Annotated in this window: 104 protein-coding genes and 1 tRNA gene; 53 read left to right on the top strand and 52 right to left on the bottom strand. The window is 63.8% G+C overall.

Annotation, left to right across the window (positions count from 1 at the left end; translation table 11 throughout):
- The first annotated feature begins 436 nt into the window (after positions 1-436).
- Entirely contained in the window at positions 437-3,460 is a 3,024-nt protein-coding gene (locus ATC00_RS06720; RefSeq protein WP_064252326.1) for a calcium-binding protein, read from the top strand.
- 71 nt (positions 3,461-3,531) lie between these two features.
- On the opposite strand, the gene ATC00_RS06715 is transcribed toward ATC00_RS06720, so the two are convergent.
- The 14 genes from ATC00_RS06715 to rplU all read right to left on the bottom strand — a co-directional run bounded on the left by ATC00_RS06715 (position 3,532) and on the right by rplU (position 15,775).
- Complete coding sequence (locus ATC00_RS06715) at positions 3,532-4,059, bottom strand: RNA pyrophosphohydrolase (protein WP_037389928.1); 528 nt, start codon at positions 4,057-4,059, stop codon at positions 3,532-3,534.
- Positions 4,060-4,112: 53 nt separating this feature from the next.
- A complete protein-coding gene (locus tag ATC00_RS06710; protein ID WP_064252325.1) occupies positions 4,113-5,309 on the bottom strand; it encodes a divergent polysaccharide deacetylase family protein in 1,197 nt (398 codons plus the stop codon).
- 148 nt (positions 5,310-5,457) lie between these two features.
- Complete coding sequence (locus ATC00_RS06705; RefSeq protein ID WP_037389924.1) at positions 5,458-6,780, bottom strand: S41 family peptidase; 1,323 nt, start codon at positions 6,778-6,780, stop codon at positions 5,458-5,460.
- Entirely contained in the window at positions 6,770-8,200 is a 1,431-nt protein-coding gene (locus ATC00_RS06700; RefSeq protein WP_052035620.1) for a murein hydrolase activator EnvC family protein, read from the bottom strand. The genes ATC00_RS06705 and ATC00_RS06700 overlap by 11 nt, the downstream gene beginning before the upstream one ends.
- Before the next feature lie 95 nt (positions 8,201-8,295).
- Positions 8,296-8,778, bottom strand: a complete 483-nt coding sequence (rlmH, locus tag ATC00_RS06695; RefSeq protein ID WP_037389921.1) for a 23S rRNA (pseudouridine(1915)-N(3))-methyltransferase RlmH — start codon at positions 8,776-8,778, stop codon at positions 8,296-8,298.
- A 161-nt stretch (positions 8,779-8,939) separates the two neighbouring features.
- A complete protein-coding gene (gene rsfS, locus ATC00_RS06690; RefSeq protein WP_037390056.1) occupies positions 8,940-9,386 on the bottom strand; it encodes a ribosome silencing factor in 447 nt (148 codons plus the stop codon).
- An 89-nt stretch (positions 9,387-9,475) separates the two neighbouring features.
- The gene (locus ATC00_RS06685; RefSeq protein WP_234782258.1) at positions 9,476-10,042 is read right to left on the bottom strand and encodes a nicotinate-nucleotide adenylyltransferase; all 567 of its coding nucleotides are present in this window, start codon (positions 10,040-10,042) and stop codon (positions 9,476-9,478) included.
- A gap of 56 nt (positions 10,043-10,098) precedes the next feature.
- Positions 10,099-11,382, bottom strand: coding sequence for a glutamate-5-semialdehyde dehydrogenase (locus tag ATC00_RS06680; protein WP_037389916.1), 1,284 nt, complete (start codon positions 11,380-11,382; stop codon positions 10,099-10,101).
- The gene (gene proB, locus ATC00_RS06675; protein ID WP_037389914.1) at positions 11,375-12,553 is read right to left on the bottom strand and encodes a glutamate 5-kinase; all 1,179 of its coding nucleotides are present in this window, start codon (positions 12,551-12,553) and stop codon (positions 11,375-11,377) included. Before proB ends, ATC00_RS06680 begins: the two co-directional genes overlap by 8 nt.
- Before the next feature lies 1 nt (position 12,554).
- On the bottom strand, positions 12,555-13,565 hold the full coding sequence (gene obgE / locus ATC00_RS06670; RefSeq protein WP_037390055.1) for a GTPase ObgE: 1,011 nt from the start codon (positions 13,563-13,565) through the stop codon (positions 12,555-12,557).
- Between the two features lie 169 nt (positions 13,566-13,734).
- Positions 13,735-14,319: a GNAT family N-acetyltransferase gene (locus ATC00_RS06665; RefSeq protein ID WP_037389912.1), complete on the bottom strand. Its 585-nt coding sequence runs from the start codon at positions 14,317-14,319 to the stop codon at positions 13,735-13,737.
- Complete coding sequence (locus ATC00_RS06660) at positions 14,316-14,963, bottom strand: GNAT family N-acetyltransferase (RefSeq protein WP_037389904.1); 648 nt, start codon at positions 14,961-14,963, stop codon at positions 14,316-14,318. Before ATC00_RS06660 ends, ATC00_RS06665 begins: the two co-directional genes overlap by 4 nt.
- 132 nt (positions 14,964-15,095) lie before the next feature.
- Positions 15,096-15,365 carry a 50S ribosomal protein L27 gene (gene rpmA / locus ATC00_RS06655; protein ID WP_012709652.1) on the bottom strand — a complete coding sequence of 90 codons (270 nt, stop codon included), beginning with the start codon at positions 15,363-15,365 and terminating at the stop codon, positions 15,096-15,098.
- Between the two features lie 32 nt (positions 15,366-15,397).
- Positions 15,398-15,775 carry a 50S ribosomal protein L21 gene (gene rplU / locus ATC00_RS06650; protein WP_037389901.1) on the bottom strand — a complete coding sequence of 126 codons (378 nt, stop codon included), beginning with the start codon at positions 15,773-15,775 and terminating at the stop codon, positions 15,398-15,400.
- Positions 15,776-16,077: 302 nt separating this feature from the next.
- Here rplU and ATC00_RS06645 point away from each other — a divergent pair.
- A tRNA-Ser gene (locus tag ATC00_RS06645) sits at positions 16,078-16,167 on the top strand.
- Between the two features lie 16 nt (positions 16,168-16,183).
- On the opposite strand, the gene ATC00_RS06640 is transcribed toward ATC00_RS06645, so the two are convergent.
- Together ATC00_RS06640 and ATC00_RS06635 are read right to left on the bottom strand one after the other, a co-directional pair.
- A complete protein-coding gene (locus tag ATC00_RS06640; protein WP_064252324.1) occupies positions 16,184-16,966 on the bottom strand; it encodes a DUF429 domain-containing protein in 783 nt (260 codons plus the stop codon).
- 37 nt (positions 16,967-17,003) lie between these two features.
- Positions 17,004-17,525: a hypothetical protein gene (locus ATC00_RS06635; protein ID WP_037389868.1), complete on the bottom strand. Its 522-nt coding sequence runs from the start codon at positions 17,523-17,525 to the stop codon at positions 17,004-17,006.
- 188 nt (positions 17,526-17,713) lie between these two features.
- Between ATC00_RS06635 and ATC00_RS32890 the strand changes: the two genes are divergently transcribed.
- A complete protein-coding gene (locus ATC00_RS32890; protein WP_082912095.1) occupies positions 17,714-17,875 on the top strand; it encodes a hypothetical protein in 162 nt (53 codons plus the stop codon).
- Between the two features lie 99 nt (positions 17,876-17,974).
- Here ATC00_RS32890 and ATC00_RS06630 read toward each other — a convergent pair whose 3' ends face one another.
- Positions 17,975-19,297 (bottom strand): amidase, encoded by a 1,323-nt coding sequence (locus ATC00_RS06630; protein ID WP_037389866.1) that lies wholly within the window; start codon positions 19,295-19,297, stop codon positions 17,975-17,977.
- 59 nt (positions 19,298-19,356) lie between these two features.
- On the opposite strand from ATC00_RS06630, the gene ATC00_RS06625 reads away from it, so the two are divergent.
- The 5 genes from ATC00_RS06625 (at position 19,357) to ppa (ending at position 24,813) form a co-directional block, all read left to right on the top strand.
- Positions 19,357-19,635, top strand: a complete 279-nt coding sequence (locus ATC00_RS06625) for a KTSC domain-containing protein (protein WP_234782256.1) — start codon at positions 19,357-19,359, stop codon at positions 19,633-19,635.
- Positions 19,636-19,871: 236 nt separating this feature from the next.
- Positions 19,872-21,431 carry an alkaline phosphatase D family protein gene (locus ATC00_RS06620; protein WP_037389864.1) on the top strand — a complete coding sequence of 520 codons (1,560 nt, stop codon included), beginning with the start codon at positions 19,872-19,874 and terminating at the stop codon, positions 21,429-21,431.
- A gap of 129 nt (positions 21,432-21,560) precedes the next feature.
- Positions 21,561-23,387, top strand: a complete 1,827-nt coding sequence (typA, locus tag ATC00_RS06615; protein ID WP_037389862.1) for a translational GTPase TypA — start codon at positions 21,561-21,563, stop codon at positions 23,385-23,387.
- A 202-nt stretch (positions 23,388-23,589) separates the two neighbouring features.
- Positions 23,590-24,096 carry a GNAT family N-acetyltransferase gene (locus ATC00_RS06610; protein WP_037389861.1) on the top strand — a complete coding sequence of 169 codons (507 nt, stop codon included), beginning with the start codon at positions 23,590-23,592 and terminating at the stop codon, positions 24,094-24,096.
- Between the two features lie 183 nt (positions 24,097-24,279).
- Entirely contained in the window at positions 24,280-24,813 is a 534-nt protein-coding gene (gene ppa / locus ATC00_RS06605; protein ID WP_037389860.1) for an inorganic diphosphatase, read from the top strand.
- Here ppa and ATC00_RS06600 read toward each other — a convergent pair whose 3' ends face one another.
- Together ATC00_RS06600 and ATC00_RS06595 are read right to left on the bottom strand one after the other, a co-directional pair.
- Positions 24,814-25,137, bottom strand: coding sequence for a DUF167 domain-containing protein (locus ATC00_RS06600; RefSeq protein WP_037389857.1), 324 nt, complete (start codon positions 25,135-25,137; stop codon positions 24,814-24,816). It lies immediately after the preceding gene.
- Between the two features lie 102 nt (positions 25,138-25,239).
- The gene (locus ATC00_RS06595; protein WP_012709685.1) at positions 25,240-25,533 is read right to left on the bottom strand and encodes a YggT family protein; all 294 of its coding nucleotides are present in this window, start codon (positions 25,531-25,533) and stop codon (positions 25,240-25,242) included.
- 125 nt (positions 25,534-25,658) lie between these two features.
- On the opposite strand from ATC00_RS06595, the gene ATC00_RS06590 reads away from it, so the two are divergent.
- Positions 25,659-26,906: an MFS transporter gene (locus tag ATC00_RS06590; RefSeq protein ID WP_064252323.1), complete on the top strand. Its 1,248-nt coding sequence runs from the start codon at positions 25,659-25,661 to the stop codon at positions 26,904-26,906.
- Positions 26,907-27,052: 146 nt separating this feature from the next.
- Here the strand turns inward: ATC00_RS06590 and ATC00_RS06585 are convergent, their stop codons facing one another.
- From ATC00_RS06585 to hemC, 6 genes are all read right to left on the bottom strand, one after another.
- Entirely contained in the window at positions 27,053-27,814 is a 762-nt protein-coding gene (locus ATC00_RS06585) for a glutamine amidotransferase (RefSeq protein WP_037389851.1), read from the bottom strand.
- Positions 27,815-27,816: 2 nt separating this feature from the next.
- Positions 27,817-28,302 (bottom strand): tellurite resistance TerB family protein, encoded by a 486-nt coding sequence (locus ATC00_RS06580; RefSeq protein WP_064252322.1) that lies wholly within the window; start codon positions 28,300-28,302, stop codon positions 27,817-27,819.
- 30 nt (positions 28,303-28,332) lie between these two features.
- Positions 28,333-29,958, bottom strand: coding sequence for a heme biosynthesis protein HemY (locus tag ATC00_RS06575; protein ID WP_037389849.1), 1,626 nt, complete (start codon positions 29,956-29,958; stop codon positions 28,333-28,335).
- Positions 29,959-29,976: 18 nt separating this feature from the next.
- Positions 29,977-31,257, bottom strand: coding sequence for a COG4223 family protein (locus ATC00_RS06570; protein WP_064252321.1), 1,281 nt, complete (start codon positions 31,255-31,257; stop codon positions 29,977-29,979).
- 161 nt (positions 31,258-31,418) lie between these two features.
- Complete coding sequence (locus ATC00_RS06565; protein WP_064252320.1) at positions 31,419-32,129, bottom strand: uroporphyrinogen-III synthase; 711 nt, start codon at positions 32,127-32,129, stop codon at positions 31,419-31,421.
- Positions 32,130-32,132: 3 nt separating this feature from the next.
- On the bottom strand, positions 32,133-33,062 hold the full coding sequence (hemC, locus tag ATC00_RS06560) for a hydroxymethylbilane synthase (RefSeq protein WP_064252319.1): 930 nt from the start codon (positions 33,060-33,062) through the stop codon (positions 32,133-32,135).
- A 176-nt stretch (positions 33,063-33,238) separates the two neighbouring features.
- Here hemC and tsaD point away from each other — a divergent pair, with 176 nt between their 5' ends.
- From tsaD to ATC00_RS06535, 5 genes are read left to right on the top strand one after another with little or no spacing between them, the layout of a single operon-like run.
- The gene (gene tsaD / locus ATC00_RS06555) at positions 33,239-34,336 is read left to right on the top strand and encodes a tRNA (adenosine(37)-N6)-threonylcarbamoyltransferase complex transferase subunit TsaD (protein WP_064252318.1); all 1,098 of its coding nucleotides are present in this window, start codon (positions 33,239-33,241) and stop codon (positions 34,334-34,336) included.
- Between the two features lie 10 nt (positions 34,337-34,346).
- A complete protein-coding gene (locus ATC00_RS06550) occupies positions 34,347-35,348 on the top strand; it encodes an NAD(P)H-dependent glycerol-3-phosphate dehydrogenase (protein WP_037389841.1) in 1,002 nt (333 codons plus the stop codon).
- A 31-nt stretch (positions 35,349-35,379) separates the two neighbouring features.
- Positions 35,380-35,673 carry a YciI-like protein gene (locus tag ATC00_RS06545; protein ID WP_037389840.1) on the top strand — a complete coding sequence of 98 codons (294 nt, stop codon included), beginning with the start codon at positions 35,380-35,382 and terminating at the stop codon, positions 35,671-35,673.
- 7 nt (positions 35,674-35,680) lie between these two features.
- Positions 35,681-36,112 (top strand): EVE domain-containing protein, encoded by a 432-nt coding sequence (locus ATC00_RS06540; RefSeq protein ID WP_037389839.1) that lies wholly within the window; start codon positions 35,681-35,683, stop codon positions 36,110-36,112.
- Positions 36,113-36,146: 34 nt separating this feature from the next.
- On the top strand, positions 36,147-36,812 hold the full coding sequence (locus tag ATC00_RS06535; protein ID WP_064252317.1) for a class I SAM-dependent methyltransferase: 666 nt from the start codon (positions 36,147-36,149) through the stop codon (positions 36,810-36,812).
- Between the two features lie 15 nt (positions 36,813-36,827).
- On the opposite strand, the gene ATC00_RS06530 is transcribed toward ATC00_RS06535, so the two are convergent.
- Positions 36,828-37,475 carry a hypothetical protein gene (locus ATC00_RS06530; RefSeq protein WP_064252316.1) on the bottom strand — a complete coding sequence of 216 codons (648 nt, stop codon included), beginning with the start codon at positions 37,473-37,475 and terminating at the stop codon, positions 36,828-36,830.
- Between the two features lie 304 nt (positions 37,476-37,779).
- Here ATC00_RS06530 and sdhC point away from each other — a divergent pair, with 304 nt between their 5' ends.
- The 17 genes from sdhC to ATC00_RS06445 all read left to right on the top strand — a co-directional run bounded on the left by sdhC (position 37,780) and on the right by ATC00_RS06445 (position 55,970).
- Positions 37,780-38,172 (top strand): succinate dehydrogenase, cytochrome b556 subunit, encoded by a 393-nt coding sequence (sdhC, locus tag ATC00_RS06525; protein ID WP_064252315.1) that lies wholly within the window; start codon positions 37,780-37,782, stop codon positions 38,170-38,172.
- 13 nt (positions 38,173-38,185) lie between these two features.
- Positions 38,186-38,566 (top strand): succinate dehydrogenase, hydrophobic membrane anchor protein, encoded by a 381-nt coding sequence (gene sdhD, locus ATC00_RS06520; protein ID WP_064252314.1) that lies wholly within the window; start codon positions 38,186-38,188, stop codon positions 38,564-38,566.
- Positions 38,567-38,573: 7 nt separating this feature from the next.
- A complete protein-coding gene (gene sdhA / locus ATC00_RS06515; protein ID WP_064252313.1) occupies positions 38,574-40,415 on the top strand; it encodes a succinate dehydrogenase flavoprotein subunit in 1,842 nt (613 codons plus the stop codon).
- Between the two features lie 18 nt (positions 40,416-40,433).
- Positions 40,434-41,213 carry a succinate dehydrogenase iron-sulfur subunit gene (locus ATC00_RS06510; RefSeq protein ID WP_064252312.1) on the top strand — a complete coding sequence of 260 codons (780 nt, stop codon included), beginning with the start codon at positions 40,434-40,436 and terminating at the stop codon, positions 41,211-41,213.
- 147 nt (positions 41,214-41,360) lie between these two features.
- On the top strand, positions 41,361-41,963 hold the full coding sequence (gene msrA / locus ATC00_RS06505; protein ID WP_064252311.1) for a peptide-methionine (S)-S-oxide reductase MsrA: 603 nt from the start codon (positions 41,361-41,363) through the stop codon (positions 41,961-41,963).
- A gap of 181 nt (positions 41,964-42,144) precedes the next feature.
- Positions 42,145-42,681: a protease inhibitor Inh/omp19 family protein gene (locus ATC00_RS06500; protein WP_037389823.1), complete on the top strand. Its 537-nt coding sequence runs from the start codon at positions 42,145-42,147 to the stop codon at positions 42,679-42,681.
- Between the two features lie 119 nt (positions 42,682-42,800).
- The gene (gene zapE / locus ATC00_RS06495) at positions 42,801-43,955 is read left to right on the top strand and encodes a cell division protein ZapE (protein ID WP_064252310.1); all 1,155 of its coding nucleotides are present in this window, start codon (positions 42,801-42,803) and stop codon (positions 43,953-43,955) included.
- 179 nt (positions 43,956-44,134) lie between these two features.
- Complete coding sequence (gene mdh / locus ATC00_RS06490) at positions 44,135-45,100, top strand: malate dehydrogenase (RefSeq protein ID WP_037389819.1); 966 nt, start codon at positions 44,135-44,137, stop codon at positions 45,098-45,100.
- A gap of 109 nt (positions 45,101-45,209) precedes the next feature.
- Positions 45,210-46,403 carry an ADP-forming succinate--CoA ligase subunit beta gene (gene sucC, locus ATC00_RS06485; protein WP_037389817.1) on the top strand — a complete coding sequence of 398 codons (1,194 nt, stop codon included), beginning with the start codon at positions 45,210-45,212 and terminating at the stop codon, positions 46,401-46,403.
- A 17-nt stretch (positions 46,404-46,420) separates the two neighbouring features.
- Complete coding sequence (gene sucD / locus ATC00_RS06480) at positions 46,421-47,323, top strand: succinate--CoA ligase subunit alpha (RefSeq protein WP_037389815.1); 903 nt, start codon at positions 46,421-46,423, stop codon at positions 47,321-47,323.
- A 239-nt stretch (positions 47,324-47,562) separates the two neighbouring features.
- A complete protein-coding gene (locus tag ATC00_RS06475) occupies positions 47,563-50,559 on the top strand; it encodes a 2-oxoglutarate dehydrogenase E1 component (protein WP_064252309.1) in 2,997 nt (998 codons plus the stop codon).
- Positions 50,560-50,620: 61 nt separating this feature from the next.
- Complete coding sequence (odhB, locus tag ATC00_RS06470; RefSeq protein WP_037389810.1) at positions 50,621-51,862, top strand: 2-oxoglutarate dehydrogenase complex dihydrolipoyllysine-residue succinyltransferase; 1,242 nt, start codon at positions 50,621-50,623, stop codon at positions 51,860-51,862.
- A 165-nt stretch (positions 51,863-52,027) separates the two neighbouring features.
- A complete protein-coding gene (locus ATC00_RS06465; RefSeq protein ID WP_064252378.1) occupies positions 52,028-52,669 on the top strand; it encodes a LysE family transporter in 642 nt (213 codons plus the stop codon).
- Position 52,670: 1 nt separating this feature from the next.
- Positions 52,671-53,174, top strand: coding sequence for a hypothetical protein (locus ATC00_RS06460; RefSeq protein WP_037389808.1), 504 nt, complete (start codon positions 52,671-52,673; stop codon positions 53,172-53,174).
- Positions 53,171-53,923, top strand: coding sequence for an SDR family oxidoreductase (locus ATC00_RS06455; protein WP_037389806.1), 753 nt, complete (start codon positions 53,171-53,173; stop codon positions 53,921-53,923). The genes ATC00_RS06460 and ATC00_RS06455 overlap by 4 nt, the downstream gene beginning before the upstream one ends.
- A gap of 39 nt (positions 53,924-53,962) precedes the next feature.
- Complete coding sequence (gene lpdA / locus ATC00_RS06450) at positions 53,963-55,369, top strand: dihydrolipoyl dehydrogenase (protein ID WP_064252308.1); 1,407 nt, start codon at positions 53,963-53,965, stop codon at positions 55,367-55,369.
- A gap of 112 nt (positions 55,370-55,481) precedes the next feature.
- Complete coding sequence (locus ATC00_RS06445) at positions 55,482-55,970, top strand: DUF2867 domain-containing protein (protein WP_037389802.1); 489 nt, start codon at positions 55,482-55,484, stop codon at positions 55,968-55,970.
- Here the strand turns inward: ATC00_RS06445 and ATC00_RS06440 are convergent.
- A complete protein-coding gene (locus ATC00_RS06440) occupies positions 55,963-57,042 on the bottom strand; it encodes a TraB/GumN family protein (RefSeq protein ID WP_037389799.1) in 1,080 nt (359 codons plus the stop codon). The genes ATC00_RS06445 and ATC00_RS06440 overlap by 8 nt on opposite strands.
- Before the next feature lie 142 nt (positions 57,043-57,184).
- On the bottom strand, positions 57,185-58,117 hold the full coding sequence (locus ATC00_RS06435) for a tyrosine recombinase XerC (RefSeq protein ID WP_037389797.1): 933 nt from the start codon (positions 58,115-58,117) through the stop codon (positions 57,185-57,187).
- Between the two features lie 143 nt (positions 58,118-58,260).
- Here ATC00_RS06435 and ATC00_RS06430 point away from each other — a divergent pair, with 143 nt between their 5' ends.
- Positions 58,261-59,175, top strand: a complete 915-nt coding sequence (locus tag ATC00_RS06430; RefSeq protein ID WP_037389795.1) for a GNAT family N-acetyltransferase — start codon at positions 58,261-58,263, stop codon at positions 59,173-59,175.
- A 207-nt stretch (positions 59,176-59,382) separates the two neighbouring features.
- The gene (locus ATC00_RS06425) at positions 59,383-60,732 is read left to right on the top strand and encodes a c-type cytochrome (RefSeq protein ID WP_064252307.1); all 1,350 of its coding nucleotides are present in this window, start codon (positions 59,383-59,385) and stop codon (positions 60,730-60,732) included.
- A gap of 102 nt (positions 60,733-60,834) precedes the next feature.
- Here ATC00_RS06425 and fsa read toward each other — a convergent pair whose 3' ends face one another.
- Positions 60,835-61,488 (bottom strand): fructose-6-phosphate aldolase, encoded by a 654-nt coding sequence (gene fsa / locus ATC00_RS06420; RefSeq protein WP_037389793.1) that lies wholly within the window; start codon positions 61,486-61,488, stop codon positions 60,835-60,837.
- 176 nt (positions 61,489-61,664) lie between these two features.
- On the opposite strand from fsa, the gene ATC00_RS06415 reads away from it, so the two are divergent.
- The 7 genes from ATC00_RS06415 (at position 61,665) to ATC00_RS06385 (ending at position 69,689) form a co-directional block, all read left to right on the top strand.
- On the top strand, positions 61,665-63,869 hold the full coding sequence (locus tag ATC00_RS06415; RefSeq protein WP_037389790.1) for a primosomal protein N': 2,205 nt from the start codon (positions 61,665-61,667) through the stop codon (positions 63,867-63,869).
- Between the two features lie 111 nt (positions 63,870-63,980).
- Entirely contained in the window at positions 63,981-64,367 is a 387-nt protein-coding gene (locus tag ATC00_RS06410) for an AGROH133_08824 family phage infection protein (RefSeq protein WP_037390049.1), read from the top strand.
- Between the two features lie 252 nt (positions 64,368-64,619).
- Entirely contained in the window at positions 64,620-65,186 is a 567-nt protein-coding gene (locus ATC00_RS06405) for a F0F1 ATP synthase subunit delta (RefSeq protein ID WP_064252306.1), read from the top strand.
- Positions 65,186-66,715: a F0F1 ATP synthase subunit alpha gene (atpA, locus tag ATC00_RS06400; protein ID WP_037389785.1), complete on the top strand. Its 1,530-nt coding sequence runs from the start codon at positions 65,186-65,188 to the stop codon at positions 66,713-66,715. Before ATC00_RS06405 ends, atpA begins: the two co-directional genes overlap by 1 nt.
- Before the next feature lie 27 nt (positions 66,716-66,742).
- Positions 66,743-67,624, top strand: coding sequence for a F0F1 ATP synthase subunit gamma (locus tag ATC00_RS06395; RefSeq protein ID WP_037389782.1), 882 nt, complete (start codon positions 66,743-66,745; stop codon positions 67,622-67,624).
- 24 nt (positions 67,625-67,648) lie between these two features.
- Entirely contained in the window at positions 67,649-69,166 is a 1,518-nt protein-coding gene (gene atpD / locus ATC00_RS06390; RefSeq protein WP_072597055.1) for a F0F1 ATP synthase subunit beta, read from the top strand.
- Positions 69,167-69,284: 118 nt separating this feature from the next.
- Positions 69,285-69,689, top strand: a complete 405-nt coding sequence (locus tag ATC00_RS06385) for a F0F1 ATP synthase subunit epsilon (RefSeq protein ID WP_037389780.1) — start codon at positions 69,285-69,287, stop codon at positions 69,687-69,689.
- A gap of 295 nt (positions 69,690-69,984) precedes the next feature.
- Here the strand turns inward: ATC00_RS06385 and ATC00_RS06380 are convergent, their stop codons facing one another.
- A complete protein-coding gene (locus ATC00_RS06380; RefSeq protein WP_064252305.1) occupies positions 69,985-71,088 on the bottom strand; it encodes a saccharopine dehydrogenase family protein in 1,104 nt (367 codons plus the stop codon).
- 126 nt (positions 71,089-71,214) lie between these two features.
- On the opposite strand from ATC00_RS06380, the gene ATC00_RS06375 reads away from it, so the two are divergent.
- Positions 71,215-71,646 carry an Lrp/AsnC family transcriptional regulator gene (locus ATC00_RS06375; RefSeq protein WP_064252377.1) on the top strand — a complete coding sequence of 144 codons (432 nt, stop codon included), beginning with the start codon at positions 71,215-71,217 and terminating at the stop codon, positions 71,644-71,646.
- Positions 71,647-71,653: 7 nt separating this feature from the next.
- On the opposite strand, the gene ATC00_RS06370 is transcribed toward ATC00_RS06375, so the two are convergent.
- From ATC00_RS06370 to ATC00_RS06350, 5 genes are all read right to left on the bottom strand, one after another.
- Positions 71,654-72,553, bottom strand: a complete 900-nt coding sequence (locus ATC00_RS06370) for a DUF6030 family protein (protein ID WP_064252304.1) — start codon at positions 72,551-72,553, stop codon at positions 71,654-71,656.
- 321 nt (positions 72,554-72,874) lie between these two features.
- Complete coding sequence (locus tag ATC00_RS06365; protein ID WP_064252303.1) at positions 72,875-73,726, bottom strand: metal ABC transporter permease; 852 nt, start codon at positions 73,724-73,726, stop codon at positions 72,875-72,877.
- Positions 73,723-74,583: a metal ABC transporter permease gene (locus ATC00_RS06360; RefSeq protein WP_037389769.1), complete on the bottom strand. Its 861-nt coding sequence runs from the start codon at positions 74,581-74,583 to the stop codon at positions 73,723-73,725. The genes ATC00_RS06365 and ATC00_RS06360 overlap by 4 nt, the downstream gene beginning before the upstream one ends.
- Positions 74,580-75,509 carry a manganese/iron ABC transporter ATP-binding protein gene (locus tag ATC00_RS06355; RefSeq protein WP_037389767.1) on the bottom strand — a complete coding sequence of 310 codons (930 nt, stop codon included), beginning with the start codon at positions 75,507-75,509 and terminating at the stop codon, positions 74,580-74,582. The genes ATC00_RS06360 and ATC00_RS06355 overlap by 4 nt, the downstream gene beginning before the upstream one ends.
- Entirely contained in the window at positions 75,506-76,411 is a 906-nt protein-coding gene (locus ATC00_RS06350) for a metal ABC transporter substrate-binding protein (RefSeq protein ID WP_037389765.1), read from the bottom strand. Before ATC00_RS06350 ends, ATC00_RS06355 begins: the two co-directional genes overlap by 4 nt.
- A gap of 123 nt (positions 76,412-76,534) precedes the next feature.
- Between ATC00_RS06350 and ATC00_RS06345 the strand changes: the two genes are divergently transcribed.
- The gene (locus ATC00_RS06345) at positions 76,535-76,963 is read left to right on the top strand and encodes a Fur family transcriptional regulator (protein ID WP_064252302.1); all 429 of its coding nucleotides are present in this window, start codon (positions 76,535-76,537) and stop codon (positions 76,961-76,963) included.
- Between the two features lie 40 nt (positions 76,964-77,003).
- Here ATC00_RS06345 and ATC00_RS06340 read toward each other — a convergent pair whose 3' ends face one another.
- The 10 genes from ATC00_RS06340 to ATC00_RS06295 all read right to left on the bottom strand — a co-directional run bounded on the left by ATC00_RS06340 (position 77,004) and on the right by ATC00_RS06295 (position 87,908).
- Positions 77,004-77,609 (bottom strand): deaminase, encoded by a 606-nt coding sequence (locus ATC00_RS06340; protein ID WP_064252301.1) that lies wholly within the window; start codon positions 77,607-77,609, stop codon positions 77,004-77,006.
- 97 nt (positions 77,610-77,706) lie between these two features.
- Positions 77,707-79,179, bottom strand: a complete 1,473-nt coding sequence (locus ATC00_RS06335) for a nucleobase:cation symporter-2 family protein (protein WP_064252376.1) — start codon at positions 79,177-79,179, stop codon at positions 77,707-77,709.
- 282 nt (positions 79,180-79,461) lie between these two features.
- Positions 79,462-81,186, bottom strand: a complete 1,725-nt coding sequence (locus tag ATC00_RS06330; protein WP_037389758.1) for an ABC transporter substrate-binding protein — start codon at positions 81,184-81,186, stop codon at positions 79,462-79,464.
- Between the two features lie 80 nt (positions 81,187-81,266).
- The gene (locus tag ATC00_RS06325) at positions 81,267-81,548 is read right to left on the bottom strand and encodes a DUF2160 domain-containing protein (RefSeq protein ID WP_064252300.1); all 282 of its coding nucleotides are present in this window, start codon (positions 81,546-81,548) and stop codon (positions 81,267-81,269) included.
- Positions 81,549-81,578: 30 nt separating this feature from the next.
- Positions 81,579-82,403 carry a carbohydrate ABC transporter permease gene (locus ATC00_RS06320; RefSeq protein ID WP_052035617.1) on the bottom strand — a complete coding sequence of 275 codons (825 nt, stop codon included), beginning with the start codon at positions 82,401-82,403 and terminating at the stop codon, positions 81,579-81,581.
- A gap of 21 nt (positions 82,404-82,424) precedes the next feature.
- On the bottom strand, positions 82,425-83,291 hold the full coding sequence (locus ATC00_RS06315) for a carbohydrate ABC transporter permease (protein WP_018235191.1): 867 nt from the start codon (positions 83,289-83,291) through the stop codon (positions 82,425-82,427).
- 1 nt (position 83,292) lies between these two features.
- Complete coding sequence (locus tag ATC00_RS06310; protein WP_037389753.1) at positions 83,293-84,363, bottom strand: ABC transporter ATP-binding protein; 1,071 nt, start codon at positions 84,361-84,363, stop codon at positions 83,293-83,295.
- Between the two features lie 21 nt (positions 84,364-84,384).
- The gene (locus ATC00_RS06305; protein WP_037390044.1) at positions 84,385-85,455 is read right to left on the bottom strand and encodes an ABC transporter ATP-binding protein; all 1,071 of its coding nucleotides are present in this window, start codon (positions 85,453-85,455) and stop codon (positions 84,385-84,387) included.
- Positions 85,456-85,496: 41 nt separating this feature from the next.
- A complete protein-coding gene (glpD, locus tag ATC00_RS06300; RefSeq protein WP_082912093.1) occupies positions 85,497-87,014 on the bottom strand; it encodes a glycerol-3-phosphate dehydrogenase in 1,518 nt (505 codons plus the stop codon).
- Positions 87,015-87,143: 129 nt separating this feature from the next.
- Positions 87,144-87,908, bottom strand: coding sequence for a DeoR/GlpR family DNA-binding transcription regulator (locus ATC00_RS06295; RefSeq protein WP_037389747.1), 765 nt, complete (start codon positions 87,906-87,908; stop codon positions 87,144-87,146).
- Positions 87,909-88,087: 179 nt separating this feature from the next.
- Between ATC00_RS06295 and ATC00_RS06290 the strand changes: the two genes are divergently transcribed.
- From ATC00_RS06290 to ATC00_RS06255, 7 genes are all read left to right on the top strand, one after another.
- Positions 88,088-88,858, top strand: coding sequence for an SDR family NAD(P)-dependent oxidoreductase (locus ATC00_RS06290; RefSeq protein WP_037389745.1), 771 nt, complete (start codon positions 88,088-88,090; stop codon positions 88,856-88,858).
- 33 nt (positions 88,859-88,891) lie between these two features.
- Positions 88,892-89,788: a LysR family transcriptional regulator gene (locus tag ATC00_RS06285; protein WP_037389743.1), complete on the top strand. Its 897-nt coding sequence runs from the start codon at positions 88,892-88,894 to the stop codon at positions 89,786-89,788.
- A 173-nt stretch (positions 89,789-89,961) separates the two neighbouring features.
- Positions 89,962-90,441: a formate dehydrogenase subunit gamma gene (locus tag ATC00_RS06280; RefSeq protein ID WP_037389742.1), complete on the top strand. Its 480-nt coding sequence runs from the start codon at positions 89,962-89,964 to the stop codon at positions 90,439-90,441.
- Positions 90,438-91,994 carry a formate dehydrogenase beta subunit gene (locus tag ATC00_RS06275; RefSeq protein ID WP_064252298.1) on the top strand — a complete coding sequence of 519 codons (1,557 nt, stop codon included), beginning with the start codon at positions 90,438-90,440 and terminating at the stop codon, positions 91,992-91,994. Before ATC00_RS06280 ends, ATC00_RS06275 begins: the two co-directional genes overlap by 4 nt.
- Positions 91,995-92,220: 226 nt before the next feature.
- Entirely contained in the window at positions 92,221-95,100 is a 2,880-nt protein-coding gene (gene fdhF / locus ATC00_RS06265) for a formate dehydrogenase subunit alpha (RefSeq protein ID WP_064252296.1), read from the top strand.
- Positions 95,101-95,108: 8 nt separating this feature from the next.
- Entirely contained in the window at positions 95,109-96,026 is a 918-nt protein-coding gene (gene fdhD / locus ATC00_RS06260) for a formate dehydrogenase accessory sulfurtransferase FdhD (protein WP_037389733.1), read from the top strand.
- A 20-nt stretch (positions 96,027-96,046) separates the two neighbouring features.
- On the top strand, positions 96,047-96,277 hold the full coding sequence (locus ATC00_RS06255) for a formate dehydrogenase subunit delta (RefSeq protein ID WP_064252295.1): 231 nt from the start codon (positions 96,047-96,049) through the stop codon (positions 96,275-96,277).
- Positions 96,278-96,517: 240 nt separating this feature from the next.
- On the opposite strand, the gene ATC00_RS06250 is transcribed toward ATC00_RS06255, so the two are convergent.
- The 4 genes from ATC00_RS06250 to rocF form a co-directional block, all read right to left on the bottom strand.
- Positions 96,518-98,296 (bottom strand): methyl-accepting chemotaxis protein, encoded by a 1,779-nt coding sequence (locus ATC00_RS06250; protein ID WP_064252294.1) that lies wholly within the window; start codon positions 98,294-98,296, stop codon positions 96,518-96,520.
- A 412-nt stretch (positions 98,297-98,708) separates the two neighbouring features.
- The gene (locus tag ATC00_RS06245; protein WP_064252293.1) at positions 98,709-99,188 is read right to left on the bottom strand and encodes a chemotaxis protein CheW; all 480 of its coding nucleotides are present in this window, start codon (positions 99,186-99,188) and stop codon (positions 98,709-98,711) included.
- 191 nt (positions 99,189-99,379) lie between these two features.
- On the bottom strand, positions 99,380-100,585 hold the full coding sequence (gene rocD, locus ATC00_RS06240; RefSeq protein ID WP_064252292.1) for an ornithine--oxo-acid transaminase: 1,206 nt from the start codon (positions 100,583-100,585) through the stop codon (positions 99,380-99,382).
- Positions 100,586-100,640: 55 nt separating this feature from the next.
- Positions 100,641-101,564, bottom strand: a complete 924-nt coding sequence (gene rocF / locus ATC00_RS06235) for an arginase (RefSeq protein WP_037389726.1) — start codon at positions 101,562-101,564, stop codon at positions 100,641-100,643.
- Positions 101,565-101,703: 139 nt separating this feature from the next.
- Here rocF and ATC00_RS06230 point away from each other — a divergent pair, with 139 nt between their 5' ends.
- Both ATC00_RS06230 and ATC00_RS06225 read left to right on the top strand, forming a co-directional pair.
- Positions 101,704-102,138 (top strand): Lrp/AsnC family transcriptional regulator, encoded by a 435-nt coding sequence (locus ATC00_RS06230; protein WP_064252291.1) that lies wholly within the window; start codon positions 101,704-101,706, stop codon positions 102,136-102,138.
- 94 nt (positions 102,139-102,232) lie between these two features.
- On the top strand, positions 102,233-102,712 hold the full coding sequence (locus ATC00_RS06225; RefSeq protein ID WP_064252290.1) for a VOC family protein: 480 nt from the start codon (positions 102,233-102,235) through the stop codon (positions 102,710-102,712).
- A 207-nt stretch (positions 102,713-102,919) separates the two neighbouring features.
- Here the strand turns inward: ATC00_RS06225 and ATC00_RS06220 are convergent, their stop codons facing one another.
- The 3 genes from ATC00_RS06220 to ATC00_RS06210 all read right to left on the bottom strand — a co-directional run bounded on the left by ATC00_RS06220 (position 102,920) and on the right by ATC00_RS06210 (position 111,761).
- Entirely contained in the window at positions 102,920-108,544 is a 5,625-nt protein-coding gene (locus tag ATC00_RS06220; RefSeq protein ID WP_064252289.1) for a translocation/assembly module TamB domain-containing protein, read from the bottom strand.
- Positions 108,545-108,748: 204 nt separating this feature from the next.
- On the bottom strand, positions 108,749-110,662 hold the full coding sequence (locus ATC00_RS06215) for an autotransporter assembly complex protein TamA (RefSeq protein WP_064252288.1): 1,914 nt from the start codon (positions 110,660-110,662) through the stop codon (positions 108,749-108,751).
- 367 nt (positions 110,663-111,029) lie between these two features.
- Positions 111,030-111,761 carry a DUF899 domain-containing protein gene (locus tag ATC00_RS06210; RefSeq protein WP_052035615.1) on the bottom strand — a complete coding sequence of 244 codons (732 nt, stop codon included), beginning with the start codon at positions 111,759-111,761 and terminating at the stop codon, positions 111,030-111,032.
- A gap of 217 nt (positions 111,762-111,978) precedes the next feature.
- On the opposite strand from ATC00_RS06210, the gene ATC00_RS06205 reads away from it, so the two are divergent.
- Both ATC00_RS06205 and ATC00_RS06200 read left to right on the top strand, forming a co-directional pair.
- On the top strand, positions 111,979-112,572 hold the full coding sequence (locus tag ATC00_RS06205; RefSeq protein WP_064252287.1) for a DUF1801 domain-containing protein: 594 nt from the start codon (positions 111,979-111,981) through the stop codon (positions 112,570-112,572).
- A 64-nt stretch (positions 112,573-112,636) separates the two neighbouring features.
- Entirely contained in the window at positions 112,637-113,047 is a 411-nt protein-coding gene (locus tag ATC00_RS06200) for a DUF1801 domain-containing protein (RefSeq protein ID WP_153045177.1), read from the top strand.
- Positions 113,048-113,191 lie beyond the last annotated feature (144 nt).

Genomic DNA, 113,191 nt, shown 5'->3' with positions numbered 1-113,191 from the left:
CATCGCACCACGCCCGGATGCCAGCGGCGATGTTTCGGCCAACGCATTTGACTGTTCCGACAGGAACATGAGAGACCTCGGAACTCGCGATAGATGGCAGCGGAACGGAAGCTCCGTTCTCGAGGTCATGCGCAGGCATGATTAGGTATGGGGGTCGAAGCAGGTCACGGAAAATTCCCAGTTCTCGTTCATTTCACGCTCTTTTCCCGGCTGGCTCATGGTCCGTTTGCAGATCGGATGCGCCTCGATGCGAGAAGCGGCATTGAAATGCGGGAGGTCGCGTTGGCGCAGCGGGCGGGACATGGGCAGTGCGGCCTTTGTGCAATCGAGCGGCACGCCCGCGGCATTTCGCCGAACGATCCGACTTTGACGGGCGGGACATGAGGACCGTGGTTCGAGCCTGCAGGCCCCCTAGGCAACCAGTCAGGAGACAGGAATGGGAATGATCACGGGCACCATCGGCAACGATGTGTTGATCGGCAGCGACCTCGAAGCCGACGTCATCGCGGCCTATCAGGGGGCTGATATCATCAATGGTGGCATGGGCGGCGACAGGGCTTACGGCTATGAGGATAACGATACCGTCAGCGGTTCCTTTCAGGGGGACGAACTCCACGGCGGCGACGGCGACGATAGGCTGAACGGCGACAGCGGCAACGATGTGCTGACGGGCGACGCCGGCAAGGATACACTCAATGGCGGCAGTGGCCGTGACACCATTGTTGCAACCTCGGTCGACGAGATTGCCGGCGATATCGTCGATGGCGGCTCCGGCATAGATACAGTGAAGCTCGACTATTCGGCGTATGGCGTCGGGCTCGACATCACCATCGGGGACTGGACTTCGCCGCAGATACTGGCCGGTGGCATCAAGGTGAGGAACGTCGAGTCCTTCGAAATTGCAGGCACGGGTTTCGACGATGTGATCATCGGCGGCAATTATGCCGATGTCCTGTCGGGAGGCGTTGGCCATGACGAGCTTTCGGGCGGCCGTGGCGATGATTCGCTGACGGGCGGCACCGGTGCCGACATGCTCGCCGGCGGTTCTGGTTCCGACCGCCTGTTCGGCGAAACCGGTAGTGACGTCCTCTTCGGTGACTCCGGAAAGGACTGGCTATACGGCGGTAACGACGACGACAAACTCTATGGCGGGGATGAGGAAGATCAGCTCATCGGCGACGCCGGTAACGACCTACTCTCGGGCGGCCGCGGAAGGGACCTGATGTTCGGCGGTGACGGCGCGGACATTCTCCAGGGAGGAGCGGGCAACGATGTCCTCTTCGGCAATCTCGGCGACGACACGGTGGACGGCGGCGACGGTGACGACTGGTTGATGTACACCTTTGGCCAGGGCACGGACCAGATCACGGGTTCGGCTGGCAGCGATCGCCTGGAAATCGGGAACTTCACCGGCGACTTCACGGCCAAGGCGGCATCCGAAGTCAATACGCTCGACGGTGGAACGACGATTTCCGGCATCGAGCATTATACGATCTTCGCCGCCGGTTCCGACGCGAACAACATCACCACCGGCGACGGTAATGACATCGTCTTTTCTTCGGACGGAAACGATACGCTCGTTCTCGGCGCCGGGGATGATATCGTCAGAGCGGGTGTCGGCATGGACAAGGTCGCGGGCGGCAGCGGTAATGACGAGATAGTTCTTGGCGAAGGCGGCGCCGATCAGGCCGATGGCGGCACGGGGACGGATTGGGTATCTCTGTACCGCTACTCCTCGACGACAGCCCTAACCTTCTCGGCGAGCGACAGTACGGCCACGCTTTCCGATGGAACGAGTCTTACGAATTTCGAGCGCTATATGGTCGAATTCGGCAGCGGTAGCGACGTCGTCGCCTCCGTAGGCTCCGCTGAGATCGTCTGGTTTAACGGCAATGGCGGCAACGACACTCTGATTGGCAGCAACGGTGCGGACAGGCTCGACGGCGGCACGGGCAACGACACGCTGACATCCGGCGCCGGCGACGATGTGATCAACGATCTCGACGGCTTTAACACGATCGGTGCCGGCGAAGGCGATGACAAGGTTTCGGTCGGCGACGGATCGACCGGCGCCAGCAACAACGTCGTCGATCTTGGTGCTGGAAACGACAGTTTTTCGCGGAGCGCCTCGAATGGGGTTCTCGAGCTTGATGGCGGCGCCGGGATAGACTTCGCGACCATCGACTTCAGCATGGCCTGGTCGAATGTCGGATTTGAGCTCTCGGCCGACGTGACTGCTACCGACGCGCCAGTTTTTGTGAGGAACGTCGAGCGAGTCAAGCTCATCGGCGGTCCGGGCAGCAACACCTTCTTCGGAGGCAGCCTCGATGACGAGTTGAGCGGCGGCGGCAACAATGACGTCCTCAATGGCGGCGCCGGCGACGACACGATATCGGGCGATGCCGGCAACGACCGCTTGAGAGGCGGTGCGGGCAATGACATCATCCGCGGCGCAGGCCTCGGCGGCACCGACGGCAAGGATGTGATCTATGCCGAGGACGGCAACGACATGGTCTATATGGGGATCGGCGACAAGGCCGATGGCGGCGCCGGGACCGACGTGGTGAATCTTGATCTCACGGGGCAGACGCGGGACATCAGTTTTGCGTTTTTCGGCGCGGCGGTCATCGTCGACACGGCGACGTGGTTCAGCGGCTTCGAAGTGCTCGAATATGCGGGCAGCAACGGCCGCGACAGGGTGAGCGGCGGCGATCTCGACGACACGCTCAAAGGCAACCACGGCGACGACGCTCTGCACGGCGGCGCCGGCAGCGATACGCTCCGGGACGGCGCCGGCGACGATCAGCAGTTCGGGGATGCCGGCAACGACCTTCTCATCCGCGATGATTCATCGGGCAAGGATGTGTTCGACGGCGGTAGCGGTGTCGACACGCTTTCCTTCATTGAAGGATCGACTTCGGTCGTTCTCGATCTCCAGGACCAGGCGGCGAACAAGGGCCTGGCACTCGGTCTCACGGTGGCGAACGTCGAGAACATCAGAGGCAGCGGCGCCGACGACGAGATCCGCGGCGATGCAAACGGCAATGTTCTTTATGGCGGGAAGGCCGACGACTTCCTCGACGGTCGCGCCGGCAACGACACGCTGGTCGGCGGCAAGGGCGATGATTGGCTGACTGGCGGTGCCGGCAGCGACCGGTTCGTCTTCGATAAGGACGGATTCGACGGCGAGGGGGATGTCATCACCGATTTCGTGCGAGGCCAGGACAAGCTCGTCATCGAGCGCGACGCCTTCGGCATCGCGGCGGGTGACGCGGCGGTGACGCTCGTGAGCGGGACGGACCCGGCCACCACAAGCGGAAAGGGGACATTCCTGTTCGATACGGACGATGGCCGGCTCTGGTTCGATGCCGACGGAGCGGGGACCGGCGCCGACCTGCAACTCGTCGCCATCCTGCAGAAGGTCAATGCGCTTTCGACGGGCGATTTCGTCCTCGCCTGACGAGCTCTCCAACCAAATCCGCAATCAGGAGCCCGTCCCGTTTGGCGGGGCGGGCTCCGACGGCGGGCTACCTACCCCGCGAGATGCGCGAAGGCGGCGACGATCTCTTCATAGGCCTTGCGTTTGAACGGCACGATCAGGTTCGGCAGCTCGTGCATCGGCTTCCATTCCCAGGCGTCGAATTCGGGGTCGTGGCCGCCCGGCGGCGGGTTGATGGCGATCTCGCTTTCGTCGCCTTCGAAGCGGAAGGCATACCAGCGCTGCGTCTGGCCGCGATACTTGCCCTTGAGGCCGATGCCGATCAGGTGCTCCGGCAGGTCGTAATTGATCCAGCTGGGCGCCTCGGCAAGCAGCGAAACGCTGCGCATGCCGGTTTCCTCGTATAGCTCGCGATAGGCGGCTTCAAGCGGATCCTCGCCCTCGTCGATGCCGCCCTGCGGCATCTGCCAGAGCTGCGGCGAGCCGTCATATTCAGAATTGCCGACCGCGAGGCGATGTCCGGCCCAGACAAGCCCCCCATGATTGAGGACCATGACCCCGACACATGGCCGATAGGGCAGGTCCTCTGCCTTCAAAACCTTGCCCTTGTCTTTACCCATGTCGCCATTCCCTTGCATGTGCTGTCAGGCATTCAGCCGATTGCCTGCTTAGGTCAGTTTTGTTGCGGATCGTTGACGAGCGCCGAAATGCCGACGAATTCGATGCCGCGGCCGCCTGCCTCTTCCATCCAGTCGGCGATCGTCGCCACGCTCTCGTCGAAGGCGGAGGCGACGCCGATCGCCGTGCCGTTGCGCCGCGCGACACGTTCGAGTTCGTCGAGCTTGCGCAGGATCGCATTGCGGCTGAGTTCGCTGTCGAGAACCAGATCGGCAAAGCCATGCGGCGCGCCGAGGGCGCCGGAGAGCGTTCCGGAAAGCGATTGCGCCGAGGTGCCGTCGTCGAGGAACAACAGGCCGCGTTTGCCGAGGTCGCGCATCACCGGCTCGAGCGCATCCGCATCGGAGAGAAAGCGGCCGCCGAGATAGTTCATGATGCCTGTATAATTGGTGATCTGGCCCATGCTGCGGTGCAGCTCGGCGAGATTCTTCGTGGCGCCGCGGGAGACGAGAAGCGCATGCGGTCCGGGGTCGTTGTCCGGATAGTCGAAGGGTTCCATCGGGATCTGCAGGAGGATCTCGTGGCCGTCGCGACGCGCATCCTGCATCCAGCGCTGCAGGCTGTTGCCGGCCGCGGCGAAGGCGAGCGTCACGTCCGGCGGCAGATCGCGGATCGCCCGCTGGGTCCCCGTCTGGCTGAGGCCGAGGCCGCCGACGACGAGCCCGATGCGGGTGCCGCGGGCGCCGGACCAGGGCCGGGCATATTGATCCATGGGCCGCAAGCCGTCCGGGCCGATGATCGGCAACCGGCCCTCAGGCGTGGCTTCGATGAGGTCCTCGTTCGGGAGCGCCGCCATGCGGGGGTCCTGACCGCGCATCGCCCCGGCACTGATCAGCGCCGGGCCCTCGCCGCCGCGCGGCCTCGGCGTGAATTTCGTGACCGTCGCGCCGTCGTCGGTGAGGATCTCCTCGACATGGGCGCCGGAATGAGCGGCGCTCGGGCGAAGGGAGCCGGCTGCTGCCTTCGCGGATGCGGCATGCTCGGCGGCCGACTGGCTCGTTTCAGAGCTCGCGCCCGGGTCCGATGTGCGGAGCAAGGGATCGGGCCTCAGGGCGGCCCACGCGGAAAGCCCGGCGACGGCAAGCGTGAAGATACCGAGGAATGCATAGCCGGACAGCCGGTGCGGGTCACGCTTGCGCTGAGGCCGCTTCTTCGGGCCTTGGCCAAGGGGGGTATTGAGATCAGTTCCCAAACGGAGCCTCGACCTTTGGAAGTTGCCGGTGAGGGATGCGCCCGCTCGCGAAGAATCATCGGCAGTCGGCTACACTGCCGATGCATAATATAAAGGCGCCGGGTTGAACAGCCCGGCGCCTTTTGTCTCATTCGCTTCGCCGTCCGCCTTACTTCTTGAGCTCGGCCTGTTCGGGATTGGCCGGGAAGGACGGATCCGTCTTCTTGCCGCGCAGGAGGTCGAGCGCGTAGTTCAGCTGAATGTCGTCCTTGGCCTCCGGCGGCACATAGGCGACCGAACCGGAGCCCTCGTCGTCCTCGTTCTGGCCCTTGATGTGGCCGCGCAGATCGGACTCGCCCTGGGCCTCGACCTTGCCGAGGAGTTCCGGCGGCAGCGGCTGTTCGACCTTGATGTCCGGGGTGATGCCGGTGCCCTGGATCGACTTGCCGGACGGCGTGTAATAAAGCGCCGTCGTCAGACGCAGTGCGCCCGCATCACCGAGCGGAATGATCGTCTGAACCGAACCCTTGCCGAAGGAACGCGTGCCGAGCACGGTGGCGCGCTTCATATCCTGGAGCGCACCGGCAACAATCTCCGATGCCGAAGCCGAGCCGCCGTTGACAAGGACGATGACGGGCTTGCCATCGGTCAGGTCGCCCGGCGTCGCATTGAAGCGGCGCGTCTCATCGGGGTTGCGGCCGCGGGTCGAGACGACCTCGCCGCGCTCCATGAAAGCGTCGGAAACATTGATCGCCTGGTCGAGCAGGCCACCCGGATTGAGGCGCAGGTCGAGCACATAACCCTTGAGCTTGTCGGCCGGGACATCCGCCTTGACCTTCTCGATGCCCTTCTTCAGGTCGTCGAAGGTCTTTTCGGTAAAGGAGATCACCCGGAGATAGCCGACATCGCCCTCGACGCGGTACTTGACCGCACGCACGGCGATCACGTCGCGGACGATCGTCACTTCGATTGGCTTCTCCGCACCCTTGCGCAGGATGGTGAGCTTGATCGGCGTGCCGACGGCGCCGCGCATCTTGTCGACCGCTTCCTCGAGCTTCAGGCCGCGAACGTCCTGCCCGTCGATCTTCGAAATCAGATCGCCGGCAAGCACGCCGGCGCGAGCGGCAGGGGTGTCGTCGATCGGGCTCGTCACCTTGACGAGATCCTCTTCCATCGTCACCTCGATGCCGAGGCCGCCGAACTCGCCACGCGTCTGCGTGCGCATATCCTCGGCATCGGCCGAGTTCATGTAGCTCGAATGCGGGTCGAGCGAGGAGAGCATGCCGTTGATGGCATTCTCGATGAGCTTGTCGTCCTGCGGCGGCGTCACATATTGCGCGCGCACGCGCTCGAACACATCGCCGAAAATCGCCAGCTCGCGATATGTGGACGAATTGGCCGCCACGGCCGGGATCGTTGCCGAATAGACGACGCCCATCGCCGTCGCCCCCATCAGCGCCCCGACCAGAACAAGTGAAGCTCTACGTATCATTTCGCGCCTTTCCAACTTCTGCTGCGGTCCACCACGGTCGGGAATCAACCGGCTTTCCGTCTTTTCGGAATTCAATGTAAATTGTTGGCCTGTCGGTTTCCAGCGTCAAGGCCGCCGCACTCGCCACTCTTTTTGCACCCATCGTCGCCACCGGTTCGCCTGCCACGACGAATTGCCCCGGGCGGACGCTCACACTCTCCATCCCGGCAAGCACGATATGGTAGCCGTCGCCGGGATTAAGAATGATCATCTGCCCGTAGCTGCGGAAGCTGCCGGCATAGACAACCCACCCGTCCGCCGGCGTGGTCACCAGCGCGCCTGCATTGGTTTCCAGCATGATCCCCTGCAGCGAGTGCCCGGTGCCGTCCGCGTCGCCGAACTGCCGCAGGATCGAACCTGCGGCCGGATAGCTGAGCCTCTGTTGCAATTCCGAAAACACATATGCGGGCGCAATGCGGTTTTTGTCGGGCACCGCGCTCTTGGCGAGTTCCCGCGCCGCCTGGCGCTCGGCCTCGTTCATCCGCAGCCGTTCCTCCTCCTGCGCGCGCGCCGCGGCGGCCGCCTCGCGCACCGAGGAAATCTCGTTTTCGATCGAGGAGATCAGCCCCTCGAGATTGGTCGACTGCAGGGCCAGTTCCTCGGCCTTGCGCTGCTCGGAGGCGAGTTCCGTTGCGTTCTGCTGCCGCAGCTTTTCCTTCTCGGCGACGAGCATCGACATCCGCCGTTCTTCCTCGAGATTGGCGGTCATTGCCGCCGTCAGATCGTCGCGCTGCCTCGCTATGCCGGCGCGGACGTCGGAAAGCGCCTTGAGATCGGCGACGAGGCTGTCGGTCTGTTCGCGTATTTCAGGAACGACGGCGCCGAGCAGGATGGCGCTGCGAACGGAGCCAAGCGCATCTTCCGGCGTCACCAGGATCGCCGGCGGCGGGTTGCGGCCCATGCGCTGCAGGGCGGCAAGCACTTCGGCGAGCACGCCGCGCCGGGCCCCGAGCGAGCGCTTGACCACGTCCTCCTTGGCGCGCAGCTCATTCAGCTTCTTCTCGCCCTCGGCAATCTGCCGTTCGAGGTCCTGGCGCTTCGCCGCCGAATCGACGATCGCAGAGCGCAACGCGGCGTTGCTCTTGTCGATCTCGGCAATCGTCTGCTCGAGAGCCGCGGCGCGGTCGCGCGAAAGGCCGATCGTCTTCGACAGCGCCTCGAGTTCGCTGCGCGTGCTGTCGCGCCTCAGGGTCAGGTCGGCGGCGGGATCCGGCGGTCCCTGCTCGGCAGCGGCCGGGCCTGGAGCGGCGGCGCCGGGATCCTGCGCCACCGCCGGCGCGACGGTCGACAGGAGAACGGCGGCGATCGCCGCGCGCCGGCCGATCTGCCCGACGGCAAATTTCATCCGGGCCACGTCGGCACTGTTCCTGGCGCGCGTCATCCTGTCTCTTGGGGTAAGCAAATAAATCAGGAAACCCTAATCCGATTTGCCCGATGCCACCAACACATATTCTTGTTATCGCCGTCGAGTGAGACTCAGATTCGGTGATACGGATGGCCGGCGAGGATAGTCACGGCCCGATAGAGCTGTTCGGCAATCAGGATGCGCACGAGTTGGTGCGGCCAGGTCATCTTACCGAGGCAGAGAATGGAATCTGCCCGGGCATGCAGCGCCGGATCGAGCCCGTCGGCACCGCCGATGGCGATCATCAGATCGCGCTTGCCGTTGTCGCGAAACGTGCCCAGCAGCGCCGCGAAACTCTCTGAATCGAGCGCCTTGCCGCGTTCGTCGAGCAAGAGCAGCAGGCTGCCCTCGGCAAGCGCCTTTTCGAGCTGGGCCGCTTCCTCGCGCTTGCGCGTCTCCGCATTGGCAGCACGGCTCTCGTTGACCTCGACGACGCGCGCCAGTTCCAGGCCGAGGGCCGGCCCCGCCTTGGCAAAGCGATCGAGATAACGGGCCGCGAGGTCCTTTTCCGGCCCCGCCTTCAGGCGGCCGACTGCGAAAAGTCCGATGCGCATTGACCCGTTCCACCCCCACCGGCATCCGATCGAAGAGGTTTTTCGATCAGCAAAAACCCTTCTGCCGGCATCCTCCCAATCGGGCGATGACAGCCACATCTCAAATCGGCACCGGTCGTCGCTCCGTCCTGAGGCTAGAGGTCAGGAACGGGCGGCGCGTCTCAGTGCAGGGTGCTGTCCTCGATCTCCGGGGCGGCCCACATCTTTTCGATGTTGTAGAACTCCCGGATCTCGGGCCGGAAGATGTGAACGATCACATCGCCGGTGTCGATCAGCACCCAGTCGCCACCCTCAAGGCCTTCGACGCGGGGATTGCCAAGGCCCTCGTCCTTCAGGTCCGTCACCAGGTGGTCGGCAATGGCCATCACATGCCTGTTCGAACGCCCGGAGACGACGACCATGAAGTCTCCCAACGCCGACTTTCCGGCAATGCTGATGGTGATGATATCTTCTGCCTTCGAGTCCTCTAGGCTTTCGAGGACCAGCTTAAGCGCACGGACAGCGGCTTCGTCGCTCAGTTCCGTGCTGCGCGGGACTGCGGAGACCGCATATCCCTTGGCGTGTGCTGTTGTCAGGGTCTTTCCTTTCCAAATGAACAGAACAAGCACTTCCGGTTCGTTATCGAGGTCGAACCGTGCTTCAAATGTAGGCACCAAACCGGTGCGGTTTCAAGACGCGAGAAATAAATGACGGGAATTCACCCGGAATTGGCGGAACGGAGCGCCGTCGAGCTCAAGGAGGAGCGGGGTCCGTGGATGAAAGTCCAGGCCGGCGCCCGCCGAGATGCGAGCGTCGGCGCGTCGTCCTCGTCGATTCGCGCCCGGCTGAAGGTCCTGGCCATGCGCGACGACAGATAGGCGAGAGTCGAGCCGGGCCTGTCGATCACCGCGATCGGGAAGGTGCCGACGATCCGGCGCCAGTCCTGCCAGCGATGAAAGCTCCGGAGATTGTCGGCCCCCATTACCCAGACGAAGCGGACGCCGCGATTGCGTGCCCGGACGAAGCCCAGGGTGCGCGCCGTATAGCTCTGGCCGAGGGCCTGTTCGAAGGCGGTGACCTTTATGCGCGGATTGCCGGCGATCTTCTCGCTCATCGCGATCCGCTCGGCGAGCGGCGCGAGATTGTTGCGGTCCTTCAGCGGATTGCCGGGCGTCACCATCCACCAGAGCTGGTCGAGCCCGAGCTTGCGCAACGCCGTCTCAGCAACGAGCACATGGCCGTCATGGGGCGGGTTGAACGACCCGCCGAAGAGGCCGACGGCCATGCCGCTCTCGACATGCGGCATGCGCAGATATTCCGGCTTCACATGCGCAGCTGTCGTCAGGGCCGCACCTGTCCCGTGCCGCGCACGCGATATTTGAACGAGGTGAGCTGTTCGACGCCGACCGGCCCGCGGGCATGCATCTTGCCCGTGGCGATGCCGATCTCGCCGCCCATGCCGAACTCGCCGCCATCGGCAAATTGCGTCGAGGCGTTGTGCAACAGGATGGCCGAATCGATTTCGGTGAAGAAGCGCTCGACGACGGCCGGATCCTCGGCAATCACCGCCTCCGTATGGGCCGACGACCAGCTGTTGATGTGCTCGATGGCACCGGAAATGCCGTCAACGAGTTTTGCCGAGATGATCGCGTCGAGGTATTCGGTCGCCCAGTCCTCGTCGGACGCCGCCTTCAAGCCGGGAAGCAGGCCTTGCAACTCTTCGGAGACGCGCACCTCGCAGCCGGCGTCGAACAATCCTTGAAGCAACGGTTTCGCCAGCCGGTCGGCGGCGTTGCGGTCGATCAGCAGCGTCTCGGCGGCGCCGCAGATGCCGGTGCGGCGCATCTTGGCATTGACGACGATGTTTTTCGCCATCTCGAGATCGGCGGAGGCATCGACATAGATATGGCAGAGGCCTTCGAGATGGGCGAAGACCGGCACGCGGGCCTCGTTCTGAACGCGGGCGACGAGGCTTTTGCCGCCGCGCGGCACGATCACGTCGATTGCGCCGTTCAGTCCCGAAAGCATGGCGCCGACGGCGGCGCGGTCGGCGACCGGCACCATCTGGATCGCGTCCTCCGGCAGGCCGGCAGCCTTCAGTCCCTCGACGAGGCAGGCATGGATCGCCCGCGACGAATGGAAACTGTCTGAGCCGCCGCGCAGGATCACTGCATTGCCGGCCTTGAGGCAGAGCGCGCCGGCATCCGCCGTGACGTTCGGACGGCTTTCATAGATCACCCCGATGACGCCGAGCGGCGTGCGTACCCGCTCGATATGCAGGCCGTTCGGCCGGTCCCATTCGGCGATGAGGTCGCCGACCGGATCCTTCAGAGCCGCGATCGCGCGGATGCCGTCCGCCATGTCGCGAATGCGGCCGTCCGTCAGCGTCAGCCGGTCGATGAAGGCCTTGGCGACACCGCTCTCTTCAGCGTTTTCGAGATCGATCGCATTGGCCGCGAGGATGTCGCCGCTCCTCGCGATGATCGCCTCGGCCATGCCGACGAGCGCCGCATGCTTGCGCTCGGCGCTGGCTATGGCGAGCGGTCGGGCGGCCGCCTTGGCGCGACGGCCGATCTCCAGCATGATCGCGTTGACGTCTGAGCCGTTCTCGACCGCCTCAAGCATGGAGCTTGCCTTTCTTCTCGTTCTTCTCCTCCCCGGTCCGCGCGGCGGCCGGGGCGGTCATAACCATATCGTCGCGATGCACCATGGCGGTGCGGCCGGCATAGCCGAGGATCGCGGCGATCTCGGCCGATTTCTTGCCGGCGATCTGGCGCGCCTCATCGGCGTCGTAGCCGGCCAGCCCGCGGGCGATCTCGCGGCCGGCACCGAGGATCGCAATCGTGTCGCCGCGGCTGAACGTCCCGGTCACCTGGCGGACACCGGCCGGAAGCAGGCTCTTGCCGGAGCGCAGCGCCGCCTCCGCGCCGGCGTCGATCGCAATCGAACCGGCAGGCAGGAGCTGCCCGGCGATCCAGGTCTTGCGGGCGGTCACCGGCGAACCGGACGGCGCGAACCAGGAGGAACGGGCACCCGCCTCGATCGCCTGCAGCGGATGCTCCGGCTTGCCAGAGGCGATGATCATAGCGCAGCCGGCCGTCGTGGCGATCTTGCCGGCATCGATCTTCGTGCGCATGCCGCCGCGCGACAGCTCGGAAGCTGCACCGCCGGCCATCGCCTCGATCTCCGGGGTGATCTCGGCGATTGTATCGAGGAAGCGAGCCTCAGGATCGAGATGCGGCGGGGCGGTATAGAGCCCGTCGATATCGGACAACAGCACGAGCAGGTCGGCGCCGACCATCGTCGCCACGCGGGCGGCTAGCCGGTCGTTGTCGCCATAGCGGATTTCGGTGGTGGCGACCGTGTCGTTCTCGTTGATGATCGGCACGGAGCCGAGTTTCAGCAGCTGATTGATCGTGGCGCGCGCATTCAGATAGCGGCGCCGCTCCTCCGTATCGCCGAGCGTCAGCAGGATCTGGCCGGCAATGATCCGATCCGTCGAAAGGCTTTCCGACCAGGCGCGGGCGAGCGCGATCTGGCCGACGGCGGCGGCCGCCTGGCTTTCCTCGAGCTTCAACGCGCCGCCCGGCAGGTTCAAGACGGTGCGGCCGAGCGCGATCGCCCCCGAGGAGACGACCAGCACCTCGACGCCCTTGGCCTTCAGCGCCGCGATATCGGCGCACATGGCGTCGAGCCAGCTCTTCTTCAGCCCGGTCTTGCGGTCGACGAGGAGCGCCGAGCCGATCTTGATGACGATCCGGCGGTGCCTTTCGAGCGGTTTGCGGTTCGCGGCCATGTCAGGCTTGCTCCTCGCCGGCCTTGGCGGCGGCAATGACGTCGCGCAGGGCCCTCAGCGCCTCGATCATACCCCTGTTGGTCACGGCCGAGATGAGCAGCGGCTGTGCGCCGCAGGCCTTGGCGAGCGCCTTCGACTTCGCCTTCAATTCGTCCTCGTCGAGAACGTCGGTCTGGGACAGGGCGACGATCTGCGGCTTGTCTTCAAGCCCGCCGCCATAGGCCTCGAGCTCGTGCTTGACGGTCTTGTAGGCCTTGGCGACATCTTCTTCCTGGGCCGAGACCAAATGCAAGAGCACCCGGGTGCGCTCGACATGGCCGAGGAACCGGTCGCCGATGCCGACGCCCTCATGGGCGCCCTCGATCAGCCCGGGAATGTCGGCGATGATGAATTCCTGGCCGTCGATGGTGGCGACGCCGAGATTGGGGTGCAACGTCGTGAAGGGGTAGTTGGCGATCTTCGGCCGGGCGCGCGTGCAGGCGGCAAGGAAGGTCGACTTGCCGGCATTCGGCAGGCCGACGAGGCCGGCATCGGCGATCAGCTTCAAGCGCAGCCAGATGGTCTTCTCCTCGCCTTCGAGGCCGGGATTGGCCCAGTTCGGCGCCTGGTTGGTCGAGGATTTGAAATGGGCGTTGCCGAAGCCGCCATTGCCGCCGGCAGCGAGCCGATAACGCTGGCCTTCCGCGATCATGTCGACGATCAGCGTCTCGTTGTCCTCTTCGAAAATTTGCGTGCCGACCGGCACCTTCAGCGTGACGTCGGCGCCCTTCGCGCCGGTGCGGTTGCGGCCCATGCCGTGGACGCCGGTCTTGCCCTTGAAGTGCTGCTGGTAGCGGAAGTCGATCAGCGTGTTGAGGCCGTTCACCGCCTCCACCCAGACATCGCCGCCGCGGCCGCCGTCGCCGCCGTCCGGCCCGCCGAACTCGATGAATTTTTCGCGGTGGAAGGAGACGGCGCCGGCGCCGCCATCCCCGGACCGGATGTAGACTTTCGCTTCATCGAGGAATTTCATGGTCTCGCCATTTCTGTTCGGCTTGTTGACGTTGGAGCAGAACGCGGCAAAAACCGCAGAGTTTCGCTGATCCCGCTCGCCGCCGCCATCGATATAGGCGGTTCCGACGGAGGTCAAAGACTATCGCATGAAGAACCCGCCAAAGCTGAGGCTCCGGCGGGTCGGTTCGTCAGGCCGGCCGGCGCAGATCCTCGGCCGTTAGGCGCGTTTCGATATGCGCCACCATGGCATTGCGGGCGAGCGCATAGATTTGGCTGCAGCCGGTGACCCGGAAGCCGAGTTTCTCCTGCACCTTGAGCGAGGCCGGATTGTCGGCGAAGACCCCCGAATGCAGCACCGTCTCCGGCATGCGGCGGAAGAAGCGTTCGACGGCGCCATGCACCGCCTCGCTCGCCAGCCCCTTGCCCCAATAGAAGCGGTTCAGCCAATAGCCGACGTGCCATTCGCCGTGCCTAAGCTCGATGCCGACGCAGCCGATATGGACGTCGTCGCCGGAGGTGACGGCAAGCGTCCAGTCGGGCAGGACGCTCGCCGTCTGGCGGTTCAGCCAGTCGAGCGCATCTTGCTGGTGATAGGGCGCCGGCACCCGAGCCAGCATGCGCGCCACCTGGAAATCGGCGAGCGACTGGGCGATCGAAGCCGCATCCGACAGCCGATGCGGGCGGAGCCTCAGCCGCTTTGTCTCGATGATCGGGCAGGGACCGGGATCGGGGCGGGTGACCACCCGCGACCGTTCGCTGACGAGCGCGTTCATCGCATGCCTCCCCAGCTCCTGAGTGAAACCCAGGTCTTGCGGTCGAGCCGGTACCATTCGACGGCGACGGTGCCGCCAAGCGCCAGGCTGTCGACCATGCCGGAGCCCTGGAATTGGAAGCCGCACTTCTGGATGACCCGGCGCGAGGCCATGTTCATGACCCGGCAGCGCGCATCGATCTGGTCGATGTCGCGAGTGCGGAAGGCCATGTCGGTCAGCGCCTGCGTCGCCTCGGTTGCATAGCCCTGGTTCCAATAGGGCTCGCCCAGCCAGTAGCCGAGCTCGACCGTCTTGCCGTCGGCATGCGGCTCGATCCCGCAGCAGCCGAGGAATGCGCCATTGTCCGCTTTGGTGATCGCGTAGACGCACTTGCCAATCGTGCCGGGACCAATCGTGCCGGCTTTGGCACGTCGCACGAAATCGGCCGCATCCGCCGTCGTGTACGGGTGCGGCATGCGCGAGACCATGGTGGCGATATTGGCGTTGTTGGCAAGATGGGCAAGGGCGTCGATATCGTCTTCGTGGGGGGCGCGCAAAACGAGCCGGGGCGATAACAATATCGGGCAATCGGTCCTTGACCGCTGAGGCCTCAGCCTTTGTTCGGGAGACCGGGATTGGTCTTCCCTCAAGAGCTCGGTTTGCATGGTTCTTCCTCCAGAGACGTGAAAAAGGGGAGCTGGGTATTGCCCCATCTCCCCTTTGAAGTCTGGCTTTTGAACCTTGCGGGTGCGTCAGCCGGGTCGATGAGACGCCGGCTGTTTTAGAGCGCTACCGGCTTATTCCGCTGCTTCGGCTTTCGGCATTACAGACACGTAGACTCGGCCGTTGGCCTTCGTACGGAAGTCCACGTTGCCGGCCGTAAGCGCGAAAATCGTATGATCCTTGCCGAGGCCGACATTGGCGCCGGCATGCCACTTCGTGCCGCGCTGGCGCACGATGATGTTGCCCGCAATGACGGCTTCGCCGCCGAACTTCTTCACGCCAAGGCGCTTGGACTCAGAATCGCGACCGTTGCGCGACGAACCGCCAGCTTTTTTGTGTGCCATTGGTGTTCTCCTTTAAACCTTCGATCCCGAACTCAGTTTGCAGCTTCAGCTTCAGCGGCGGCTTCGGTCTTCTTCGAAGCCTTCTTCGCCTTGCCGCCGGCCGCAGCGATGTCCAGGATGCGGACGATCGTCTGATGCTGGCGATGGCCGCGCGAGCGCTTGGAGTTCTGGCGGCGGCGCTTCTTGAAGGCGATGACCTTCTTGGCGCGGCCCTGGTCCACGACCTCGGCGCTGACCACGGCACCTTCGACAAACGGAGCGCCGATGGTTGCGTCGGCGCCGACGCCGACCATCAGGATCTCGGTGAATTCGATCTTGTCGCCTTGAACGCCTTCCAGCTTTTCGATGGTGATGACGTCGTTGGCCGCCACGCGGTACTGCTTACCGCCGGTCTTGATGACTGCGAACATATTTTATCCTTTCATGTTCGGTCCGGCTCTTTGCCCGAGGACAAGGCCGTCTTTTTGTCAGTCGTTACGTTGAGCGGAGCGATGCAAGGAACCCCCTTGACCTCCGCCAGTGAACAGGCACAAACCGTTACCCGCCGCGGTGCGGGCAGGCCACACCACTTCATGGCGCGGATTACGGGAGTCGCCCTTCCTTGTCAAGGCGAAAGCCACGGACTTGAAGATATTCTTCTTTCTGCCCCTTGTCAGCGGCCGAAACTGCCGCTATGAACCGGCCGCGCTTCAACAGCGCCAACCGGCCCCGCGGAGAGGTGGCAGAGTGGTTGAATGCACCGCACTCGAAATGCGGCATGGGTGCAAGCCCATCGGGGGTTCGAATCCCCCCCTCTCCGCCATAAATCACGCCAAAGTTTAAACAGGTTCACCGCCGCGTCGTGCCACCGCACGCGGCCGCCACATGCTCCGACTCAAGGCATCGGCTGCCCAATCTGCCCAAAGTTCCGCCGGCGGCAGCCAGATCCAGCCCCCTGCCTCGTCGCCGACGACCTCCGACTTGCTGGCCGTGGCGCAGGCGGCGGTCAGCAGGCAGATCCAGGCAGCGCGTTTTTCGTGGTCGGTTTCGGTGGTGACCTTCTGCAGCAAACAGTCATTGTGCCAGCCGATGAAGTCGAGGAGGCGAGCGATGACGCCGCTCTCGACCGCTTGTGCATAGAGCCAATCGAACTTGTTGCGTTTCGCGGCCCTTGAGCTCGCAAATCGCTCATCGGCGAGAAGGACGCCGAGAAAGGCGTTGGGGAAGGCCTCGATCGCGGCGCCGGGGATGACGGATCGGCCAATCGGTGCGGCAGCGGCCAGGTGGCTGACTTGCGCGGCCGTTTCGGCGGCGGCTTTTCTGAGCGCCAGACCGTGGCCGAAGTGACTGAGGCCCGGCTTGCAGCGTCGCTGGAAGGCGCCGCGGGTGAAGAGGCGCTCGCACAGGCGGTCGAGCGTGTCGGGGGCGCCCGGCGGCGTCAGGGGGCCGTCGATGGCGATCACCGCGAAAGTCGTCAAGAGGGGAATGTGCCGCTGCCGCCGCTCCCAGTCGGTGTGCGTCCTTGCGGAGCCGACGGCATCGCCGAGGCTCCAGGCTATGCCCGTCGTCGGGCGGGACCGGGCATAGCCGACGTCGATGCCGAGCAGCTTGTCGAAGCGCATCCTTTCGCTCCCATTGCATCCACGTTTCCGCACGAGGCTATGTGCCCGTCGGCTCAGCCCTATTGGCGCGCAGCCAGGCCTCCAAGGCGGCGATCACCGACAATCTGAGACTGGCGCCGCGGGTCAGCGCGCCGGAAAGGGCGCGGCCCTCGGCTTCAAATCCCATCTCCTGCATCACATCCTGAGGCGTCAGCCGGCGCCGGGCCGTGATCGCCTTGATCTCGGCGATGGTGGAGGGAAGCAGGTAGCGGCCGCTGGCGATGGGTGTTTGCGCCGGCAGATCGGAAGACGCCGGGGCGGGGAAGGTCAGTCTCGGAGCGAGTGCCCCCGCGCCCTTGGCGGCAAGCCAGGTCAGGAAGGCGTCGCGCTCGGCATCCGTCGCTTTCGCCCAGGAGTTCTTGAGCTTATCGAGGCGGGTGCGTTCCGGCTCGATGCCGGCGAGCACGAAGACCTTGCGTGCCGAGCCGATCTCACCGGCGAGGAGGGCGCGATAGATGTCCGGGAACTCGGTTTTCAGCCGCTGCAGGTGGACGTCATCGCGCCTCGTCTTCTTCGACATCATGAACCTCGACCCTCGATCCTGACGGTCCTCTAACCTGCGTAAGCGGCGAGGGCGAGGAAAAACGTCGGCCAGCTGCTACGTCGGCGTCGATTGGCACGGTCGTGGCGGACCTCAAGCTCTGCACAAGCCGGCCCTTCCATCCTGGCGCCAACAGCCGGAATGATTCGGCGAAGGAAGGACGATGAATGTCTGACATTGTTGAGCACTATAGCGATCCGCAGGATGCGAGCTTGGCCCTCTACCTGATAGAGAATGACGGCGACGAACTCACCGATATTCTGGTTGCCGCGCTCGAGGATGCGTTCCGGATCCTCCGTGAGGATTGGTCTTCCCAGACGATGCATTGAGACGGTCGGCGCTACAGCGCCGCGCGTCTTATCAGACGCGCAAAGGTCGCTGTAGCACTTTGGATTGCTGCATGTCTTTGTCCTTAAATCGAGGTCGATTTAAGGAGACATGCAGTAGCCCCCCTCCAACAATCGCTCCATGGATGCGGCCACCCGCAGCAGCGTTCCGTCGAAGCCGTTTCGAGCCATCAGCATCAGCCCCGCCGGCAAGGCAGTGCCGGGCATCGGCAGCGTGATTGCCGTCAGGTCGAATTGGTTGGCGACCTCGGTGTTGCGCAACAGCAGACCCTCGACACGGCGATAGGCCTGCCTGTCATGCTCCACGGAGGCGATCGGGACGGCGGGGATCGGTGTCGTCGGCAGCAGCGCGAGGTCGAAGGGCGCGAGGCGCTCGTCCATGGCGCGGATGAGCGTGCGGCGCGTCCGCAGCAGGTTTTCGATTGCCGCGTCGGGAACGGTGAGACGGCGGCGGAGCGGGGATTTGACGCGCGCATCGACCGGAGCGTTCTCGTCGAGGAGCCAGTCCGCATGGATGCGGCTTGCCTCGAGTCCGGCGAGGGAGCCGATTGCGGTGGCCTCGGCGAAGCGGCCTAGCAAATCGTCGAGGTCGCATGCGGCGATTGTTGCGCCCGCGCGCGAAAGCCTCTGCAGGCTCGCCTCGAAGGCCGTGGCGATATCGGGCGCGAGGTCGTCGAAGAGCACACCCTTCGGGATTGCGAGCTTCAGGCCGGCGATCGGCAGTGGCGTTAGTGGTTCGGGTGGCTCGCCGGCCATGATTGCATCCGCTGCCGCGCAATCGGCGACGCTCAGCGCCAGCGGGCCGATCGAATCGAGGCTGGGCGACAGCGGAAAGACGCCATCGAGCGGCACGCGGCGGGCGGTCGGCTTGAAGCCGACGAGGCCCTGGAGCGCGGCCGGAATGCGAACCGAGCCGCCGGTATCGGAGCCGATGGCGATGCCGCTCGTGCCTTCCGCTACCGAAACACCCGCCCCCGAGGAGGAGCCGCCGGGGATGAGGCTCGCGTCAAGCGCGTTGCCGGGCGGCGGGTAATGCGGGTTGAGACCGACGGCCGTGAAGGCGAACTCGGTCATGTGCGTCTTGCCGATGATCACCGCGCCGGCGGCGCGCAGGCGCCGGACGGTCGTCGCGTCCGCCGCCGCGGGCGGCGCGTTGCGCCGGATGATCGAACCGGCAAGCGTCGGCTCGCCGGCAACGTCGAAGAGGTCCTTTATCGAGACGATGCGGCCGTCGAGCGGACCGAGCCCCGTACCTTCCTGGCCCCTGCGGTCGGCGGCTTCCGCTTCGGCGCGGGCGGATTCGCTATAGAGCTTCATGAAGACGCGCTCGTCGCCGCGGCGCTCTCCCAAGCGCGTGAGAATGGCTTCGAGCCGGTCGCGGGACGGGGTGTTCGAATGGGGCAAGGCAAAGACCTCATAGGTGCGGCGCCGATGCGCACCGATCGGATATATACGCGAGCGGCATGCGAGATGTATCCGTTGAGCGGCGAGGATTTCCAGATTCCGATCAGGAAGACGTCGATGCAGAACCGGAAATCGCCTGTCATCCTCGATTCAACGGCAATCCAACGGTGAAGTACGACCCGCCGCGCCGGACGTTGAGCATCTGGTTCGTCGGCAATCACCGACCTTATTATTATCTCGGCGTCCCGATGCATGTTTACGAAGAACTCCTGCAGGCGGATTCGGCCGGCGGCTATTTCAACCACCGCCTACGCGACCATTGCGATTTCCTGCATTGAGCGCCCCTTGATCCCGCTGCCGCAACCTTCCTCCCGCGGGCGGGGCGAAGATGCCGGCAGGCAGATGAGGGGCACCGACATCGGCGGAGGTTCCCTTCGGGAACTCCGCTCCCTTCACAGAACTGTCGCCAATCCGTTCAAATAGTTTCATGCGCCTGTAAAGCCGCTGACATGCATGGCGCCAATGGTCCGCTTGCGAGAACGATGATTCGCGAAAACGGAACCGGAGGCAGGATTTGGCCGCTGTTCGAGACACGCTTACCAGGCGTTCCTTTCTCCTATCGGCCGGTGCTGCCGGTCTCGTCGCTTCTTCCGGGCTTGCGACCCCCTTCTATGCCCGTGGCTACGGCCGGCCGGATTTCGTCCACGGCGTGCAGTCCGGCGATGTCGATACACGGTCGGGAATGATCTGGACGCGGGTCGACCGGCCGGCGCGGGTTGCGGTCGAATATTCGACCACCGAAAGCTTTTCGAACGCCGTCCGGCTCCCCGACATCGATGCGACGCCGCAGACCGATTGCGCGGTGAAATGCAGCCTCGACAATCTGCTGCCCGACCAGGACATCTTCTACCGCTTCACCGCCACCGATCTCTATGACGGCAACCGCGTTTCCGAGCCGATCGTCGGCCGCTTCCGCACCGCGCCCTTGCGCCGTCGGTCGGTGCGCTTCGTCTGGTCCGGCGATACCGCCGGCCAGGGCTGGGGGATCGACGAGGTCGGCATGAAGACCTATTCGACGATGCGGCTGCACGAGCCGGATTTCTTCATCCATTCCGGCGACACGATTTATGCCGACAACCCGATCCCCGACGAGATCAAGCTTCGCGACGGCGGCATGTGGAAGAACCGCATCGTGACGCCGGAGAAGCGCGATGTCGCCCGGACGCTCGAGGAATATCGCGGCCAATGGAAATACAATCTGCTCGACGAGCACGTGCGGGAACTCAATGCCGCCTGCCCGACCTTCTATCAATGGGACGACCACGAGGTCCTGAACAACTGGTCGGCTTCGACGGATCTTCGCGACGATCCGCGCTATCCGGAGAAGGACGTGGCCGTCTATGCATCCCGTGCGGCGCGCGCCTTCCACGAGATGACGCCGATCCGCACGCTGCCGACCCAGCCGGGGCGGATCTTCCGCAAGATCGCCTACGGTCCGCTGCTCGACGTCTTCTTCGTCGATCTGCGTTCCTATCGCGGCCCCAACCAGGGCGGCGAGGCCGGCCTCTTGGGCTGGCGCCAGACGGACTGGCTGAAACGCGAACTTGCGGCGTCCCGCGCCACCTGGAAGGTGATCGCCTGCGACATGCCGATCAGTCTCGTCGTCTGGGACGACTATTCGAGGAAGCGCGGATCGGACGCGATCGCCGATGGCGACCATGGCGCGCCCAAGGGGCGCGAGACGGAATTTGCCGATATGCTGCGCTTCATCCGTGACAATGCGATCGACAATATCGTCTGGCTGACGGCCGACGTGCACTATACGGCCGCGCATCACTACGACCCGTCGCGCGCCGCCTTCAAGGAATTCTCACCCTTCTGGGAATTCGTCTCCGGGCCGCTCCATTCCGGCACCTACGGGCCGAAGGAGCTCGACATGACCTTCGGACCGGAAGTCCGCTTCATCAAGGCGGCGGCCGGCGGCATCGACAGCAACCTGCCGCCCTCGGCCGGCCTGCAATTCTTCGGCATCGTAGATATCAGCGGCCAGACCGAGCAGCTGACCGTGCGGCTCATGGACAGGCAGGACAAGGAGCTTTGGCGGGTGACGCTCGATCCGGCCGCCGTTGCGTGACGTGCTTTTTGCAAAGCTGCTCCGCGCGCCGGCCCCCTTTCGCTCGTGCAAAAAAACCTGTATGAGCGCGGCAACTGAAAAAGCGGTGCCCGCCTTGGCGCGCGCGCCCAGAACTTTCCGAGACAAAAAATGAGCATTCGTAACATCGCGATCATCGCGCACGTTGACCATGGGAAGACCACGCTCGTCGACGAACTTCTGAAGCAGTCGGGCTCGTTCCGCGAAAACCAGCGCGTCGCCGAACGCGTCATGGATTCCAACGATCTGGAAAAGGAACGCGGTATTACCATTCTCGCCAAGGCGACCTCGGTCGAGTGGAAGGGAACGCGCATCAATATCGTCGACACGCCCGGCCACGCCGACTTCGGCGGCGAGGTCGAGCGCATCCTGTCGATGGTGGACGGCGCGATCGTGCTGGTTGATGCTTCCGAAGGGCCGATGCCGCAGACCAAGTTCGTGGTCGGCAAGGCGCTGAAGGTCGGCCTGAAGCCGATCGTTGCGATCAACAAGATCGACCGGCCGGACGGCCGCCACGAGGAAGTCATCAACGAAGTCTTCGACCTCTTCGCAGCGCTCGACGCGACCGACGAGCAGCTCGACTTCCCGATCCTCTACGGTTCGGGCCGTGACGGCTGGATGAACGTCAATCCGGAAGGTCCGAAGGACCAGGGAATGGGCCCGCTGCTCGACCTGGTTCTGAACCATGTTCCCGAACCGACGGTGGCGGAAGGGCCGTTCCGCATGATAGGCACGATCCTCGAGGCAAACCCCTTCCTCGGCCGCATCATCACCGGCCGCGTCCACTCCGGTTCGGTCAAGCCGAACCAGGCCGTGAAGGTGCTCGGACAGGATGGCAAGCTGCTCGAATCCGGCCGTATATCGAAGATCCTCGCCTTCCGCGGCATCGAGCGTCAGCCGATCGAGGAAGCCCATGCCGGGGACATCGTCGCGATCGCCGGTCTCACCAAGGGCACCGTCGCCGACACCTTCTGCGATCCTTCGGTGGCCGAGGCGCTGACGGCCCAGCCGATCGACCCGCCGACCGTCACCATGTCCTTCATCGTCAACGATTCGCCGCTGGCTGGCACCGAGGGCGACAAGGTGACCTCGCGCGTCATTCGCGACCGGCTGTTCAAGGAAGCCGAAGGCAACGTCGCGCTCAAGATCGAGGAATCGTCCGAGAAGGACTCCTTCTTCGTCTCCGGCCGAGGTGAATTGCAGCTCGCCGTGCTGATCGAAACGATGCGCCGCGAAGGCTTCGAGCTTGCCGTTTCGCGTCCGCGCGTCGTCATGCACAAGGATGACAACGGCCAGCTGCTCGAGCCGATCGAGGAAGTCGTCATCGACGTCGACGAGGAACATTCCGGCGTCGTCGTGCAGAAAATGTCGGAGCGCAAGGCCGAAATGGTCGAGCTGCGTCCGTCGGGCGGCAACCGCGTCCGGCTCGTGTTCTTCGCGCCGACCCGCGGGCTGATCGGCTATCAGTCGGAGCTTCTGACCGACACGCGCGGCACGGCGATCATGAACCGGCTGTTCCACGACTATCAGCCCTACAAGGGCGAGATCGGCGGCCGCATCAACGGCGTGCTGCTGGCCAACGAGCCGGGCGAGGCCGTGGCCTACGCGCTGTTCAACCTCGAAGACCGCGGCCCGATGGTGATCGAGCCGGGCGAGAAGGTCTATGAGGGCATGATCATCGGCATCCACACCCGCGACAACGATCTCGAAGTCAATGTGTTGAAGGGCAAGAAGCTCACCAACATGCGTGCCGCCGGCAAGGACGAGGCCGTCCGCCTGACGCCGCCGATCAAGATGACGCTTGAGCGGGCGCTTTCCTGGATACAGGACGACGAACTGGTGGAAGTGACGCCGAAGTCGATCCGGCTTCGCAAGCTGCATCTCGATCCGCATGAGCGCAAGCGCTTCGAAAAGGCCCGCACCGCCGGCGCGGCGTAATTTCGAGAAAATCGACAGCTGCATGAGAACCCCGGAGCGATCCGGGGTTTTTTGCTGTGTGTGCCTTTCGCGGCCGGCTTGCGGATAAAGTTAAAATCACGTTAACCTTCTCATGGATGCCGTTAAAGTTGCCTGTGGGTTAAGCTTGGCCGGCAGACGGGCGGGATTCCGGTTCGCCGGGTCGTGTGTTTAGAGTCAGGTCATGAAGACTGTTTCGATCGAGGTCAGGCCCGGGGAGCCGCATGAGGCGGCGGCGATTGCCGATGTGCATCGCGTATCATGGCTGCAGGCCTATGGCGGACTCATTCCGCACCGCCCGCTGGTCAGGATGGTCAACCGTCGCGACGAGATCTGGTGGCGGAAGGCGACGCGCGGGCCGGCCACACTGCTCGTCGTCGATGTCGCGGGAACGATAGCCGGCTATGCAACGCTTGGCCTGAGCCGCGCCCGGGCGCTGCCGCAGGAAGGCGAGATCTATGAGATTTATCTGCGCCCGGAATATCAGGGCCTCGGGCTTGGCCGGAAGCTCTTCGGCGAGGCGAAGAGCCTGTTGAAATCGCTCGGCTGCGAAGGGCTGGTCGTCTGGTGCCTCGAGGACAGCGAGCTTGCCTATAATTTCTTCCTGTCGGCTGGCGGGCGCGACGTTGCCGAGGGCATGGAAGACTTCGGCGAGAAATACCTGAAGAAGGTCGGTTTGGTCTGGAAATAGGCGCTTTCGGCGCGCCTTCGCAGACCCTACTTCGGTTTTGTCGTCCGGAATAAGTTTTCTGCCCATATTTGGCCGTGTCGCCTGCCTATGGCAATTCCGCCCGTCCGGACGAAAGTCATGTTGCATCGCCGCATGTTTCCCTTTATCCGACGGGCGACTTTCTAAACGGCCCTGGAGGTGCTCATGCGGATCGACGCGATTTCCATCGGAAAGAATCCACCCGAAGATATCAACGTGATTGTGGAAGTGCCGGTCGGCGGCCATCCGATCAAGTACGAGATGGACAAGGAAGCCGGCACGCTGGTCGTCGATCGCTTCCTCTACACGCCGATGACCTATCCGGGCAATTACGGCTTCGTCCCACACACGCTTTCCGATGATGGCGATCCGATCGACGTCTTGATCTGCAATACGCGGCCGCTGGTCCCGGGCTGCGTCATCAATGTGCGCCCGATCGGCGTGATGATGATGGAAGACAATTCGGGCCAGGATGAGAAGATCATCGCGGTTCCGTCGGCGCACCTGACCAAGCGCTACGACAAGGTGCACGACTATACCGACCTGCCGGAAATCACCCTGAAGCAGATCGAGCATTTCTTCGAGCACTACAAGGATCTGGAGCCCGGCAAGTGGGTGAAGATCTTCGGCTGGAAGGATGCGGGCGTCGCCAAGCAGTTGATCCGCGAAGCGGTCGAGCGCGCCAAGACGAAAAAGTAACTAGCTGGTCTCACCGGCGAGTTCGCTGAGACGTTTCTGGATAGCCTCCGGATCGGCCTCGATCCGGAGGATTTTTTTGCGTTGCGTGTCGCCGGAGATGAGCGCGATCCTGTTTCGGGCGATGCCGAAGGACTTGGCGAGAAGGGCGATCAGGGCCTGGTTCGCCCTGCCCTTTTCCGGCACGGCGCGCACTCGCACCTTGAGGTGCTCCTCGCCGTCGGCCGCCGTTTCCAGGCCGTCAATCGCGTCTCGGCCGCCGTTCGGCGTCAGCCTCACCGTCAGGCGCGCATGGTCGCCGAAGCCAGTCAGGGCGCCGCGTGCCACGTCAGAGCGGGATGCGCTCACATGCGTTCGTGCCACCGCTCTCTCTGCTTGTTTTTGACGCATTTGTGCGACGCCAGGTGATTCCACCTAACTGCAAAATGCTTAGCGGATGAGCGCCGGCGCGATCGTCGTGTTCAGGAAGAGCTGGATGAAGTAGAGGATCACCAGGACGACGAGAGGCGAAAGGTCGACGCCGCCCATGTCCGGCAGGAAGCGGCGGATCGGCCGGTAAAGCGGCTCGGTCAGCTGGTAGAGCGAGCGGCCGATCATGTTGATCGCCTGGTTGTTCACATTGATCACGTTGAAGGCATAGAGCCAGGAAAAGATCGCCGACGCGATGATCAGGAACCACGCGATGTTGATGATGAAATTCAAGGTGCCGATGACAGCAATCATGCCCGTCTCCAAATCTTTGTCGCCAGACATGTAGACATTGCGAACCAAACGAGCAAGTACGACGCTCAAACCCCGCGCTATCATGTTTAACGCGAGGCGTTATTGTCTCCGGGAGTGCTTCCGTCATGTCGGCCGTCCATACTGCGCATCGTTTTGCCGCCTTCCGGCATGTCGGCTACCGACGCTATTTCGTCTCGCGCTTCCTTGCCTATTTCGCCGTGCAGATCATGTCGGTCTCGGTCGGCTGGCAGATTTACGACCTGACGCGGGATCCTTTCGCGCTTGGGCTGATCGGCCTTTTCCAGTTCCTGCCGTCGCTTCTCCTCATCCTCGTCACCGGCAGCGTGGCGGATCGCTACAATCGCCGCGTCATCATGGGGCTCTGCATGCTCGTCGGCACGCTCTGCGCCGCGGCCTTGCTGGTGCTGACGGTCACCGGCTTGTTCGCGCCCTGGCCGGTCTATGCGATCCTCATCGTCTTCGGCATCGAGCGGGCCTTTCTGACGCCGGCCGCGCAATCGCTGGCGCCCAATCTCGTGCCGGTCGAGGATCTGCCGAATGCGATTGCCTGGAATTCGAGCTCCTGGCAGACGGCGACGATCGTCGGGCCCGTGGCGGGCGGCCTGATCTACGGCCTAGGCCCGATGGTGCCCTATACCGTCAGCCTCTGCTTCTTCGCGGCGGCGGCGCTGATGGTGTTTGCCGTGCCGAAGCCCGCCCAACGCTCGCCCGCCTCGGCGCAGAACTGGCAGACGATCACCGCGGGCTTCCGCTACATCAAGGCCGATAAGGTCGTGCTCGGGGCGATCTCGCTCGACCTCTTCGCGGTGCTGCTCGGCGGCGCGGTGGCGCTGATGCCGGTTTTCGCGCGCGATATTCTGGTGCTCGGCCCATGGGGGCTGGGCCTGTTGCGCGCTGCCCCGGGCGTCGGCGCCGTCGGCATGGCCATCTGGCTCGCCGCCCACCCGATCCGCAACCGGGTAGGTCTCTCCATGTTCGTCGGCGTGGCGCTCTTCGGCCTAGCCACGATCGTCTTCGGCCTGTCGGCGACGCCGTGGATATCGATCGCCGCGCTCGTCGTCATGGGTGCAGCGGACATGATTTCGGTCTATGTGCGCGAAAGCCTAATCGCGCTTTGGACGCCGGACGAGCTGCGCGGCCGGGTGAATGCCGTCAACGCGGTATTTGTCGGCGCCTCCAACGAGCTTGGCGAGTTTCGCGCCGGCACTATGGCGGCCGGCTTCGGCGCCGTCTTTGCCGTCGTCTTCGGCGGGCTCGGCACGCTGCTGGTGTCGCTCATCTGGGCGACCGGTTTCCCGCAATTGCGCAGGATCGACAGGCTCGACGTGCCGGAGAGGCGCTCGACTGCATAATTTCGGCCGGCGCAGCGAAAATGCCAGAAACGGCCCCTCATCCCGCTGCCGCGACCTTCTCCCCGTGTTGACGGGGAGAAGGGGCGATGCCGCGCCGGCCCAAGTCCCCTCTCCCCGTCAAAACGGGGAGAGGGTTAGTCCTCGGGTTAAACCCGAGGAGAGGGGCGTTCATCGGGCACACGAGGTCCCGCCGCTGTTTCGCCGCGCAGAAAAATCAGTTCGAGAAAATTCTCCATCCAGGTCCGCAAGGGGTGGTCGTGGATCATCCGGCCCTCGAGATGCGCCTTGCCCAATTGGGCGCCAGGCAGGACGAAGCGGTGGGCGCCATGCACGACCCAGCGGTGCATCATCGCCCGTGTCAGTTCGCCATGGAACTGGATGCCCCAGGCGTTCTCGCCATAGCGGAAGGCCTGGTTCGGATAGGTGTCGCCGGTCGCGAGCAGTTCGGCGCCCTTCGGCAGATCGAAGCCTTCGCGGTGAAAATGATAGACCATGTCAGGCCAGTCGAGGAGCGCCTTGCCGGCCTCGGTGGCCTCAAGCGGATACCAGCCGATTTCGGTCATGCCCTCGTGATGGGGGGCGACCTTGCCGCCGAGATTGCGGGCAAGCATCTGGGCCCCGAGGCAGATGCCGAGATAGGGTTTGTTTTCCAACAGCGGCACCGACAGCCAATCGATCTCGCGGCGAACGAATTCCTCCTCGTCATTGGCGCTCATCGGCCCGCCGAAGATGATCGTTCCCGAATGACCCTCGAGCGTTGGCGGCAGCTCGTCGCCAAGCGCCGGGCGGCGGATATCGAGGGAAAAGCCCTTTTTCTCGAGAATATGGCCGACGCGGCCTGCGCTCGACCGCTCCTGATGAAGGACGACGAGGATCGGTCTCTTGGCGTCGCAAGCTTCTCGCGGCATCGTCAGCTTTCCTGTTGTGCCTCGTTCTCCTCCTCGACCATGTCGATCTTGGCCGCTGCCTCCCGCCGTTTCAAGACCCGGTCACGCCCGGAGACGCCGAGGAGATCGGCGATCCGCCAGATTGCGTGATCCTCCATTTCGCTGCGTGCGCCGTCGGCATAGACGATGTCCCACAACATGCCGACGAGTTCGATGCGCTGGTCCTCGGAGAGATGGCGCTTGATCTCGGAGGTGAAGCGGTAGAAGTCGATCGCCTCGCTTTCGGCGGTTTCGCCCGCCGCGACCAGCGCGTTGAGCGCAGCATCGTCGAGCCTGTAGTGCTCCTTGATGATCTTGCGCATCGTGCGGCGTTCCGACGAACGGATGGCGCCGTCCGCCTCCATCACCTGAAAACAGAGCCCGATGACCGCCACGCGCGGATCGTCCTTGCCGATTCGCGCACCCGTACCCGTCAGTTCTTCGAGAAACGCTCGAAACCGTTCAAACATGCCTATGCCCACAGCCCGTAAAACCAGAACTCAGAACAGCCGGAAGCTGGCCTTGCTGCCTTCTTCCGCCACCCGCTCGCGCACGCCGGGATCGTCCGGCGGCCGCCCGAAGAAAGGGGCGGCCGCCTCTTTCTCGGCAGCGGTTTCCTCGCTCTTGGCGGGCGGAGCCGCGGGTTCTTTCCGCTCGGGCACCTTTATCGGGGCAGGCGTCGGGATCGGGCGTTCCGCTTCCAGCACGGGCTGGCCCTCTTCAGGCTTGGTCGCAGCCGGGGGCGCCTTCACGATCGCCGGCTGGTCGGGTGCGACCGGAGGCAGGCTGCGGATGGCATCGTCGGGGCTCAGGCGACCGCCCTCGGTGTAGCCGGCAAGCGGCGAGGGGGGTGCCTTCCATTCGAAGGCGTCGAGCCGGCCGCTGACCGGCGAGACCGGCAGCCAGGTGGGCGAGGTCACGCCATCGGCGGTCCAGGCCGGATCGCGCGGGCTCCTGAGCGCCTGCGCCATCCAGTGGCGGATGCGGCCCTCGTCGCCGGTGTCGGCCTCTTCGATGTCGGCAAGCAGCAGGAAGATGCTTTCGCTCGGCGCCAGCCGGACGGCGGCTTCGGCCTTCTCTCGGGCAAGCGCCAGTTCGCGCGCCTCGAGCGCTGCCTCGGCAACCGTTGCCAGGCTGACCGCATTGTTGCCGCGGAGCGTTTCCAGCCTTCTGGCGCGCTTCAGCCGGTCGACGGCGGAATCGCCGCCGCGTGCCCGGACGTAAAGCCGGGCCACTTCCGGATGCGGCTCCTGCTTCCAGATCTTTTCGAGGACCGAGGCGCCCTTACGCAGATTGTCCTCGCGAAACAGCGCCTTGGCGGCGACGAGCGCTGCCGGCACCAGCCGATCGTCGAACTTCAACGCGGCGAGCGCGTCGTCGCGGGCGGCTTTCGGATCGGCCTCCAGCTTGCTCGTGGCCCTGGCGGTGAGCAGCACCGCCTTCTTGCGGCTGGCTTCCTTCTTGTCGAGGACGTTGGCGGCGCGGCTCTGGTCGAGAAGGTGGATAGCCTCGTCCCACTCTCCCGCCTGACTCCGCTGGTCGAGGGTCGCCAGAGTCGCCCAGGAAAGGTGCGGCGCCTTTTCGGCAGCCCGTTCCGCATATTGGCGGGCCGCCTCGTTGGCGCCCAGCCGCTTTGCTTCGAGATAGAGCCCGCGCAAGCCAAGCTCGCGCGTTTCCTCGTCGTCCGCCATCAGCTCGAACTTCTTGCGCGCCTCGTCATATTTGCCCTCGATCAGCGCCGTCTGCGCCTCTAAGAGGTGGATGAGCGGTTCCTGGTCGACGCGGATCAGACCTCGCGCGCGACCGGCCATCTTGCGCGCCAGCACAGCGTCGCCGCCGCCCGCCGCGATCAGCCCGGTCGAGAGCGCCTGGTAGCCGCGGTCGCGCTTGCGGGCGCGGAAGTAGCGCGTCACCGTATGGGGCGACAGCCAGATCGCGCGGATCAGCCAGACGGCGATCAGAATCGCGGCGAAAAGCGAGATCAGGATGGTGGCGGCGCGCATCAGGCTCATTTCGATGCGCTGGCCCTGCCAGATCAGCGACAGCTCTCCCGGCCGATCCGCCAGCCAGGCAAAGCCGAGTGCGAGCGCAAGGACGAGCAGGATGAAGAACAGTATCCGGACCATGTCGTCTTCTTTCCTCCCTTAGCCTTGCGTGCCGTTTCGCGTCATGGTCGCCGCCACGGCCGCACTGATCGCGGTTTCGACGCGCAGTCGTCGGTCGAGCTTCTCTTTGAAATCCTGGCCGGCCGCTTTGGCTGCGTCAGGAAGGCCTTCCCATTCGAGCGAAGCGCCCTTGAGGTCGCCATTGTTGAGCTTGTCCTCGATACGGGCGATCATCGCCTCCGGCGTGTCTCCCTCGACGCTGCCGATCGGCCGGACGCGAATGCCCGACATCGCACTCGAATAGAGCCGGGCGAAGAAGCCCTCGTTCGGGTCGGGCTGATGGAGGGCGTCCAGCATCGCGGTCGCGGTTGCCGGAAATGCCTCGCGCAGATCAGTCCGGGTGGCGACGCCGGTCTTGGCGTCCCCGGCAAGCTCCTTCACCGCGGCGTCTTCAGGCGCGATGCTGCGTAGCGCGTCGAGTTCGGCGAGGAACGGCCCGCCGCGATCGATCGCGGTCTTCAGCGCGGTGACGGCGATCGCTTTCGCCATCTCGATGTCGTTCACCGGCTCGTTGAGCTTCTGTTCCGCCTGGTCGATGCGGCCGGCGAGTTCGGCCTTAGCGGTGTCCGCCGATTGCCGGGCGTCGGCGAGCTCGGTTTTCAGCGCGGCGATTTCCTTGGTGAGGTTGGCGACTTCCGCCTGGAGCGCCGTCACATCGGGTGCGTTCGCCGCCGAGGGGGCCGCCTGTTCCAGCGCGGCAAGGCGGCTTTCCAGCGGAGCAAGGTCGACCGCTCCTGCGGTCGCGGTCGGGCGCGACTGAAGCTCCGCCTTGATCGCTTCGATTTCGCCAGTCAGATTCTGCTCGACCGATCCAGTGCCGAAATCCGGCCCGGGTGCCGGTACATAGCCGGCATATTGCAAGACGCCAGCGCCGAGAAGCGCGACGAGACCGCCGAGGATGCCGGCGGCAAGCGCCCCGGCGCTCGTCCCCTGCCTTCTCTTCGGTTCGGCTGTCGCGCCGCTGCTTAGATGTGGAGGCTCCTCGTCGAAAGCGGCGGCAGCCGCGTTGGCGCGCTCCTCCTCGGTTTCCGCTTTCCGTTCGGCCGCTTCTTCTACGGCCTTCTCCGCCTCGACGTCGTCCGCCGCAGGTCCGGTCGCGTCCGGCGCCGCTGTCGCCGAGATCTCCGCCGGCTCGTCGGTCACCGGCTCCTGGCTGGCGATCGATTCCGTCTCTTCTGTGACGGTTCTCTCCGCCTCGAGATCGATCGTCAGCGGTTCCTTTTCCGGTTGCGAGCGGCGCGGCGGCTTCTCCGATACCATAGTGACCTCTTACCGTTCTGTCGGGCTCTCAAAGCCAAACCTAGTCAGGGAAGTGCAACAGGGAAAGTCCCCGAGCCTCGTTTTTGCGGCATTTGCCTTAGATGACCTGACGGACGGCGGGAAGTCAGCGGAAAATCGTCGCTGTCTTTGCTGATCCCGCCTCAGAGGATCTTCAGCAGGCTTTCCTCGTCGGGCGCGATTGCCACTTCTGCCGCGGCGCCGGCTGGCAGTGCCTCTTTGACGGTGGCGCTGAGGCAGAGGTAACGCCCGGAAAAGTCGGCGCAATCAACGCCGCTGTCGCGCATCAGCGCGACAAGGCGCCGGGCCGTTTCGCGTGAGTAGAGCAGCACCGCGTCGAACGGGCCGGAGCGGGTGAGAGTCGCCAGCGTTTCCGGCGGATGGTCAACGGGAATCATCCGGTAGCATTCGACGGTCACGTGATCGATCGCCCGCTGACGAAGCGCATGTTCGAAGCCATCGGCCCGCGGCAAGCCGGCGAAATAAAGCAGAGATCCGGTTCCGGGGCCAAGAAAGCCGGCAACCGTTTCCGCCAGCGCTTCGCCCGTTCCCGCTCCGACCCTTACGTCAGTGAAGCCGAGATCGGCGGCGGCGGCCGCTGTCGCCGCACCGACGGCAAAAAGCGGTGTTGCCAGATGCGGCTCAAGGGCGGGACCAAGCCCGGCCAGAACCCGGATCGCTTCGGCACTGGTGACGGCAATCGCGTCATGGGGCCGCTCGAAGCCGGCGCGGAGCGCGGCGACAAAATGCTGCGCCTGAATCAGCGGCAGGACGATGGGCTGGTGTCCCATCGCTTCGAGTTTCAGCGCCGTTCTTTCGGCTGCCGGCTGCGGACGGGTGACGAGCACGCGCATCGCTCAGGTCCAGCTCGAAAAGAACCCCGGCCCGGCCTTGGCGCGGATCTGCTCTCCGGCCTTGCGCCCAAGTTCCGCCGCCTCCACAGCCTTGCCGTCGATTTCGACCCGATGCGACGTGGTGCCGTCCGGCATCAGGATCATGCCGGAGAAGCGGATATGTGTGCCGTCTGACTGGGCGTAGCCGGCAATCGGCGTGCGACAGGAGCCGTCGAGCGTCGCCAGGAAGCCGCGCTCGCAGGCGACCGCCTCATGGGTGCGCGGGTCGTCGATTGCGGCAAGCAGCGTGTTCACCCGCTCGTCGCCGATGCGGCTTTCGATGCAGATCGCGCCCTGGGCCGGCGCCGGCGGAAACGCCTCGGGATCGAGCAGTTCGGTCGGCACGTCGATCATTCCCAGCCGCTTCAGCCCGGCATAGGCGAGCAGCGTACCGTCGACCTGGCCCTCGGCGAGCTTGCGTAGCCGGGTCTCGACCTGACCGCGATAGGTGATCACGTTGATGTCGGGCCTCAGACGCCGGATCAGCGCCTGGCGGCGCAGCGATGACGAGCCGACGGTGGCGCCCTCGGGCAGATCGACCAGCTTCGGGGCGGTTCGTCCGACGAAGGCGTCGCGGATATCCTCGCGCGGCAGGAAGGCGGAGAGAAACAGCCCGTCGGGCAGCTTCGTCGGCATGTCTTTCGACGAATGGACCGCGAAGTCGAGATCGCTCGAAAGAAGCTGCTGTTCGAGCTCCTCGGTGAACAGGCCCTTGCCGCCGATCTCGGCGAGCGGCCGGTCGGTGATCCGGTCGCCCTTGGTCGACAGCACCACGACCTCGAACATTTCCGGCGGCAAGCCATGGGCGGCGGCCAGTCGGTCGCGCGTCTCATGCGTCTGGGCGAGCGCCAGCGGGCTGCCGCGCGTGCCGATGCGGAAAGGTTTTGTTTGCATCCCTGGCCATCCGTTGTTACTGCATGGTTCCTTAAATCGGAAGCGATTTAAGGATAAAACCATGCAGCACTTCAAAGCGTTACAGCGTCCTTTGTGCCTCTGACAGACGCATGGCGCTGTAGGAGTTCCGTGTAGCCACCTTTACGGGTGACCGCAATCTTTGAGTATACCACGTCATGTCCCCGCCTTTGCGCATCCTCGGCATTGAAACAAGCTGCGATGAAACCGCGGCTTCCGTCGTGTTGCGGGATGAGGAAGGCGGCGGCCGAATCCTCGGCGACGTGGTGCTGAGCCAGCTCGAAGAGCACAGCGCCTATGGTGGCGTCGTGCCGGAGATCGCCGCGCGCGCCCATGTCGAGGCGCTGGATACGCTGATCGAGGAAGCGCTTCTGCGCGCCGGGGTGACGCTCAAGGACATCGATGCGATCGCCGCGACCAGCGGTCCCGGACTGATCGGCGGTCTGATCGTCGGGCTGATGACCGGCAAGGCGATCGCCCGGGCGACCGGCAAGCCGCTCTACGCAGTCAACCATCTCGAAGGCCACGCCCTGACGGCGCGGCTGACGGACGGGCTTTCCTTTCCCTATCTGATGCTGCTCGTCTCGGGCGGCCACACGCAGCTGATCCTGGTCAAGGGCGTCGGCGACTATGAGCGCTGGGGCACGACGATCGACGACGCGCTCGGCGAAGCCTTCGACAAGACGGCGAAATTGCTCGGCCTTCCCTATCCGGGCGGGCCCGCGGTGGAACGGGCGGCGGCCCGTAACGGCAACCCTGAACGCTTCGACTTTCCCCGGCCGCTCGTCGGCGATGCGCGGCTCGATTTCTCCTTTTCCGGCCTGAAGACGGCGGTGCGGCAGGCCGCGCAATCGCTGGAACCAGTCACGGAACAGGATATCGCCGACATCTGCGCCTCGTTCCAGCGCGCTATTGCGCGGACGCTGAAGGATCGCGTCGGCCGTGGGCTGAAGCGGTTCACGGGCGAATATCAATCGGTCGATCGGCCGGCGCTGGTCGTTGCCGGGGGCGTGGCCGCCAACCAGACGCTCCGGCAAACTCTGCAGTCGCTCTGCGACGGGCAGGGCTTCCGCTTCGTCGCGCCGCCGCTTCAGCTTTGCACTGACAATGCGGCGATGATCGCCTGGGCAGGCGCCGAGCGGCTAGCGGCGGGGCTCCCGGCCGATGGACTCAATGTCGCGCCGCGTTCCCGCTGGCCGCTCGATAGCGAGGCGCAGGCTTTGATCGGCTCCGGCAAACGCGGCGCCAAGGCATGACGGACAGAAGATGAGTGCTAACCAAACGATCGCGCCAAAGATCGTCGTCGTCGGTGCGGGCGCATTCGGGACGGCCCTTGCGGCTGTTGCGGCGGCAAAGGCCAATGCGGACGTGACGCTGCTTTCGCGCCGCGAGGAAGTGGCGGCGGAATGCCGCCTGACCGGCCGCAACGAAAAGGCTTTGCCCGGCATCGCGCTTCCGGCCAGGCTTGCCTTTTCCGCCGACGCCGCCGCGCTGGCGGGAGCCGATATCGTGCTTTTCGCGATGCCGTCGCAGGAACACCGGAGCGCGGCGCAGACCTATGGCGCGGCGATCGGCGCCGATGCGATGATCGTCACCTGCGCCAAGGGCATGGAGCAATCGACCGGCCGGCTGTTGACCGAGCTGCTTGCAGATGAATTGCCTGGGCACAGGATCGGCGTTCTCTCGGGACCTGGCTTTGCTGCCGACATTGCCAAAGGTCTGCCGACCGCCATGGTGGTCGCTGCGCCCGACATGGCAGTTGCGACGCAACTGGCCGAAGCGCTGTCCGGACCGACCTTCCGGCTCTACCCGTCGACTGACCGCATCGGCGTGCAACTTGGCGGCGCGCTCAAGAACGTGCTGGCGATCGCCTGCGGCATCGTCGAAGGGGCCGGCCTTGGCGATTCCGCCCGCGCGGCGCTGATCTCCCGCGGCCTTGCGGAAATGTCGCGCTTCATTGCCGCACGGAGCGGCGAGGCCGATACGGTGCGCGGCCTGTCGGGTCTCGGCGACCTCGTTCTGACGGCGACCAGCCACCAGTCCCGCAATCTGCGTTTCGGCATCGCGCTCGGCGAGAACGGCCGTGCCGACGGCAGCGGCGGCGAACTCGTCGAAGGTGCCTTTGCCGCATCGGTGGCGGCGCGCGTGGCACAGGACCTCGGCATCGAGATGCCGGTCACCGAGGCCGTCGCCGCAATCATCGACGGCAGGCTCGATGTGCGCACAGCTCTCGAACAATTAATGTCGCGGCCGATCACCCAGGAGTGATCCGCGCCCGCGCAATCTCATAGGAGGAACCATGCTCTTCGCACTGCTCTGCACGGACAAGCCCGGCGCCCTGCAATTGAGGCTCGACACGCGGCCCGGCCATCTCGCCTATCTCAACGACCTCAACGCCAAAGGCATTCTGAAGATCGCCGGCCCCTTTCTCGGCGACGACGGCAAGCCGACGGGAAGCCTGGTGATCGTCAAGGCCGAGACGCTCGACGAGGCTGAGGCGATCGCCGCGGCCGATCCCTATGCCAAGGCGGGCCTCTTCGCCAGTGTCGAGATCAAGGCCTACAACTGGGTCTTCAACAATCCGGAGGCGTGAGGGAGCGATGGCGCACTGGCTCTATAAATCCGAACCGAACAAATGGTCCTGGCAGATGCAGAAGGATGCCGGCGAGAAGGGCACCGAGTGGACCGGCGTGCGCAACTACCTGGCGCGCAACAACATGCGGGCGATGAAGATCGGCGACAAGGGCTTCTTCTATCATTCCAACGAGGGACTGGAGATCGTCGGCGTCACCGAAGTCTGCGCGCTTTCGCATCCGGACTCCACCGCTGACGGCGATGCCCGCTGGGACTGCGTCGACATCCGCGCCGTGATCGACATGCCGCGTCCGGTCTCCTTGAAGGAAATCAAGGAAAACCCGAAACTCGCCAAGATGTCGCTGGTGACCTCGATGCGCCTCTCCGTCCAGCCAGTGACCGAGGACGAGTGGATCGAGGTCTGCCGCATGGGTGGGCTCGACAACCCGCCGAAGTAACTGCTCTCGGCGCACGCCCCCCGAGTCTCCAATCTTGAAAACCGATCCGGAAAGCTTCATCCGCGCCAATACCGGCATTCTCTCGCCGCCGCATGTCCCGGAGATCCGGCTGCATCTTGCGAGCGAAGCGCATGACCTGTGGCTGAAGACCGAGGAGGAACTGGAGGCGATCGGCCTGCCGCCGCCCTTCTGGGCCTTTGCCTGGGCGGGCGGGCAGGGTCTCGCCCGCTATGTCCTCGATCATCCGGAGGTGGTGCGCGGCCGCCGCGTCGTCGATTTCGCCTCCGGCTCCGGTCTCGTGGCGATTGCCGCCATGCTGGCCGGCGCCGCCGAGGTTCTCGCCGTGGATATCGATCCCTGGGCCGAAACGGCCGTGCGGCTCAATGCGGATCTGAATGGCGTTGAAGTGAAGTTTCTCGGCGAGGACATCATCGGCCGCGAGTGTGAGGCCGACGTCTATCTCGCCGGCGACGTCTTTTACGACAAGGGCTTTGCCGATCTGCTGCAGCCCTGGTTCGAGACGCTCGGGAGCGCCGGTGCCGCGGTTCTCGTCGGCGATCCGGGGCGCGCCTATTGCCCGCGCGAGCGGCTGGCGGCGCTTGCGACCTATGAGGTGCCGGTCACAAGAGCCCTTGAGGACAGCGAAGTGAAGCGGACCACGGTCTGGCGGTTTGGGGCGGACAATATCGACAATCGCTAACGCGGGTCACTCAGGCTACGGCCGGACAACGCAGACGCCGTGCTCCCAGGCGCAGGCGCTGGCATTGGTCTGCGGCGAGACGACGATGATCTTCGGGCGCTCGGCCGGCGGGGTGACCTCGAGGTCGTCTCCGGCGATATAGGAATAGCTGCCGGCCTGGCTGAAATAGATGCCGTTGCCCACATCCTCGTAGGCCGAAAGATTGCCGGCATAGGTGCCGAGGCCGGGAATTCCGGAGGGGAAATCATAGCCGCCGTCGATGTCGCCGCTGTAGCGGCCGGCACCGTAACCCCTTCCGTCTATAACGATCCAGGGGCCGCGATTGCGGTCACGTCGCGTGAAGTGAGAGGGCCAGTGCTTGCGGCGGATGTGGCGCGTGCGGGTTTGGACGTCGCCCAGGCCTCCCGTCTCGAAGGACGAGAAGCCGTCGATGCTGGAGTTGACGGAGCGGTGGCGCCGGTGGCCGGCGAAATGGCGATGGTGCCGCGCTTTGCGCCAGGCGCGGTGCGGAGCGCGATCGTTGAGCCGGACATGCCGCACGCGCGTCTCCACCTGCGAGAGACCTCCACCGCTTTCGGCGGTTGCCGGGAGGCCGGCGGGGATTGCCAGGGCGAAGGCCAGGAGTAGAACTTTGGTCACATGGACCGCGCGCAACAGATTCATTCTGCCATGCCCTTTGGATGCGGTTAACGAATTCTTAACCGCATCCTGCTGCAAGCGCAGCCAAATGTCACGGATTCGATTGGCTTTTCCGCCCGTATCGTTAACGGCCGTGTGTCTCCGGCAGGCCGAAAAATGCCGCTTTTCGTCTAATCGATTTTATTTATTTTGCACTGCAAACATACTTGTCGTTAAGCAATATGGTGATTAAAGGTCCGAATGACTGAATTGCGCACAATCAGGTGCGATACCGGATTAGAATAGTCTAGTTTAAGGGCGAGGAATCCGGTCATTTCGTGAGGTTCCGATGACGGATGTCACAAGAAGCCGGCCGCTCTCGCCGCATCTTCAAATCTACAAGCCAATTCCCACCATGGTCATGTCGATCATGCACCGCATTACCGGCGGCGCACTCTATTTCGGCACGATCCTGGTTGCCTGGTGGCTGATCGCCGCCGCCTCGGGCGCGGCCTACTACGACTGGGTCAATTGGCTGTTCGGCACGCTGATCGGCAAGCTCGTGCTCTTCGGCTACACCTGGGTACTGATGCACCACATGCTGGGCGGCCTGCGGCATCTCGTCTGGGATCTCGGCTACGGCTACGAAAAGCATTTCGCGACGAAGATGGCCAAGGCGACGCTCGCCGGATCGGTGACGCTGACGCTCGTCATCTGGATCATCGGCGCTCTGCTTCGCTGACGGGGGACTAACCATGGATATGCGCACACCCCTCGGCAAGGTTCGCGGCCTCGGCTCGGCCAAGGAAGGCACAGACCACTTCTGGCGCCAGCGCTTGACGGCCGTTTCCAATATTCCGCTGTTGATCTTCTTCGTCTTCTTCGTCGCCCGCTATGCCGGTGCGTCGCATGCAGAGCTCCTCGCGGCACTCGCCAATCCGTTCGTCGCGGTGATCCTTGGCCTCGTCGTGGCCTCGGCGCTCATCCACATGCGGATCGGCATGCAGGTCATCATCGAGGACTATGTTCATGCGGAGGGCGTCAAGATCGCGCTTCTCATGCTCAATACATTCTTTGCGATCGCGATCGGCGGGCTCTTTCTTTTCGCCATCCTGAAGATCGCTTTTGCAGGGTAATTTCGTTATGGCATCGATCAGTTCACCCGCTGCAAACGGCAAGGCCTACCAATATGTCGACCATGCCTTCGACGTCGTCGTCGTCGGCGCCGGCGGCGCAGGCCTGCGCGCGACCCTCGGCATGGCCGAACAGGGCCTCAAGACCGCCTGCATCACCAAGGTCTTCCCGACGCGCTCCCACACGGTCGCGGCACAGGGCGGCATCGCCGCCTCGCTGCAGAACATGACGCCCGACTGTTGGCAATGGCATCTCTACGATACGGTCAAGGGCTCGGACTGGCTCGGCGACGTCGACGCCATGCAATATCTCGCCATGGAAGCGCCAAAGGCCGTCTACGAGCTCGAGCACTACGGCGTGCCCTTCTCGCGCAACGAAGAAGGCAAGATCTACCAGCGGCCCTTCGGCGGCCACATGCAGAATTACGGCGAAGGCCCACCGGTACAGCGCACCTGTGCGGCCGCCGACCGCACCGGCCATGCAATCCTGCACACGCTCTACGGCCAGTCGCTCCGTAACAACGCCGAATTCTTCATCGAGTATTTCGCCCTCGACCTGATCATGTCGGATGACGGCCGCTGCACCGGCGTCGTCGCCTGGAATCTCGACGACGGCACGATCCATCGTTTCGCGGCCAAAATGGTGGTGCTGGCGACCGGCGGCTACGGCCGCGCCTATTTCTCGGCGACCTCGGCGCATACCTGCACCGGCGACGGTGGCGGCATGATCGCCCGCGCCGGCCTGCCGCTGCAGGACATGGAATTCGTACAGTTCCACCCGACCGGCATCTACGGCGCCGGCTGCCTGATCACCGAAGGCGCACGCGGCGAGGGCGGTTATCTGGTCAATTCGGAAGGCGAGCGCTTCATGGAGCGCTACGCCCCTTCGGCCAAGGACCTTGCCTCGCGCGACGTCGTTTCGCGCTGCATGACGATGGAAATCCGCGAAGGCCGCGGCGTCGGCAAGAACAAGGACCACATCTTCCTTCATCTCGACCACCTCGATCCGGCGGTCCTGCACGAGCGCCTGCCGGGCATTTCGGAATCGGCAAAAATCTTCGCCGGCGTCGACGTTACCCGCGAGCCGATCCCGGTGCTGCCGACCGTCCACTACAACATGGGCGGCATCCCGACCAATTACTGGGGTGAGGTGCTGAACGCCGACGCTCAGAACCCCGAGCGCCTCGCGCCCGGCCTGATGGCTGTCGGCGAAGCGGGCTGCGCCTCGGTGCACGGCGCCAACCGTCTCGGCTCGAACTCGCTGATCGACCTCGTCGTCTTCGGCCGCGCCGCGGCGATCCGCGCCGGCCAGGTGATCGACCGCAACGAGGCGGTGCCGGAGGTCGACACGGCTTCCTGCGACCGGATCATGGAACGCTTCGACCGGTTGCGCCATGCCAGGGGCGGAACGCCGACGGCGGTACTGCGCGACAAGATGCAGCGCGCCATGCAGGAAGACGCGGCGGTGTTCCGCACCCAGGAATCGCTCGAGTCCGGCTGCCGGCGCCTGTCGGCGATCTGGAAGGAAATGCCGGACGTCAAGGTCACCGACCGCTCGATGATCTGGAACTCCGATCTCGTCGAGACGCTGGAGCTCGAAAACCTGATGGCCAACGCCATCACCACGGTCTACGGCGCCGAGGCACGCAAGGAAAGCCGCGGCGCGCATGCCCGCGAAGACTATAAGGACGGCCCGCTCGGCGGCCGGGACGATGACAACTGGCGCAAGCACACGCTCGCCTGGGTCAACGAGACCGGCGACGTCCGGCTCGAATATCGGCCGGTTCACACCGAGCTGATCGCCGGTGGCATCGATCCGAAAAAGATCGCGCCGAAGGCGCGCGTCTACTGATCTCGAGGACTAAGGCACATGGTTGAACTCGCTCTTCCGAAGAACTCGCAGGTCAATGAAGGCAAGGTCTGGCCGAAGCCGGTTGGCGCGACCAATCTGCGCGAATACCGCGTCTACCGCTGGAACCCCGACGACGGCAAAAACCCGCGGATCGATACCTATTACATCGATGTCGACGATTGCGGCCCGATGGTTCTCGACGGGCTGCTCTACATCAAGAACAACATCGATCCGACGCTGACGCTGCGCCGCTCCTGCCGCGAGGGCATCTGCGGCTCCTGCGCGATGAACATCGACGGCACCAACACACTCGCCTGTACCAAGGGCATGGACGAGGTGAAGGGATCGGTGAAGGTCTATCCGCTGCCGCATATGCCGGTCGTCAAGGACCTGGTGCCTGATCTCACCAATTTCTACGCCCAGCATCGCTCGATCGAGCCGTGGCTGAAGACGGTGTCGCCGACGCCGGCCAAGGAGTGGAAGCAGAGCCACGAGGACCGGCAGAAGCTCGACGGCCTCTACGAATGCATCCTCTGCGCCTGCTGTTCGACCTCCTGTCCAAGCTACTGGTGGAACGGAGACCGCTATCTCGGTCCGGCTGTCCTGCTGCAGGCCTATCGCTGGCTGATCGACTCCAGAGACGAGGCGACCGGCGAGCGGCTCGACAATCTCGAGGATCCGTTCCGTCTCTACCGCTGCCACACGATCATGAACTGCGCCCAGGCCTGTCCGAAGGGGCTGAATCCGGCGAGAGCGATCGGCGAGATCAAGAAGATGCTGGTCGAGCGCCGATTCTAAAGCGTCCCGGTTTCAAAAAAATCATCCGAATCCGACGGCGGGCCAAGTGCCCGCCGTTCGCTTTTTCACGGCGCTCGCATCGACGTGTCGCTAAGTGAATTGAAAGCCGTCGCGAGGCGCATAGGTAATAGAGAGTGGAGGTCGCCGATGCTTCTCGCTCGCCTGCTTGTCGCGTTTGCCGTGAGTTGTCTCTTGCTGTCGCCGGGGCGGGCCGCCGAGCCGCAATATGCGATCTTCGCCGGCGGCTGTTTCTGGTGCGTCGAGAGCGATTTCGATGACGTGCCGGGCGTTGTCGAGACGATTTCGGGCTATGCCGGCGGCAAGAGCGAACATCCGACCTACCAAGACTATGCGAAGGGCGGCCACCGGGAGGTGGTGCGGATCAAGTTCGATCCGGACAAGGTTTCCTACGCGGAACTCGTCGGCGTGCTGTTCCGCACGACAGACCCGACCGATGGCGGCGGCCAGTTCTGCGATCGCGGGTTCTCCTATTCGACGGCGATCTACGCGCTCGATGAGCAGCAGGCGATGCAGGCGAAGGCCGAGAAAATCAAGGCCGAGGCGGAACTCGGCAGGCCCATCGTGACGCCGGTCGAGGGGCCCGCGAAGTTCTGGCCTGCCGAAGGCTACCACCAGGATTTCGCGGCGCGGAATCCGATCCGCTATTGGTACTACCGAAATGGCTGCGGGCGGAACCGGGCGGTCGAGGCGCTTTGGGGCGAGCGCGCCTATGCAGGCGTCAGCCATTGAGCGCGCCCTTCTTCCCGGGCGAGTAGACGGAAGCGGGTTTTTACGCCTCACCATAAGCGTTTCCATCGTGCAACAGCCAAGGCCGAAATGTGGTGCCTTGATCTCACTGGTGGATTTGCTGTAATTCGGCCTTTATTATCGCATTGCATCATGGTTCGCGGACAATATCGGGGGTAAAGACATGCGGGTTTTTCATGCGGCAGCGGGGCTTGTTATTGTGCTTGCGCTGACCGGATGCCAGCGGACATCCTTTGGCGGCTTCGGTTCTCAGGATGTTTCTGCCGCGCCTGCTCCCCTGCAAGCGCAACCGGTGCCGTCGGTCTCGGCGGGCCAGCTCCCGGATCCGACGACGAGCACCTCGCAGTTCCCGAGCGCTCCGACGGGCACGCCGGCCGGCGCGCCCGCGGGCACGCAGGTGGCCGCCGCCACCAACGCCCTCGACGTGACGAAGGAATCGATGGTCGGCAACTGGCGCGTTTCGAGCGCGGGCAGCTCCTGCGACATGTTCCTGACGCTGACCAATCTCGGCAGCGGCTCGCGCGGCGGCACGCGCGGCTGCGCCGGCGAACTGACGGCGATGGGATCGTGGGAAGTGGCCGGCAAGCAGGTCGTGCTCAAGGATCGCAGCGGCAATCCGATCGCCCGCCTCTACAAGACCGCGGATTCGCGCTTCGACGGCTCGACCAATGGCGGCCAGCCGGTCAGCCTTAGCCGCTGACGCGATCCTCGGTCCGGCTTCTTGCCGGACCTCGAGACGGCCTGTCGTCGGGGTGGGGCTTCCGCCTGCAGCCTTAAGTCTCACCTCCCAAAACAGCCCCTGGTACATCCAGGTGCACCGTGCTCAATCCTGACGACAGTATTCTTCACAGGCTCGAGGCGCTCGTTGCGGCCGGAGAGCGGCAGCGCGACCCGGCGCAATTTACCATCGCAAGACGGCTCGACCATCTGACGGCGGAGCTGATCGCCAGCCGGCCGTCGCGCAAGGCCAACGCACTCGGCTGGCTGTTTGCGGCCCGCAAGAAAGACCAGGCGCCGGTCAAGGGTCTTTACATCCATGGCGGCGTCGGCCGCGGCAAGACCATGCTGATGGACATGTTCTTCGACGCGGTGCCGATACAGCGCAAGCGGCGCGCCCATTTCCACGAGTTCATGGCGGATGTGCACGAGCGCATCTACAAGCACCGGCAGAGGCTGAAGAACGGCGAGACCAAGCAGGCCGATCCGATCCCGCCGGTCGCGTCCGAGCTCTTCGCCGAGGCGCGGCTCCTGTGCTTCGACGAATTCTCGGTGACCGACATTGCAGACGCGATGATCCTCGGACGGCTCTTCGGCGAGCTCTTCGCCAAGGGCTGCGTGCTCGTCGCGACCTCGAACGTGGAGCCCTCCGAGCTTTATCGCGACGGCCTCAACCGTGGGCTGTTTCTGCCTTTCATCGATCTCCTGAAGGCCCATGCGGAGATCATTTCGCTCGACACGGAAACCGACTATCGCCTGCGTATGACGGATGGGAATCCCGTCTGGCTGTCGCCGCTCGGACCGGAAACGGAAGCGGCTATGGATCGCGCCTGGTATGTCGCGACCAACGGCGCGCCCGCAATCTCGGCGGAGATCGGCCGAAAGGGTCGGAAAATCCGTGTGCCAGGCGCCGTCGGCCACTGCGCCCGCTTCTCCTTTGCCGATCTCTGCGCACAGCCGCTCGGGGCGGCCGACTACCTCGCCATCCTGTCGCAATACAGGACGATCTTCCTCGACCACGTTCCGCATCTCGGGCCGCATATGCGCAACGAGACGAAGCGCTTCATCATCCTCATCGACGCGCTCTATGATCAGGGCGCCCGTCTCTTCGCCTCGGCGGTCGCCGAACCGGAACGGCTGCTGATCGCCAAGAAGGGAACGGAAGGGTTTGAATTCGACCGTACGGTTTCCCGTCTGATCGAGATGCAAAGCGAGGAATATGCCGCGCAACATACTGAAAACACGGCGGTTCCATGACGTAATGGTGACAGCAATTCTTACCTTTACGTAAGAATTTATTGATCTAACCGATTGAATTTGCTCTGTCGAAAACTATGGATTGATATTTTACCATTTGCCGTTTAAGGGCTTTCCGCGAAGGTTTGGCGTTTGCCGCGTTTCAGGCCTCGATCATGGATCACAAAGGAAGCACTTTCATGGCGCGCAACAAGATCGCACTTATTGGTTCAGGGATGATTGGTGGCACGCTGGCGCACCTCGCCGGCCTCAAGGAACTGGGCGACATCGTCCTGTTCGACATTGCCGACGGCATCCCCCAGGGTAAGGGCCTCGACATCGCCCAGTCCTCGCCGGTCGAAGGTTTCGACGCATCGCTGACGGGCGCCAGCGACTATTCGGCGATCGAAGGTGCCGACGTCTGCATCGTCACCGCCGGCGTTCCGCGCAAGCCCGGCATGAGCCGCGACGACCTGCTCGGCATCAACCTGAAGGTCATGGAACAGGTCGGCGCCGGCATCAAGAAATATGCTCCGAACGCCTTCATCATCTGCATCACCAACCCGCTCGACGCCATGGTCTGGGCGCTGCAGAAGTTCTCCGGCCTGCCGAAGAACAAGGTCGTCGGCATGGCCGGCGTGCTTGACTCTTCGCGCTTCCGGCTCTTCCTTTCCCAGGAATTCAACGTCTCGGTTCAGGACATCACCGCCTTCGTTCTTGGCGGCCATGGCGACACGATGGTGCCGCTCGCCCGTTATTCGACCGTTGCCGGCATTCCGTTGACCGACCTCGTGCAGATGGGCTGGGTCACCAAGGACCGCCTCGAAGAAATCATCCAGCGCACCCGTGACGGCGGCGCCGAGATCGTCGGCCTTCTGAAGACCGGCTCGGCCTATTACGCGCCGGCCGCTTCCGCGATCGAGATGGCTGAAGCCTATCTCAAGGACAAGAAGCGCGTGCTGCCCTGCGCGGCGCACCTCTCCGGCCAGTACGGCGTCAAGGACATGTATGTCGGCGTGCCGACGGTGATCGGCGCCGGCGGCGTCGAGCGCATCATCGAGATCGACCTCAACAAGGGCGAGAAGGAAGCCTTCGACAAGTCGGTCGCGGCTGTCGCCGGTCTTTGCGAAGCCTGCATCGGCATCGCTCCCAGCCTGAAGCAGTAATCGCCTCCCGTCGGGCGGACATCCAGATCCGCTCGGCCTCTTTGTTTTTGCCGCATTAGTGCGTAGGTGCCCCACCTGCCCGCACGATGCTCCAGACAGGAAAACAACCATGAACATTCATGAGTATCAGGCCAAGGCTCTCCTGAAGAGCTATGGCGCGCCGGTCGCGGAAGGTGTCGCGATCTTTTCCGCCGCCGAGGCTGAAGCCGCTGCCAAGTCGCTCCCGGGCCCGCTTTACGTGGTCAAGAGCCAGATCCATGCCGGCGGTCGCGGCAAGGGCAAGTTCAAGGAACTTTCCGCCGACGCCAAGGGCGGCGTGCGTCTCGCCTTCTCGGTCGATGAAGCCAAGGCTCATGCCAAGGAAATGCTCGGCAACACGCTCGTCACCGCGCAGACCGGTGCTGCCGGCAAGCAGGTGAACCGCCTCTACATCGAGGACGGTGCCGACATCGATCGCGAACTCTATCTTTCGCTGCTCGTCGACCGCTCGGTCGGCCAGATCGCCTTCGTCGTTTCGACGGAAGGCGGCATGGACATCGAGGCTGTTGCGCACGACACGCCGGAAAAGATCGTCAACGTCGCGATCAACCCGGAAGCTGGCGTCACCGCCGCTGATCTCGCCAAGCTCACCTCGGCCCTGAAGCTTGAAGGCGAAGCCAAGGCTGACGCCGAAAAGCTCTTCCCGATCCTTTACAAGGCCTTTGTCGAGAAGGACATGAGCTTGCTCGAGATCAACCCGCTGATCGTCATGAAGAACGGCCGCATGCGCGTTCTCGATGCCAAGGTCTCGTTCGACGGCAACGCCCTGTTCCGCCACGACGACATCAAGGCGCTGCGCGACGAAACCGAAGAAGACGCCAAGGAAATAGAGGCCTCCAAGTGGGATCTCGCCTATGTCGCGCTCGACGGCAACATCGGCTGCATGGTCAACGGCGCGGGTCTCGCCATGGCGACGATGGACATCATCAAGCTCTACGGCAAGGAGCCGGCGAACTTCTGCGACGTCGGCGGTGGCGCCGGCAAGGAGAAGGTCGCGGCAGCCTTCAAGATCATCACGGCTGACCCGAAGGTCGAGGGCATCCTCGTCAACATCTTCGGCGGCATCATGAAGTGCGATGTCATCGCTGAAGGTGTCGTTGCGGCCGTGCACGAAGTCGGCCTCAAGGTTCCGCTGGTCGTTCGTCTCGAAGGCACGAATGTCGAGCTTGGCAAGAAGATCCTGAACGAATCCGGCCTGGCGATCACCGCCGCCGACGATCTGGATGACGCTGCCAAGAAGATCGTCGCTGCGATCAACGGCTAACTGAAGGACCAGACCTCATGTCGATTCTCGTCAATAAGAACACCAAGGTCCTCGTTCAGGGCCTGACCGGCAAGACCGGCACCTTCCATACCGAACAGGCGCTTGCCTATTACGGCACGCAGATGGTCGGCGGCATTCACCCGAAGAAGGGCGGCGAAACCTGGACCGGCTCAAAGGGCGAAAGCCTGCCGATCTTCGCCTCGGTTGCCGAAGGCCGTGAAAAGACCGGTGCGGACGCATCTGTGATCTATGTTCCGCCGGCAGGCGCCGCGGAGGCGATCATCGAGGCGATCGATGCGGAAATCCCGTTCATCACCTGCATTACCGAGGGTATCCCGGTTGCCGACATGGTGCGCGTCAAGGCTCGCCTCGACCGCTCCAAGTCGCGCCTGCTCGGCCCGAACTGCCCCGGCATCCTGACGCCGGAAGAATGCAAGATCGGCATCATGCCGGGCTCGATCTTCCGCAAGGGTTCGGTCGGCATCGTCTCGCGCTCCGGCACGCTGACCTATGAAGCCGTGTTCCAGACCTCCAACGAGGGCCTCGGCCAGACGACGGCCGTCGGCATCGGCGGCGACCCGGTCAAGGGCACGGAGTTCATCGACGTGCTCGAGATGTTCCTGGCGGACGAAGCCACGACCTCGATCATCATGATCGGCGAAATCGGCGGCTCGGCCGAAGAGGATGCGGCGCAGTTCCTCATCGACGAGGCCAAAAAGGGCCGCAAGAAGCCGATGGCCGGCTTCATCGCGGGCCGTACCGCGCCGAAGGGCCGTACCATGGGCCACGCCGGCGCCGTCGTTTCCGGCGGCAAGGGCGATGCGGAATCCAAGATCGCCGCGATGGAGCAGGCAGGCATCCGCGTGTCGCCGTCCCCGGCCCGTCTCGGCAAGACGCTGGTTGAAGTCCTCAAGGGCTGATCGGAAGACTTCTGCCGGGGCCGGAGCGATCCGGCCCGGGCAGCCTGCGGCCCGCGTGTTTCCTTGGCTGATTGAAGATCAGGACATGCGGTAACGAAATGCCACGGTGGTCCGGGCGCGTCCTTCCGATGCGCGGCGCCGTAGGAAAGGGCGCTAGGCGCGCCGAACGAACATGAACGACCGGGATACCCGGCAACCCAACTCAGTCAGGAGGCGGACAGAACAGTCCGCGTGAGACCATGACAAGGCAAGAGGCCAACGAGCAATTCCAGCTCACTTCCTTTCTGGACGGCGCCAATGCCGCCTATATCGAGCAGCTCCATGCGCGCTACGAAGCGGACACCGCGTCCGTGTCGGCCGAATGGCAGGCCTTCTTCAAGGCGCTCGCCGACCGGCCCGAAGACGTCGTGAAGGCAGCCAAGGGCGCCTCCTGGAAGAAGAAGAACTGGCCGATCACGGCCAATGGCGAACTCGTCTCGGCCCTCGACGGCGACTGGGGCACGGTCGAGAAGGTTATCGAGAAGAAGGTCAAGGCGAAGGCTGAAGAAGCCGCCGCAGCGACCGGCACCGTCGCCAGCGCTGCCGACATCCATCAGGCGACGCGCGATTCCGTTCGCGCCATCATGATGATCCGCGCCTATCGCGCCCGCGGCCACCTGCATGCCAAGCTCGACCCGCTCGGCCTTGCCGCCCCGGTCGAGGACTACAACGAGCTTTCGCCGTCGAACTACGGTTTCGAGGAGAAGGACCTCGACCGCAAGATCTTCATCGACAACGTGCTCGGCCTCGAATACGCGTCGATCCGCGAGATGGTCGAGATCCTCGAGCGGACCTATTGTTCGACGATCGGCGTCGAATTCATGCACATGTCCAACCCCGAGGAGAAGGCCTGGATCCAGGAGCGGATCGAGGGACCGGACAAGGGCGTCGAGTTTACGCCTGAGGGCAAGCGGGCGATCCTGCAGAAGCTCATCGAAGCGGAAGGCTTCGAGCAGTTCATCGACGTCAAGTACAAGGGCACCAAGCGCTTCGGCGTCGACGGCGGTGAATCGCTGATCCCGGCGCTCGAACAGATCATCAAGCGCGGCGGTCAGCTCGGCCTCAAGGAGATCGTCCTCGGCATGGCCCATCGCGGCCGCCTGAACGTTCTCTCGCAGGTCATGGCCAAGCCGCATCGCGCCATCTTCCACGAGTTCAAGGGCGGCTCCTATGCGCCCGACGACGTGGAAGGTTCGGGCGACGTGAAGTACCACCTTGGCGCTTCTTCCGACCGCGAATTCGACGGCAACAAGGTGCACCTGTCGCTGACGGCGAACCCGTCGCACCTCGAAATCGTCAATCCCGTCGTCATGGGCAAGGCACGCGCCAAGCAGGACCAGATGGCGACCGTCTTCGAAGGCGACATCATTCCGCTGCGCGAGCGCGTCAAGGTGATGCCGCTGCTGCTCCACGGCGATGCCGCCTTCGCCGGGCAGGGCGTGGTTGCCGAAATCCTCGGCCTCTCCGGCCTGCGCGGTCATCGCGTCGCCGGCACCGTCCATGTCATCATCAACAACCAGATCGGCTTCACCACCAACCCGGCTTTCTCGCGTTCGTCGCCCTATCCGTCGGACGTGGCGAAGATGATCGAGGCGCCGATCTTCCACGTGAACGGCGACGATCCGGAAGCGGTCGTCTACGGCGCCAAGGTCGCGACCGAGTTTCGGATGAAGTTCCACAAGCCGGTCGTCATCGACATGTTCTGCTACCGCCGCTTCGGCCACAACGAGGGTGATGAGCCGGCGTTCACGCAGCCGAAGATGTACAAGGCGATCCGCGCCCACAAGACGGTCGTCCAGGTCTATTCGGAGCGGCTGATCGCCGAGGGCATCCTCAGCGAGGGCGAAGTCGAGAAGATGAAGGCCGATTGGCGAGCCCATCTCGAGCAGGAGTTCGAGGCCGGCCAGTCCTACAAGCCGAACAAGGCCGACTGGCTCGACGGTGTATGGTCGGGCCTGCGCACCGCCGACAACCAGGATGAGCAGCGTCGCGGCCGGACTTCGGTGCCGATGAAGCAACTCAAGGAAATCGGCCGCAAGCTCTCGGAGATTCCGACCGGCTTCACCGCGCACCGAACTATCCAGCGCTTCATGGAAAACCGCGCCAACATGGTTCAGACCGGCGAGGGCATCGACTGGGCGATGGCTGAGGCGCTTGCCTTCGGTACGCTCGTCACCGAAGGGACGAAGATCCGCCTGTCGGGTCAGGACTGCGAGCGCGGCACCTTCTCGCAGCGCCACTCGGTCCTCTACGATCAGGAGACCGAAGAGCGCTATATTCCGCTCGCCAATCTGTCGCCGACCCAGGCGCGCTACGAGGTCATCAACTCGATGCTCTCGGAAGAGGCGGTGCTCGGCTTCGAATATGGCTACTCGCTCGCCCGTCCCAATGCGCTGACGCTGTGGGAGGCCCAGTTCGGCGACTTCGCCAACGGCGCGCAAGTGGTCTTCGACCAGTTCGTCTCGTCCGGCGAACGCAAGTGGCTGCGCATGTCGGGCCTCGTCTGCCTGCTGCCGCACGGCTATGAAGGCCAGGGACCGGAGCACTCCTCGGCCCGCCTCGAGCGCTTCCTGCAGCTCTGCGCGGAAGACAACATGCAGGTCGCCAACGTCACCACCCCGGCAAACTACTTCCACATCCTGCGCCGCCAGGTGAAGCGTGACTTCCGCAAGCCGCTGGTCCTGATGACGCCGAAGTCGCTGCTGCGCCACAAGCGGGCGATCTCCAGCCTGTCCGAAATGGCCGGCGAGAGCTCCTTCCACCGGCTGCTGTGGGACGACGCTGAAGTCATCAAGGACGGACCGATCAAGCTGCAGAAGGATTCGAAGATCCGTCGCGTCGTGATGTGCTCGGGCAAGGTCTACTACGATCTTCTCGAAGAGCGCGAAAAGCGCGGCATCGACGACATCTACCTGCTGCGCGTCGAACAGCTCTATCCGTTCCCGGCCAAGGCGCTGATCAACGAGCTCAGCCGCTTCCGCCATGCGGAGATGGTCTGGTGCCAGGAAGAACCGAAGAACATGGGCGCCTGGTCGTTCATCGACCCCTATCTCGAATGGGTCCTTGCCCATATCGACGCCAAGTACCAGCGGGTGCGCTACACCGGCCGTCCGGCCGCCGCTTCGCCGGCAACCGGCCTGATGTCCAAGCATATGGCGCAGCTTGCCGCCTTCCTCGAGGATGCGCTGGGGGGCTGATCAAGTCCCCCACGTCCTGCACTCGACAGAAACAGATATCTGATCAAACGGAACAAAAATCATGGCAACAGAAATCCGCGTTCCTACCCTCGGCGAATCCGTCAGCGAAGCGACCGTCGGGACCTGGTTCAAGAAGGTCGGCGATGCGATCAAGGCCGACGAGCCGATCCTCGAGCTTGAGACCGACAAGGTGACGATCGAAGTGCCGGCCCCGACCGCCGGTACGCTTTCGGAAATCGTCGCGCAGGCTGGTGAGACCGTCGGCCTCGGCGCGCTGCTCGGCCAGATCGCCGAAGGCGCCGGTGCCGCTGCAGCCGCCCCGGCCGCAGCCGAAAAGAAGCCGGAGCCTGCAGCCGCCGCTGCCGCTCCGCCTGCACAGTCTGCCGCTGCCGCACCGCAGGCGCAATCCTCGATGCCGGCTGCTCCGTCGGCCGCCAAGCTCATCGCTGAAAACAACCTCTCCGCCGACCAGATCGACGGCTCGGGCAAGCGCGGACAGGTGCTGAAGGGTGATGTGCTCGCCGCCGTCGCCAAGGGGATTTCGGCGCCCGCCGCTGAACCGGCCAAGGTCCAGGCGCGTGGCCCGGCGCCCGCCGAAGATGCTGTCCGCGAAGAGCGCGTCAAGATGACCCGCCTGCGCCAGACGATCGCCCGGCGCTTGAAGGACGCGCAGAACACCGCCGCGATGCTCACCACCTATAACGAGGTGGACATGAGCGCGGTCATGAGCCTGCGCAACAAGTACAAGGATATCTTCGAGAAGAAGCATGGCGTGAAGCTCGGCTTCATGGGCTTCTTCACCAAGGCCGTCACCCACGCGCTCAAGGAGTTGCCGGCTGTCAACGCAGAGATCGACGGCACCGACATCATCTACAAGAACTACTGCCACATCGGCGTTGCCGTCGGCACCGACAAGGGTCTGGTGGTGCCGATTGTGCGCGATGCCGACCAGATGTCGATCGCCGAGATCGAGAAGGACATCGGCCGTCTCGGCAAGGCGGCACGCGACGGAACGCTGTCGATGGCTGACATGCAGGGCGGCACCTTCACCATCTCCAATGGCGGCGTCTACGGTTCGCTGATGTCCTCGCCGATCCTCAACGCACCGCAGTCGGGCATCCTCGGCATGCACAAGATCCAGGACCGGCCGGTCGCGATCGGCGGTCAGGTCGTCATCCGTCCGATGATGTATCTGGCGCTCTCTTATGACCATCGCATCGTCGACGGCAAGGAAGCCGTGACCTTCCTGGTGCGCGTCAAGGAAAGCCTCGAGGATCCGGAACGTCTGGTGCTCGATCTTTAAGGGAAGGCGGGGGCATGAGCCCCCGTTTCTTTCTCGCCGCGCGCAGCCGTCGACGCGGCCCGCTCGACAGCGATGGGGCAGGAGGCTAGGGTTCTTGCAAAGCACGCTATGCGCGCATCCGAACTCGTCCGCCTCCATCCTGAACTTCAACGACCGGTGACAATCATGAGCGCTTACCTGATCGAACTTGCTTCGCTGATGGCGATCTTTTCCTTCGCGATCGTCTCGCCGGGCGCCGACCTCGCCATAGTGATGCGGCAGTCGCTGGTACACGGCCGCGGGGCGGCGATCATCACCTCCTTCGGCATCGGCGCGTCGCTGATGTTCCATGTCAGCTACACCGTTCTCGGCCTCGGGCTGATCATTTCCCAATCGATCTATCTCTTCAACATCGTCAAATGGTGCGGCGTCGCTTACCTGATCTATATCGGCGTCAAGGCGCTTCGGGCCGGGCAGACGGAGATCGACGTGGAGCCGGGCGAGGATGCCGGAGCGCGCAGGGGCCAGTCGGCGTTGAAGGCCTTCGGCCTCGGTTTTGCCGCCAATGCGCTCAACCCCAAGGCGGTTTTCTTCTTCCTGTCGATTTTCTCCACGGTCGTCGGCGCGCATACGCCGATGGTCGCGAAGTTCGGCTACGGCCTTGTGATGGCGAGCGCCCTCATCCTCTGGTTCGTCGGCGTCAGCCTGTTCATGACGACGCCGCGCATGCGGGCCGCCTTCACACGGGCAAGCAAGTGGATCGACCGGGCAAGCGGCATGGTCTTCATCGCGCTCGGTCTGAGGCTCGCGACCGAAAAGGCTGCCTGAGATGCCCGGCCGGCCAGCCATTCTCGCTTCTGTCGCGCTGGCGCTGGCCGCTCCCCCGGCGCTTGCCGCGGGTTGCAAGCAGGCCAGGGCGATCTATGCCGACCCGGCCGGTGGCTATGAGCTGCGTTTCGAGCCGGTCGGTTCGGAAGCGGCGGTCACAAGCAATCATTTCAAGATCCGCGTTGAAGGCACCGGGCTGTCGCTCGACGGCGTCGTCCTGCCCTCGGGCGAACCGGAACGTCCGAACGGCATCGTCATGAACAATTGCCCGACCGGCGACGTGACGGGCGCCGAGCTTGCGGCCTGCACCGTCTGGCAGGGTCCGATTTATGCCGTCGACAGCGCCGGCTCGATCGGATTGCTTCAAGCCGAAGACGCGCCGGCGGCACGGCAGATACTGCTTCCGAATTTCGGCCCGTCGCTGCGCCAATCGAGCGCCTGGGGCGAAGGCAAGGCCTCGTCGGACAGTTCCGACATCTTCGACTTCAAGGGATGCGCCGCATGAGTGGCCGCCGCGTCCTTCTCGTCACCGGCGGCAGCCGCGGCATCGGCGCCGCCGTCTGCCTCGCCGCGGCGTCTGAAGGCTGGCGGGTGGCCGTCAACTATTCCTCGAACCGGCTGGCCGCCGAGAATGTCGTGGCACAAATTGCGGCTGCCGGCGGCTCGGCGGTCGCTGTTCAGGGCGATGTCGGCTCCGAGGACGGCATAAAGGCGATCTTTGCGGCGGTCGACGCGGCCTTCGGCCGGCTCGACGGGCTCGTCAACAATGCCGGTATTGTCGGCCCGCCGCAGCGGATCGACGAGGTTTCGCCCGAACGGCTGGAGCGGATGTTTCGTGTCAATGTGACCGGCACCATCCGCTGCGCGGCGGAGGCCGTGCTCCGGATGTCGACGCGTCATGGCGGCAAGGGCGGCGCGATCGTCAATCTTTCCTCCGCCGCGGCCGTGCTGGGCGCGCCGGGTCAATATGTCGACTATGCGGCCGCGAAAGGTGCAATCGACAGCTTCACCATTGGTCTCGCGCGCGAAGTGGCATCCGAGGGTGTCCGCGTGAACGCGGTTCGTCCCGGCATCATCGATACGGATATCCATGCGTCCGGCGGCCTGCCCGATCGCGCCCGCGACATGGCACCGTCGATCCCGATGCAGCGTTCCGGCACGGCCGGCGAGGTGGCCGACGCAATTCTCTATCTCCTGTCGGATAAGGCGACTTACGTGACCGGAGCCATTCTCAATGTCAGCGGCGGGCGATGACCGCCCTTTCAAGGACTACCCTCCCAGAAGGATTATCAAATGGCTTATGATCTCATCGTTATCGGTAGCGGTCCCGGCGGCTATGTTTGCGCCATCAAGGCGGCGCAACTGGGCATGAAGGTGGCCGTGGTCGAAAAGCGCAGCACCTATGGCGGCACCTGCCTCAATGTCGGCTGCATTCCCTCCAAGGCGCTGTTGCATGCTTCCGAGATGTTCCACCACGCCGCGCATGGCCTCGATGCGCTCGGCGTCGAGGTCGCAAGCCCGAAGCTCAACCTTCAGAAAATGCTCGCCCACAAGGACGCGACCGTTAAGGCGAATGTCGATGGCGTCTCCTTCCTGTTCAAGAAGAACAAGATCGACGGCTTCCAGGGCATGGGCAAGGTGCTCGGCCAGGGCAAGGTCTCCGTCACCAACGACAAGGGCGAGGAGCAGGTCCTCGAAGCCAAGAACATCGTCATCGCCACCGGTTCGGACGTTGCCGGCATTCCAGACGTCGAGGTCGCATTCGACGAGAAGGTGATCATCTCCTCGACCGGCGCCCTCGAGCTGGAGAAGGTGCCGGCGAGCATGATCGTCGTCGGCGGCGGCGTCATCGGCCTCGAGCTCGGCTCGGTCTGGGCGCGCCTTGGCGCCAAGGTGACCGTCGTCGAGTTCCTCGACACGATCCTCGGCGGCATGGATGGCGAAGTCGCCAAGCAACTCCAGCGGATGCTGACGAAGCAGGGCATCGACATCAAGCTCGGCGCCAAGGTGACCGGCGTTGCGAAGCCTGGCAGCGGCGCCAGCGTCACCTTCGAGCCTGTCAAGGGGGGCGAATCGACCACGCTCGAGGCCGACGTCGTGCTGGTCGCGACCGGCCGCAAGCCCTGCACCGAGAACATGGGTCTTGCAAAGGCGGGCGTCGTACTCGATTCGCGCGGCCGCATCGAAATCGACAATCACTTCCAGACGAGCATCGCCGGCGTTTACGCCATCGGCGACGTCGTGCGCGGGCCGATGCTCGCCCACAAGGCGGAGGACGAGGGCGTCGCCGTGGCGGAAATCATCGCCGGCCAGGCGGGTCACGTGAACTACGACGCCATTCCGGGCGTCGTCTACACCCAGCCGGAGGTCGCTTCCGTCGGCAAGACCGAGGAGGAACTGAAGGCGGCCGGCGTCGCCTACAAGGTCGGCAAGTTCCCCTTTACCGCCAATGGCCGCGCCCGCGCGATGCTTCAGACGGACGGTTTCGTGAAGATCCTCGCCGACAAGGAGACCGACCGGGTGCTCGGCGGCCACATCATTGGCTTCGGCGCCGGCGAGATGATCCACGAGATCGCCGTGCTGATGGAATTCGGCGGCTCGTCCGAAGACCTCGGCCGCACCTGCCATGCGCATCCGACCATGTCGGAGGCGGTGAAGGAAGCGGCGCTTTCGACCTTCTTCAAGCCGATCCACATGTGATCGGCTCCTGTGTGACAATTGGCCCGGGGGCTGCGACAAGCGGCCCCCTCCTTTCGGATGCCATCCGGCGCAATCATGAATGCCTCACCGGTCAGCCGGAAAGGACCTATTCATGAAACCTCGCAGCGTTGCCGCCCGCTTGCCGAACGCCTGCCTGCCCGGGGCAGACTGGGCGGACTGCTATGAGCTTCTCCTTCTCGGGGAACGCCTCACCGCGGACGATGCGGCAAGGCGGGCGCTTGGAAGCGCGCCGCGCTGGGTCCGCAAGCTTCTGGCGTTGCGCAACCGCATCGTTGCGCCGCTTGGCCTCAAGGCCGGTGCCCCTGTCTCCGATGCCAGCCTGATCGGTGCCTTTCCGATCCTCAGCGGCAGCGATCGAGAAATGGTTCTCGGCATGGACGATCGCCATCTGGATTTCCGCATCGTCGTGGAGGTGCGCGACGGTCCGGCCGACAGCCAGGTCATCGGCATCACGACGCTGGTGCGGCGCAGGAACCTGTTCGGCTACTTTTATCTCGCCGCCGTCACGCCCTTTCACAAGGCGATTGTTCCGGCATTGCTCGCGCAGCTGAACGAACCGGCGCAATCGATCGTCAGTTGACGGGCGTGACGGTGAAGCCCTGCTGGCGCAGGAGCTCGACCAGACCTTCCTTGCCGGGCAGGTGCAGCGCACCGACGGCCATGAAGACATTGCCGCCTTTCAGGATAGGCTCGGCGCGCTCTGCCATGACCCTGTTGCGGTCGATGATGATCCGCTGCTCGAAATCGGCATAGCCGAGATCGCCGGGCGAGAGTTTTTCGGCCACGGAGCGCATCATTGGCATGATCATGCCGGTGTCGCCGGCAAGATAGAGGTCGGTCATCGTCATCAAGACGTCGTCGATCGTCTTGCCGAGCGCGAGCGTTTCGATGAGCGCCCGCAGATGCCACTCGACGGGAAGCGAGTCCATCGCGGAGAGCTGCTCAACCAGGCTTTCCAGCCCCTTCAGGCTCTTGCCCTGGCTCACCGCATCCTCGGCGAGCTTCTTGTCGAGGAAGGACGCGCCGGCGGCCTTGCGGGTGAATTCGCAGGCCGGCAGGGCGACGAAGCTGGCGATCATCCAGGGCTTCATCTTGGCGACGAGGGGCAGGGGAATTCCGCGTGCCTTGAGTCCGTTTTCGAGCAGTGCCCGGTCCTTCGGCTCCAGGAAGTCGTTGATCGTCCTGTTGCCGGCAAACATGGTGAGGTCGGGGTGCATGAGGATGGCGGCGCTCGCCTTCTTCTCGTCGATGATCTCGTCGGATTCGACGACCACGGTCCGCGCCGCGGCATAGGCTTCGGCGCCGCCGGCGGGCATGGCGAGCACGCGCGGATCAGTGACGTGCATGGTGCCGAGCAGGAAGGACGGCGCCAGTCCTTGTCCTTCGATCTTCCAGAGCAGACCCTTGCCGTTCGGCACCGCATCGGCCTCGCGGCGTATCGTGGCGAGGCGCGCCGGATCGGATTGTTCGAGACCGGCGAGGATGTTGCTGCCGCCGCAGTCGGCTTCCTCCGCGGCGTCGGCTTCTGAAACGGAAAGCAATGCGACGACGAGGCTTGCGGCTACAAGCATATGCATGAGCGTGATCAGCCACAGCAGGCCGTCAGCCGCTTTGACGGCGAGAGTGCGAACGGATCCTGTGAGCGTCGTCATGGGCGTGGTCCCCGGAGAAATGCATTTCAAACCCTACGCCCCCTCGGTCACGGGTTTCTTAACGCAGGTGGTTAATGGGCGAGCGCGTCGAATTTTAGAACGGGATCAGGAAAAGCGTGAGCGGTTTTGGGAGTTAATCCCTTCAGGCACGCGGATGGGCGCGATCGTAGATTTCCAGGAGTCGCGCCGAATCGACTCCGGTATAAACCTGCGTCGTCGAGAGGCTGGCATGGCCGAGCAGTTCCTGGATGGTGCGCAGGTCACCGCCGCCGGCGAGCAGATGGGTCGCGAAGGAATGGCGTAGCGCATGCGGGGTCGCCGAATCGGGCAGGCCGAGAGCCGATCGCAGCTTCTGCATCTCGCGCTGGATGATCGCCGGCTGCAGCCTAGCGCCCCGGGCGCCGCGAAAGAGCGGCTCTCTGGGGCCGATGTGGTAGGGGCAGAGTTTTCTATAGGTCGCGACTGCCTCCATCGCCGCGGCGATCAGCGGGACGATCCGGGTCTTGCCGCCCTTGCCGGTGATTCGCAGCGACAGAGCGCCCGAAAAATCGTCCGGCGTCAGGTCCAGCGCTTCCGATATGCGCAGGCCGCAGCCGTAGAGGAGCGTCAGCACGGCAGCGTTGCGGGCGGCGATCCACGGCTCCTCGGCGAGCTGCGCATCCGCTGTCACGACTTTTACGGCATCCCGATCGGTCAAGGGCTTCGGCAGCGATTTTGGCTGTTTCGGCGAGCGCACGGCGCCGGCGCCGGCGGCGTTGGCAAGGCCGTTTTTCTCGAGGTAGCGCAGGAACGAGCGCAGCCCAGCAAGGCCGCGGCCCAGCGTGCGCGCTCCGGCTCCGGCCTTGCGGCGTTGCGCGAGAAAGCCGCGCAGGTCGGCCGGTCTGAGCGTGCGGATGTCTGCGAGCCGCGGTGGTCCGGCGAGATGCCCGGTCAGGAAGGTCAGGAACTGCCGTGTGTCGCGCTCATAGGCCTCGATGGTCTTGTCGGACAGGCGACGTTCTTCGGCAAGGCTTGCAAGCCACCGCCGGCGCTCCGCCATTACGTCCGGATGGCCGATGACGAGAAGTTCGTTCATTTCGGTCCTGTGCTCAAACTCGGTTATGTCCCGGTGCCGAGCATGCCGTCGGGCCCTTATGTTTTTGCTAACGTTCTCTTGGAATTTGTCATTCTTGGATCATATTGAATTGCGATGTTCGGGCAGCAATAGCGGATGGGACCATGGCGAGACGTGATTCGGCGAGCGCGCTGGCGCATTTTGCAGAGGCAGTTGCGCTGGTCTCGCAGGGGCGGCCTGGCCACATCGTCGACATGCTAATCGCTGAGCGCGGGCAGAAGATCGTCCGCCATCCCCTGTGGCCGGTGATGCGGCCCTTTCTCTACACGTTGCTCAACTACCGCAAGGCGATCGAGTTCGCCAATGCCGTCGCCAATATGCCGGGCTTCCAGGCGTTCGAGCACCTCAGTTCCTTGCTCGCGCTCGACATCCGCGTCGACAAGGCCGAGCGGATTCCGGCGAAAGGCGGGTTCCTCCTCGTCAGCAACCATCCGACGGGCATCGCCGACGGCATTGCCGTCTTCGATCTCCTGAAGAGCCGCCGCCCGGACATGATGTTCTTCGCCAATCGCGACGCCATTCGCGTCAACCCGCGTTTCGTCGAGATGGTCATTCCGGTGGAGTGGCGCGAGGAGTACAAATCCAAGCTCAAGGCGCGCGAGACGCTGCAGGTTACCAACCGGGCCATTGAAGAGGGGAAGGCGACTGTGCTCTTTCCCTCCGGCCGCATCGCTTACTGGGCCGAAGGGCGTCTCAACGAACGCCCCTGGAAAAGTTCCGCCGTCGGCTTTGCCCGGAAAAACGACCTGCCGATCCTGCCGGTGCATATGAGCGCGCGCAATTCCGGCCTGTTCTACTGGTTCGCCAAATGGTCGACGGAACTCCGCGACATGACGGTGTTCCATGAGCTTCTCAACAAGAAGGGCGACGTCTTCGATTTCCGGATCGGCAATCTGATTGCGCCCGAGGCGCTGGATGGCGACCCTGCGGAGGTGACCCGTGCGCTTGAGCGCCATACCGTCCACGCGCTCGCCGAGGACGGCGATGCGGTGTTCAAGGTGCCGATCGGGATGCTGTGAAGGAGCGGCCTTTCCTTCGTCTTCGCCCCTCATTCGGTACTTGCTCCCTCGTCCCCTGCCAACCTTCTCCCCCTTACCCATAACGCGGTTTAGGTCTAGTATAATGATTTGCTAATATTCGGACGGCTTTGCGCTTCGCGCGCAACGAGGACCCGCGGAATTCCAAATGACCGCCGATTGGCACTCATGTTTTGGGAGGAACGTGACATGCAAAGGCGCGGGCGTATTTCTGCTTTATTTTTTACGCTTCTGATCTCGACAGCTCTCATTCCGGCCGTTGCTCAAATGAGCAGGAAGGCAACAAGTGGCAAGGACTTTGACGCCACGGTCGCCGAACAGGCAAAGCAATATCTGGAAGAAGGACGCGAGACGTTCCGCTTCGATACATTTGGCAGCGAGGATTTTTGGGGCGGAAAGCTCAAGCTTCACGAGGCAATCGCGGGCGAAAAGACGGGCGGCGTGGGACCGGGCCTCAGCCCGCAAAAGGCTCTTGAGCTTGGTTTGAAAGTTGATGTGAATGCCATCCCGAAGGACGTGGCCGAGGCGCTGAACAAGGGAGAGGTTGATCTCAAGGATCCGGCCAGCACGCTCGTGCTGCTCAAGTCCAATGCCGTGGTTGGCGTGACAGGGTTTTTCAGCGAAGACGGCAAGACTTTACGTTCAGTCGGCATCCAGTGTTCGTTGTGCCACTCCACAGTCGACGACGCCTACGCGCCGGGTATCGGACATCGGCTCGACGGCTGGCCCAACCGCGACCTCAACATCGGCGCGATCGTGGCCTTGGCGCCCGATCTGACCGTCTTTACCGAAATGCTGCAGGTCACCGCAGAAGAGGTGAAAAAAGCTCTGCAGGCTTGGGGTCCAGGGAAATTCGATGCCCAGCTTAATCTCGATGGCAAAGCCTTCCGGCCGGACGGCAAAACCGCCGCCACGCTCAATCCTCCAGCTTTCGGTTTGGCGGGCGTCAACAACCACACCTGGACCGGGGCCTGGGGCACGGTAAGTTACTGGAACGCTTACGTGGGCAATCTCGAAATGCATGGGAAGGGCGTGTTTTACGATCCGCGGTTGGATGATTCCGAAAAGTATCCCGTAGCCGCCAGGACGAAACAGGGCCACAAACAGGCCGAAGAAGACCGGATCACCGCTAAGCTGCCCTCCCTCCACTTCTACCAGCTTGCGCTGCCAACCCCACAACCGCCGGAAGGCGCCTTCGACGGTGCCTCCGCGGAAAAAGGAAAGGCCCTCTTCAACGACAAGGCTAAATGCGCCACCTGCCACGTCCCGCCGATATTCACCGAGCCGGGCTGGAATCTGCATAAGGCCGAGGAGATCGGCATCGATGACTTCCAGGCGATGCGCTCACCAGACGAGCGGTACCGAACGGCGCCTCTGCGTGCCCTGTGGGATGTTGAGAAGATTCACAAAGGCGGGTTCTATCACGATGGGCGGTTTGCCTCGCTTCGGGACGTTGTAGAACACTACGATCGTCACCTCGAACTCAAGCTGACCGATCAGGAGAAAGGTGAACTGATCGAGTATCTCAAGTCAATTTGACAACGGGTGAAAGGCAGATCACCGGCACTGCGAACCTGAAAGAGACGAAAAGACCCCGCATCGCTGCGAGGCCTTGTAATTCCTCGCCTGACGGCCGGATGATCAGCCGATCTTCTGGCCGGTCTTGGCCCAATCGGCGAGGAACATTTCGAGACCCTTGTCGGTCAGCGGGTGCTTGACCAGCGCCTTCAGCGTCGCCGGCGGGGCGGTGACGACGTCGGCGCCGATCAGGGCGGCTTCCTTGACGTGGTTGACCGTGCGGATCGAGGCGGCGAGGATTTCCGTCTCGTAGCCGTAATTGTCGAAGATGTGGCGGATCTCGCGGATCAGGTCCATGCCGTCGAAGGCGATGTCGTCGAGGCGGCCGATAAAGGGCGAGACGAAGGTCGCGCCGGCCTTAGCGGCGAGCAGCGCCTGGTTGGCCGAGAAGCAGAGCGTGACGTTGGTATGATGGCCGTCCGAGGTCAGCGCCTTGCAGGCCTTCAGGCCGTCGAGCGTCAGCGGCAACTTGATGCAGATATTGTCGGCGATCTTCGCAAGCGCGGCCGCTTCCTTCATCATCTCGCTATATTCGGTGGCGGTCACTTCGGCCGAAACCGGTCCCTCGACGATCGAGCAGATTTCCTTGGTGACCTCGACGATGTCGCGCCCGGACTTCAGGATCAGCGACGGATTGGTGGTGACGCCGTCGAGCAGGCCGAGATCGTTCAGTTCCCGGATTTCCTTCACGTCGGCGGTATCAACGAAAAATTTCATGGGACCGTTCCTTTGGCATTCAGCCGTTCGGGCGCCTTTCCGCTTACGGGGAAAACCACGGCGGAAATCGCGCGCGTTGAAACTCGGGTGGAACCGTGACAAACCCTTGCTCCTGCAAGGCGGCGGTTCGCTGTGCAGTTTTCTTTAACTGAAAGCGGTGGCAAGGTCACGGCAAAATGACTCTTGATTCAACCGATTTATTCGGCGCTCTTTTCGACCGCCGCGTGGTGCCCGTCCTGGTGCCGATGCCGGCGCCGAGGGCCTATTCCTACGCGGTGCCGGAGGGCATGGCGGTCGAGCCGGGCTCGATCGTGCAGGTGCCGCTCGGACCGCGGCTCGTCGTCGGCGTCGTTTGGGACGGCGAGGACGATGGTTCGGTCGATCCGAAGAAATTGAAGGAGATCGAGAAGGTCTTCGACTGCCCGCCGCTCACCCCCGACATGCGCAGCTTTCTCGACTGGGTGGCGACCTATACGGTCACGCCTCCCGGGCTTGTTGCCCGCATGGCGCTGCGTGCGCCGACCGCCTTCGATCCCGAGCCGATGGTCGAAGCGCTTCGACTGACAGAAAGGCGGCCTGAACGGATGACCGCCGCACGCGAGCGGGTCCTTGCGACGGCGAGCGACGGCTTCTCCTGGACCCGCTCGGGACTTGCCCACGCGGCGGGCGTCTCTTCCGGAGTGATCGACGGCCTCGCCGCGCAGGGCGTGTTCGAAACGGTGTTCATTCCGCCGCCGCCGGTGGTCGCCGCGCCTGATCCGGGTTTCGCCGCGCCGCGGCTCGAGGGCCGGCAGAGGCAAGCCGCCACCGACCTGCTCACAGCCGTCGAGGAAAGACAGTTCTCCGTGTCGCTGATCGACGGCGTCACCGGCTCCGGTAAGACCGAGGTCTATTTCGAGGCGGTCGCGGCGACGCTGAGAGCCGGCAAGCAGGTGCTGATCCTGCTGCCGGAAATCGCGCTCACCGCAAGCTTCCTGGAGCGCTTCCAGGAGCGTTTCGGCGCCAAGCCGGCGGAATGGCATTCCGACCTTGCTCCCCGGATGAGAGAGAAGGTGTGGCGGCAGGTCACGACCGGCCAGGTGCGTGTCGTCGCCGGGGCTCGCTCGGCGCTGTTCCTGCCCTTCGAGGATCTCGGGCTGATCATCGTCGACGAGGAGCACGACCCGGCCTACAAGCAGGAAGATCGGGTTTTTTATAATGCTCGCGACATGGCGGTGGTGCGGGGGCGGATCAGCGGTTTTCCGGTCGTGCTCGTTTCCGCGACGCCGTCCGTGGAGAGCCGGGTCAATGGCGAGGTCGGCCGCTACCGGCCGATCCACCTGCCGACCCGTTTCGGCGACGCGGCGCTGCCGCAGCTTGGGCTCGTCGACATGCGTCGCCATCCGCCGGAGCGCGGCGGCTTCCTTTCGCCGGTGCTCGTCAACCAGATCGGCAAGGCGATCGGCCGCGGCGAGCAGGCGCTCCTGTTCTTGAACCGCCGCGGCTATGCGCCGCTGACGCTCTGCCGCGTCTGCGGCCATCGCTTCCAATGCCCGGACTGCTCGAGCTGGCTGGTCGAGCACCGCTTCCGCGGCCAGATCCAGTGCCATCATTGCGGCTATTCGGAACGGACGCCCGAGGCCTGCCCGGAATGCGGCACGCTCGATCATCTGGTCGCCTGCGGCCCGGGGGTGGAGCGCATTGCCGAGGAGGTCGAGCGGCATTTTCCCGATGCCCGCACCATCGTGCTCTCCTCCGACTTGATGGGCGTCAAGCGGTTGAGGCTGGAGCTCGAGGCGATCGCCCGCGGCGAGGCGGACATCGTCATCGGCACACAGCTCGTCGCCAAGGGTCACAATTTTCCGATGATGACGCTGGTCGGCATCGTCGACGCCGATCTCGGCCTCGCCAATGGCGATCCGCGCGCCGCCGAGCGCACGTTCCAGCTTCTCTCGCAGGTGACGGGGCGCGCCGGACGCACCGGCCTGAAGAGCCTTGGCCTGCTGCAGACCTACCAGCCGCAGCACCCGGTGATGCAAGCGATCGTGTCGGGCGACTCGGACGCCTTCTACGACCGCGAGATCCACGAGCGTGAGCGCGCGGCACTGCCGCCCTTCGGCCGGCTCGCCTCGATCATCGTCTCGGCGGATACGCGAAGCGATGCCGAGGGACATGCGCGGGGCTTGCGCAACGCTGCGCCGCGTGTCGACGGCATCTCCATCCTCGGGCCGGCGGAAGCGCCACTCGCTCTCATCCGCGGTCGGCATCGGTACCGGCTGCTCGTCCATGGGCGGCGCAACAGCGACATGCAATCCTTCCTGAAGGCGATGATTGCCGGGGGACCGAAGGAGCGCGGCTCGATCAGCGTCCAGCTCGACGTCGATCCGCAGAGTTTTCTGTGATTGCAGCCGGACCTGCCATGCAGCCGATTCCCATCGTCGCGAACATGCGCTAGACCAAAGTCGAGAATCGCTTTTCGGCGAACGCTGTGATGATCTGCCGCGGGGATGGAGATGGAGTTCTATATTCCGACGGAAACCGGGGAGTTCCTGGCCTTTTGCGCGGCGGGCGCGGCGATGCTGATCGGCCTCGTCATGCTCTTTGCGCCGCGTCTCGCCTTTCGTGCCGCCGGCATCGGCATCGCCGAGGGCCGGCGCGGGGGATTGGCGGAGGTGCGCTCCACCATGGGCGGCATGCATGTCGGTCTCGGCCTCGGCGCCATCCTGCTCGCCCAGCCGATGGTCTATCTCGCCGTCGGCGCCGCCTTTGCGCTCGCAGCGTTCGGCCGCATATTGTCGATGATGAGCGACAACGGCGCGACGCTTTTCAACTGGGCGGCACTTGTCGTCCAGGCGGCGCTCGCGATCCTGCCGCTCGCCTATGTTTTCGGGTTCATCTGACGAACTCGGGACAGGCGCAAATCCGGGCTCCAGCAATTTACGGCAAAATTCCGTCGAAGGGGGCGGTGTTATGCCGCATTCGTGCCCTTGGCGTGTTGCGAGTCCAAACGTCCTATGCTAGACGAACCGCGAATTGCGGGGGAAGTGGGTCGAAAAGGCCTCGATACCCATGCGAATTATTGCAGCAAATTCAAGATGTTACGCCGACGGTTCGCCGCTGCTGACGCTCTTGGATGAATTTGAGAGAAGCTTGTGCCCGTGGCCGACACATCCCAGCTTATTTCCGGTGTTGCAGAAAGATATGCGTCCTCGCTTTTCGAGCTCGCCCTGCAGGCTGGTTCCGTCGAGGCGGTCGGTGCCGAACTCGATCGCGTCCAGGCGCTGATCGATGGCAGCGACGATCTGAAGCGGCTGATCGTAAGCCCGGTCTTTTCCGCCGAGGACCAGTTCAAGGCCGTTTCGGCGCTCGTCGCGCAGTTCGGCTTCTCCGGCCTGGTCGGCAACTTCCTCAAGGTCGTGGCGCGCAACCGCCGCCTCTTCGCACTGCCCGGCAGCATCAGGGCGTTCCGCCTGATCGCCGCACGCCACCGTGGCGAAATCACTGCCGACGTCACGTCGGCACATGCGCTCACCGAAGCGCAGCAAACCGAATTGAAGGCGACGCTTAAGGGCGTCACCGGCAAAGACGTGGCGGTCAACGTCACCGTCGACCCGTCTATTCTTGGAGGTCTGATCGTCAAGGTCGGGTCCCGCCAGATTGACACCTCCCTTCGCACCAAACTCTCTACCCTTAAGCTTGCACTGAAAGAGGTCGGCTGATGGATATCCGCGCCGCGGAAATTTCCGCAATTCTCAAAGATCAGATCAAAAATTTCGGCCAGGAAGCAGAAGTCTCCGAAGTCGGTCAGGTGCTCTCCGTCGGTGACGGTATTGCCCGCGTCTACGGCCTCGACAATGTCCAGGCAGGCGAGATGGTCGAATTCCCGGGTGGAATTCGCGGCATGGCGCTGAACCTCGAAGCCGACAATGTCGGTGTGGTTATCTTCGGCTCCGACCGTGACATCAAGGAAGGCGACACCGTCAAGCGGACCGGCGCCATCGTCGACGTCCCGGTCGGCCCGGAACTGCTCGGCCGCGTCGTCGACGCGCTCGGCAACCCGATCGACGGCAAGGGCCCGATCAACGCCAAGCAGCGCGCTCGCGTCGACGTCAAGGCTCCCGGCATTATTCCGCGCAAGTCGGTGCATGAGCCGATGTCGACCGGCCTCAAGGCCATCGACGCCCTCATCCCGGTTGGCCGCGGCCAGCGCGAGCTGGTCATCGGCGACCGCCAGACCGGCAAGACCGCGATCATTCTCGACACGATCCTCAACCAGAAGGCCATTCACGACAATGGTCCGGAAGGTGACAAGCTTTATTGCGTCTACGTCGCCATCGGCCAGAAGCGCTCGACGGTTGCGCAATTCGTGAAGGTGCTCGAAGAGCGTGGCGCTCTCCAGTACTCGATCATCGTTGCTGCCACCGCTTCCGATCCGGCTCCGATGCAGTACCTCGCTCCGTTCGCCGGCTGCACGATGGGCGAATACTTCCGTGACAACGGCAAGCACGCCCTGATCGGCTATGACGACCTTTCGAAGCAGGCCGTCGCTTACCGCCAGATGTCGCTGCTGCTCCGCCGTCCGCCGGGCCGCGAGGCCTATCCGGGCGACGTCTTCTACCTGCATTCCCGTCTGCTGGAGCGTGCTGCAAAGCTTTCCGACGACAATGGCGCCGGCTCGCTGACCGCTCTGCCCGTCATCGAAACGCAGGGCAACGACGTGTCCGCGTTCATTCCGACCAACGTGATCTCGATCACCGACGGTCAGATCTTCCTTGAAACCGATCTGTTCTACCAGGGCATCCGCCCGGCCGTTAACGTCGGCCTGTCGGTTTCGCGCGTCGGCTCCTCGGCCCAGATCAAGGCGATGAAGCAGGTCGCAGGCTCGATCAAGGGCGAACTCGCGCAGTACCGCGAAATGGCGGCCTTCGCGCAGTTCGGCTCGGACCTCGATGCCGCTACGCAGCGCCTCTTGAACCGCGGTGCACGCCTGACCGAACTCCTGAAGCAGCCGCAGTTCTCGCCGCTGAAGACGGAAGAGCAGGTCGCGGTGATCTTCGCCGGCGTCAACGGCTACCTCGACAAGCTGCCGGTCAACCAGGTCGGCAAGTTCGAGCAGGGTCTGCTTTCCTACCTGCGGTCGGAAGGCAAGGCGCTCCTGGATACCATCCGCACGGAAAAGGCGATCTCGGACGACACCAAGGCCAAGCTGAAGGCTGCAATCGACAGCTTCTCCAAGTCTTTCGCCTGAGCGGACCTCAACTAGGACGGACAACGGATGCCTTCACTTAAGGATCTGAAGAACCGGATCGCCTCCGTCAAGGCGACGCAGAAGATCACCAAGGCGATGAAGATGGTCGCCGCGGCAAAGCTTCGGCGTGCCCAGGAGGCGGCCGAGGCCGCCCGGCCCTATTCGCAGCGCATGGCTGCCGTTCTCGCCAACATCGCCCAGGCGGTCGGCGCGGACGACAGTGCGCCGGCGTTGATGACGGGTACCGGCAAGGACGACACGCATCTGCTGGTCGTCTGCACGGCCGAGCGCGGCCTTTGCGGCGGCTTCAACTCGCAGATCGCCCGCTTTGCCCGCGATCATGTCCGCAAGCTGCTCGCCCAGGGCAAGACGGTCAAGATCATCTGCGTCGGCAAGAAGGGCTTCGATATCCTGCGGCGCGAATTCGCGTCGCTGATCATCGACCGCGTCGACTTGCGCGAGGTCAAGAAGATCGGCTTCGAGAACGCCGACCGGATCGGCCACAAGGTCATCGAACTCTTCGAAAGGGGCGAGTTCGACGTGTGCACCTTATTCTATTCCGAGTTCAAGTCCGTCATTTCGCAGATTCCGACCGCCCAGCAGCTCATCCCGGCATCGGCCGGCCCGGTTGCTGCCGAGTCCGACAGCGCATCGGCGATTTACGAATACGAACCGGACGCCGGGGCCATCCTCACCGACCTCATTCCGCGCAACATTTCCGTCCAGATCTTCCGGGCCCTGCTCGAGAACGTCGCCGGCGAAATGGGCGCCAAGATGAGTGCCATGGACAATGCGACGCGCAATGCCGGTGAGATGATCAACAAGCTGACGCTCAACTACAACCGTCAGCGGCAGGCGCAGATCACCAAGGAACTCATTGAAATCATCTCGGGCGCGGAAGCGCTCTAAGGTTACGGAAAGAGGGTAAGGATTATGGCTAAGGCAGCTACCCCGAAAGAAACCGCAGCGGTGAAGAAGCCCGCTGCTCCGAAGAAGGCAGCTACCGCCAAGACCGCCGCTGTTGTGGCTACGGGTGCTGTCGGCCGCGTGACGCAGGTCATCGGCGCCGTCGTCGACGTCGCCTTCGAAGAAGGCCAGCTCCCGCAGATCCTGAACGCGCTGGAGACCGACAACAAGGGCAACCGCCTGGTTCTCGAAGTCGCACAGCATCTCGGCGAAAATTCCGTCCGCACGATCGCCATGGACTCGACCGAAGGTCTCGTTCGCGGCCAGTCGGTCACCGACACCGGCGGCCCGATCTCGGTTCCGGTCGGCAAGGAAACGCTCGGCCGCATCATGAACGTCATCGGCGAGCCGGTCGACGAAGCCGGCCCACTGGAAACCTCCGCACGCCGTGCGATCCACCAGGATGCGCCGTCCTACGTCGAGCAGTCGACGGAAGCGCAGATCCTCGTCACCGGCATCAAGGTCGTCGACCTGCTGGCACCTTACGCCAAGGGCGGCAAGATCGGCCTGTTCGGCGGCGCAGGCGTCGGCAAGACCGTTCTGATCATGGAACTGATCAACAACGTCGCCAAGGCGCACGGCGGTTACTCGGTCTTCGCAGGCGTCGGCGAGCGCACCCGCGAGGGCAACGACCTCTACCACGAAATGATCGAATCGGGCGTGAACAAGCACGGCGGCGGCGAAGGCTCCAAGGCGGCTCTCGTCTACGGCCAGATGAACGAACCGCCGGGCGCGCGTGCCCGCGTCGCTCTGACCGGCCTGACGGTTGCCGAACAGTTCCGTGACGAAGGTCAGGACGTTCTGTTCTTCGTCGACAACATCTTCCGCTTCACCCAGGCCGGTTCGGAAGTGTCGGCTCTGCTCGGCCGCATTCCGTCGGCCGTCGGTTACCAGCCGACGCTCGCCACCGACATGGGCCAGATGCAGGAACGCATCACCACCACCACCAAGGGCTCGATCACCTCGGTCCAGGCAATCTACGTTCCGGCCGACGACTTGACCGACCCGGCACCAGCCACCTCGTTCGCCCACCTCGACGCGACCACCGTTCTGTCGCGCTCGATCGCCGAAAAGGGCATCTACCCGGCCGTGGATCCGCTCGACTCGACCTCGCGCATGCTGGACCCGATGATCGTCGGCGACGAGCACTACGAAGTGTCGCGCAAGGTGCAGTCGACCCTGCAGCGCTACAAGGCGCTCCAGGACATCATCGCCATCCTCGGCATGGACGAGCTCTCGGAAGAGGACAAGGTCGCCGTTGCCCGCGCCCGCAAGATCGAGCGCTTCCTGTCACAGCCGTTCTTCGTCGCCGAAGTCTTCACCGGCTCGCCGGGCAAGCTGGTCGCTCTCGAAGACACGATCAAGGGCTTCAAGGGTCTCGTCAACGGCGAGTACGATCACCTGCCGGAAGCCGCCTTCTACATGGTCGGCTCCATCGACGAAGCCATCGAGAAGGCCAAGAAGCTGGCTGCCGAAGCCGCCTGATAGGCATCGTGAACCGTGGCGCGGGCCTCTCGCGCCGCGGTTTTCATTCCGCCGCATCGACGCGGCTGAGACATGCACAGCCGCCGATCCGCGGCGCGCTTACCAGAAGTGAATGGTCATGGCCGACAGTTTCAATTTCGAGCTTGTTTCCCCGGAGCGCCTGCTGCTTTCCGCACAGGTGACCGAAGTCGTCATCCCGGCAACCGAGGGCGAGATGACCGTGATGGCCAATCACGCGCCGACCATGACGACCGTCAAGCCGGGCGTGGTCACGGTCAAGACGGCCGACGGCAAGACCGAGCGTTTCGCCGTTTTCGGCGGCTTCGCCGACATCCTGCCGACCGGCTGCACGCTTCTTGCCGAATCGGCGGTCCATGTCGACGAACTCGACCGCACGGTCCTGGAGAACCGCATCGACGAGGCTCGCGCCGAGTTGGAAGGGGCGATCGACGAGAAAAAGACTCGCGTCGAACAGTTCATCGCCGAACTGACGAGGCTCGGGGAGATCGTCATCCCGGCCTGAAAGGGACATCCCGATAAGGGAAACGACCAGTAAGTGCATTGGACCCCGCCTCGAGCGGGGTTTTTTGTGTCTGTTTGCTGGCGCTGGGCGAGGGAGCATCACCGCTGCATAATGCCCCTCACCTTAACCCTCTCGCCGCTCGCGGGGGAGAGGGGACTTAGCCAGCGCGGCATACGCTTTTCCCCGGGGAAGAAGGTCGCGGCAGCGGATGAGGGGGACCCTACATCGAGACACAGAAATGCCCGGACGCGCCCGGGCATTTCTGCTCCATCCGCCTCGTAAGAGGCGGGACAATTTAGCCCGCTACGCGCTCCCCTTCGCGCTTCTGTGCGTAGTAGTGGCCGAAGCGGTTGGCGAGGAAGGTGTCGAGGGAAATGTCTTCCTGGCGGACGAAGCCCTTGGTCGGGATCTTTCCTTCGGCAAGCAGGTCGAGGACGGCGCAGATGCTGCCGGCGGTGGTGATCTGGATGCCGCTGTGCATGCGCCCGGCAACGACGCCGCTATAGACCTTGTTGGCATAGGTCTCCTGGATGAGACGGCCTTGGCGGAAGCCTGAGACCGTGACGAATATAACGACGACGTCCTGGGTGGTGGTTGGCAGGGCGTTCTCGAGGATGTCCTTCAGCACCTCGCGGCGGTGGCGCAGGCCGAGGTCGTTCAGCAGCGCCTTGAAGATCGCCGCGTGGCCGGGGTAGCGGATCGTCTTGTAGTTGAGCGTCCGGACCTTGCCCTTCAGCGTCTCGCACAGCGTGCCGAGGCCGCCGGAGGTGTTGAAGGCTTCGTAGGTGACGCCGTCGAGCGAGAACTCCTCGCGCTCCTCCATTGCCGGAACCTCGATCAGCGACCCTTCGACGATCGCCTCGCAGGGTTCGATATATTCGTTGATGACGCCGTCGGTGCTCCAGGTGAGATTGTAGTTCAGCGCATTCGACGGATATTGCGGCAGGGCGCCGACGCGCATGCGCACGCTTTCGAGTGTGTCGAAATGCCGGGACAGATCATTGGCGACGATCGAGATGAAGCCGGGGGCGAGCCCGCATTGCGGGATGAAGGCGGTCTTCGCCTCGGCCGCGATCGCCTTGACCTGGCGGGTCGATTCGACGTCTTCGGTGAGGTCGAGATAGTGGATCTCCGCTTCCGCCGCAGCCTCGGCGATCGCGATGGTCAGGTGGAAGGGCGCGGCGCTCAAGACCGCAAACTTGCCGGCCAGCAATCCGATCAGGGACTTCCTGTCGGCGATGTCGATGGCGGCGGTCGAAATCGCCTCGTGGCTTTCGACCTGCTGCAATTGCTCGGCGCTGCGGTCGGCGATGCAGACGCGGTAATCGCCCGTATGGGCCAGCATCCGGGCGATCGTCGAGCCGATCTTGCCGGCGCCGATGACAACGATGTCTTTCATTCTCTTCTTCCCCCAGGGTATGAGCCTTATTGATTGCTATTCTCCTCCAAGCAGATGTTGATTCGAAGCTGCAAAACGGCTAAATCGACGGTCATAATCGGCGTTTTGCCGAAATGGATCGACGATATGCAGGTCACCGACAAGGACCGCGAACTCCTTGCCATTCTCAGCGATAATGCCCGCATGCCGACGGCGACGATCGCCCGGCGGCTCGGCCTTTCGCGGACCACCGTGCAGGCGCGGATCGAGCGGCTGGAGCGCGAGGGCGTGATCGCCGGCTACGGCGTCCGGCTTGCGGAAAGCTACGAGAAGGGGCTGGTGAAGGCACATGTGCTGATCACCAGTGCGCCGCGGGCGCTGAGCCGCGTGACGCCGGAGTTGAGCGCGATCCGCGAGATCCGCACCTTACACTCGGTCAGCGGCAGCTTCGACCTGATCGCCATCGTCGCGGCGGCTTCGATCAGTGAACTGGATCTGCTGATCGATCGTATCGGCGAGATCGAGGGCGTCGAAAAGACACTGTCATCGATCATTCTGTCGACCCGCATCGACCGCTGACGCTATTTCAGCGGAACGTGGCACTTTCGGTCCGGTTGCCGGCACCGTCCGGAGCGGCTTCGGTTTGCGGCTCGGGTTGCGCGGAAGCCCTGTTCCAGGCCTCCGGGCCGCGAATGCTGGAAACAATCGAGCCGTCGCCGGGCGGCAACCATTTCTCGCGATCGAAGTAAAGCTCGGCGGCGCTTTTTGCCCGCCTGCGCGCCGCCTGGTTGGCGAGGAAGTTGTAGCGGGGCGTGTCGCCGGATTCGCGTTTGAACTGGATGCGGCTGCCGAAACGCTTGAGATCGAATTCGCTGAGCGCCTGGATCTTCAGCGTGACGCTTTCGCTGTCGGCCCAGTGTACCTGCTTCAGGAAGACCGAAGCGGCCGTCGCGGCGGCGCTGGTAACCGCCTGGTTATCTTCAGAATGCTCGATGTTGAGCTTCACACGGAACGAGGTGATTTCATCCTCGTCGCTGCCTTTGACGAAGATGAAGATGGACGAGCTTGGCTCCGCGCCGGGCCGGGCAAAGGGCACGAGCGAGGAACATTCCCACCGCCCTCTCTCGGCAGACTTCCATGCAAGTTCGCGAAAACCGGCCTCGCGCAGGCCCTCGCACAAAGCGCGCGGGTCGCTGCGGATCTGCCGGCTGAATTGCTGCTCGGGCGTGCGGAGGTCCGCGAATATCCGGGCCGGCAGCAGCGCCTTCGGCGGCTCGGCTTTCTTGGGACGCGGGCGGAACGGTTCGGGCGCTGGCGCAGGCGCGGCTTGAGGGAGCACGTCCTGAAGCCCCATCGCCGTCAGCACCTGCTTCAGATTGCGTTGTTCGTTGGCGAGCAGCACGGTCGCGAGGATCGCAGTGAAGATCAGCGCCACGGCAGAAAGGAAGAAAGCGACGCCGGAACGGCCCTTCTGCTTCTTCTCCATGCCACCGTCGCTCCGCCAAAGAGCAGATCGGCGGTTTCCGCCCGCTACCGCTCCAACTTTTTAGACGGCGCACCATACGGATCATGGCGCCGGCGTCCAAGAGGCTTCATGCTCGAAAAGCGCGCGGTTACCGTTGGGCGAAGAACCCCTCCCCAACCCCTCCCCACAAGGGGGAGGGGTTACACCCGGCGTCGCCGTCCTGCCAACTCCACGTTGCTGCAAGCGACGACGTCCAAACTACGCGCGGGGGGCTGCCGCTGGGAGCCCCTCCCCTTGTGGGGAGGGGTTGGGGAGGGGTCTTCCGTGGTCCAGTTGAGCCCTCTACTCCACGCGGGTCCGCTGCACTTCCATGCGCGCCGTCCTCCAGGCGGAATAGGCGAAGGCGACAAGAAAGATCGCCGTCATCAGGAGGACGATGGTCGGGGCCGGGGCGCTGTCGATGAAGAAGGAAAGGTAGACGCCCGCGAAGGAGGCGACGACGGCGACGGCGACCGCGGCGATCAGCATGCCGCGAAACGTCCGCGTCACCAGATAAGCGATTGCGCCGGGGGCGATCAGCATGGCGATGACAAGGATCAATCCGACGGCCTTCAAGGCGCCGACGATCGTCAGCGACAGGATGGCGAGCAGCCCGTAATGCAGCCAGCCAACCGGCAGGCCGACGGCACGCGCCTGGGCCGGGTCGAAGGCGTGCAGCAGCAGGTCGCGCCATTTTAACGAGAGGATGCCGGCGGCGAGGAGCGCGATCAGGCCCGTCTCGAGGATGTCGCCCCAGCCGATGCCGAGCATGTCGCCGAACAGGATGTGGTCGAGATGCACGTCGCTCTGGATATTCACGTAGAGCACGAGGCCAAGGCCGAACATGCCGGAAAAGACGACGCCCATCACCGTGTCCTGCTTGATGCGGCTGTTGTCCTTGAGGTAGCCGGTGAGCAAAGCGCAGCACATGCCGGCGGCAAAGGCGCCGACGGCAAGCGGCAGGCCGACGATGTAGGAGATCACGACGCCGGGAAAGACCGCGTGCGAGATGGCGTCGCCCATCAGCGACCAGCCCTTCAGCACCAGGAAACAGGAGAGCATCGCCGTCGGGATCGCCACCAGCACCGAGATCATCAGCGCATTGCGCATGAACTCGAATTCGAAGACGGCAAGCAGCATGTCGAGCGACATCATTGCGTGACCTCCAATGCTTCGGAGGCGCGGCGGCGGGCGGCGATCAGCCCGTGTTTCGGGGCAAACACGAAGGCGCAGAGGAAGATCAGCGTCTGCAGCACAATGATGATGCCGCCGGTCGCGCCGTCGAGAAAATAGCTCGCATAGGCGCCTAGGAAGCTCGTTGCGGCGCCGATGGCGATGCTGATCAGGATCAGCCGCGGAAAGCGGTCAGTGATCAGATAGGCGGTGGCGCCCGGGGTGACGACCATGGCGATGACGAGAAATGCGCCGACCGTCTGCAGCGCCGCCACCGTGCAGGCCGAAAGCAGGGTGAAGAACAGCACCTTCAGCACGGTCGTATTGATGCCGATCGAGCGGGCGTGGCTCTCGTCGAAGAAGGTGACCATCAGGTCCTTCCATTTCGCCGAGAGGATCAGTAGCGAGACGATGCCGATGATGGCGAGCTGCAGCGTATCGGCCGGGGTGATGGCAAGGATGTTGCCGAGCACGATCGTCTGAATGTTCACGGATGTCGGCGACAGCGACACCATGAAGAGGCCGAGGCCGAAGAAGGAGGTGAAGATCAGCCCGATGATCGTATCCTCCTTCAGCCGGGTGCGCTGATTGAGGAACAGCATGGCGGCGGCGGCAAGCGTGCCGGAAAAGAAGGCGCCAAGCGAGAAGGGGAGGCCGAGCATATAGGCGCCGGCGACGCCCGGCACGATCGCGTGGGAGAGCGCGTCGCCGATCAGCGACCAGCCCTTCAGCATCAGATAGGCGGAGAGGAAGGCGCAGACGGCACCGACGAGCGCGCTGACCCACATGGCGTTCAGCATGTAGGTATAGGTGAACGGCTCCAGAAGCGTGGCGATCATTCCGCGTCCGCCTCGGTCTCGGGCTTGGCCGGTTGCGTCACCATCTGGCCCTTCGCGCCATACATGACGAGCGGCCGTTCATCGTCGGTGATGACGGAGAGCTGGCGGGGGTCGGCATCGTCGTGCAGGCTGTCGCCGCCAAGCACGAAATGGCGCAGCACGCCGCCGAAGGCGAGTTCGAGATTGTCGCGGGTGAAGGTGGTCTCGGTCGGGCCGTAGGCGAGAACGGTATTTTTCAGGAGAATGGTGCGGTCGCAGAATTCCGGCACGCTGCCGAGATTGTGGGTGGAGACGAGCATCACCCGCCCCTCATCGCGAAGCGCCACCAGCAGACGGATGATCGCGTCTTCGGTCTTCACGTCGACGCCGGTGAAGGGCTCGTCGAGCAGGATGACGCGGCCGTCCTGGGCGAGCGCTCGGGCGAGGAAGACGCGCTTTTTCTGGCCGCCGGAAAGCTCGCCGATCTGGCGCTTGCGGAAATCGCTCATGCCGACCCGCGCCAGCGCCGCCTCGACCGCATCATGGTCGGCCTTCTTCGGCATCCGCAGCATGTTCATGTGGCCGTAGCGGCCCATCATCACCACGTCCTCGACGAGGACCGGAAAATTCCAGTCGACCTCCTCGGCTTGGGGGACATAGGCGACCAGATTCTTCTTCAGGGCCTGCGGCACGTCGAGGCCAAGAATTGAGATGTCGCCCTTGGCCAGCCGGACGAAGCCCATGATCGCCTTGAACAAGGTCGACTTGCCGCTGCCGTTGACCCCGACCAGCGCGGCGATCGTGCCGGTCGGAATCTCGAAGGAGGCGTCCTGCAGGGCGCGATGGCCGTTGCGGTAGGTGACGGTGGCATTGCGGACGCGAATGCCGCCGCCCTCGTCCTGAGGACCAGTCCGCGGGGTGGGCCGGGGCTTTACCTGCAGATTCATTGCGTAAGACCTTTCGCGATGGTTTCGGAGGTGACACGCAGGAGATCGATATAGGTCGGGACCGGTCCGTCGGCCTCGCTCAAGGAATCCACATAGAGCACGCCGCCATATTTGGCACCCGTCTCGCGCGCCACCTGCTGGGCCGGATCGGGCGAAATTGTGCTTTCGGAGAAGACCACCGGAATGTGGTTGGCCCTGACCGCGTCGATCACCTTGCGCACCTGTTGCGGCGTGCCCTGCTGATCGGCATTGATCGGCCAGAGATAGAGCTCCTTCAGGCCGAAATCGCGGGCGAGATAGCTGAACGCGCCTTCGCTCGAAACCAGCCAGCGCTTTTCCGCAGGGATCTTGTCGAGCTCTGCCTTAATCGGCGCGATGGTCGCCTCGATCCTCTTCTTATAGGCTTCGGCATTGGCCTTGTAGGTTTCGGCATTCGCCGGGTCGAACTTCACGAAGGCGTCGCGGATGTTGTCGACATAGATCAGCGCCGCCGATGGCGACATCCAGGCATGTGGATTCGGCTTGCCCGTATAGGGGCCTTCGGCGATGCCCATCGGCTCGACGCCCTCGGAGACGACGACGCCCGGAATGTCGTCGAAGTTCTGGAAGAACTTTTCGAACCAGAGCTCGAGGTTGAGGCCGTTCCAGAGGATGAGCTGGGCGTCATGCGCCTTCAGGATGTCGCGCGGTGTCGGCTGGTAGTTGTGGATCTCGGCGCCTGGCTTGGTGATCGATTCGACGATCGCAGCGTCACCCGCAACGTTCTGCGCCATGTCGGCAATGACCGTGAAGGTGGTCACCGCCTTGAATTTGTCCGCCGCCGCTGCCGCGCCGGGCAGGAGGGAAAAGGCAGCCATTGCCGCTGCTGCCGCCAGAATCATGCGCCGCGTCGGATCGATCATCCATCACTCCTCAATCTTGGACCCAGGCTATGGGTAGGCGAATGGCCTGCATAAGTCAATGCACATGAGAACCATTTGCAACTAGCTATTTTCAAAACCATTGCCCTTGGCTAGTGTCGCCCGATGAGACAAGCCAAGAATCGGATCGCCGAACTGGAGGAAATTCTTCGTGAAGGAGGCGTGCGCGTCACCCGCCAGCGCGCCGCGATTCTGAAGATTCTGGCCGAAGCCGAAGATCATCCGGATGCGAGCGAACTGCATCGGCGCGCCAAGGAAATCGACGCGACCGTGTCGCTGTCGACCGTCTACCGCACTCTGTCGGCGCTGGAGCAGCAGGGGGTCGTGCAGCGGCACGCCTTCGAAAATGCGACGGCTCGTTTCGAGACCGCCGACGCGCCGCATCACGACCACCTGATCGACATCGAAACCGGAGCGGTGATCGAGTTCCGCTCCGACAAGATCGAGCAACTACAGGCCGAAATCGCCGCCGAGCTCGGCTACGACCTGGTGCGCCACCGGCTGGAACTCTATTGCCGGAAGCGCAAGGACTGAGCGGCAAGGCTTCGACGGAGACCAAGCCGCGGAGGCGGGCTTAGTTCAGCGGAATGGCATTGTTCTCCTTGCCGGCCTGGTAGGTGGCCGAGAGCTCGGCATATTTCCGGCTGATCGCCTCGGCCCGCTGTTGAAGCCGCGCTCGGTCGGCCTCCGGAAACTCGGCGATCAGTTTGGTGATCGAACTGCCCTTCCAGAAAGCGTTCGTCCGATTGTAGCCGCCCGGCTCCAGTGTGAAGACTTCCTTGAGGATCTTCAGGTCGTGCGGGATTGAAAAGGCGTCACGCGAATCCTCGTGGCTGAAGAAATAGTAGAAATTGTCGAAGCCCGCCCAGGTAATCGCCGACAAGCACATTGAGCAGGGTTCGTGCGTCGACAGGAAGATCAGGTCGCGCGAATCCGGGCGTTCGGTGCCTGCCAATTCGTAGAACCGCTTCAAAGTGTGGACCTCGCCGTGCCAGAGCGGGTTCTCGGTTTCATTGTTGGTCTCGACGAGGACGATTGAGAGATCGGATTTCTTCAGCAGGGCGGCGCCGAAGATCTTGTTGCCGGCCGCGACCCCGGCTTCCGTCGCAGGGATGATGCCATGCTCCATGGTCTTCAGCAGGGCGTCGAGCAAGCCGAGCGTTTCGTCTTCTTGTGACATGATTGTTCCTTGTTCTTGTGTCCGTGCCGCTGGTCCGCTCGAGAGCGGTCGGGACCGGTTTCTGGCGCAAAGAGTGATTTAGTTGCGGTGGTTGGGATTAGTGCGCTTCGGACGCGATCACCGGCACCTCGAGGCCTTTCGCGTCGTAGAGCTTGCCATTGAGGAAATAGTCGCCATCGTGCAGTCGCGCGATGTCCTGGTATCGGAGCGTTCGCTCCGTTCCCGCGACGAACACCGATTGCTGGTCGGAGTTGCCGGCGGTCAGGTGATTGAAGATCAGGTTGAGGCTGATCGCCATCAGTGCCGCGGAGCTGATGCCGGAATGGAAGATCGTCGCGAACCAGGCGGGGAAGTGCTCGTAGAAGCCGGGAGAGGCGATCGGGATCATGCCGAAGCCGATCGAGGTGGCGACGATGACGAGATTCATGTTGTTGTTGTAGTCGACCTTTGAGAGGGTGCGGATGCCGCTCGCGGCAACCGTGCCGAAGAGCACGATGCCGGCGCCACCGAGCACGGCGCTCGGAACCGCCGCCACGATGCGGCCCATGACCGGCAGCAGGCCGAGCATCACGAGAAACAGGCCGCCCGTCGCCACCACGTAGCGGCTCTTGACGCCGGTGACCGCCACCAGCCCGACATTCTGAGCAAAGGCGCTCTGGGTGAAGGAGCCGAAGACCGGCGCAATGAGGCTCGACAGCATGTCCGCCCTCAGCCCGTCGCCAAGGCGGCGCGAATCCACTTTCGTCTCGATGATTTCGCCGACGGCAAGGATGTCTGCCGAGGTCTCGACCAGCGTCACCATGATGACGATGAACATCGACACGATCGCGGCAATCTCGAAGGTCGGATAGCCGAAGTGGAAGATTGTCGGGAGGGCGAAGAACTGTCCTTCGGCCACTCTGGAGAAATCGGCCATGCCGGCGAAGTAGGCGATGCCGGTGCCGATGATCAGCGCCAGCAGGATCGAGAGCCGCGAGATCGCTGCGTTTCCGAGCTTGCTGAGCAAGAGCACGATGACGAGCGTTACCGCAGCCAGCTGGATGTTGGCCGGGCTGCCGAAATCCGATGCGGCGCTGTTGCCGCCCATGGCCCAGCGGGCTGCGACCGGCATCAGCGCCAAGCCGATTGTGGTAATTACGATGCCGGTGACGAGCGGCGGGAAGAAGCGGGTGATCCGCGAAAAGATCGGCGTGATCAGAAGACCGATCAGCGATGCGGCCATGACCGCGCCCAGCACCGACTGCATGCCGCCATTGCCGGAAATGGCGATCATCGTCGCGACGCCGGAAAAAGAAACCCCTTGGACCAGCGGCAACCGGCTCCCGAAGAACGGCAGGCCGAGCGTCTGCAGCATGGTGGCGAGGCCCCCGGCGAAAAGCGATGCGGTGACGAGCAGGCCGATCTCGCCGGGACTGAGGCCAGAGGCCTGACCCAGGATCAGCGGCACGGCAACGATACCGCCGTACATTGTAAGTACGTGCTGCAAACCATAGGCCAGGTTGGCGCCGATGCCGAGCTTCTCATCCTCCGGGGGCGGTGGCGCCGCAGTTTCCTTTGCGCTTTTTGCCAAGGTAATCTCCTCCAAAACCTTTGCGTGCATTCCCCACACCTCCTCCTAGAGATGGGTGGCAAACTATGGCATCGGCTGCGGAGCCTGACTTTATCGAAAAAGGGGAAACAGTTTACGGTTGTACGGCGGTAATGCGTTCGGTCAGGTGCGATGGCGAGAACAATGGACCGGCGCTCAGCCGCAAGGAAAGCGAAAACCGGAGCTGTTGCCAGCCCCGGCGCCGCATCTCCGTCCGTGTGGCGCCGCCCGAACATCCCGGCGGCGCTTTTTGTTTCGCTGGACTTAGTTGGTCTGCCAGCTCTTGACCAGCTCGTCGTAATTGACGGTGATCGGCTTTTCCTTCTCGTTCTCGACCTTCAACTGCGGAGCGAGGTTGCCCTTGGAGACGGCGTCCTTGTTCCAGTATTCGAGATCGTGCTCTTCGGCGAGCTTCGGACCGATGTCGCCCTGGATGCCGGCGCGCTCGAGGCGCTGCAGCACCTTCTCCTGCTCGGCGCAAAGCGAGTCCATCGCCTCCTGCGCCGTCTTGGCGCCGGAAGAAGCGTCGCCGATCGCCTGCCACCACAGCTGGGCCAGCTTCGGATAGTCAGGCACGTTCGTGCCGGTCGGCGACCATTGCAGGCGGGCCGGCGAGCGGTAGAACTCGATCAGGCCGCCAAGCTTCGGAGCGCGCTCGGTGAAGCTCGGATGGTCGAGGGTCGACTGGCGGATGAAGGTGAGGCCGACATGGCTCTTCTTCACGTCGATGGTCTTCGAGGTGACGAACTGCGCGTAGAGCCAGGCGGCCTTGGCGCGGTCGTCCGGGGTCGACTTCAGCAGCGTCCAGGAGCCGGCGTCCTGATAGCCGAGCTTCATGCCGTCCTTCCAGTAGACGCCGTGCGGCGAGGGTGCCATGCGCCACTTCGGCGTGCCGTCGGCGTTGACGACCGGCAGACCGTCCTTGACCATGTCGGCGGTAAACGCCGTGTACCAGAACATCTGCTGGGCGATCGCACCCTGGGCCGGTACCGGACCGGATTCGGAGAAGGTCATGCCCTGAGCTTCCGGCGGAGCGTAGCTCTTCAGCCAGGTCAGGTACTTCTCGATCGAGTAGACCGCGGCCGGGCCGTTGGTGTCGCCGCCACGCGCGACGCAGGAGCCGACCGGACGGGAATTCTCGTCGACCTTGATGCCCCACTCGTCAACCGGGCGGCCGTTCGGGATGCCCTTGTCGCCGTTGCCGGCCATCGACAGCCAGGCGTCGGTGAAGCGCCAGCCGAGCGACGGGTCCTTCTTGCCGTAGTCCATGTGACCATAGACCTTCTTGCCGTCGATCTCGCGGCCGTTGAAGAACTCGGCAATGTCCTCATAGGCCGACCAGTTGACCGGAACGCCGAGGTCGTACCCGTACTTGGCCTTGAACTCTTCCTGGATCTTCGGATCGTTGAACCAGTCGTAGCGGAACCAATAGAGGTTGGCGAACTGCTGGTCGGGAAGCTGGTAGAGCTTGCCGTCCGGAGCGGTGGTGAAGGACTTGCCGATGAAGTCGTCGATGTCGAGGTTCGGGTTGGTGACGTCCTTGCCTTCGTTGGCCATCCAGTCGGTCAGGTTGCGGGCCTGCTGGTAGCGCCAATGGGTGCCGATCAGGTCGGAGTCATTGATATAGGCGTCGTAGACGTTCTCTCCCGACTGCATCTGCGTCTGCAGCTTTTCGACGACGTCGCCTTCGCCGATCAGGTCGTGGGTGACCTTGATGCCGGTGATATCGGAGAAGGCCTTCGCCAGGGTCTTCGCTTCATACTCGTGCGTGGTGATCGTTTCGGAAACGACCTTGATCTCCATGCCGGCAAAGGGCTTCGCCGCATCGACGAACCATTGCATTTCCGCTTCCTGGGACGCGCGGTCGAGCGAGGAGAGATCGCCGATTTCCTTGTCGAGGAACTGCTTCGCCTCGTCCATGCCCGCGAAGGCCGTTCCGGTAAGTGCCAGCAGCATGGCCGCCGTCGTAGTCAAAAGGTGCCGTCGCATAAATTTCCTCCCTTTGGGTTTTGCGATTGCGTTTCCTTGCAGTTTCGAAGAGCGCGACCGGCGCCCTTCATTCCGATGCCTCAAACGTAGCGGAACACGCCGATGGCGTAGATCGCCGAGAGGGCAAGCGCCCACCAGAGATTTGCGCCGACCAGCCCCAGCCAGGCGAGGTGAATGAATGCGCTTCCGAGCAGCGAGACGAAGAGCCGGTCACCGCGGGTCGTCTCGAAGCGCAGGACGCCGACGCGCGGATTGCCGCCGGGCGAGACATATTCCCAGACGCCCATGCCGACGAGCATCAGCGCGATCGCCAGGAAGAACAGCGCCGTCGGCAGCGTCCATGCCATCCATGAAAAGTCCATTGGCGAAATCTCCCTTGAATGGTCGGAGGACTAGACGCGGCCGAGCGCGAAGCCCTTGGCGATGTAATTGCGGACGAAGTAGATGACGAGCGCGCCTGGGATGATCGTCAGCACACCGGCGGCGGCAAGCACGCCCCAGTCCAGACCGGAGGCTGAAACCGTGCGCGTCATCGTGGCAGCGATCGGCTTGGCGTCGGTCGTCGTCAGCGTGCGGGCGATCAGGAGCTCGACCCAGGAGAACATGAAGCAGAAGAAGGCGGCGACACCGATGCCCGAGGCGATCAGCGGCACGAAGATCTTCACGAAGAAGCGCGGGAAGGAATAGCCGTCGATATAGGCGGTCTCGTCGATTTCCTTCGGCACACCGGACATGAAGCCTTCCAGGATCCACACCGCGAGCGGCACGTTGAACAGGCAATGCGCGATGGCGACGGCGATATGCGTGTCGATCAGGCCGAAGGCGGAATAGAGCTGAAAGAAGGGCAGCGCGAACACCGCTGGCGGAGCCATCCGGTTGGTCAGGAGCCAGAAGAACAGGTGCTTGTCGCCGAGGAAACGGTAGCGTGAGAAGGCATAGGCCGCCGGCAGCGCTACGGTCACCGAGATCAAGGTGTTCAAGACGACATAGGTGATCGAGTTGATGTAGCCCGAATACCAGGAAGGGTCGGTGAAGATCACCGTGTAATTGCGAAGCGTGGGATTCTGCGGCCACAGCGAAAAGGTGCTGAGGATCTCGCTCGTCTCCTTGAAGCTCATATTGACGAGCCAGTAGATCGGCAGGAGCAGGAAAACGATATAGAGTGTCGGCACCAGCCAGGAGAGGCGCTGCGACAGCGGTTGCTTGTTGGTCATCATGGTGTTTCCTCCCTCCCGTTCTCAGCCTTGCGCGTCGCTCGTGGTCATCACGGTGTAGAATATCCACGAGAGCAGCAGGATGATCAGGAAGTAGATGATCGAGAGGGCTGCGGCCGGGCCGAGATCGAACTGGCCGATCGCCATCTTGACGAGATCGATCGACAGGAAGGTGGTCGAGTTGCCTGGGCCGCCGCCGGTGACGACGAAGGGTTCCGTATAGATCATGAAGCTGTCCATGAAGCGCAGCAGGAAGGCGATCAGCAGCACGCGCTTCATCTTCGGCAGCTGGATGTAGCGGAACACGGACCAGCGCGAGGCACCGTCGATCTTGGCCGCCTGATAATAGGCGTCCGGGATCGAGACGAGACCGGCATAGCAGAGCAGCACGACGAGGCTCGTCCAGTGCCAGACATCCATGATGATCAGCGTCACCCAAGCGTCGAGCGGGTTCTGTACGTAGTTGTAGTTGATGCCGAGCGTGGCGAGTGTGCGGCCGAGCAGGCCGATGTCGACGCGGCCGAAGACCTGCCAGATGGTGCCGACGACGTTCCACGGGATCAGGAGCGGCAGCGCCATCAGCACCAGGCAGATCGGCACGCCGATGCCCTTCTTCGGCATGTTGAGGGCGATGACGATGCCGAGCGGGATCTCGATCGCCAGTATGATCGCCGAGAAGATCAGGTTGCGGGTCAGCGCATCCCAGAAGCGGTCGGATTCGAGCACATCCAGGAACCAGTCGGTGCCGGCCCAGAAGAACTCGTTGTTGCCGAAGGTGTCCTGCACCGAATAGTTGACGACGGTCATCAGCGGGATCACCGCCGAGAAGGCGACCAGCACCAGAACCGGCAGGACCATGAACCAGGCCTTGTTGTTCCAGGTCTTTTCCATGTCAGGCCTCCTCGCCGATGCGCCAGGAATCGGCGTAGATGTTGATTGCCTTCGGGTCGAAGGTGACGCGCGGTTCGGCGGGGATCTCGCCGTCCTCGTCGACGATGATCGAGATCGGCCGGTCGGCGAAGTGGGCGCGGACGATCTTGTGGCGGCCGATATCCTCGACCTTGGTGATCGCCACCGGCATGCCCTGGCGGCCGAGCGAGATGAATTCCGGGCGAATGCCGAGTTCGGTCTTGGCGCCGGCCTTGACCTTCGGCTGGAAGTTCAGGGCGATGCTCTCGCTGCCGACTGCTGCCGTATTGCCGGCGATCTCGGCCGGCAAGACGTTCATGCCCGGCGAGCCGATGAAGTAGCCGACGAAGGTGTGGCGTGGACGCTCGAAGAGCTCGGCCGGCGTGCCGATCTGGACGATCTGGCCGTCATACATGACTACGACCTTGTCGGCGAAGGTCAGCGCCTCGGTCTGGTCGTGGGTGACATAGACCATGGTGAAGCCGAACTGCTTGTGCAGCCGCTTGATCTGCGAGCGCAGCACCCATTTCATCTCCGGATCGATGACGGTCAGCGGCTCGTCGAACAGGATGGCGCTGACGTCGGAGCGCACCAGGCCGCGGCCGAGCGAAATCTTCTGCTTCTGGTCGGCCGTCAACCCGCGCGCGGTCTTGTTCGCCCAGCCGCCGAGACCGGTCATCTCGATGATCTCCTTGACGCGACGGTCGACCTCGGCTTCCGGCACGTGGCGGTTGCGCAGGGGGAAGGCGAGATTGTCGTAGACAGTCATGGTGTCGTAGATGACCGGGAACTGAAACACCTGGGCGATGTTGCGGTGCTGCGTCGTCAGCTGAGTCACGTCAGTGCCATCGAAGAGGATGCGGCCTTCCGACGGGTTGATCAGCCCGGAAATGATGTTGAGCAGCGTGGTCTTGCCGCAGCCGGAAGGGCCGAGCAGCGCATAGGCGCCGCCGTCGTTCCATTCGTGATGGACTTCCTTCAGCGCGTAGTCGGCCTCAGACTTCGGCTTGGCGCCGTAGGCGTGGCGGATATGTTCGAGATTGATGCGTGCCATGGTCTCCTCCCAGCGCCTCCCTTACGCGGTCCCGCCGATCGCCCGGCCGTCCGGCCCGAAGGCCATCAGGTGGCGGGTGTCGACGAAGACCTCGAGGGTCGCGTCCGGTTCGATATCGTGAATGCCGGGCGCCAGCATGACCCAGCGCGCATCGGCGAAGCCGACGTGAATGAAGCTCTCCGAACCGGCGATCTCGGAAATTGCCGTCTTGACGGCGAGCGGGTCGCCGCTGCCGTTCGGCTGGTCGAAGGAAATGTGGTGCGGCTGGAAGGCGACCGTGCATGGGCCGTCGGAAACCGTCGCGAGATGCGGGGGAACGGAAAGCACCGGCTTACCTTCGAGCGTGAAATGCGACCCGGCTTTCATCAGCGCGATCGTGTTGAGCGGCGGATCGGCGAAGGTGCGGGCGGTGACGATGTCGACCGGACGCCGGTAGACGTCGATCGTTCGGCCGAACTGGGTGATGCGGCCCTCGCTCAAGGCGGCGGTGTTGCCGCCGAGCAGCAGCGCTTCCGAAGGTTCGGTCGTCGCATAGACGAAAATGGCGCCAGAGGCGGCGAAGATCTTCGGCAGTTCCTCGCGCAGTTCCTCGCGCAGCTTGTAGTCGAGATTGGCGAGCGGCTCGTCGAGCAGCACCAGGTCGGCATTCTTGACGATGGCGCGGGCAAGGGCGGTGCGCTGCTGCTGGCCGCCGGAGAGATTGAGCGGCGTGCGGTCGAGATAGGGGGTGAGCTTCAGGAGTTCGGCGGCCTTGCGGACTTCCCGGTCGATCGTGGCGTTGTCGGCACCCTTGATTCGCATCGGCGAGGCGATGTTGTCGTAGACGGTCATCGCCGGATAGTTGATGAACTGTTGGTAGACCATGGCGACGGAGCGCTGCTGCACGCGCACGCCGGTGACGTCGGCGCCGTCGAAATGGATCGAACCGGAGGCGGGCTTGTCGAGACCGGCCATCAGCCGCATCAGCGACGTCTTGCCGGAGAGGGTCGGGCCGAGCAGCACGTTGAGCGAACCCCGCTCCAACGCAAGGTTGGTCGGGTGGATATGGGTCTCCCCGCCCACGACCTTGGATATGTTCTTCATTTCAAGCATCGAATTCTCCACCCAGCCATCGGCATTTCGGTTGCAGGACATCAGGCGGCGGCGCTGGCCGCGTCCCGCATGTATTCCTCCAGTTCCGCGGTTTCCGCCCGCGACAGCTTCAGGCCCAGCTTTGTTCGGCGCCAAAGCACGTCCTCCGCGCGCAATGCCCATTCATGCGCGATGAGCCAATCGACCTCGGCCGCATAGAGATCGGCACCGAAGCGTCGTCCGAGATCGGCCTCGCTTGCGGCATTGTCGAGAAGCTGTTTCGCGCGCGTGCCATAGAGGCGCACCAGACGCCGGGCATGCGAAGCGGCCAGAAAGGGATAGTGCGTCTTCAACTTGGCGACCTCGGCATCGTAACCGGCAGCCGGAAAGTCGCCGCCCGGCAGATGCGATCCGGCGGTCCACTTGCTACCCTTTATGCCGATCGCCTCGCCGATCTTCTCAAGCGCCGATTCGGCCAGCCGCCGGTAGGTCGTGAGCTTGCCGCCGAAGATATTGAGGAGCGGCGCCTGGCCGTTCTCACCTTCGAGGCGCAGCACATAGTCGCGCGTCGCTTCCTGCGCCTTGCTTGCGCCATCGTCATAGAGCGGGCGAACCGCCGAATAGGTCCAGACGATGTCGTCCTTCGTCACCGGATCGCTGAAATACTCACTTGCCGATCTGCAGAGATAATCGATCTCGGCGTCGCTGATGCGCACCTCGGCCGGATTGCCGGTGAAATCCCGGTCGGTGGTGCCGATCAGGGTGAAATCGTCCTGGTAGGGAATGGCGAACATGATCCGCCCGTCCGGGTTCTGGAAGAAATAGGCGCGCGGATCGTCGAACTTTTTCTTCACGACGATGTGGCTGCCCTGGACTAGGCGGACATTGTGGACGTCGTTCTTGCCGATCGCATCGGCGAGCACCCGGTCTACCCAGGGGCCGGTGGCATTGACGAGCAGGCGGGCGCGTACGGTTTCGCGCTTGCCGGTAAGCGCGTCCTCGGTCTCAATCGCCCAGCGACCGTTGTCGCGGCGGGCCGAGACGACGCGGGTGCGGGCCATAATCCTTGCGCCCCGGTCGGCGGCATCGCGGGCGTTCAGCACCACCAGCCGGGCGTCGTCTACCCAGCCGTCGGAATATTCGAAGGCCTTGGTGAAGAGACGCTTCAGCGGTGCGGCGGCCGGATCGCGGGTCATGTCCAGCGTGCTCGTCGCCGGCAGCAGCTTGCGGCCGCCGATATGGTCGTAGAGAAAGAGGCCGAGGCGGATCAGCCAGGCCGGCCGCAGGCCGCCCTTGTGATAGGGCAGAACGAAGCGCATCGGCCAGATGACATGCGGCGCCATTGCCCAGAGCACCTCGCGCTCCATCAGCGCCTCGCGCACCAGCCGGAACTCGTAATGCTCGAGATAGCGCAGGCCGCCATGAATGAGCTTGGTGGAGCCGGACGAGGTGCCGGAGGCGAAGTCGTCCATTTCGGCAAGGGCGACCGAATATCCCCGGCCGGCCGCATCACGCGCAATGCCGCATCCGTTGATGCCGCCGCCTATGACAAAGACGTCGAAGATTGCCTGCTCTGACACCGCGATTGCCCCTCCACTTTTCGCAATGCACAAATTCATGTCATCGCGAAAGTGAAGGCAGTTAAAATGAAAACATTTCGAATGTCAAACGAATGATTCACGAATCTGGCGGGCAGGCTTTCGGTACGGTCAGGCCTCGGTTTCGACCAGCTTGACGCCTTGCTCGGAACAGATTTTCCGAACGTTTTCAATGATGCAGCGGTCGGTGATGAAGGTCTGGACCTGGGAGATATGGCCGATCCGCACGGGGGCGGTGCGTTCGAACTTCGTCGAATCGGACACCAGGATGACGTGGCGCGCATTGGCGATGATCGCCTGCGCCACTTTCACTTCGCGATAATCGAAATCGAGAAGCGCGCCGTCATGGTCGATCGCGGAAGCGCCGATCACGGCGAAATCGACCTTGAACTGCCTGATGAAATCGACCGCCGCCTCGCCGACGATGCCGCCGTCCGAACCGCGCACGACGCCGCCGGCGATCACCACCTCAATCGAGGGGAAGACCCGCAACCGATTGGCAACGTTGATATTGTTGGTGATGACCATCAGTTCCTTGTGGTCGAGAAGCGCCTCGCCGACCGCTTCGGTGGTGGTGCCGATATTGATGAAGAGCGAGGCGTTGTCGGGGATGAGGGCGGCGGCGGCGCGGCCGATCGCCTGCTTTTCGGCCGCGGCGATCTGGCGTCGCGCGTCGTATTTCACATTTTCCTTGCCGCTCGGAAAGATCGCGCCGCCATGGATGCGGTTCAAGACCCGGGCATCGCAGAGGTCGTTCAGATCCTTGCGAATCGTCTGCGGCGTCACCGAGAAACGCTGCGCAAGTTCCTCGACGAGCACCCGGCCTTCGGCCTTGGCCAGGTCCAGAATCTCCGCTTGCCGTCCGGTGAGATACATGCTTCGCTCCCTCTGTTTTCGTTTTCTTTCATAATATGCAAAAACGAAAGCCGCGCAATTTCAGAATCAGCGATTGGTTGCGTTTCGATTTTCGATGACGCAATCGCCGGCGTACCGGTCGTTGCAATCCAGTGTGGGATGCGTCAGCGTGGTTTACGTTCAAGGAGGAAGGCAAGCTCATGTATCATCCGGCCTTGTTCAAAGGCATGAATGTGGTGGTGACCGGCGCGGGCCGCGGCATCGGACTGGAAGTCGCCCGACAGTTCCTCGATTGCGGTGCGCGGGTGCTGGCGCACGTCGGCCGGACGCTTTCCGACGTCCGACCCGATTTTCTCGACCTGGCGGCGGGGGAAGGCAGGGCGTTCCTCTCGGCGGCGGATTTTCTCGCCCCCGGGGGGGTCGAGTCCCTTGCCGAGGAGGTGAGGAGCCGTTTCGACAGACTCGACGTTCTCGTCAATAATGCCGGGACCATGGTCGGCCGTTTTCCGGCTGCTGATTTGACCGACGACGAATACCGGACGATCGTCCAGCTCAATCAGACCTCGGTCGTGGAGATGACCAGGGCGATGCTGCCGCTCCTGCGCAAGGGCACGTATCCGGCGATCGTCAATACGGTGTCGATCTCGGCGCGCTCCGGCGGCAGCGCCGGCTCGTCGATCTATTCCGCCACCAAGGCTTTCGTCGCCGCCTATTCCAAGGCGCTGGCACGTGAACTGGCGCCGGAAGGTATCCGCGTCAATTGCGTCTCGCCCGGCACGATCACCACCGATTTCCACGACCGCTATTCGACACCCGAAAAGCTGGAGGCGACGCGCAAGTCGATCCCGCTCGGGCGGCTCGGAACCGCCGAGGATTGCGCGCCCGTCTATCTCTTCCTCGCCTCGCATGCGCTTTCCGGCTATGTCACCGGCCAGGTGCTGGAGGTGAACGGCGGCCAGCTAATCGCTTGAGCGGCGATTCGGAATCGATTCTAAAGGCCAGGCATGATAGACAAGCTGGAATTCTTTCTCGCGCTCGCCCGCGAACGGCATTTCGGCCGCGCGGCGGAGGAGTGCGGCGTGACGCAGCCGACGCTGTCGGCGGCAATTCGCCAGCTCGAGGACCAGCTCGGCGTCATTCTCGTCAATCGCGGCTCGCGCTTTCAGGGGCTGACGCCTGAGGGCCAGCGGGTGCTCGAATGGGCGCGGCGGATCGTCGGCGATACGCGCACCATGCGCGAGGAGATGCGGGCGGCGCGCAAGGGCCTTTCCGGCCATATCCGTCTCGCCGCCATCCCGACGACGCTCTCGATGGTGCCGCTCATCACCGCACCCTTTCAGGAAAAACACCCCGACGTGACCTTTTCGGTGCTTTCGACCACGTCGCTGCAGATCCTGGCGCTCCTCGAAAATCTCGAAATCGACGCGGGGCTGACCTATCTGGAGAACGAACCGCTCGGCCGCGTCACCAGCGTGCCGCTGCAGATCGAGCAATATCATCTGGTTACCGCCGCCGGGACCCCGCTTTCCGATCGCGAAAGCGTGACCTGGAAGGAAGTTAGCAACATTCGGCTTTGTCTATTGACGGCCGACATGCAGAACCGGCGTATCATCAATCAGCATTTTGCCGATGCCGGAGCGGTGGCGAGCCCAACGCTCGAATCGAACTCGATGATCGTTCTTTTTTCCCACGTAAGAACAGGACGCTGGGCGAGCATCATGCCTCATAACGTCGCGAAATCCTTCGGGTTTCCCCAGGATATCCGGTTGATTCCGATCGTCGAGCCGGACGTGCGCCACACGGTTGGCCTGGTGGCGACCTATCGTGAGCCGTTTACGCCATTGGTCTCGGCCCTGCTGCATGAGGCACGCATGCTCAGCGAGCGCAACGGCGCTCAATAGATTTTTTCTATCGATCGACGGAACAGCATTATTGACCCTTCTGCCCATAAGCGCGAAGCTTATTGCCTGTGCAGAGGCCGAAGAGGCTCCGATCTCTGCAACAGCCTGTGAAATCTGGCGTATGGCGGTCCAAGCAGGACCTTGATGCGCCCCGAGCCGGGAGGGCTCTTCGGGTGAATATTCTTCTGCCGCGCGCAGACGTGACCGAACGCACGCTGGCGATTGTCGGCGAACTCAAGGGGCTGGAAGGCCCGCTTCTGCCGATCCTGCACGAGATCCAGGACGAGTTCGGCTATGTGCCGCAGGAATCCCTGCCGGTGATCGCCCGCGAACTCAACCTGTCGCGCGCCGAAGTCTACGGCGTCGTCACCTTCTATCACGATTTCCGCGAGCACCCGGCAGGCCGGCATGTATTGAAACTCTGTCGTGCCGAGGCCTGTCAGTCGATGGGCGGTGACCGGCTTGCCGAGCGTGCCAAGGCGCTGCTCGGCATCGATTTCCACGAGACGACGCCGGACGGCGCCGTGACGCTGGAGCCGGTCTACTGTCTCGGGCTCTGTTCCTGCTCGCCGTCGGCGATGCTCGACGGCGAGGTGCATGCGCGGCTTGACGACGCGGAGCTCGAGGCGCTGGTCGCGGAGGCACGCCGATGACGGTGAAGATCTACATTCCACGCGATGCCGCAGCGATTGCCCTTGGTGCCGAAAAGGTGGCTGCGGCGATGGCCGAGGCGATCGCGGTGCGCGGCCTCGACGCAATGATCGTCCGCAACGGCTCGCGCGGCATGCATTGGCTGGAGCCGCTCGTCGAGGTCGAAACGGCCGAGGGGCGCGTCGCCTACGGTCCGGTGAAGGCGCGCGATGTCGCCTCGCTGCTCGATGCCGGGTTCACCTCGGGCGGCGCGCATCCGCTCTGCCTCGGCAAGACCGAAGAGCTCCCGTTCCTCAGGAACCAGACGCGGCTGACCTTCGCCCGCTGCGGCGTCATCGATCCGCTGTCGCTCGACGACTATCGCGCCCATGGCGGCTTGCGCGGCCTCAAGAAGGCCGTCTCCTTGGCGCCGGCGGCGATCGTCGCCGAAGTCACTGAAAGCGGCCTGCGCGGCCGCGGCGGTGCCGGTTTCCCCACCGGCATCAAGTGGAAAACCGTCCTTGAGACCCAGGGATCCCAGAAATACATTGTCTGCAATGCCGACGAGGGCGACAGCGGTACCTTCGCCGACCGGATGATCATGGAGGGCGATCCCTTCGTGCTGATCGAGGGCATGGCGATCGCCGGCATCGCCACCGGTGCGACCAAGGGTTACGTCTACACCCGTTCCGAATATCCGCATGCGATCGCGGCGGTGAGCGCTGCGATCGAGGTCGCCCGTGCCGCGGGCGTGCTCGGCAGCTCGGTTCTCGGTTCGGCGCATGCCTTCGACATGGAAGTCAGGACCGGCGCCGGCGCCTATGTCTGCGGCGAGGAGACCTCGCTTCTAAACAGCCTCGAAGGCAAGCGCGGGCTGGTGCGCGCCAAACCGCCGCTGCCGGCCCACAAGGGCCTGTTCGATCGTCCGACGGTGATCAACAACGTCATCTCGCTCGCATCTGTGCCGGTGATCCTCGACAAGGGCGCCGCCTACTACCGCGACTTCGGAATGGGCCGGTCGCGCGGCACGATCCCGATCCAGATCGCCGGCAACGTCAAGCATGCCGGCCTCTATGAGACGGCCTTCGGCCTGACGCTTGGCCAGATCGTCGACGAGATCGGCGGCGGAACGGCAAGCGGCCGGCCGGTCAAGGCGGTGCAGGTCGGCGGTCCGCTCGGTGCCTATTTCCCGCGGGCGCTGTTCGACACGCCTTTCGACTACGAGGCTTTCGCGGCAAAAGACGGGCTGATCGGCCATGCCGGCATCGTCGTCTTCGACGACACGGCCGACATGCTAAAGCAGGCCCGCTTCGCCATGGAGTTCTGCGCCATCGAAAGCTGCGGCAAGTGCACGCCCTGCCGCATCGGCTCGACGCGCGGCGTCGAGGTCGCGGACAAGATCGCGGCCGGCATCGAGCCGGAGAAGAACCGCGAACTGCTCGCCGATCTTTGCAACACGATGAAGTTCGGCTCGCTCTGCGCTCTCGGCGGCTTCACTCCCTATCCGGTGGTGAGCGCCATGACGCATTTCCCGGAGGATTTCTCGCCGGCGCCGGTGGCGGAGGCTGCGGAATGATGAACGCGGCGAACACCTCCCTCTGGCCTGCCGGCCATCTCCCCCACAAGGAGGGAGATCGACTCGCGGCTGGCCGCCCGCTCCCGCTAAAACGATTCTGCGATTGGAACCCTCCGCTGGGAACGCAGAGCGTGCCACATCCATTCTCCCCCGTTGTGGGGGAGATGCCCGGCAGGGCAGAGGGGGGCAAGCCCTCGCTGATCGCAATTTCTCAGGAGGCCCGTTAATGTCTCTCGTTCATGAAATCAATTACGGCACTCCTGCTTCCAAGTCCGAAAAGCTCGTGACGCTGACGATCGACGGGCAGGAGATCAGCGTGCCGGAAGGCACGTCGATCATGCGGGCGGCGATGGAAGCGGGCATCGAGGTGCCGAAGCTCTGTGCCTCTGACATGATGGACGCCTTTGGCTCCTGCCGCCTCTGTCTGGTCGAGATCGAGGGCCGGGCCGGCATGCCGGCTTCCTGCACGACGCCAGTCGCACAGGGCATCAGCGTTTCGACCCAGACGCAGCGGCTGAAAGATGTCCGCCGCGGGGTCATGGAGCTCTATATCTCCGACCACCCGCTCGACTGCCTCACCTGTGCGGCCAATGGCGATTGCGAGCTGCAGGACATGGCCGGTGCCGTGGGCCTGCGCGACGTGCGCTATGGCTATGATGGGTCCAACCACGTCAAGGCGCGCAACAATGGCGAGATCAATATCCAGTGGGCGCCGAAGGACGAATCCAACCCATATTTCACCTTCGATCCGGCGAAATGCATCGTCTGCTCGCGCTGCGTGCGGGCCTGCGAGGAAGTGCAGGGTACCTTTGCGCTGACGATCAGCGGCCGCGGCTTCGATTCGCGCGTTTCCGCCGGCATGAGCGAGGATTTCGTCTCCTCCGAATGCGTCTCCTGCGGCGCCTGCGTGCAGGCCTGCCCGACGGCGACGCTGACGGAAAAGTCGGTGATCGAGATCGGCCAGCCGGAGCATTCGGTCGTCACCACCTGCGCCTATTGCGGCGTCGGCTGCTCCTTCAAGGCGGAGATGCGCGGCGAGGAGCTGGTGCGCATGGTGCCGTGGAAGGACGGCCAGGCGAACCGCGGCCATTCCTGTGTCAAGGGCCGCTTCGCCTATGGCTATTCCAGCCACAAGGATCGCATCCTCAATCCAATGATCCGCGACAAGATCAGCGATCCCTGGCGCGAGGTGACCTGGGAGGAGGCCTATGCCCATGTGGCTTCCGAGTTCCGCCGCATCCAGTACCAGTACGGCCGCGATTCGGTCGGCGGCATCACCTCGTCGCGCTGCACCAATGAGGAAACCTATCTGGTGCAGAAGCTGGTGCGCGCCGGCTTCGGCAACAACAATGTCGATACCTGCGCCCGCGTCTGCCATTCGCCGACCGGCTACGGCCTCAACCAGACCTTCGGCACCTCGGCCGGCACGCAGAATTTCGACAGCGTCGAGCACACCGACGTCGCGATCATCATCGGCGCCAACCCGACCGACGGTCACCCGGTCTTTGCCTCGCGGCTGAAGAAGCGGTTGCGCGAGGGCGCCAAGCTGATTGTCATCGATCCGCGCCGGATCGACCTCGTCCGCTCGGCCCATGTCGAAGCCTCGTACCACCTGCCGATCAAGCCGGGCACCAACGTCGCCATCCTGACGGCGCTCGCCCATGTCATCGTCACCGAGGGCTTGGCCGATGAGGCCTTTATTCGCGAGCGCTGCGACTGGTCGGAGTTCGAGGACTGGGCCGCCTTCGTGGCCGAGCCCTATCACAGCCCGGAAGCGACCGAGGCCCATACCGGCGTTGCGGCCGAACTGGTGCGCGGGGCTGCCCGCCTTTACGCCACCGGCGGCAACGGCGCGATCTATTACGGGCTCGGCGTCACCGAGCACAGCCAGGGTTCGACCACGGTCATGGCGATTGCCAACCTTGCCATGGTCACCGGGAACATCGGCCGGCCGGGCGTCGGCGTCAATCCGCTGCGCGGCCAGAACAACGTGCAGGGCTCCTGCGACATGGGCTCCTTCCCGCACGAACTGCCGGGCTACCGGCACATCTCGGACGACGCGACGCGCGAGACCTTCGAGAAGCTCTGGGGCGTGACGCTCAACAACGAGCCGGGCCTGCGCATCCCGAACATGCTCGACGCGGCGGTCGACGGCACATTCAAGGGGCTCTACATCCAGGGTGAGGACATCCTGCAGTCGGATCCGGACACCAAGCACGTGGCAGCGGGCCTTGCGGCGATGGAATGCGTCGTGGTGCAGGACCTCTTCCTCAACGAGACGGCCAACTACGCGCATGTCTTCCTTCCGGGCTCGACCTTCCTCGAAAAGGACGGCACCTTCACCAATGCCGAGCGCCGTATCAACCGCGTGCGCAAGGTGATGCGGCCGAAGAACGGCTATGCCGACTGGGAGGTGACGCAGAAGCTGGCCCAGGCCATGGGGCTCGACTGGAACTATGGCCATCCGTCCGAGATCATGGACGAGATCGCCGCGACGACGCCGACTTTCGCCCTGGTCTCCTATGACTATCTCGACGAGATGGGCTCGGTGCAGTGGCCCTGCAACGAAAAGGCGCCGCTCGGTTCGCCAATCATGCATGTCGACGGCTTCGTGCGCGGCAAGGGCAAGTTCATCCGCACGGAATATGTGGCGACCGACGAGAAGACCGGCCCGCGCTTCCCGCTGCTGCTCACCACCGGCCGCATCCTCAGCCACTACAATGTCGGCGCCCAGACGCGGCGTACCGACAATGTCGTCTGGCACCCGGAGGACCGGCTGGAGATCCACCCGCACGATGCGGAGCAGCGCGGCATCCGCGACGGCGACTGGGTCCGGCTTGCCAGCCGCTCGGGTGACACGACGCTCCGGGCGCTGATCACCGATCGCGTCGCGCCGGGCGTCGTCTACACCACCTTCCATCATCCGACGACGCAGGCGAACGTCATCACCACCGATTTCTCCGACTGGGCAACCAATTGCCCGGAGTACAAGGTGACGGCGGTGCAGGTCTCGCCCTCGAACGGGCCGACCGACTGGCAGATCGACTATGACGAGCAGGCCCGCCAGTCGCGGCGGATTGCCGGCAAGCTGGAGGCGGCGGAGTAGGAAGCGCGATGGCAGGAAAACGACGCCCGCCCTCTCCCGCTGCCGTCACCGTCGGGGCGGCCGAAAGGAGCCGCTTCAGCACCACGGCGAAGGTTCCGGAAGAGGCGCGGCGAGCGGGCGTTCTCGTCTCGCAGTCACGCCACGTACCGGAGGAGACGCCGATTGCGCTCACCTATGGCGGGTCGACGCATGCGGTGATGATGGCAACGCCGGCCGATCTCGCGGATTTCGCCGTCGGCTTCAGCCTGACCGAAGGCATCATCACCGATCCCGATCAGGTCGAAGACGTCGAGGTCATCGCCGAGGACAATGGCATCGACCTGCAGATTCGCCTCAGGGACGAGCAGAACGACGCGTTGCGCCTGCGCCGCCGCCACATGGCGGGGCCTGTCGGTTGCGGTCTTTGCGGTATCGAATCGATCGAGCAGGCGGTTCGAACGACGCCGGACGTTTCAGGTTCGTCGCTGCGGCTTTCCGATGAGGATGTCGTTCGCGCCGTGGCGATGCTCAACGGTCAGCAGCCCCTGCACCTTAAGACGCGCGCCGTCCATGGGGCGGCCTTTTACGTGCCGGGCCGGGGGCTGATTGCGGTTCGCGAGGATGTCGGTCGCCACAACGCGCTCGACAAGCTGACGGGGGCTGCCGCGCGGGCCGGTTTCAAGGGCGCGCAGGGCGCGGTCGTCGTCACTTCGCGGGTCTCCGTCGAGATGGTGCAGAAGACGGCGATCACGGGAAGCCCGGTGATCATCGCCATTTCGGCGCCGACGGCGCTTGCCATCCGCACGGCGGAGGAGGCCGGCATGACGCTGATCGCGCTGGTGCGCGGCAACGAGTTCGAAATTTTCACCCATGCCGAGCGCATAGAGCGGGACGAGGAGGAGCGGGCGCCGTTTTCCCCGCGCGTCTCTCGCTCTGAACCATTTTGAGAGAAGCGGAGCTGTCGCCGATGTCTGCAAATACCAACGCCAAGCTCATCTACATGGCGAACCAGATTGCCACCTTCTTTCAGAGCCAACCGGCGAATGAGGCGGCGCAGGGCGTGGCGACGCATATCAACAAATACTGGGAATCGCGGATGCGTCGCAAGCTGTTCGAGCACATCGAGCACGGCGGCGAGGGATTGAACCCGCTGGTGCTGGAAGCGGCACCGAAGATCCGGAAGCCGGAAGCGGCGTAGGCCAGCAAGAATGCCCTCCCCAACCCCTCTGCACAAGGGGGAGGGGCTACGATGCCGCGCCGCCCACGCTCCCATCGGCCTGCGTGCTCCCGACGAGACGGTTGGAATACGCCGGCGGTTACCCCGGGCGCCTAGCCCCTCCTTTTGTGGGGAGGCGTATCTGCTATCCAAGCATTTAGCCGGCAAAGGGAAGGCGCCAGGTGCCACCTTCCCTTGATCGAGCGCGGGGTTCGGGTGCGCTCAGAAATTCTGCCAGCCTTCGGCAGCCGTGACGACCGCGAGGTTTCCCTTTTGGGCGCCTCGTGCCGCCCTTGGCGCGCGAGCGCGAGCCGGTGAGGCAAGGGGCTCTGCGCGCATTTCGGCTGCACCGAGGTTATCCTGGCCGATGCGGAATTGCCGAAGAAGGCCGTAGAGAGCCTCGGCCTCGCGCGACATGGCGTGGCTTGCGGCCGTGCTTTCCTCCACCATGGCGGCGTTCTGCTGCGTTGCCTGATCCATCGCGTTGACCGCCTGGTTGATTTCCCTGAGACCCGTCGCCTGTTCCCGCGCCGCTTCGACGATCGCCGAGACGTTGAGGTTGATCTCCTGGACCTGGACGAGGATCTGTTCCAGCGCCGTGCCTGTCTGTCCGACCAGCGAGACGCCGTTGCGAACATGCTCGCCGGAGGTGGTGATCAGGGCTTTGATATCCTTTGCGGCACTTGCCGAGCGCTGGGCCAGTTCCCGCACCTCCGTCGCCACGACCGCGAAGCCCTTGCCGGCCTCGCCGGCGCGCGCCGCCTCGACGCCGGCATTGAGCGCCAAGAGATTGGTCTGGAAGGCAATGTCGTCGATCACGCCGATGATGTTGCTGATCTCGCGCGATGATTGCTCGATCTGGTCCATCGCACCGATGGCGTTCTGGACGACGAGCCTCGAATGTTCGGCTCCGTCTTTCGTCTTTGCAACGAGCTGGCCGGCTTCCTCGGCTCGGCGGCTCGAATCGGCGACCGTGGTGGTGATCTCGTCGAGTGCCGCGGCCGTTTCCTCGACCGATGCGGCCTGCTGCTCGGTCCGCTTCGACAGGTCGTCGGCGGCGGACCTGATCTCGCTCGCGCCGCCGGCAATCGCACCGGCATTTTCGCCGACCGTTTGCATGGCGCGACAGAGGCGGACGACCGCATCGTTGAAGTCGCTGCGCACGGCCTCCATGCTCGGCACGAATGGCGTGTCCAGTGACCGGGTCAGGTCGCCCTCCGCCAGCGACCGCAGGCCGGCGCCGAGCGCGTTGATCGCCGCCATCCGTTCGCTGACATCGGTCGCGAACTTGACGACCTTGTAGACCTTGCCGTTCGGATCGCGGATCGGGTTGTAGGCGGCCTGAATCCATATTTCCTTGCCGCCCTTGCCATGGCGGACGAATTCGCCGGCGATGAACTCGCCCTGGGCAAGCCGCCTCCAGAACTCGCTGTACTCGGCCGTGCGGGCATAGTTCGGCTCGCAGAACATGCTGTGATGGCGTCCCTCGATTTCCGACGGACGATAGCCGAGGGCGTTGCAGAAATTTTCGTTGGCGGTGATAATTTCGCCGGTGGGCGTGAATTCGATCACCGCCTGCGATCGGGCGATCGCGTCGAGTTTGCCCGCATCTTCGGTGGCTTTCAGTTTTGCGTCGGTGATATCCGTTGCGAATTTCATCACCTTGTACGGCTTGCCGTTGCGGAACACCGGATTGTAGGTCGCCTGAATCCAGATCTCCCGCCCGGCCTTGGTCACGCGCTTATAGGCATTGCTGTCGAACTCGCCGCGGCCGAGACGCGCCCAGAACTCGCGGTATTGCGGCGTGGCGGCATAGTCGGCAGGACAGAAGATGCGATGATGCTGGCCGACAATCTCCTGCAGGTTGTAGCCGAGGGCTTTGCAGAAATTCTCGTTGGCGGTGAGGATGTTGCCGGTGAGATCGAACTGGATGATCGCCTGCGATTTCGACAATGCTGCAATGATGTGGTTGGAATCCGAACGCTTCGCAAAAGAAAACATGAGTGGTCTCCAAAACTCGCTTCGCTTGGCTAAATCGATACGGGATGGGTCCTTGATTGACCGGGCTCGCGCCGGGTTGCATTCGCTACCCGGGTAGAAACCAAAATGCTGTCGACTGTTTCTGTCCCGCCGTCAGCCGCCAAACGCGGGTCGGCGCTTGATGTGTCGAGGGATTCCTGGGCTTCATGCCCGCGGCGGGATGCAACTCAGGTTAGATTTTATGAGTTAATGCAGTGTTAAATAGTAGATATCAAATATCAGTTGCATAAAGTTGTTATGTTATTACTGGTTGTACTTGATGCCCAAGTTTTCCGCGAAAAGTTGTGCCGGCTGCCGACGCGGAGAGCCGCAACAAAAAAGGCCGTCGCGCAAAAGCGAGACGGCCTCGATCGGAATTCCGTATGTCCGAATGTCAGGCGGCGAGGTCTTCCGCCTCACGTTCCTTGAACATGCGGGCGAGGTTGAGGAAGCAGATCATTCCGCTCTCGTTGGCGATGATGCCTTCGGCGAAGCTCTTGTCGAAGGAGGCGGTGACTTCCGGTACCGGCTGCACCTGGCTGCCCTGCACCGTCAGAATGTCGGAGACGCGGTCGACGACGAGGCCGATTACCATGTTGTGGACTTCGGCGACGACGATGGCGCTGCGCTCGTTGGCAACGGTCGATTTCATGCCGAGCTTGTGGGCGAGGTCGATGATCGGGATCACCGTGCCGCGCAGGTTCATGACCCCGATCACTTCCGGCGGCGAATGCGGGATCGGCGTCGACGGCGCCCAGCCGCGGATTTCGCGGATCGTCGTCGTCTTGACGCAGAATTCCTGGTCGTGGAGGCGGAACGCGATGATCTCCAGCGTCTCGCCGTCAAATCCAGCCGTTTTCAACGTGCCTGTCATTTAAAGCTCCTTGCCGTCGGCGCCCGCAGGGCGCGACTTGGTGATGTGGTCCGCCGACGACATCCGGCGACGCGCAAGCCGCATCATGCGCGGGGAGCCCGCCTTGCGCTTTGGCGGGCATCCTAGGCCGAAATTCGTTAAGAGTTGCTTTTTGCGCCGTTTTTGAAGGCAGGCAGCGCGGGGGGCGCGGCTCAGATGGAAGCGAGTACCGCCGCAAACTGCTCGAGCGCCCAGTCGACCTCGCCCGCGGTGATGACGAGCGGCGGGGCGATGCGGATCGTGTCGCCGTGGGTGTCCTTGGCGAGGATGCCGCGCTCCTTCAGCGCCTCGCAATATTTGCGGGCGCCGCCGGCCTCGGACACGAGTTCGACGGCGAGCATCAGGCCGCGGCCGCGGACCTCCCTGATGATATTGGAGCGAATGTCCGTCAGCCCCGCCATGAAGCGCTCGCCCATCAGCGCCGAATTCTCGATCATGCCCTCTTCGGTGAGCACCCTGAGTGCCGTTCTGGCGATTGCGCAGGCGAGCGGATTGCCGCCGAAGGTGGAGCCGTGCTGGCCGGGTTTCAGGACGCCGAGCACCTCCGAATTCGAAAGCACCGCGGAAACCGGGTAGAAGCCGCCGGAAAGCGCCTTGCCGACCAGTGTCACATCCGCTTCGATGCCCTCGTGTTCTTCCGCGAGCAGTTTTCCGGTGCGGCCGAGACCGGTCTGGATTTCGTCGAGGACGAGCGTGATGCCGTGCTGTGTGCAGAGTTCGCGCACCGCCGCGAAATAACCGGCGGGCGGCACGATCACGCCGGCCTCGCCCTGGATCGGCTCGACCAGGAAGGCGACGGTGTTTTCGCCGATCGCCGCCCGGAAGGCATCGATGTCGCCGAAGGGGACGATCTTGAAGCCGGGCGCGAAAGGTCCGAAGCCGTCATGCGAGTCCGGATCGGTCGAAAAGCCGACAATGCCGATCGTGCGGCCGTGGAAATTGTTGGAGCAGACGATGATCTCGGCCCGGTCGCGGGCGACTCCCTTCACCTCATATCCCCATTTGCGGACGGCCTTGATCGCCGTTTCCACCGCCTCGGCGCCGGAATTCATCGGCAGCACCTTGTGCGAGCCGGTTAATGCGGTGACCTCCTCGTAAAAGAGAGCGAGCTGGTCGTTGCGAAAGGCGCGCGAGGTGAGCGTCAGCTTCTGCGCCTGCTCCACCATCGCCGTGAAGATCTTTGGGTGACAATGACCCTGGTTGACGGCCGAATAGGCCGAGAGGCAGTCGAGGTAGCGATTGCCTTCAATGTCCCAGACGAAGACCCCTTCGCCGCGCGTCAGCACGACGTCGAGCGGCTGGTAGTTGTGAGCGCCGAGCCGGTATTCGGTTTCGATCAGGGCCGCCGTGGTCTTCATCAACGCTCTCCGCTTGCGGCCGCCGCCTCGATCGGCGGCGGCACGGGTTGCATTCTCAGGCGCTGCGGGTCGGCCGGTCAAGGATGCGGCGGCCGAAGAGGCTTGCGGTCAGTTCCACCAGGACGCGGGCGCTCTTGCCGCGGTCGTCGAGGAAGGGATTGAGTTCGACGACGTCGAGCGACGAAACGAGGTCGCTGTCGCAAAGCATCTCCATGATGAGATGGGCCTCGCGGAAGGTGGCGCCGCCCGGCACGGTGGTGCCGACCCCCGGGGCAAATTCCGGATCCATGAAATCGACGTCGAGGCTTACATGCAAGAGGCCGTTGGCGGCGCGCACCTCGTCGAGGATCTGACGCATGATATGGGCCATGCCGCTCTCGTCGACGGCGCGCATGTCGTAGACGTTGACGCCGTGGTCGGCGATCTCCTCGCGCTCGCGCGCATCGACCGAACGAATACCGACCTGGTAGACCCTTTTCGGGTCGACGAGCGGCCGGTTCGACTCGAGGATCGGGGCGAATTCCGCTTCGCCGCAGAAGAAGGCGACCGGCATGCCGTGCATGTTGCCGGAGGGCGAGGTCGAAGGCGAGTTGAAGTCCGCATGGGCGTCGAGCCAGAGCACGAAGAGCGGCCGGCCGACCTCGTCAGCGTAGCGTGCCATGCCGGAGACGCTGCCCATCGAGAGGGCATGGTCGCCACCGAGAATGATCGGAAAATGTCCCTTGCGGGCCGTGTCGTGTACCGTGTCGTTGAGCGCCCGTGCAAAGGCGGCGACCATCTGCAGATTGTTGGCGCCCGCATGGTTTGGAAGGTCGCGGGCCGGCAGCGGCCTGAGGTCGCCCTCGTCGTGGACGGTGTGGCCAAGATCGGCCAGAACCGTATCGATGCCGGCGATCCGGAGTGCCGTCGGGCCCATGGCAGCGCCGCGACGCCCGGAACCTTCCTCGATGGGTGCACCGATCAACGTGATGGTCTTCATGTCCTTCTTCCCTCGCTCGAATCTCTTGAGTTCGGCAGAGATTATCGCCAATAGCTGTGACGGCAAAAAGATGGAAAACTGCCGATAAGATGGCTACTCTTCTCACAATGAAAAGCATTATTCGACAAAGTGACGGAGAATGGACGACATCGACCAGGCCCTGATCAGCGCCCTTCGGCAAAATGCGCGGACGCCGGTTTCGACGCTGTCAGCGATGACCGGCGTTTCGCGCGCCACCATCGCGGCCCGCATCGAGCGGCTGGTGAGGAATGGAACGATCGCCGCCTTCACCATCCGCACGGGATCGGAAATCCCTGCCTCGGGGGTTCGCGCCGTCGTCATGATCGAGGTTCACGGCAAGATGGCCGATCGCGTCGCCGAGCAATTGCGCGGCCTACCGCAGGTGAGGGCGCTGCACAGCACCAACGGGCGGTGGGACTTTATCGCCGAGCTCGAGGATCGCGACCTGGCGAGCTTCGACGAGACCTTGCGCCGTATCAGGCTGATCGACGGGATCACCGTGACCGAAACGAACATCCTGCTCAAGACGAGCAAATTGTCCGGCGCTTTTTAGTCGCACCGGTTCAGGGTTGTGCGTGCAGAATTGTTCTTGATTTGTTCTCATGCTCGTGTAGGATGCTCCGTCTCAGCGAACAAGGGAGGATGTCATGGCCATTTCCGGTGGCGGCCTAATGGCGCGACAGATCTGCATTAAACTGTTCGTCAGGCATGGAGACGAGGAGCGGGCAATCGCCTTCTACCGCGAGGTTTTCGGTGCCGAGCTCCTCCAGCGCCACGAGTGGAGCGGCATTCTGACGAGCGCCGATCTCAGCATCGGCGACTCGATCTTCCGGGTGGCCGGCGCCAATCCGCGCCGCGATGCCGAACCGCATCTCGGCGGGCCGCGCTCGCCGCATGCCCTCGGTACCACCGCGGCGATCCTCGAACTGCACGTCGACGACGTTGACCGCGTGCTCGCGCGGGCAATGGGTGCCGGCGCTAGCCTGCGCAACTCCGTCGAGACCCTGCCGACCGGCGATCGCGTCGCCGCGCTCATCGACCCATTCGGCCATATCTGGGCGCTGTTCACGGCAATCGACGAGAGCGAGCTTCTGGATGCCTTCGGGGTGGAGCGGAATGCGGCTTGAGCGAGCAAAATCAGACTCCAAGAACCCCTCCCCAACCCCTCCCCACAAGGGGGAGGGACTTCGATGCCGCACCCGCTTCCTCCCTTTCTTGACCGTTGCAGCCGTCTCATAGGAACTGCGGGACTGGAGGAGGGCGCCGCCGGGGAAGCCCCTCCCCCTTGTGGGGAGGGGTTGGGGAGGCGACTTTCGGGCGAGAGTCAGCCTCGCTTAATACTCCCTCTCGAAAAAGATACCGCCGGCGGCAGAACCGTCGCCGGCAGCCTCGCCCTTCAGCTTCACGCCTCGGCCGACGTCGAGGTTGATGATCGCCTTGCTGGAGGCCGAGTCGGAGCCCTGCTGCAATTCGAGATAGGTCCGGTCGTTCAAATATTTGCCCGCCCGCACCTGGGCGCCGCCGCTCTCGTCGGTGGTGATGTCGAGGTCGTCGACGCCGAGCTTGTTGCGCAGGCCGTCGAGCAGCGACGTCGAGCCGCCGCCGGCAAGCTGGCTGACGGCGGAGGCGAGCTGGGCAATCTGGAACGCCGAAAGATTGTTGAGCGAGCGGTTGAAGATCAGCTGTGCCAGGATCTCGTCCTGCGGCAGCGCCGGCGAGGAGGAGAAGGTCACCGTCGGGTTGTTGGCCGGCCCGGCGATGTTGACCGTGATAGTGGTCGAGCCCGCGCTCGAGGTGGCGTCGAGGTCGAGCGTCGGGATGAGGTCGCCGCCGAAGCCGATGTGACCGTCCGTGAAGGTCAGCCTCTTGCCGAGGATTTCGAGCCGACCGCGCCGCATGTCGAAATCGCCGGAGACGGTCGGCCGGACGGCGGTGCCACGGATCGTCAGGTCGCCGCCGAGCTCGGCATCGATGCCGCGTCCGCGCACGAAGAACTGCCCCGGCGAGCGGACCGCGAGATCGAAGGCGATGACGCCGCCGCCATCGACGCCCGCACCGCCGCCGGATGCGGCCGTTTCCCGGCGCACGTCGCGTGCCATCTGCCTTACGCCGGCGGGCGCGTTCCTGTGCTGGATGTCGATCGCCGAGAGCGAAGTCGGCAGTTTTTCCGGCACGGTGATCGCCGCCTTGCGGATCGTCAGCTCCCCGCCGAGCACCGGCGTCGCGACGAGCGGACCTTTCAGTGTCAGATCGCCGGCAAGATTGGCGGTGAAGAGCGTGCCGTCGACATAGGTGGCGTTGTTGAGGCGGATTCGGAGGTCGGCCGGGAAGTTGGAACCGGCCGCAATGCCGACTGTGCCGCTCGCCTCGATCGAACCGCCGCTGGCGAGATTGCCGGAAAGCCGGCTGATCGTCGCCTGCCGGCCGTCGAGCGTGACATTGGCCGCAAGGTCGTTGAGCGCCAAATTCCGCCGGACATCGACGAGCCGGCCGCCGACGGTCGCAACCGTGCCGGTGATCTGCGGCGCGCGGGCTGGCCCGGAAAGGGAAAGATCGACAGTGGCCGAGCCGGTGAGGGTGAAGCCCTGCTCCGCCAATTTGGCGGCAAGCAGCGCGAAGGGCACGTCGCCGGCGAACTTCATCGACATCGGCATGTTGCCGGCCATATCGACATGGCCGCCGCCCCTGAAGGAGAGGCCACCCGCTCCCGAGACGGTCGCGTCGAGCGTCACGCGATTGTCGGCAAACCGCCCTTTCGCCGCGATTTGAAGCCCCGATACGCCGGCGCCGCGCGCGGCCGCCACCGAAGCGCCGCTCCATCTGAGATCGTAGTTAACGACCGGCGCCGCGGCGGTGCCGTTGATCTCAACCGTTCCGTCGATCGTCCCTTCGGCGCCGAGCGTCGCCGCGAAAGTGTTGATGAGCGCCGCGGGCAGGGCATTGAGCTTCGCGGAAATGTCGAGCGTCGCGCCGGCCGTGCCGGCGATGGCAATCGTGCCCTTGGACGCCTGGATGGTGAGGTCGCCGAGGCGGACGGTGCCGTTGTCGATGGCGACGACGGTCGGCTTGGCGAGCTTCAGCGGCAATTTCCGCGGCGCTGCCGAAAGCGAAGCGAGGCGGATTTCGGTGCGCCCGCCGGCACTTGCCAGATCCCCCTTGGCCAAGAGCGGGGCCCCGTCATATTGGCCGCTGACATCGAAACCAGTCCTGCCGCCCTGCTGCTCGAAGGCGAGGTTGACGGCTGAGACGCGGTTTTGCCCCTGGACGACGCTCTCGGCCTTGACGCTGCCGCGGATAGCCAGGGCGGCGATATCGGCGATGCGGATATCCGCCACGGGCTTGGCGATCGTCAGCGCGTCGCGCTTGATGCTGCTGCCGCTGGCTTTGACCGATAAGGAAGTGATGCCGTTTGTAGTCGCGACCGTCGCCGAGCCCGAAAGGTCGCCGGATGCCTTCTGGCCGGCCATGGCGGCGACCAGCCCGAGATCGGGCAGGTTGAAGTCGATGGTGCCGTTCGGCTTGAAATCCGCCGTCAACGCGATCGCGCCGGTCACGCGGTTGTCGCCGATCTTTGCCTCGAGCGTCGGGATGGATGTACGGCCATCCGCCGATACCACGTCGGCCCTGACGTCGATCGGCTGGCCGTCGAGCCCGCCGGTGGCGGTGAGCTTTGCCTGCGGGCTGCCCGGCTTGACCGTGGCGTCGGCGGTGACGGTCAGGTCGGTCAGCGAGCGGCCGGCAAGCATGGCGCCGCTCGAGGTCAGCTCTCCCTTGACGGCGAGCGCGTCAAGTGGACCGGAAATGTCGGCGTTGAAGCCGGCCTTTCCTTGCGCATCGGCGAGCAGCTTACCGAGATCGGGCAGTGTGCCCTCGACATCGGCCGTCAGCTGACCTGCCGCGATCGTCGCCGAGCCGTTGGCGGTGACGGTGCCGGACTGCACCCCGAGGGCGCTCAGCTTGACGCTGCCATCGGCGCCAGTCTCGACCTTGCCCGAGACGGTCACCGGCGTGTCGAATCTCGCAGCCAGACCGCCCGGCAGGAAGCTCGGCTCTGCACGCACCTCGAAGTTGGCCGTTGCCGTTTTTTCGGCGCGGGCGAGGCTGCCGGTGAGATTGCCGCGGAAGCCGGGGCTCTCGATCACCGTCGGGTCGAAGCTGATCGTCGCCTCGGTGACGGTGACCGTGCCCTTGGCGGTCAGGTCCTGCGCGGCAAAACCGCCGGATCTGAGCGAGGACATCGAGGCGCCGCTCCAGGCCAGGTCGTAGGCGACCACCGGCGCCTGCGCTTCACCGTCGATATCGACGGAGCCGGCAATGGTCCCCTCGGCGCCGAGTGTCGGCGCGAAGGTGTTGATGAGCTCGGCGGGCAAGTCGTTGAGATTCGCTCTGAGGTCGAGCCGGTCGCCGGCCGTGCCGGAGACCGCGACGGTACCCGTCGAGGCCTGGATGGTGAGGCCGTCGAGGCGAGCCACGCCGTCTTCGATCGCGATCACGGTCGGCGCTGCGAGCTGCAGCGGCAGGCGCCGTGGCGCCGCGGAGGCGGAGGCGAGGCGGATTTCGGTGCGGCCGGCCTCGCTCGTCAGTTCGCCCGAAGCCCTGAGCGGCGCGCCGTCATAGAGGCCCTCGGCCGAGAAGCCGGTACGGCCGCCCTGCTGTTCGAAGGCGAGGTTGAGGTCCGCAAGTCGGTTTTCGCCCTGCGCAACGCTCTCCGCGCTGACACTGCCCTTGATTGCCAGTCTGGCAATATCGGCGATAGCGAGATCGACGGCCGGTTTGGCGATCTTCAGCGCGCCGCGCTCCACGTTGCTGCCATTGGCCTTGATAGCCACCGAGGTCACGCCGTTGACGGTCTCGAACGTCGCCGAGCCGGCGAGATCGCCGGAGGCCTGCTGGCCGGCCATGGCGGCGAGAAGCCCGAGATCGGGCAGGCTGAAGTCGAGCTTGCCGTTCGGCTTGAAATCGGCCGTCAGGTCGATCGCGCCGGTCAAGCTGTTGCCGCCGATTTTCGCTTCCAGCGTCGGAACGGAGGTAAGACCGTCCTTCGAGACGACGTCGGCGCGAATGTCGATCGGCTGGCCGTCGAGTGTGCCGGTGGCGGTGAGCTTCGCTTCGGGGCTCCCGGGCGTCGCCGTCGCATCGGCGTTGATCGTGAGTTCCCTCAGGGTTCGACCGGCAAGCGTCGCGCCGCTCGAGGTGATCTCCGCCTTGACGCCGAGCTTGCTCATGGGCCCGGATGCAGCCGCTTGGAAATCCGCGCTGCCCTTCGCATCTGGCAGAAAGCGGCCAAGCTCCGGAAGCGTGCCCTTGATATCGGCGGTCAGCGTCTGGCCTGAAAGCGTGAGCGAACCGGAGGCTTCGACCGCTTCGGATTTGACATCAAGGCCGCTCAGCTGGACGCTGCCGTCCTCCTCGGTCACCAGATTGCCGGAGATGGCGACCGTCTTCTCGATTTTGTCGGCGAGCGTCGGCGGCAGAACCGCAGGCACTGCGAAGAGCTTGAACGCGGCTTCGAGCGTGCTGTCGGCGCGATCGAGTGCGCCGGTGACGGAACCGCCGATGCCTGGGCTCTCGAGCGTCAGCGGATCGAAACGGATGGCGTCCGGCGCGATCACGATGGTGCCGGCGAGCTTCATCGGCGCCTGTATCGCTCGATTGAGATCCGCGTTTGCGAACCGCGCCTCGCCGATCTCCACCGTCGCCTTCAGCGATCCCCCCTGCGTTTCGAGGTTGAAGGCGTCGCTTTGTGCTGCGACCCGGATGGCGCCGAGGTTACCCTGCGGCAGTCCGAGCGAGACGACGTCGGCGGCGATGTCGAGGATCGCCGATTGTCCATCGCCGATCAGCGACAGGTTCGCCGTATTGACCCGTGCCTGCAGCTCGCCATCCTTCAGCGGCCAGCGGAAATCGAACGGACCGCTGGTGCCGGCGACGCTTGCCTGAAGGTTGTTCTCGCCGCGGCTATCGACGGTTCCCGACGCGTTCAGCGTCAAGGCGCCGGTCGCAAGCCTGCCCGCTTCGATCCGGACCTTGCTCTTCCCGTCGAAGGCGGCGGTCAGGTCGATGCTGGTCGACCCCTCGAAAAGCGGCCGGAAGGCGGCCGGCATGAGCTGGGCGAAAGCTCCACCGCCGGAGAGTGTGAGATTGTGCATGCCGTCGGCTGCCAGCACGTGCCGGCCTTCCAACCGGAGAAGCTCGCTGCCGTCGAGCGATGCGGCGCCGGAGCCCGTCCAGTCGGAGAGGGGTCCCTGTCCGGTCACCTGGATATCGACTGCCGGTTCGCCCGGCAGCCGCAGCAGCTTGGCGAGCAGCCCGCCCTTCGGCTCGGCGATCTCGGCCTCGAGCTTGAGCTCGTTTCCGGCCGGATTGAAGACGAGATCGGCGATGGCGCGCGCCTCCGGGCGATCGCGCTCGGCGGCATTGAAGGCGAGCGCGATGCTTGAATTCGTCGCGTCGACCCTGCCTTTGGCGGTCAGGAACTGATCCTTGCCAGCGATCGCCTTGCCGATAACGATCTCCTTGAGGTCGAGGGCATCGATCTTCACGTCCACGGGCAAGGCGAGTGTCCGTCGCACCTCTTTCGTTTCGGTGGAGGGGATCGGCAGCCGTTCGAGGCGGACGGAAGCCGCCGAGATGCTGCTTGCATCGAAGCGCATGGACAGAAGCTCGGTGGGCGACCAATTCACCGAGAGGTCGCGGACCTCCGCGTAAATTCCCTCGCCGTCGAAGAGCGTCACCGTTCCGGCGGTGAAGTCGCCTGTGAGCAGTGGACCCGGATCGGAGATGCGGACGATTTGGTCGGGCGTCGCCGCATATTTTTCGATCGCCCAGGCGACGACGCGCGCGCCGGGCATGGTGAAGCCGAGAAAGGCGACGAGGAGAAACAGCACGACGACGACCACGCCGAGAAAGGCGAAGACGTAGCGCAGCGCTGATCGAAATGTGCCGATGACCTGATTCATGTCCTATCCATAGACCATGTTACGCCGCTCTGGAATCGGCAGGACCGAAGCGCATCGCCCGCAGGCGGGTTTGCCTACTGCATGTCTCCTTAAATCGACCTCGATTAAGGATAAAGACATGCAGCAATTCAAAGTGCTACAGCGACCTTTGCGCGTCTGATAAGACGCGCGGCGCTGTAGTTTACCATGGCATTGCAGCGCGCATCAGAAAGATTGGCCGATGCCCGCATAAATCCCGTATTCGGTGCCGCCCGGATACTTGTTGAGCGGCACCGCGAAATCGAGACGGATGGGCCCGAAAGGCGTCGCATAGCGCAGGCCGATGCCGGCGCCGGCGCGTATGTCGGAAAAATCCGGCGCCGTGCTCGTCGAGACGCTGCCGGCATCGATGAAGGGCACGATGCCGATCGTGTCGGTTACCGCAATCCGGACCTCCAGCGAGCCATTCACATAGGAGCGGCCGCCGGTCTCCTCGTTGTCGTCATTGCGCGGGCTGATCTCCTGGAAGGAATAGCCGCGCACCGAGCCGCCGCCGCCGAGGAAGAAGCGCCGGGTTGCCGGAATGTCGGAAAGTTCGTCGCCGCCGATGAGCACGCCGGCGCCGAGCTTGCCGGCCAACACGAAACGATTTTCGCTGCCCGGTGCGTAATAGGCGGAGGCGGAGGTCTCGAAGGAGCTGAAGAAGGTCTGGCCTTCGATCTCGTAGCTCGGCTTCGCATTGATCATCGCCCGGTAGCCTTCCGTGGGGTTCAGCTTGTCGTCGCGGGTGTCGCGGACATATTCGAGCGGGATCGCGGCCGTCAGATAGGAGTTCGAGCCGAAGGCGTCGTCGATATCGGCCCAGCTGAGCTCGGCGCCGAGGGAAACGGTATCCTCTGGCGTAAGCTCGAAGCCGGCGCCGGCCGCCGCGGTGATGGTCTTGGCATTATAGGCATCCGGATCGACGATTGCCGCCTTGAGGCTTGCCGTGAATGTCGATGCCGGACCGAAGGCACCGGGCTTGGCAAAGAGAATGCCGGCCGAATAGTCCAGCCCGCCGACATCCGTGGTCTCGCCGATCCGGTCGACGGAGCCCTCGATCCTGAGCGACTCGGCTCGGCCGAAGAGATTGCGATGGCCCCAATATCCCTGCAGGCCGAGGCCGTCGGTCGTCGACACCTGGCCGCCGAAGCCGAAATAGCGGTGCTTGCCCTCCGACACCTGGATGTTCATCGGGATGGTGCCGTCGGGCGCAAGCTGATCGGCCTCGACAATGGTGACGCTGGAGAAGACGTTCAGCGTTCGCAGCCGCTCGGCGGCCTTGCGGATGTTTTCAGGCGAATAAGGCCGGCCATGGTTGAGCCGCGAATAGTCACGCACGAAGTTCGGGTCGACGGTCCTGGTGCCGGTAACCGTCAGAGCGCCGACCGGCGCGACCGGTCCGGATTCGGCCCTGATCGTCACGTCGACGGTGGAGGTGGCATGGTCGGCGACGACGCTGCGCTCGGTGATCTTGGCAAGCGGCCGGCTCTGTTCCTTGAGATCGACGACGATCTGCTCTCCCGCCTTGATGATCAGGGTCGAGTCGGCACGGGCGCCGCGTGTGAGATCATAGGTCGCCGCGTCGAGCCCTGCCGCATCGCCCTCGAACCTCACCGAGCCGAGAGTGAAGGCCGGACCCGGCGCGACGCGCACGGTCACCGGCACGGCCTGGCCATCGGGGAAGGAAGGGTCGGGCGGCAGGCTGTCGATGTCCTGGCCATTGATCAAGATCGTCACGGTGCCGCCGTAGCGCGCTTTTTCGTAGAGCGCGGCGAGCAGCCGCTCCCGGTCGTCGCGGGCCTTGATCAACAGGCCGAGATCGCCGGAGACCGGCTTTTCCTGATCCTGATTGAGCTGAGAAGCATTTTCGAGCGCCTCTCGCAGCTCCTCGTCGTCCGTTCCGGGCTCAAAGGTAAGCGTGTAGTTAACGGGGTCGAGAACCTGCACCTGCTCTTCGGCGCTTTCGAAAAAGCGCATGCCGAAGATCCGGATCGCCTGCGCCTGGCCGGCGAAAATCGGGCCGAGCGCCGTCGAGGCCGCAAGCGCGAACACTGTCGCCGCCTTCCAATACGCAGTACTCGAGCGTGGTGGAGACATCCTCCGCATCCCGTTTCAGGCGACTCTTTACTCAATGCCTGCATGTGCGGCAATGGGCACTCTAGCAGGTCAAAGTTTTCCATTTGTTAACGATCAGGGTCGATTGCATCCACCCCGCAGCGGCGATTCGGGTCGGATTCTCGGCAAAAAGGACTCGTTCTGTGGTGCTTCGGGCACAAAGAGGGGCGGGCAGACGGCTGGGGAGGATCGGGCCTCAAGCGGCCGTCGCAGCGATCCTGACGACCTGAACGAACAGTGCGCGTTCGCTTCGCCGCCCGTCGTATCCGCGGGAAGGTGCCTGGTTCAGGGCTTTGTGCTCGCGCCCTGCGTCCGCAATGCCGCCTCACCGGACGCTCGCTACCTCGACCTACTTCTTGCCGGGAGTGGCGCTTTCGCCGTAGCTGTCGTGCCAGTTCCACCATTCGTAGGGCGGAGTCTGAGGATAGCCCTCGGGCGAATCCTCCCAGGCCTCCTGCCGGCCGAGCGGCGTGATGTCGAGATAGTTCCAGGTGCTCCCCATCTGCTCGTCGCCGCGGTTGTTGATGAAGTAGGTGCGGAACAGGCGGTCCCCGTCGCGGTAGAACACATTCGTGCCGTGCCACTCGCCAACGCCGAAATCGGCGTCGAAGCTGTCCGTAATCGTAAACCATGGCATTTCCCAGCCCATCCGCGCCTTCAGCCGCACGATGTTCGCCTGCGGCGCCCGCGAGACGAAGACGAGGGTGGTGTCACGAGCATTGAGGTGGGCGAGGTGGGCGACCTGGTCGGCCACCATGGAACAGCCCACGCAGGCGTGGTCGGGCCAGCCTTCCACGCCGGGCTCGAAGAAGGCGCGGTAGACGATCAATTGGCGCCGGCCGTCGAACAGGTTGAGCAGGCTCACTTTGCCTGCTGGACCCGCGAAGACATAGTCCTTCGTCACGGCCATCCAGGGCATGCGCCGGCGCTCGGCGGCGAGTTCGTCGCGGGCGTGGGTCAGGGCCTTTTCCTTCACGAGCAGATCTTCGCGGGCCGCCTCCCAAGCGTCCGGCGCAACGACCGGTGGTGTGTGCATGCCAGGCTGTCCGCCCGTGGGTTGCTTCTCGGCTGATATGGTCATGGCTTCCTCCTCGGTTGCCGCGCCTCATGGCTGAAGCGCGCGTTCCATTCGGTTCATCGGTCACAATTGCCTGTCACACAGTGTTGCACACAAGTGTGGCGGCAACCCGATTGCAGCCGCGTCGTTCACGCCTACCGGTGGGTATCCTCGGTCAGTCGAGATGACTGGAAGTTGAGGTATTCGTGACTATGTATCCGTCTTTCACGGGAGTGAGCGAATGGCCGACAAGGCGAGAATGGAGAAGAAGAACGACACCAAGCGGGTCTCTGCGAAAGCAGCCAAGTCGCCCGAGACGGCCGCCAAGTCGTCGGCTCGGAAGCCTGCTAAAGCCGCGGCGAAGGCATCTCCGGCGCGTTCCGCAGTGCCTGAATCCACTGCGGCAAACAGCGGAAGCGCGGAAGCGGTGACGAAGCCGACGCTTCTCTCAGGTGGCAACCCGCAGATCGCCAAGGGCTATGGCGACGCGCCCGTGCAGGCTTATATCGCCGCAATGCCCGGCTGGAAAAGCGATCTCGGACGCCGCCTCGACGCGCTCATCGAGCGGACCGTCCCCGACGTTCGCAAGGCGGTCAAATGGAACTCGCCGCTCTACGGAATGGAGGAGCAGAGATGGTTTCTCGGCATTCACTGCTTCACGAAGTACATTAAAGTGGCGTTCTTTCGCGGCACCTCGCTGCATCCCGTTCCGCCAGGCGAGTCCAAGCAGAAGGAAGTGCGTTACCTGAACATCCACGAGGACGATGAGCTCGACGAGGCTCAGTTTGCCGCCTGGGTGAAGCAAGCCAGTCAATTGCCCGGCGAACGGATGTGAGCGAGGGGGCAACGGCGTGCGTGACGGCAATCATGAAGAGAGTGAAACAACCATGGAGAAGAGGATGGAAGAGGAAAACTCTCCCTCTCAGCTGATCGATGCGAGGATAGAAGAGCTGAACGATTGGCGGGGCGGGACGCTCGCCTTAGTCCGAAAGCTTATCAAGGAGGCCGACCCGGACGTGGTCGAGGAGTGGAAGTGGAGGGGCGTCCCGGTGTGGTCGCACGCCGGAATCATCTGCACCGGCGAGACCTATAAGAGCGTCGTCAAGCTGACCTTCGCCAAGGGCGCCTCCCTGGAGGACCCTGCAAGCCTGTTCAACTCCAGCCTCGAAGGTAATACCAGGCGCGCCATCGATATCCATGAGGGCGAAAAGATCGATGAAGAGGCGTTGAAAGGGCTCATTCGCGCCGCCATGGCTTTGAACCTGTCGACAAGGGCTGGTCGCTCCCAGAAAAGATCGAAGAGCGCCTGAGAATCATCGTGCAGTCCCCGATGACGGGCGCCGCAATTCCGCCGAATGACACAACGCCAAAAGAAAAGATCGGATGATTGGGGCTCCGGCGGCCTCCCTTGATGGGAGTAGCGGGAGATCGGTCTTCCGGGCAGGCTCCAATGG

The sequence above is a fragment of the Sinorhizobium americanum genome, assembly GCF_001651855.1.
Taxonomy (GTDB): domain Bacteria; phylum Pseudomonadota; class Alphaproteobacteria; order Rhizobiales; family Rhizobiaceae; genus Sinorhizobium; species Sinorhizobium americanum.
Note: the sequence above shows the minus strand (reverse complement) of the source record. Positions and strands in the feature narration are given on the sequence as shown.

What these genes read in the sequence shown, in the direction of transcription:
- ATC00_RS06720 (WP_064252326.1), top strand. Translation starts at nt 437, where the DNA reads ATGGGAATGATCACGGGCACCATCGGCAACGATGTGTTGATCGGCAGC.
- ATC00_RS06715 (WP_037389928.1), bottom strand. Translation starts at nt 4,059, where the DNA reads ATGGGTAAAGACAAGGGCAAGGTTTTGAAGGCAGAGGACCTGCCCTAT.
- ATC00_RS06705 (WP_037389924.1), bottom strand. Translation starts at nt 6,780, where the DNA reads ATGATACGTAGAGCTTCACTTGTTCTGGTCGGGGCGCTGATGGGGGCG.
- ATC00_RS06700 (WP_052035620.1), bottom strand. Translation starts at nt 8,200, where the DNA reads ATGACGCGCGCCAGGAACAGTGCCGACGTGGCCCGGATGAAATTTGCC.
- rlmH (WP_037389921.1), bottom strand. Translation starts at nt 8,778, where the DNA reads ATGCGCATCGGACTTTTCGCAGTCGGCCGCCTGAAGGCGGGGCCGGAA.
- ATC00_RS06685 (WP_234782258.1), bottom strand. Translation starts at nt 10,042, where the DNA reads ATGGCCGTCGGCCTCTTCGGCGGGTCGTTCAACCCGCCCCATGACGGC.
- ATC00_RS06680 (WP_037389916.1), bottom strand. Translation starts at nt 11,382, where the DNA reads ATGCTTGAGGCGGTCGAGAACGGCTCAGACGTCAACGCGATCATGCTG.
- proB (WP_037389914.1), bottom strand. Translation starts at nt 12,553, where the DNA reads ATGGCCGCGAACCGCAAACCGCTCGAAAGGCACCGCCGGATCGTCATC.
- obgE (WP_037390055.1), bottom strand. Translation starts at nt 13,565, where the DNA reads ATGAAATTCCTCGATGAAGCGAAAGTCTACATCCGGTCCGGGGATGGC.
- ATC00_RS06665 (WP_037389912.1), bottom strand. Translation starts at nt 14,319, where the DNA reads ATGAACGCGCTCGTCAGCGAACGGTCGCGGGTGGTCACCCGCCCCGAT.
- ATC00_RS06660 (WP_037389904.1), bottom strand. Translation starts at nt 14,963, where the DNA reads ATGCAAACCGAGCTCTTGAGGGAAGACCAATCCCGGTCTCCCGAACAA.
- rpmA (WP_012709652.1), bottom strand. Translation starts at nt 15,365, where the DNA reads ATGGCACACAAAAAAGCTGGCGGTTCGTCGCGCAACGGTCGCGATTCT.
- rplU (WP_037389901.1), bottom strand. Translation starts at nt 15,775, where the DNA reads ATGTTCGCAGTCATCAAGACCGGCGGTAAGCAGTACCGCGTGGCGGCC.
- ATC00_RS06640 (WP_064252324.1), bottom strand. Translation starts at nt 16,966, where the DNA reads ATGCGCTTCGACAAGCTGCTCGGCATCGACGTCGGCTATGCCCGGTCC.
- ATC00_RS06635 (WP_037389868.1), bottom strand. Translation starts at nt 17,525, where the DNA reads ATGTCGAAGAAGACGAGGCGCGATGACGTCCACCTGCAGCGGCTGAAA.
- ATC00_RS32890 (WP_082912095.1), top strand. Translation starts at nt 17,714, where the DNA reads ATGTCTGACATTGTTGAGCACTATAGCGATCCGCAGGATGCGAGCTTG.
- ATC00_RS06625 (WP_234782256.1), top strand. Translation starts at nt 19,357, where the DNA reads ATGCGAGATGTATCCGTTGAGCGGCGAGGATTTCCAGATTCCGATCAG.
- typA (WP_037389862.1), top strand. Translation starts at nt 21,561, where the DNA reads ATGAGCATTCGTAACATCGCGATCATCGCGCACGTTGACCATGGGAAG.
- ATC00_RS06610 (WP_037389861.1), top strand. Translation starts at nt 23,590, where the DNA reads ATGAAGACTGTTTCGATCGAGGTCAGGCCCGGGGAGCCGCATGAGGCG.
- ppa (WP_037389860.1), top strand. Translation starts at nt 24,280, where the DNA reads ATGCGGATCGACGCGATTTCCATCGGAAAGAATCCACCCGAAGATATC.
- ATC00_RS06595 (WP_012709685.1), bottom strand. Translation starts at nt 25,533, where the DNA reads ATGATTGCTGTCATCGGCACCTTGAATTTCATCATCAACATCGCGTGG.
- ATC00_RS06590 (WP_064252323.1), top strand. Translation starts at nt 25,659, where the DNA reads ATGTCGGCCGTCCATACTGCGCATCGTTTTGCCGCCTTCCGGCATGTC.
- ATC00_RS06585 (WP_037389851.1), bottom strand. Translation starts at nt 27,814, where the DNA reads ATGCCGCGAGAAGCTTGCGACGCCAAGAGACCGATCCTCGTCGTCCTT.
- ATC00_RS06580 (WP_064252322.1), bottom strand. Translation starts at nt 28,302, where the DNA reads ATGTTTGAACGGTTTCGAGCGTTTCTCGAAGAACTGACGGGTACGGGT.
- ATC00_RS06575 (WP_037389849.1), bottom strand. Translation starts at nt 29,958, where the DNA reads ATGGTCCGGATACTGTTCTTCATCCTGCTCGTCCTTGCGCTCGCACTC.
- ATC00_RS06570 (WP_064252321.1), bottom strand. Translation starts at nt 31,257, where the DNA reads ATGGTATCGGAGAAGCCGCCGCGCCGCTCGCAACCGGAAAAGGAACCG.
- ATC00_RS06565 (WP_064252320.1), bottom strand. Translation starts at nt 32,129, where the DNA reads ATGCGCGTGCTCGTCACCCGTCCGCAGCCGGCAGCCGAAAGAACGGCG.
- hemC (WP_064252319.1), bottom strand. Translation starts at nt 33,062, where the DNA reads ATGCAAACAAAACCTTTCCGCATCGGCACGCGCGGCAGCCCGCTGGCG.
- tsaD (WP_064252318.1), top strand. Translation starts at nt 33,239, where the DNA reads ATGTCCCCGCCTTTGCGCATCCTCGGCATTGAAACAAGCTGCGATGAA.
- ATC00_RS06550 (WP_037389841.1), top strand. Translation starts at nt 34,347, where the DNA reads ATGAGTGCTAACCAAACGATCGCGCCAAAGATCGTCGTCGTCGGTGCG.
- ATC00_RS06545 (WP_037389840.1), top strand. Translation starts at nt 35,380, where the DNA reads ATGCTCTTCGCACTGCTCTGCACGGACAAGCCCGGCGCCCTGCAATTG.
- ATC00_RS06540 (WP_037389839.1), top strand. Translation starts at nt 35,681, where the DNA reads ATGGCGCACTGGCTCTATAAATCCGAACCGAACAAATGGTCCTGGCAG.
- ATC00_RS06530 (WP_064252316.1), bottom strand. Translation starts at nt 37,475, where the DNA reads ATGAATCTGTTGCGCGCGGTCCATGTGACCAAAGTTCTACTCCTGGCC.
- sdhC (WP_064252315.1), top strand. Translation starts at nt 37,780, where the DNA reads ATGACGGATGTCACAAGAAGCCGGCCGCTCTCGCCGCATCTTCAAATC.
- sdhD (WP_064252314.1), top strand. Translation starts at nt 38,186, where the DNA reads ATGGATATGCGCACACCCCTCGGCAAGGTTCGCGGCCTCGGCTCGGCC.
- sdhA (WP_064252313.1), top strand. Translation starts at nt 38,574, where the DNA reads ATGGCATCGATCAGTTCACCCGCTGCAAACGGCAAGGCCTACCAATAT.
- ATC00_RS06510 (WP_064252312.1), top strand. Translation starts at nt 40,434, where the DNA reads ATGGTTGAACTCGCTCTTCCGAAGAACTCGCAGGTCAATGAAGGCAAG.
- msrA (WP_064252311.1), top strand. Translation starts at nt 41,361, where the DNA reads ATGCTTCTCGCTCGCCTGCTTGTCGCGTTTGCCGTGAGTTGTCTCTTG.
- ATC00_RS06500 (WP_037389823.1), top strand. Translation starts at nt 42,145, where the DNA reads ATGCGGGTTTTTCATGCGGCAGCGGGGCTTGTTATTGTGCTTGCGCTG.
- mdh (WP_037389819.1), top strand. Translation starts at nt 44,135, where the DNA reads ATGGCGCGCAACAAGATCGCACTTATTGGTTCAGGGATGATTGGTGGC.
- sucC (WP_037389817.1), top strand. Translation starts at nt 45,210, where the DNA reads ATGAACATTCATGAGTATCAGGCCAAGGCTCTCCTGAAGAGCTATGGC.
- sucD (WP_037389815.1), top strand. Translation starts at nt 46,421, where the DNA reads ATGTCGATTCTCGTCAATAAGAACACCAAGGTCCTCGTTCAGGGCCTG.
- ATC00_RS06475 (WP_064252309.1), top strand. Translation starts at nt 47,563, where the DNA reads ATGACAAGGCAAGAGGCCAACGAGCAATTCCAGCTCACTTCCTTTCTG.
- odhB (WP_037389810.1), top strand. Translation starts at nt 50,621, where the DNA reads ATGGCAACAGAAATCCGCGTTCCTACCCTCGGCGAATCCGTCAGCGAA.
- ATC00_RS06465 (WP_064252378.1), top strand. Translation starts at nt 52,028, where the DNA reads ATGAGCGCTTACCTGATCGAACTTGCTTCGCTGATGGCGATCTTTTCC.
- ATC00_RS06460 (WP_037389808.1), top strand. Translation starts at nt 52,671, where the DNA reads ATGCCCGGCCGGCCAGCCATTCTCGCTTCTGTCGCGCTGGCGCTGGCC.
- ATC00_RS06455 (WP_037389806.1), top strand. Translation starts at nt 53,171, where the DNA reads ATGAGTGGCCGCCGCGTCCTTCTCGTCACCGGCGGCAGCCGCGGCATC.
- lpdA (WP_064252308.1), top strand. Translation starts at nt 53,963, where the DNA reads ATGGCTTATGATCTCATCGTTATCGGTAGCGGTCCCGGCGGCTATGTT.
- ATC00_RS06445 (WP_037389802.1), top strand. Translation starts at nt 55,482, where the DNA reads ATGAAACCTCGCAGCGTTGCCGCCCGCTTGCCGAACGCCTGCCTGCCC.
- ATC00_RS06440 (WP_037389799.1), bottom strand. Translation starts at nt 57,042, where the DNA reads ATGACGACGCTCACAGGATCCGTTCGCACTCTCGCCGTCAAAGCGGCT.
- ATC00_RS06435 (WP_037389797.1), bottom strand. Translation starts at nt 58,117, where the DNA reads ATGAACGAACTTCTCGTCATCGGCCATCCGGACGTAATGGCGGAGCGC.
- ATC00_RS06430 (WP_037389795.1), top strand. Translation starts at nt 58,261, where the DNA reads ATGGCGAGACGTGATTCGGCGAGCGCGCTGGCGCATTTTGCAGAGGCA.
- ATC00_RS06425 (WP_064252307.1), top strand. Translation starts at nt 59,383, where the DNA reads ATGCAAAGGCGCGGGCGTATTTCTGCTTTATTTTTTACGCTTCTGATC.
- fsa (WP_037389793.1), bottom strand. Translation starts at nt 61,488, where the DNA reads ATGAAATTTTTCGTTGATACCGCCGACGTGAAGGAAATCCGGGAACTG.
- ATC00_RS06415 (WP_037389790.1), top strand. Translation starts at nt 61,665, where the DNA reads ATGACTCTTGATTCAACCGATTTATTCGGCGCTCTTTTCGACCGCCGC.
- ATC00_RS06410 (WP_037390049.1), top strand. Translation starts at nt 63,981, where the DNA reads ATGGAGTTCTATATTCCGACGGAAACCGGGGAGTTCCTGGCCTTTTGC.
- atpA (WP_037389785.1), top strand. Translation starts at nt 65,186, where the DNA reads ATGGATATCCGCGCCGCGGAAATTTCCGCAATTCTCAAAGATCAGATC.
- ATC00_RS06395 (WP_037389782.1), top strand. Translation starts at nt 66,743, where the DNA reads ATGCCTTCACTTAAGGATCTGAAGAACCGGATCGCCTCCGTCAAGGCG.
- atpD (WP_072597055.1), top strand. Translation starts at nt 67,649, where the DNA reads ATGGCTAAGGCAGCTACCCCGAAAGAAACCGCAGCGGTGAAGAAGCCC.
- ATC00_RS06385 (WP_037389780.1), top strand. Translation starts at nt 69,285, where the DNA reads ATGGCCGACAGTTTCAATTTCGAGCTTGTTTCCCCGGAGCGCCTGCTG.
- ATC00_RS06380 (WP_064252305.1), bottom strand. Translation starts at nt 71,088, where the DNA reads ATGAAAGACATCGTTGTCATCGGCGCCGGCAAGATCGGCTCGACGATC.
- ATC00_RS06375 (WP_064252377.1), top strand. Translation starts at nt 71,215, where the DNA reads ATGCAGGTCACCGACAAGGACCGCGAACTCCTTGCCATTCTCAGCGAT.
- ATC00_RS06370 (WP_064252304.1), bottom strand. Translation starts at nt 72,553, where the DNA reads ATGGAGAAGAAGCAGAAGGGCCGTTCCGGCGTCGCTTTCTTCCTTTCT.
- ATC00_RS06365 (WP_064252303.1), bottom strand. Translation starts at nt 73,726, where the DNA reads ATGATGTCGCTCGACATGCTGCTTGCCGTCTTCGAATTCGAGTTCATG.
- ATC00_RS06360 (WP_037389769.1), bottom strand. Translation starts at nt 74,583, where the DNA reads ATGATCGCCACGCTTCTGGAGCCGTTCACCTATACCTACATGCTGAAC.
- ATC00_RS06355 (WP_037389767.1), bottom strand. Translation starts at nt 75,509, where the DNA reads ATGAATCTGCAGGTAAAGCCCCGGCCCACCCCGCGGACTGGTCCTCAG.
- ATC00_RS06350 (WP_037389765.1), bottom strand. Translation starts at nt 76,411, where the DNA reads ATGATCGATCCGACGCGGCGCATGATTCTGGCGGCAGCAGCGGCAATG.
- ATC00_RS06345 (WP_064252302.1), top strand. Translation starts at nt 76,535, where the DNA reads ATGAGACAAGCCAAGAATCGGATCGCCGAACTGGAGGAAATTCTTCGT.
- ATC00_RS06340 (WP_064252301.1), bottom strand. Translation starts at nt 77,609, where the DNA reads ATGTCACAAGAAGACGAAACGCTCGGCTTGCTCGACGCCCTGCTGAAG.
- ATC00_RS06330 (WP_037389758.1), bottom strand. Translation starts at nt 81,186, where the DNA reads ATGCGACGGCACCTTTTGACTACGACGGCGGCCATGCTGCTGGCACTT.
- ATC00_RS06325 (WP_064252300.1), bottom strand. Translation starts at nt 81,548, where the DNA reads ATGGACTTTTCATGGATGGCATGGACGCTGCCGACGGCGCTGTTCTTC.
- ATC00_RS06320 (WP_052035617.1), bottom strand. Translation starts at nt 82,403, where the DNA reads ATGATGACCAACAAGCAACCGCTGTCGCAGCGCCTCTCCTGGCTGGTG.
- ATC00_RS06315 (WP_018235191.1), bottom strand. Translation starts at nt 83,291, where the DNA reads ATGGAAAAGACCTGGAACAACAAGGCCTGGTTCATGGTCCTGCCGGTT.
- ATC00_RS06310 (WP_037389753.1), bottom strand. Translation starts at nt 84,363, where the DNA reads ATGGCACGCATCAATCTCGAACATATCCGCCACGCCTACGGCGCCAAG.
- ATC00_RS06305 (WP_037390044.1), bottom strand. Translation starts at nt 85,455, where the DNA reads ATGCTTGAAATGAAGAACATATCCAAGGTCGTGGGCGGGGAGACCCAT.
- ATC00_RS06295 (WP_037389747.1), bottom strand. Translation starts at nt 87,908, where the DNA reads ATGTATCTCACCGGACGGCAAGCGGAGATTCTGGACCTGGCCAAGGCC.
- ATC00_RS06290 (WP_037389745.1), top strand. Translation starts at nt 88,088, where the DNA reads ATGTATCATCCGGCCTTGTTCAAAGGCATGAATGTGGTGGTGACCGGC.
- ATC00_RS06285 (WP_037389743.1), top strand. Translation starts at nt 88,892, where the DNA reads ATGATAGACAAGCTGGAATTCTTTCTCGCGCTCGCCCGCGAACGGCAT.
- ATC00_RS06275 (WP_064252298.1), top strand. Translation starts at nt 90,438, where the DNA reads ATGACGGTGAAGATCTACATTCCACGCGATGCCGCAGCGATTGCCCTT.
- fdhF (WP_064252296.1), top strand. Translation starts at nt 92,221, where the DNA reads ATGTCTCTCGTTCATGAAATCAATTACGGCACTCCTGCTTCCAAGTCC.
- fdhD (WP_037389733.1), top strand. Translation starts at nt 95,109, where the DNA reads ATGGCAGGAAAACGACGCCCGCCCTCTCCCGCTGCCGTCACCGTCGGG.
- ATC00_RS06255 (WP_064252295.1), top strand. Translation starts at nt 96,047, where the DNA reads ATGTCTGCAAATACCAACGCCAAGCTCATCTACATGGCGAACCAGATT.
- ATC00_RS06250 (WP_064252294.1), bottom strand. Translation starts at nt 98,296, where the DNA reads ATGTTTTCTTTTGCGAAGCGTTCGGATTCCAACCACATCATTGCAGCA.
- ATC00_RS06245 (WP_064252293.1), bottom strand. Translation starts at nt 99,188, where the DNA reads ATGACAGGCACGTTGAAAACGGCTGGATTTGACGGCGAGACGCTGGAG.
- rocD (WP_064252292.1), bottom strand. Translation starts at nt 100,585, where the DNA reads ATGAAGACCACGGCGGCCCTGATCGAAACCGAATACCGGCTCGGCGCT.
- rocF (WP_037389726.1), bottom strand. Translation starts at nt 101,564, where the DNA reads ATGAAGACCATCACGTTGATCGGTGCACCCATCGAGGAAGGTTCCGGG.
- ATC00_RS06230 (WP_064252291.1), top strand. Translation starts at nt 101,704, where the DNA reads ATGGACGACATCGACCAGGCCCTGATCAGCGCCCTTCGGCAAAATGCG.
- ATC00_RS06225 (WP_064252290.1), top strand. Translation starts at nt 102,233, where the DNA reads ATGGCCATTTCCGGTGGCGGCCTAATGGCGCGACAGATCTGCATTAAA.
- ATC00_RS06220 (WP_064252289.1), bottom strand. Translation starts at nt 108,544, where the DNA reads ATGAATCAGGTCATCGGCACATTTCGATCAGCGCTGCGCTACGTCTTC.
- ATC00_RS06215 (WP_064252288.1), bottom strand. Translation starts at nt 110,662, where the DNA reads ATGTCTCCACCACGCTCGAGTACTGCGTATTGGAAGGCGGCGACAGTG.
- ATC00_RS06210 (WP_052035615.1), bottom strand. Translation starts at nt 111,761, where the DNA reads ATGACCATATCAGCCGAGAAGCAACCCACGGGCGGACAGCCTGGCATG.
- ATC00_RS06205 (WP_064252287.1), top strand. Translation starts at nt 111,979, where the DNA reads ATGGCCGACAAGGCGAGAATGGAGAAGAAGAACGACACCAAGCGGGTC.
- ATC00_RS06200 (WP_153045177.1), top strand. Translation starts at nt 112,637, where the DNA reads ATGGAAGAGGAAAACTCTCCCTCTCAGCTGATCGATGCGAGGATAGAA.